81 protein-coding genes are annotated in these 108,336 nt (G+C 61.7%); 44 read left to right on the forward strand and 37 right to left on the reverse strand.

Features of this window, described 5'->3' with window-relative positions; genetic code table 11:
• Positions 1-32: 32 nt before the first annotated feature.
• The 6 genes from pepN to RGM2987_RS19770 are packed head-to-tail and all read right to left on the reverse strand — an operon-like array spanning position 33 to position 6,567.
• A complete protein-coding gene (gene pepN, locus RGM2987_RS19745) occupies positions 33-2,690 on the reverse strand; it encodes an aminopeptidase N (RefSeq protein WP_245144489.1) in 2,658 nt (885 codons plus the stop codon).
• 13 nt (positions 2,691-2,703) lie between these two features.
• Positions 2,704-3,534: a DUF2797 domain-containing protein gene (locus RGM2987_RS19750; protein ID WP_245144491.1), complete on the reverse strand. Its 831-nt coding sequence runs from the start codon at positions 3,532-3,534 to the stop codon at positions 2,704-2,706.
• Positions 3,531-3,791 (reverse strand): DUF1315 family protein, encoded by a 261-nt coding sequence (locus tag RGM2987_RS19755; RefSeq protein WP_245144494.1) that lies wholly within the window; start codon positions 3,789-3,791, stop codon positions 3,531-3,533. Before RGM2987_RS19755 ends, RGM2987_RS19750 begins: the two co-directional genes overlap by 4 nt.
• Before the next feature lie 45 nt (positions 3,792-3,836).
• Positions 3,837-4,709, reverse strand: a complete 873-nt coding sequence (locus RGM2987_RS19760) for a rhomboid family intramembrane serine protease (protein WP_245144496.1) — start codon at positions 4,707-4,709, stop codon at positions 3,837-3,839.
• On the reverse strand, positions 4,706-5,680 hold the full coding sequence (locus tag RGM2987_RS19765) for a metallophosphoesterase (protein WP_245144583.1): 975 nt from the start codon (positions 5,678-5,680) through the stop codon (positions 4,706-4,708). Before RGM2987_RS19765 ends, RGM2987_RS19760 begins: the two co-directional genes overlap by 4 nt.
• Complete coding sequence (locus RGM2987_RS19770) at positions 5,677-6,567, reverse strand: NAD(+) kinase (protein ID WP_245144498.1); 891 nt, start codon at positions 6,565-6,567, stop codon at positions 5,677-5,679. The genes RGM2987_RS19765 and RGM2987_RS19770 overlap by 4 nt, the downstream gene beginning before the upstream one ends.
• Positions 6,568-6,672: 105 nt before the next feature.
• Between RGM2987_RS19770 and RGM2987_RS19775 the strand changes: the two genes are divergently transcribed.
• Positions 6,673-7,638, forward strand: coding sequence for a DUF1853 family protein (locus RGM2987_RS19775; RefSeq protein ID WP_245144500.1), 966 nt, complete (start codon positions 6,673-6,675; stop codon positions 7,636-7,638).
• A 104-nt stretch (positions 7,639-7,742) separates the two neighbouring features.
• On the opposite strand, the gene RGM2987_RS19780 is transcribed toward RGM2987_RS19775, so the two are convergent.
• The 3 genes from RGM2987_RS19780 to RGM2987_RS19790 all read right to left on the reverse strand — a co-directional run bounded on the left by RGM2987_RS19780 (position 7,743) and on the right by RGM2987_RS19790 (position 10,192).
• Entirely contained in the window at positions 7,743-9,026 is a 1,284-nt protein-coding gene (locus RGM2987_RS19780) for an arsenic transporter (RefSeq protein WP_245144502.1), read from the reverse strand.
• Between the two features lie 37 nt (positions 9,027-9,063).
• Complete coding sequence (locus tag RGM2987_RS19785) at positions 9,064-9,414, reverse strand: metalloregulator ArsR/SmtB family transcription factor (protein ID WP_245144503.1); 351 nt, start codon at positions 9,412-9,414, stop codon at positions 9,064-9,066.
• Between the two features lie 220 nt (positions 9,415-9,634).
• Positions 9,635-10,192 carry an NAD(P)H-dependent oxidoreductase gene (locus RGM2987_RS19790; protein WP_245144504.1) on the reverse strand — a complete coding sequence of 186 codons (558 nt, stop codon included), beginning with the start codon at positions 10,190-10,192 and terminating at the stop codon, positions 9,635-9,637.
• A 185-nt stretch (positions 10,193-10,377) separates the two neighbouring features.
• On the opposite strand from RGM2987_RS19790, the gene RGM2987_RS19795 reads away from it, so the two are divergent.
• Positions 10,378-10,611, forward strand: a complete 234-nt coding sequence (locus RGM2987_RS19795; protein ID WP_245144505.1) for a hypothetical protein — start codon at positions 10,378-10,380, stop codon at positions 10,609-10,611.
• 85 nt (positions 10,612-10,696) lie between these two features.
• A complete protein-coding gene (locus tag RGM2987_RS19800) occupies positions 10,697-11,590 on the forward strand; it encodes a LysR family transcriptional regulator (protein WP_245144506.1) in 894 nt (297 codons plus the stop codon).
• On the opposite strand, the gene RGM2987_RS19805 is transcribed toward RGM2987_RS19800, so the two are convergent.
• From RGM2987_RS19805 to RGM2987_RS19820, 4 genes are all read right to left on the reverse strand, one after another.
• Complete coding sequence (locus RGM2987_RS19805; RefSeq protein ID WP_245144507.1) at positions 11,556-12,170, reverse strand: GNAT family N-acetyltransferase; 615 nt, start codon at positions 12,168-12,170, stop codon at positions 11,556-11,558. The two genes, RGM2987_RS19800 and RGM2987_RS19805, sit on opposite strands and share 35 nt — an antisense overlap.
• A gap of 300 nt (positions 12,171-12,470) precedes the next feature.
• Entirely contained in the window at positions 12,471-13,226 is a 756-nt protein-coding gene (gene dnaQ / locus RGM2987_RS19810; protein WP_245144510.1) for a DNA polymerase III subunit epsilon, read from the reverse strand.
• A 235-nt stretch (positions 13,227-13,461) separates the two neighbouring features.
• Positions 13,462-13,914, reverse strand: coding sequence for a ribonuclease HI (gene rnhA, locus RGM2987_RS19815; protein WP_122565618.1), 453 nt, complete (start codon positions 13,912-13,914; stop codon positions 13,462-13,464).
• A 90-nt stretch (positions 13,915-14,004) separates the two neighbouring features.
• Positions 14,005-14,763, reverse strand: coding sequence for a methyltransferase domain-containing protein (locus RGM2987_RS19820; RefSeq protein WP_041024177.1), 759 nt, complete (start codon positions 14,761-14,763; stop codon positions 14,005-14,007).
• 65 nt (positions 14,764-14,828) lie between these two features.
• Here RGM2987_RS19820 and gloB point away from each other — a divergent pair, with 65 nt between their 5' ends.
• The 8 genes from gloB to fabI all read left to right on the forward strand — a co-directional run bounded on the left by gloB (position 14,829) and on the right by fabI (position 25,511).
• Complete coding sequence (gloB, locus tag RGM2987_RS19825; RefSeq protein WP_245144513.1) at positions 14,829-15,596, forward strand: hydroxyacylglutathione hydrolase; 768 nt, start codon at positions 14,829-14,831, stop codon at positions 15,594-15,596.
• Positions 15,597-15,695: 99 nt separating this feature from the next.
• Entirely contained in the window at positions 15,696-17,159 is a 1,464-nt protein-coding gene (locus RGM2987_RS19830; RefSeq protein ID WP_245144515.1) for a transglycosylase SLT domain-containing protein, read from the forward strand.
• A gap of 145 nt (positions 17,160-17,304) precedes the next feature.
• The gene (locus tag RGM2987_RS19835; protein WP_245144518.1) at positions 17,305-19,137 is read left to right on the forward strand and encodes an extracellular solute-binding protein; all 1,833 of its coding nucleotides are present in this window, start codon (positions 17,305-17,307) and stop codon (positions 19,135-19,137) included.
• Positions 19,134-20,987, forward strand: a complete 1,854-nt coding sequence (locus RGM2987_RS19840; protein ID WP_245144519.1) for an extracellular solute-binding protein — start codon at positions 19,134-19,136, stop codon at positions 20,985-20,987. Before RGM2987_RS19835 ends, RGM2987_RS19840 begins: the two co-directional genes overlap by 4 nt.
• Before the next feature lie 3 nt (positions 20,988-20,990).
• A complete protein-coding gene (locus tag RGM2987_RS19845; RefSeq protein ID WP_245144521.1) occupies positions 20,991-22,064 on the forward strand; it encodes a microcin C ABC transporter permease YejB in 1,074 nt (357 codons plus the stop codon).
• A 1-nt stretch (position 22,065) separates the two neighbouring features.
• Entirely contained in the window at positions 22,066-23,085 is a 1,020-nt protein-coding gene (locus RGM2987_RS19850) for an ABC transporter permease (RefSeq protein WP_245144523.1), read from the forward strand.
• Between the two features lies 1 nt (position 23,086).
• Positions 23,087-24,697 carry an ABC transporter ATP-binding protein gene (locus tag RGM2987_RS19855; protein ID WP_245144524.1) on the forward strand — a complete coding sequence of 537 codons (1,611 nt, stop codon included), beginning with the start codon at positions 23,087-23,089 and terminating at the stop codon, positions 24,695-24,697.
• Between the two features lie 19 nt (positions 24,698-24,716).
• Positions 24,717-25,511: an enoyl-ACP reductase FabI gene (gene fabI, locus RGM2987_RS19860; protein WP_245144525.1), complete on the forward strand. Its 795-nt coding sequence runs from the start codon at positions 24,717-24,719 to the stop codon at positions 25,509-25,511.
• Between the two features lie 443 nt (positions 25,512-25,954).
• On the opposite strand, the gene RGM2987_RS19865 is transcribed toward fabI, so the two are convergent.
• Positions 25,955-26,917, reverse strand: a complete 963-nt coding sequence (locus RGM2987_RS19865) for a sensor domain-containing diguanylate cyclase (protein WP_245144526.1) — start codon at positions 26,915-26,917, stop codon at positions 25,955-25,957.
• Positions 26,918-27,055: 138 nt separating this feature from the next.
• On the opposite strand from RGM2987_RS19865, the gene RGM2987_RS19870 reads away from it, so the two are divergent.
• A complete protein-coding gene (locus RGM2987_RS19870; RefSeq protein ID WP_245144527.1) occupies positions 27,056-27,880 on the forward strand; it encodes an AraC family transcriptional regulator in 825 nt (274 codons plus the stop codon).
• Positions 27,881-28,035: 155 nt separating this feature from the next.
• Here the strand turns inward: RGM2987_RS19870 and RGM2987_RS19875 are convergent, their stop codons facing one another.
• Both RGM2987_RS19875 and RGM2987_RS19880 read right to left on the reverse strand, forming a co-directional pair.
• Positions 28,036-28,623, reverse strand: a complete 588-nt coding sequence (locus RGM2987_RS19875; protein WP_245144529.1) for a LysE family translocator — start codon at positions 28,621-28,623, stop codon at positions 28,036-28,038.
• A 148-nt stretch (positions 28,624-28,771) separates the two neighbouring features.
• Positions 28,772-29,287: a hypothetical protein gene (locus RGM2987_RS19880; protein WP_245144585.1), complete on the reverse strand. Its 516-nt coding sequence runs from the start codon at positions 29,285-29,287 to the stop codon at positions 28,772-28,774.
• A gap of 145 nt (positions 29,288-29,432) precedes the next feature.
• Here RGM2987_RS19880 and RGM2987_RS19885 point away from each other — a divergent pair, with 145 nt between their 5' ends.
• From RGM2987_RS19885 to RGM2987_RS19895, 3 genes are all read left to right on the forward strand, one after another.
• Positions 29,433-30,515 carry a trifunctional transcriptional activator/DNA repair protein Ada/methylated-DNA--[protein]-cysteine S-methyltransferase gene (locus tag RGM2987_RS19885; RefSeq protein WP_245144533.1) on the forward strand — a complete coding sequence of 361 codons (1,083 nt, stop codon included), beginning with the start codon at positions 29,433-29,435 and terminating at the stop codon, positions 30,513-30,515.
• A gap of 23 nt (positions 30,516-30,538) precedes the next feature.
• Positions 30,539-31,165, forward strand: coding sequence for a DNA-3-methyladenine glycosylase (locus tag RGM2987_RS19890; protein WP_245144535.1), 627 nt, complete (start codon positions 30,539-30,541; stop codon positions 31,163-31,165).
• 221 nt (positions 31,166-31,386) lie between these two features.
• Positions 31,387-31,875: a GFA family protein gene (locus RGM2987_RS19895; protein ID WP_245144537.1), complete on the forward strand. Its 489-nt coding sequence runs from the start codon at positions 31,387-31,389 to the stop codon at positions 31,873-31,875.
• Between the two features lie 136 nt (positions 31,876-32,011).
• Here RGM2987_RS19895 and miaE read toward each other — a convergent pair whose 3' ends face one another.
• Complete coding sequence (miaE, locus tag RGM2987_RS19900) at positions 32,012-32,617, reverse strand: tRNA isopentenyl-2-thiomethyl-A-37 hydroxylase MiaE (protein ID WP_245144538.1); 606 nt, start codon at positions 32,615-32,617, stop codon at positions 32,012-32,014.
• 176 nt (positions 32,618-32,793) lie between these two features.
• On the opposite strand from miaE, the gene RGM2987_RS19905 reads away from it, so the two are divergent.
• The gene (locus tag RGM2987_RS19905; RefSeq protein ID WP_245144539.1) at positions 32,794-33,657 is read left to right on the forward strand and encodes a universal stress protein; all 864 of its coding nucleotides are present in this window, start codon (positions 32,794-32,796) and stop codon (positions 33,655-33,657) included.
• A 168-nt stretch (positions 33,658-33,825) separates the two neighbouring features.
• Here RGM2987_RS19905 and RGM2987_RS19910 read toward each other — a convergent pair whose 3' ends face one another.
• Positions 33,826-34,296, reverse strand: coding sequence for a DUF1289 domain-containing protein (locus tag RGM2987_RS19910; protein WP_245144540.1), 471 nt, complete (start codon positions 34,294-34,296; stop codon positions 33,826-33,828).
• 407 nt (positions 34,297-34,703) lie between these two features.
• Between RGM2987_RS19910 and acnB the strand changes: the two genes are divergently transcribed.
• Positions 34,704-37,304 (forward strand): bifunctional aconitate hydratase 2/2-methylisocitrate dehydratase, encoded by a 2,601-nt coding sequence (gene acnB / locus RGM2987_RS19915; RefSeq protein ID WP_245144584.1) that lies wholly within the window; start codon positions 34,704-34,706, stop codon positions 37,302-37,304.
• 293 nt (positions 37,305-37,597) lie between these two features.
• Here the strand turns inward: acnB and RGM2987_RS19920 are convergent, their stop codons facing one another.
• On the reverse strand, positions 37,598-38,878 hold the full coding sequence (locus RGM2987_RS19920) for a serine/threonine transporter (protein ID WP_245144541.1): 1,281 nt from the start codon (positions 38,876-38,878) through the stop codon (positions 37,598-37,600).
• Between the two features lie 395 nt (positions 38,879-39,273).
• Between RGM2987_RS19920 and RGM2987_RS19925 the strand changes: the two genes are divergently transcribed.
• The gene (locus tag RGM2987_RS19925) at positions 39,274-40,227 is read left to right on the forward strand and encodes a 2-hydroxyacid dehydrogenase (RefSeq protein WP_245144542.1); all 954 of its coding nucleotides are present in this window, start codon (positions 39,274-39,276) and stop codon (positions 40,225-40,227) included.
• A 140-nt stretch (positions 40,228-40,367) separates the two neighbouring features.
• Here the strand turns inward: RGM2987_RS19925 and tssA are convergent, their stop codons facing one another.
• Genes tssA through RGM2987_RS19950 form a run of 5 tightly spaced genes read right to left on the reverse strand, consistent with a single transcriptional unit; the run spans position 40,368 to position 47,907 of the window.
• The gene (gene tssA, locus RGM2987_RS19930; protein WP_245144543.1) at positions 40,368-41,450 is read right to left on the reverse strand and encodes a type VI secretion system protein TssA; all 1,083 of its coding nucleotides are present in this window, start codon (positions 41,448-41,450) and stop codon (positions 40,368-40,370) included.
• The gene (locus RGM2987_RS19935; protein ID WP_245144544.1) at positions 41,447-45,286 is read right to left on the reverse strand and encodes a type VI secretion protein IcmF/TssM N-terminal domain-containing protein; all 3,840 of its coding nucleotides are present in this window, start codon (positions 45,284-45,286) and stop codon (positions 41,447-41,449) included. The genes tssA and RGM2987_RS19935 overlap by 4 nt, the downstream gene beginning before the upstream one ends.
• Positions 45,283-46,044, reverse strand: a complete 762-nt coding sequence (locus tag RGM2987_RS19940) for a DotU/TssL family secretion system protein (RefSeq protein ID WP_245144545.1) — start codon at positions 46,042-46,044, stop codon at positions 45,283-45,285. The genes RGM2987_RS19935 and RGM2987_RS19940 overlap by 4 nt, the downstream gene beginning before the upstream one ends.
• 18 nt (positions 46,045-46,062) lie before the next feature.
• A complete protein-coding gene (gene tssK, locus RGM2987_RS19945; RefSeq protein WP_245144546.1) occupies positions 46,063-47,394 on the reverse strand; it encodes a type VI secretion system baseplate subunit TssK in 1,332 nt (443 codons plus the stop codon).
• Between the two features lie 48 nt (positions 47,395-47,442).
• The gene (locus tag RGM2987_RS19950) at positions 47,443-47,907 is read right to left on the reverse strand and encodes a type VI secretion protein (protein WP_245144547.1); all 465 of its coding nucleotides are present in this window, start codon (positions 47,905-47,907) and stop codon (positions 47,443-47,445) included.
• 223 nt (positions 47,908-48,130) lie between these two features.
• Here RGM2987_RS19950 and tssB point away from each other — a divergent pair, with 223 nt between their 5' ends.
• The 10 genes from tssB to RGM2987_RS20000 all read left to right on the forward strand — a co-directional run bounded on the left by tssB (position 48,131) and on the right by RGM2987_RS20000 (position 59,814).
• On the forward strand, positions 48,131-48,691 hold the full coding sequence (tssB, locus tag RGM2987_RS19955; protein ID WP_245144548.1) for a type VI secretion system contractile sheath small subunit: 561 nt from the start codon (positions 48,131-48,133) through the stop codon (positions 48,689-48,691).
• Positions 48,692-48,721: 30 nt separating this feature from the next.
• Entirely contained in the window at positions 48,722-50,203 is a 1,482-nt protein-coding gene (gene tssC / locus RGM2987_RS19960) for a type VI secretion system contractile sheath large subunit (RefSeq protein ID WP_245144549.1), read from the forward strand.
• 96 nt (positions 50,204-50,299) lie between these two features.
• A complete protein-coding gene (locus RGM2987_RS19965; protein ID WP_186704839.1) occupies positions 50,300-50,797 on the forward strand; it encodes an Hcp family type VI secretion system effector in 498 nt (165 codons plus the stop codon).
• Positions 50,798-50,809: 12 nt separating this feature from the next.
• Positions 50,810-51,253: a type VI secretion system baseplate subunit TssE gene (gene tssE / locus RGM2987_RS19970; protein ID WP_245144550.1), complete on the forward strand. Its 444-nt coding sequence runs from the start codon at positions 50,810-50,812 to the stop codon at positions 51,251-51,253.
• A complete protein-coding gene (gene tssF, locus RGM2987_RS19975; protein ID WP_245144551.1) occupies positions 51,237-53,027 on the forward strand; it encodes a type VI secretion system baseplate subunit TssF in 1,791 nt (596 codons plus the stop codon). The genes tssE and tssF overlap by 17 nt, the downstream gene beginning before the upstream one ends.
• Positions 52,991-54,016, forward strand: coding sequence for a type VI secretion system baseplate subunit TssG (tssG, locus tag RGM2987_RS19980; protein ID WP_245144552.1), 1,026 nt, complete (start codon positions 52,991-52,993; stop codon positions 54,014-54,016). Before tssF ends, tssG begins: the two co-directional genes overlap by 37 nt.
• A gap of 1 nt (position 54,017) precedes the next feature.
• Positions 54,018-56,561 (forward strand): type VI secretion system ATPase TssH, encoded by a 2,544-nt coding sequence (gene tssH / locus RGM2987_RS19985; RefSeq protein ID WP_245144553.1) that lies wholly within the window; start codon positions 54,018-54,020, stop codon positions 56,559-56,561.
• Positions 56,562-56,576: 15 nt separating this feature from the next.
• Complete coding sequence (locus RGM2987_RS19990; protein WP_245144554.1) at positions 56,577-57,245, forward strand: hypothetical protein; 669 nt, start codon at positions 56,577-56,579, stop codon at positions 57,243-57,245.
• 4 nt (positions 57,246-57,249) lie between these two features.
• Positions 57,250-59,259, forward strand: a complete 2,010-nt coding sequence (tssI, locus tag RGM2987_RS19995) for a type VI secretion system tip protein TssI/VgrG (protein WP_245144555.1) — start codon at positions 57,250-57,252, stop codon at positions 59,257-59,259.
• A gap of 12 nt (positions 59,260-59,271) precedes the next feature.
• Positions 59,272-59,814, forward strand: a complete 543-nt coding sequence (locus RGM2987_RS20000; protein ID WP_245144556.1) for a toxin-antitoxin system YwqK family antitoxin — start codon at positions 59,272-59,274, stop codon at positions 59,812-59,814.
• 105 nt (positions 59,815-59,919) lie between these two features.
• Here the strand turns inward: RGM2987_RS20000 and RGM2987_RS20005 are convergent, their stop codons facing one another.
• Positions 59,920-60,315: a DUF4280 domain-containing protein gene (locus RGM2987_RS20005; RefSeq protein ID WP_245144557.1), complete on the reverse strand. Its 396-nt coding sequence runs from the start codon at positions 60,313-60,315 to the stop codon at positions 59,920-59,922.
• 197 nt (positions 60,316-60,512) lie between these two features.
• On the opposite strand from RGM2987_RS20005, the gene RGM2987_RS20010 reads away from it, so the two are divergent.
• The 5 genes from RGM2987_RS20010 to RGM2987_RS20030 all read left to right on the forward strand — a co-directional run bounded on the left by RGM2987_RS20010 (position 60,513) and on the right by RGM2987_RS20030 (position 70,962).
• Positions 60,513-61,580 carry a phosphotransferase family protein gene (locus RGM2987_RS20010; RefSeq protein WP_245144558.1) on the forward strand — a complete coding sequence of 356 codons (1,068 nt, stop codon included), beginning with the start codon at positions 60,513-60,515 and terminating at the stop codon, positions 61,578-61,580.
• Between the two features lie 24 nt (positions 61,581-61,604).
• On the forward strand, positions 61,605-62,372 hold the full coding sequence (locus tag RGM2987_RS20015) for an SDR family oxidoreductase (protein ID WP_245144559.1): 768 nt from the start codon (positions 61,605-61,607) through the stop codon (positions 62,370-62,372).
• A 213-nt stretch (positions 62,373-62,585) separates the two neighbouring features.
• On the forward strand, positions 62,586-63,701 hold the full coding sequence (locus tag RGM2987_RS20020; RefSeq protein WP_245144560.1) for a Gfo/Idh/MocA family oxidoreductase: 1,116 nt from the start codon (positions 62,586-62,588) through the stop codon (positions 63,699-63,701).
• Positions 63,702-63,863: 162 nt separating this feature from the next.
• The gene (locus tag RGM2987_RS20025) at positions 63,864-68,183 is read left to right on the forward strand and encodes a SpvB/TcaC N-terminal domain-containing protein (RefSeq protein ID WP_245144561.1); all 4,320 of its coding nucleotides are present in this window, start codon (positions 63,864-63,866) and stop codon (positions 68,181-68,183) included.
• Positions 68,176-70,962 (forward strand): RHS repeat-associated core domain-containing protein, encoded by a 2,787-nt coding sequence (locus RGM2987_RS20030; protein WP_245144562.1) that lies wholly within the window; start codon positions 68,176-68,178, stop codon positions 70,960-70,962. The genes RGM2987_RS20025 and RGM2987_RS20030 overlap by 8 nt, the downstream gene beginning before the upstream one ends.
• Positions 70,963-71,316: 354 nt before the next feature.
• On the opposite strand, the gene RGM2987_RS20035 is transcribed toward RGM2987_RS20030, so the two are convergent.
• A complete protein-coding gene (locus RGM2987_RS20035) occupies positions 71,317-75,738 on the reverse strand; it encodes a hypothetical protein (RefSeq protein ID WP_245144563.1) in 4,422 nt (1,473 codons plus the stop codon).
• A gap of 395 nt (positions 75,739-76,133) precedes the next feature.
• Here RGM2987_RS20035 and RGM2987_RS20040 point away from each other — a divergent pair, with 395 nt between their 5' ends.
• From RGM2987_RS20040 to RGM2987_RS20050, 3 genes are all read left to right on the forward strand, one after another.
• On the forward strand, positions 76,134-79,739 hold the full coding sequence (locus tag RGM2987_RS20040) for a Tc toxin subunit A (RefSeq protein WP_245144564.1): 3,606 nt from the start codon (positions 76,134-76,136) through the stop codon (positions 79,737-79,739).
• Positions 79,740-79,748: 9 nt separating this feature from the next.
• Positions 79,749-84,602, forward strand: a complete 4,854-nt coding sequence (locus RGM2987_RS20045) for a neuraminidase-like domain-containing protein (RefSeq protein WP_245144565.1) — start codon at positions 79,749-79,751, stop codon at positions 84,600-84,602.
• Between the two features lie 132 nt (positions 84,603-84,734).
• A complete protein-coding gene (locus tag RGM2987_RS20050) occupies positions 84,735-87,584 on the forward strand; it encodes an RHS repeat-associated core domain-containing protein (protein WP_245144566.1) in 2,850 nt (949 codons plus the stop codon).
• Between the two features lie 35 nt (positions 87,585-87,619).
• On the opposite strand, the gene RGM2987_RS20055 is transcribed toward RGM2987_RS20050, so the two are convergent.
• Together RGM2987_RS20055 and RGM2987_RS20060 are read right to left on the reverse strand one after the other, a co-directional pair.
• Positions 87,620-89,029, reverse strand: coding sequence for an FAD/NAD(P)-binding protein (locus tag RGM2987_RS20055; protein WP_245144567.1), 1,410 nt, complete (start codon positions 89,027-89,029; stop codon positions 87,620-87,622).
• A gap of 16 nt (positions 89,030-89,045) precedes the next feature.
• Complete coding sequence (locus tag RGM2987_RS20060; protein WP_245144568.1) at positions 89,046-89,609, reverse strand: XRE family transcriptional regulator; 564 nt, start codon at positions 89,607-89,609, stop codon at positions 89,046-89,048.
• Between RGM2987_RS20060 and RGM2987_RS20065 the strand changes: the two genes are divergently transcribed.
• The 7 genes from RGM2987_RS20065 to RGM2987_RS20095 all read left to right on the forward strand — a co-directional run bounded on the left by RGM2987_RS20065 (position 89,604) and on the right by RGM2987_RS20095 (position 96,804).
• Entirely contained in the window at positions 89,604-90,626 is a 1,023-nt protein-coding gene (locus tag RGM2987_RS20065; RefSeq protein WP_245144569.1) for a DMT family transporter, read from the forward strand. The genes RGM2987_RS20060 and RGM2987_RS20065 overlap by 6 nt on opposite strands.
• A gap of 117 nt (positions 90,627-90,743) precedes the next feature.
• Complete coding sequence (locus RGM2987_RS20070; RefSeq protein WP_245144570.1) at positions 90,744-93,668, forward strand: monovalent cation/H+ antiporter subunit A; 2,925 nt, start codon at positions 90,744-90,746, stop codon at positions 93,666-93,668.
• A complete protein-coding gene (locus tag RGM2987_RS20075) occupies positions 93,668-94,012 on the forward strand; it encodes a Na+/H+ antiporter subunit C (RefSeq protein WP_038579788.1) in 345 nt (114 codons plus the stop codon). The genes RGM2987_RS20070 and RGM2987_RS20075 overlap by 1 nt, the downstream gene beginning before the upstream one ends.
• The gene (locus RGM2987_RS20080) at positions 94,009-95,694 is read left to right on the forward strand and encodes a monovalent cation/H+ antiporter subunit D (protein ID WP_245144571.1); all 1,686 of its coding nucleotides are present in this window, start codon (positions 94,009-94,011) and stop codon (positions 95,692-95,694) included. The genes RGM2987_RS20075 and RGM2987_RS20080 overlap by 4 nt, the downstream gene beginning before the upstream one ends.
• Positions 95,691-96,179 carry a Na+/H+ antiporter subunit E gene (locus tag RGM2987_RS20085; protein WP_245144572.1) on the forward strand — a complete coding sequence of 163 codons (489 nt, stop codon included), beginning with the start codon at positions 95,691-95,693 and terminating at the stop codon, positions 96,177-96,179. Before RGM2987_RS20080 ends, RGM2987_RS20085 begins: the two co-directional genes overlap by 4 nt.
• On the forward strand, positions 96,176-96,454 hold the full coding sequence (locus tag RGM2987_RS20090) for a K+/H+ antiporter subunit F (protein WP_003202841.1): 279 nt from the start codon (positions 96,176-96,178) through the stop codon (positions 96,452-96,454). The genes RGM2987_RS20085 and RGM2987_RS20090 overlap by 4 nt, the downstream gene beginning before the upstream one ends.
• Positions 96,451-96,804, forward strand: coding sequence for a Na+/H+ antiporter subunit G (locus tag RGM2987_RS20095; RefSeq protein WP_245144573.1), 354 nt, complete (start codon positions 96,451-96,453; stop codon positions 96,802-96,804). Before RGM2987_RS20090 ends, RGM2987_RS20095 begins: the two co-directional genes overlap by 4 nt.
• A gap of 185 nt (positions 96,805-96,989) precedes the next feature.
• Here RGM2987_RS20095 and RGM2987_RS20100 read toward each other — a convergent pair whose 3' ends face one another.
• From RGM2987_RS20100 to RGM2987_RS20110, 3 genes are all read right to left on the reverse strand, one after another.
• The gene (locus tag RGM2987_RS20100) at positions 96,990-97,427 is read right to left on the reverse strand and encodes a DUF3995 domain-containing protein (protein WP_245144574.1); all 438 of its coding nucleotides are present in this window, start codon (positions 97,425-97,427) and stop codon (positions 96,990-96,992) included.
• 138 nt (positions 97,428-97,565) lie between these two features.
• Positions 97,566-98,576, reverse strand: coding sequence for an ABC transporter substrate-binding protein (locus RGM2987_RS20105; protein WP_245144575.1), 1,011 nt, complete (start codon positions 98,574-98,576; stop codon positions 97,566-97,568).
• 186 nt (positions 98,577-98,762) lie between these two features.
• Positions 98,763-99,212 carry a hypothetical protein gene (locus RGM2987_RS20110; RefSeq protein WP_245144576.1) on the reverse strand — a complete coding sequence of 150 codons (450 nt, stop codon included), beginning with the start codon at positions 99,210-99,212 and terminating at the stop codon, positions 98,763-98,765.
• 771 nt (positions 99,213-99,983) lie between these two features.
• Between RGM2987_RS20110 and RGM2987_RS20115 the strand changes: the two genes are divergently transcribed.
• A complete protein-coding gene (locus tag RGM2987_RS20115) occupies positions 99,984-100,220 on the forward strand; it encodes a DUF2789 family protein (RefSeq protein WP_245144577.1) in 237 nt (78 codons plus the stop codon).
• Between the two features lie 375 nt (positions 100,221-100,595).
• Here RGM2987_RS20115 and RGM2987_RS20120 read toward each other — a convergent pair whose 3' ends face one another.
• From RGM2987_RS20120 to RGM2987_RS20145, 6 genes are all read right to left on the reverse strand, one after another.
• A complete protein-coding gene (locus RGM2987_RS20120) occupies positions 100,596-102,200 on the reverse strand; it encodes a methyl-accepting chemotaxis protein (protein ID WP_245144578.1) in 1,605 nt (534 codons plus the stop codon).
• A 180-nt stretch (positions 102,201-102,380) separates the two neighbouring features.
• Positions 102,381-102,785, reverse strand: a complete 405-nt coding sequence (locus RGM2987_RS20125; RefSeq protein WP_024780047.1) for a TraR/DksA family transcriptional regulator — start codon at positions 102,783-102,785, stop codon at positions 102,381-102,383.
• A gap of 327 nt (positions 102,786-103,112) precedes the next feature.
• Positions 103,113-104,135, reverse strand: coding sequence for an ABC transporter permease (locus tag RGM2987_RS20130; RefSeq protein ID WP_245144579.1), 1,023 nt, complete (start codon positions 104,133-104,135; stop codon positions 103,113-103,115).
• 145 nt (positions 104,136-104,280) lie between these two features.
• Positions 104,281-105,834: a sugar ABC transporter ATP-binding protein gene (locus RGM2987_RS20135; protein WP_245144580.1), complete on the reverse strand. Its 1,554-nt coding sequence runs from the start codon at positions 105,832-105,834 to the stop codon at positions 104,281-104,283.
• A gap of 64 nt (positions 105,835-105,898) precedes the next feature.
• The gene (locus RGM2987_RS20140; protein ID WP_245144581.1) at positions 105,899-106,825 is read right to left on the reverse strand and encodes a sugar ABC transporter substrate-binding protein; all 927 of its coding nucleotides are present in this window, start codon (positions 106,823-106,825) and stop codon (positions 105,899-105,901) included.
• A 314-nt stretch (positions 106,826-107,139) separates the two neighbouring features.
• Positions 107,140-108,210, reverse strand: a complete 1,071-nt coding sequence (locus RGM2987_RS20145) for a Gfo/Idh/MocA family oxidoreductase (protein WP_245144582.1) — start codon at positions 108,208-108,210, stop codon at positions 107,140-107,142.
• Between the last annotated feature and the right edge of the window lie 126 nt (positions 108,211-108,336).

The following is a 108,336-nucleotide window of genomic DNA, read 5'->3' on the forward strand; positions in this document are numbered from 1 at the left end:
CTCCCTCGCCATAAGGGTACGACGCTGCCTACTTATGCCAGGCTCTTGCTCACCACCTCAAACACATCACTGGACAACCCACCCGACGCGAGGATGCGTTCCAGCTCGCCCTTCATCAGCGCCTGGCGGGCGCTGTCGTACTTGCGCCAGCGGGTCAGCGGGGCGAGTTGCCGCGAGGCGATCTGCGGATTGAAGCCGTTGAGCTGGATGACCAAATCGGCCAGGAAGCGATAACCCGAACCGTCGGCGGCGTGGAAGTTGATCAGGTTCTGTCCGGCAAACGCACCGATCAGCGCCCGCACCTTGTTCGGGTTCTTGATGTTGAACGCCGGGTGTTCCATCAACGCCTTGACCCGCGCCAGCCCGCCCGGCAGCGGGCTGCCGGCCTGGACGCTGAACCATTGGTCCATGACCAGCGGGTTGCCCTTGAAGTTTTCCGCGAACACTTCCAGGGCGTGGGCCTTCTCGGTTTCGAACGGCGAATTGACCAGTACCGCCAGCGCGGTCAGGCGTTCGGTCATGTTGTCGGCGGTGTCGAACTGCTCCAGGGTCGCACTCAGTACTTCCGGCTTGTCGGTGAGCATCAGGTACGACAGCGCGATGTTCTGCAAGGCGCGCCGGGCAAAATGCTCGGCCTCGGCCACATACGGCGTGCGCTTCGACAGGTCGCGGTTGGCCTCATAGCGCAGCCACAAGGCTTCGAACAGGCTCTCGGCCAGTTGCTGGCGGGCGAACTCGCGAGCGGCATGGATCGCCTCGACGTCGGCCACTTCGCTGATTTCCGTCAGATAGGCTTCGCTTGGCAGCGAGAGCATTTCCGCGACCATGGCCTGGTCCAGGGATTCGTCCGACAGCACCGTGCGCAATGCACTGACCAGACGCGGATCCAGCGACAGGCTGGCGCCCTTCTGGTGCTGGGCAATCAACTCCTGCAACACCTGCACCGACAACTGCTGGCCGGCATCCCAGCGGTTGAAGCCATCGCTGTCGTGCTGCATCAGGAACATCAACTGGTCGCGGTTGTACGGGAAGCTCAGTTTGACCGGCGCCGAGAAGCCGCGCAGCAGCGATGGCAAGGGTTTCTCTGCGACATCGACGAAGGTGAAGGTCTGCTCGGCTTCGGTCACCGAAATCACCCGGGAGGTGCCACTGGCCGCCGCTTCGCCGCTCAGGCGCAGGGGAATTTCCGCGCCGTTGCTGTCCAGCAAGCCCAGCTCCACGGGAATCACGAACGGCAGTTTTTCCGCCTTGTCCGGGGTCGGTGGGCAGCTCTGGCTGAAGGTCAGGCTATAAGTCCTGGCTGCGGCGTCGTAGGACTCGCTGACCGCCAACCGTGGCGTGCCGGCCTGGCTGTACCAGCGCTTGAACTGACTCAGGTCGACGCCGTTGGCGTCCTCCATGGCCTTGATGAAATCGTCGCAGGTCACGGCCTGGCCGTCGTGGCGCTGGAAGTACAGGTCGCTGCCCTTGCGGAAGCCTTCGGCCCCCAGCAGGGTATGGATCATGCCGACCACTTCCGAGCCCTTTTCATACACGGTCAGGGTGTAGAAGTTGGAGATCTCGATGAAACTGTCCGGGCGCACCGGGTGGGCCATGGGACCGGCGTCCTCGGCAAACTGATGGGTGCGCAGGTAGGCCACGTCCTGGATGCGCTTGACGGTGGCGGAGTTCATGTCAGCCGAGAAGCCAGCGTCACGGAACACTGTGAAACCTTCCTTGAGCGACAGCTGGAACCAGTCGCGGCAGGTCACGCGGTTGCCCGACCAGTTGTGGAAGTATTCGTGGGCGACGATTGCCTCGACTCGCTGGTGTGCGGCGTCGGTGGCGGTTTCGGCGCGGGCCAGCACGGCACTGGAGTTGAAGATGTTGAGGCCCTTGTTCTCCATCGCGCCCATGTTGAAGTCGTTGACCGCGACGATCATGAAGATGTCCAGGTCGTACTCTCGGCCATACACCTCTTCGTCCCAGCGCATCGACTTCTTCAGGCTGGTCATGGCGTGCTGGCACTTGTCGATGTTTTCCGGCTCGACATAGATGCGCAGCGCCACCGTGCGCTCGCTCATGGTGGTGAAGGTGTCCTCGACGCACCAGAGGTCGCCGGCCACTAGGGCAAACAGGTAAGCGGGCTTCTTGAAGGGGTCTTCCCAGGTCGCCCAGTGCCGGCCATCTTCGCCGGGGCCACTGGCAATCGGATTGCCGTTGGACAGCAGCACCGGATAGCTGTGCTGCTCGGCTACCACGGTGGTGGTGAACTTGCTCATCACGTCCGGACGGTCGAGGTAATAGGTGATCTTGCGGAAACCTTCGGCCTCGCACTGGGTGCAGAACATGCCGCCGGATTTGTACAGGCCTTCCAGGGCGGTATTGGTTTCCGGGTGGATCCTGACGCTGGTGTCGACGGTAAAGGCCTGGGCCTTGGGGTGCACGGTCAGGTGGCTGTCATCCAGTTGATAGTCGCCGGCACCGAGATCGGCGTCATCGAGCTTGATCGAGATCAGCTCCAGGTGCTGGCCGTCGAGCACCAGCGGCGGCAGCCCGGCGCCGCGCTCGGGGTTACGGCGCATCACCAGTTGCGCATGGACCAGGCTGTGGTCCTCGAACAACTCGAAGGTCAGGTGCGTCTCGTCGATCAGGTACTCGGGCGCCTGATAGTCCTTCAGGTAAATCATCTTCGGTTGTTCGGTGCGCATGGGTCGAATCCTTCTACTGATGCACGGCGAGCTGGTAGGCCGTGTATTTACGAATATTGATCACGCCGGTGTCGAAAATCAGGTATTGGCCCTTGATCCCCAGCAGCGTGCCTTCGGCAATCGGGTTCTTGTCCAGGTTGAAGCTGACGATCTTGGCCGGGTACTGCTGCACCGGATAACGGATCTCGATCGGTTCGACGTCCGCTATGGTCTGGATCGCCTGTAGGCCGAATCGTTCCTGCAAGCCCTGCAATCCCTGGGCGCAGCTTTCAAACAGCGAATCGCGGATCTGCGGCAGGTCCACGGCGGCGGCATCGCCCTTGAGCAAGGCGCGCCAGTTGGTCTTGTCCGCCACCTGGCTGCGAAACAGGTCCTCGACGAAACCCGATTGCTGACGAGTGGCGACCCGCAGGATCGGCAGCGCCTGGCTGGCGCCCTGGTCCAGCCAGCGAGTCGGCAGTTGCGTGGCGCGGGTGATGCCGACCTTCACGCCGGAGGAATTGGCCAGGTAGACCACGTGATCGGTCATGCAGAACTGCTCGCCCCAGGCCGGATCACGGCAAGTACCGGCCTCGAAATGGCAACGCTCGGGGCTCATGATGCACAGGTCGCATTGGGCCAGCTTGGTCATGCACGGGTAGCAGTAACCCTGGCTGAAACTGGTCTTGGTCCGACGGCCGCAATGGCTGCAATGGATTGCGCCGAGGAACTCCAGGCGCAGCGTGCTGCCAATCAACGGGTTGACCGGCACCTCGACATCCCCCAGGCGAAAGGCGTATTGAACAGTCGGCCCGTCAAGGCGCGCCGACATCTTGCTGATTGCACCGCGGCCAATCTCGATCAATGGATGGCGTCCGACTTGAACAGGATATTCGGCACTTCGGTCGATTTCGACTGGCACTCCTGCGGGCCCATATAGCCGGTGCGCTCTTCTTCGGGCAGGTTCTGGACTTCCCAGGCGATCATCGCCTGCAACGACAACTCGCGCTGCTCGGCGGTGAGTTTGTTGCCATCGGCCCATTTACCGATTTCCACCGCCAGCTTCAGGCTGCGATAGATGTCGGGGGTGATGTTCTGGATCATTTCGTTGAACGAGGACATGGGTTCTCCGCGCAATTGCGCATTTTCAAAAAATACAGGTGCCAGTCATCGGGCCATTTTACGGCGAGCGAACAGCCCACCCAACAACCCCGTGAAGCAGCCGACGAGCAGCCCGCCAACATGGGCACCGTTGGCGATTTCACCGAAACCGATCAGCGAGACCAGCCCGGACAGGCACAACAGCAGCCAGACCAGCATCATCACCAGTACCCCACGGGGCAGGTGATAGGCCGGGTTCGGCGCCAGCAGTTGATAGATCCAGCAATGCCCCAGCAGGCCATACAGCACACCGGACAAGCCGCCGAACAGGGTGGCCCCGCTGACAAAATACTGGACAAAATTGGACACGAGACTGAACAACAGCGTCAGCCCCAACAGGTTGATGCCGCCCTGGCGCGCCTCGATCCGCCGGCCCAGCTCCCAGTACCACATGCCGTTCATCGCAATGTGCAGGAAGCCGAAGTGCACCAGCATCGGCGTCACCAGGCGCCACCACTGCCCCGCCGCCAGGCTGTCGGCCAGGGGCGTGAACTGGATGTACTCGCCGACCACGCGAAACTCCAGGAACGTCAGCCAGCGCAGGGTTTCAAGATTTTCACCCAGCAGCGTGACCGCACTCACGATCAGGCTCAGCAGCAACACCAGTGCGGTGACCGGGCTGCGAGTCAGCTGCTCGACGAAACCCGGGCGCCGCGAGGTGCTGCCAATAGGCGGCAGCTCCAGTTGCTGGTCGGGGTCGCCTGCCGGGAAGCGCGCATAGAGGGCGCGTACATCTTCACCGACTTCATCCGGGACCCAGAGCACCTGTTCGCCGGCCTCTTCGCTGACGCGGTGCGGCACCTGCATGCGCTGCAGCAACTTGACGAAGCCACTCAGATCCTCCGCCAGGGGTAAACGCAAGGCCGCGACGACGCTCATTGCATCACCTCCGGCCGCTCGACATCGACCCAGACGAATTTATGCGGGTCCAGACGGGTTTCCTGATCCAGTCGGTAGGCGGCCAACTTGCCGTAGAGCACCGCGCTGTAATCCAGGCAGGCCAGGTTCGGACGGATCGGCGCCGGTTTGCCGCTGCGCCAGTAATGGCCGACGAACAGCATCGGCTCATCGACGCCGTAGCGCAGCAGGTTGTTCTTTTCTTCCGGGGTCAGTGGCGTGCGGGCCACCGGTTCAGGCAAGGCGTCAGGCTGGAACACGATGTCGCCATAGGTCTGTGGGTTGTCTTCCCAGAACTTGGTGCGGAAAAACGCCCGGGTGAGGCCGTCGCCACCGGTCAGGGTCATCCCGTGGGGCAGGCGCATATCGGTACCGCGCAGCAGGCGGTCGAACACCGTGCAGGCAAAGCTGCCCGATTGCGCCGAGGCCTGGAGGAAATGCTCGTCGACGCAACCATTCGGGAACAGCCCGCGCAACGGCTCGATCAGGCCCGCGTCCCAACAGGCATGCACCACCCGGAAACGGTCGGCGTCGACGAACAGCGGCAGTTCATAGAACCACTTGAGGAAGTCCTGCCAGTCGCCGGGATGCTGCTCGAACTGGGTCAGGGTCTCGTTGAGCAACCGGGCGTGGCGCGGCGTGTGCTCACGCACGTAGCGCTGACCGCTGCCGGGCAGCGCCGGGGTGCTCCAGCCCAGGGCATTGAATTCGTGGTTGCCCATGATGCACAGCGCCTGGCCGGCCACGACCATGTCATGGACGATGTGCAGCGCCTCGCGGATCCGCGGGCCACGGTCGATGATGTCCCCCAGGAACACGGCCATGCGCGACGGATGGCGCCAGACCCCGCCTTGCTTGTGGTAACCGAGTCGGTCCAACAGGCGTTCCAGGGTCAGGGCGCATCCGTGCACATCGCCGATCAGATCGTAACTGCGCGCAGGATCGAGCATCAGTCGCCCCTGCCTCCCAGCCGGCTGCCCCAACCGAGCTTGGTTCGGCAGACTTCGTAGTAGTTGTGATCCAGTGGATGGATCAGGCGCAGTTTCTGCGCCTTCTTGCTGACGGTGATGGTGTCACCCGGCGCGCAGGTGAAATGGTTCTGACCGTCACAGGACACTTGCGGGTAGATCTGCATATCCTTGGACACGACGATTTTCAGCTCGCTGTTGCCATCGACCACGATGGGTCGCCCAGACAAGGTATGGGGGTACATGGGCACAATCACAATAGCGTCGAGCTTGGGATGCATGATCGGCCCGCCGGCGGACAGCGCGTAGGCCGTGGAGCCGGTGGGCGTGGCGACGATCAGGCCGTCGGCCTTCTGGCTACAGACGAACTGGCCGTCGATGTACAGCTCGAACTCGATCATGCGCGTGGACTTGCCGGGGTGCAGCACTACGTCGTTGAGGGCATCGCCCTGGCCGATGGCCTCGGCGTGACGGCGCACCTCGGCTTGCAGCAGGAAACGGTTCTCGACCAGGTAGTGGCCGTCGAGCACCTCGGCGACCTTGACTTCCAGTTCGTCGGGACGGATGTCGGTCAGGAAACCCAGGCTGCCCCGGTTGATCCCCAGCACCGGAATGTTGTGCCGCGCCAGCGCCCGGGCGGCGCCCAGCAGGCTGCCGTCGCCGCCGACCACGATCACCATGTCGCAGACTTCGCCGAGCATCTTGCGCGACGAAGTCTGCAGGCCGTGGCCCGGCAGGACTTCGGCGATGGTGTCTTCGAGGATCACGTGCAGGTGCCGTTCCAGCAGGAACCGCTTGAGGCGGCGAACGGTGTCCAGCACCTGCGAACTGCCCAGGCGACCGATGATGCCGATATTGCGAAATTGCTCCATGGGGCTCCTGCGAGGGTCTGCGACGGGCGAAAAACCCGATTATGGGCGAAAGCGCTCCGTAGACAAAATTCTTTAAGCCTTCAACGTAGCGGCTATGCTCGCAACATGATCCTGTTCCCCGATTTACTCGACCTGCCCCGCCGCCTGCGCCATCCCGAAGTGCGCGACCTGGCGTGGGCGCTGCTGGCCCCGCCGATGCTCATCGACACGCCGTGGCCGCAACGCCATCCGCTGACCGGCAGCGACTGGGTGCGCGAGCCGGATCGGCTGGAGCATTGGCTGCGGCAACTGGACCGCGACAGCTACCCACTGCTGCATTGCCTTTCCCAGGGGCGGACGCGGCGCCTGGGTCTGTACTACGAGCGGCTGTGGCAGTTTGCTGTGCAACAGGCCCCGGGCATCGAGCTGATTGCCGCGAACCTGCCGATCCGCCACCAGGGCCACACCCTCGGGGAGCTGGACTTGCTGCTGCGCGACGGTGACGGCGTCCACCACCTGGAACTGGCGATCAAGTTGTACCTGGGCCCTCAGGACGGTAACGGCCAGGACGCCGCGCAATGGCTCGGCCCGGGTTGCCATGACCGCCTGGACCGTAAACTGGCGCACCTGCGCGAGCACCAGCTGCCGATCTCGGCCCGCCCGGAAAGCCGCGAGGCGCTGGCGGCATTGGGCATCGAGTGCACCGGCAGCGAATTGTTTCGTTCCGAGCTTTGGCTGGGTGGGTACCTGCTCTACCCCTGGCCCGGTAACGCCGAGCCACCGGCGGGCGCCCACCCCAGGCATTTGCGCGGGAGCTGGTTGCATCAGCGAGATTGGCCGGCGTTCGTCAGCCAGCGCCCGCCGGGCCGCTGGCAACCCCTGCCCCGCGCCGCCTGGCTGGCCCCGGCCCATTACCCGGCCGACCAGACCTGGAGCGTTGCGCAACTGAAGGCCTGGCTAGGCGAGTTGGACCCCATGGCGCCAGCGCAGTTGATGGTGCGTTTGACGGAACACAGCGTGGGTGAGTGGGAGGAAGCCGAGCGGGTGTTCCTGGTGGCGGATCTGTGGCCGGATGTGCCGGGCAATAGCTGAATGTTGCTGTGTCTGGACGGCCGCATTCGCGAGCAAGCCCGCTCCCACATTTGGAACGCATTCCCCTGTGGGAGCGGGCTTGCTCGCGAAGAGGCCGCCGCGATCTAGAAAGACAACCGCAACGCCAACGCCGCCAACGTCACCAGCAACACCGGCACCGTCAACACAACCCCGACCTTGAAGTAATAACCCCAGCCAATCCGGATATCCTTGCGCGCCAGCACATGCAGCCAGAGCAAGGTCGCCAGGCTGCCGATCGGCGTGATCTTCGGCCCCAGGTCGCTGCCGATGACGTTGGCATAGATCATCGCTTCCTTCACCGCCCCGGTGGCCTGGCTGGCGTCGATGGACAAGGCGCCGACCAGCACCGTCGGCAGGTTGTTCATCACCGACGAGAGCAAGGCCGTCAACAGCCCGGTGCCCATGGCCGCGCCCCACACGCCGTATCCGGCAAAACCGTCGAGCCAGTGGGCGAGGTATCCGGTCAGCCCGGCGTTGCGCAGACCGTAGACCACCAGGTACATGCCCAGGGAGAAAATCACGATCTGCCACGGCGCTTCTTTCATCGCCTTGCGGGTGGAGATTTTATGCCCACGAGCCGCGACGCCCAGCAGCAACGCGGCACACACCGCCGAAATCGCGCTGATAGGAATCCCCAGCGGCTCCAGGGCAAAGCAGCCCAGTAACAGAATCACCAGCACTGCCCAGCCGGCCATGAAGGTGGCCTTGTCGTGGATCGCACTCGCCGGCTCTTCCAGTTGCCGGGGGTCGTAGTCACGGGGGATGTCCCGGTGAAAGAACCACAACAGGATCGCCAGGCTGGCCGCCACGCTGATCAGGTTCACCGGCACCATGACCGCCGCGTAGCGGCTGAAGCCGATGCCGAAGAAGTCCGCCGAGACAATGTTCACCAGGTTCGACACCACCAGCGGCAGGCTCGCCGTGTCGGCGATGAAACCGGCGCCCATGACGAACGCCAGGGTCGCCGCCGGGGAAAAACGCAGCGCCAGCAGCATCGAAATCACAATGGGCGTCAGGATCAACGCCGCGCCGTCATTGGCAAACAATGCCGACACCAACGCCCCCAGCAACACCATGAACCCGAACAGCTTGCGCCCGCTGCCTCGCCCCCAGCGGGCCACATGCAGGGCGGCCCAGGCGAAGAACCCCGCCTCGTCCAGCAACAGGCTGATGATGATCAGCGCGACAAAAGTGCCGGTGGCGTTCCAGATGATCTGCCACACCAACGGGATGTCCGAGAGGTGCACCACCCCGCTCAACAGGGCCAGCAGCGCGCCAAACGTCGCACTCCAGCCAACACCGAGCCCCTTGGGCTGCCAGATCACCAGGGTAATGGTCAGCAGGAAAATCAACGACGCGATGAGCATGCGTAACAGCCTTGAAAGAGCAGTGGGTAGGAGGAAATCAGCAGCAACGGGCCACCGGACGATCAGTCATCGCGCCCAGGCGCTGCACATCCGCTGCCATCCAGGCCGTGTTGGCCGCCAGCGCCTGTTCCAGCAAAGCGCTGACCCAGGAGGGCAATTGCGGATGCAGACGGTAATAAACCCATTGCCCCTGGCGTCGATCGCTAAGCAGACCGGCGTTGCGCAACTGGGCCAGGTGCCGGGAGATCTTCGGCTGGCTCAATTCCAGCGCGGCGGTGAGTTCGCAGACGCACAATTCACCTTCACGCACCACCAGCAGGGCAATACGCGTACGCGTGTCGTCGGCCAGCGCCTTGAAGACTTCGACGGGATTGTGGGTGTTGGGCATGGCAATGAAGAGTCTGGGTGAACGAAGGGTGAATATATGGAAATTCGAATATTCAGTAAAGCAGGGATTGGCAGCGATAGGTGAACCCGTGGCGAGGGAGCTTGCTCCCGCTCGGTCGGTCCGACGCCTCGGGCGCAGCGACCGCCAAAGGGGCCCGCTGCGCAGGCCAGCGGGAGCAAGCTCCCTCGCCACGGATGTCCATCATGAGTTGGCGGACGGATCAAGCCTTTTTGTGCTGCTCCACCCATTTGCCATAAGCATCAATGAATTTCTGCAAGAACGGCTTCAACGACTCAGACAGGTTGCCTGCCTCGTCAAACGCCGTTCCGGCGCCGCTCAGGTAACCTTCAGGCTGCTGCATGCAAGGCACATCGAGGAACACCAGGGACTGACGCAAGTGATGGTTGGCGCCGAAACCACCAATGGCTCCCGGCGAAGCGCTGATCACCGCGCCCGGCTTGCCGCTCAGGCAGCTCTGGCCATACGGGCGCGAGCCAACGTCGATGGCGTTTTTCAACGGTGCCGGCACCGAACGGTTGTACTCAGGCGTGACGAACAGCAACGCATCCGCCGCGCCGACTTGCTGGCGGAACGTGGTGTAGGCAGCCGGCGGCGTCACATCGATGTCCTCGTTATAGAGTGGCAACTCGCCGATCTCGACAATGCTCAGTTGCAGGTTGGCGGGCGCCAGGTCGGCCAGGGCCAGGGCGATCTTGCGGTTGATCGATGCCTTGCGCAGGCTGCCCACCAGAACGGCCACTTTATAAACATCACTCATGAGAGGCTTCTCGACTGTCGGTTCAAAGGAGCCTGTAGTTATAGATGATCGGCGTGACAATTGGACCAGTGGAGCGACGAAAACCGGCCACCTCGACTATTTTTTTCTTGTAGGAAAACTTCCCGCGCTTGACCAAGGTCTACAGAACCGCAAATCGAGTGATCTATTTCCAGAGGTTCTAAGCAATGGCAGCAGTACTTGTCGGACAATTTCATGCACGGGACGCCGAAGGCCGCGTCTACTCGGTGCATGAATTCCAGGAATCGACCCCGTCGCCCGACGGTAACGGCAAGGAGCCTGTCACCACGTATAAGCTGGCCATCGGAGATCGGGTCAACAAACTCGACGAAGACCGATTCCTGCTGGTGCAGTCAGGCATTGAGCTGACTCGCGAACCTGAAACGCAAATCGCCTTATAAGCTGCGTTATGAGCAGAAGTCATGCCCGGACTTGGGTTAGGATTCGGCCATTCAATGGCACACCCGCCGAACATGGACTTCTTGCATGCGTTTACGCCACATCGAAGTGATCCAGGCGCTGCTGCAAACCGGCCACCTCGGTACTGCAGCGGAGTGGCTGCAATTGCCGACGGCGGAAGTCGAGGCGATCCTGCGCGACGCCGAGGCGCAACTGGGCTTCATGCTGTTTGCCAGTGTCCGTGGGCGCTTGCAGGCAACCCGGGAAACCCTTGAATTGCGCGACGGCATCACGCGGCTGTACGACACCCTGGAACCGGTGCAGCGTTTGGCCAGCAGCCTGAAACATTACCAGGCCCCGCCCCTGCGCATCATCTGCACCCCGCCGCTGGCCCAGCAATTGTTGCCCCAGAGCATCGCCGCCCTGCGCCGCCGCTACCCGGATGCGCCTTGCACCCTGCTCAGCCAGCCGACCCGCGAGATCATCCAGAGCCTGTTGTTGCGAGCCAGCGACCTGGGCCTGAGCCTGCATGACCCCGAACACCCCGACATCCAGTGCCGGATGATTGCCCAGGGCAAACTGCAATTGCTCGCGCCCCATGGCTGGCTGCAACCGCGACAAAAATACGTTTCGCTTCAGGATCTGGCGGGCCAGCCGCTGGTGGGTCTCGACGGGCATGATCCGCTGAGCCCGGCGTTCGAGCACAAACTGGGGGCGCTGCGCCCGGCGCCGGCGATCCAGATTCGCGTGCAGACCCATCAGATGATGCGCGCCATGGTCGAGGCCGGCGAAGGCCTGGCCATCGTCGACCCGTTCACTGCCTCCGGCGCCAAGGGCGGCGGCCTGGACGTTTGCCCGGTGTCGCCTGCCGTTCCGATTGGTCTTTATGCCTTGACCCTGAACGGCACGACGCCCTCTCCCGCCCTGCAAGCATTGCTCGAACGGGTTACGGAACAAGCCGAGGCGCTGCTGGGCCACTGATCGACATGCCCAGCGGATCGTCGAACAACCGGTACCAGAACAGCGCCACCTCGGCGGTATGCCGGTCGATGCCGCGATAGCGCAGGTGATCGATGCCGCCCAGTACATACCCGCAGCGCTCGTAGAGCCGACAGGCGCCCAGGTTATTGTTCTGGGTCTCGAGCATGACGCCCGGCAGTTTTTTCTTGCGGCTCCAGAAATGCGCGACATCAAGCAGTGCCTTGGCTACCCCATGGCGACGGGCCGGGGCGTGCACCGCCAGTTCGTCGATGTGGGCAAAGCCGTTCCAATTGGTGCTGACCACCAGGTGTCCGACAGGCTGGTCGTCGAGATAGGCCATGAAGATTTCGCTGTCCGGTGCATCGCGGAAGCTACTGAATTCCTCCGGGTCGATGCCGTAGCACTTGCTATACGGAACGATGGGCGTCACTGGCCATTGGCTCACGGGCCGGCCGATCTGCGCCGTACCGTACTCGCTGACCTCGAAGCTGAAATCACTGCCCCAGATGTAGGCCGCGAAGCCATCATCGACGACACGCACCGACAACCCGGGGTGCTTGGGATTCATGAACGGTTGCATACTGGGGAAGGTCCTCATTCCTTGAGCCAACCAACGGCGCGTAGCCATCCATTGCCCTTGCTTTGCAAATCTTCAGACATCAAATGGGATCCAATAGCCTGCGTTTTACCTCAGGTTAGAAGGTTGTGGCGATTGTGGCGAGAAATGAACGATAGGTGCGCTGCTCACTTAAGGCTTTACTCAATCATGTGGCGAGGGAGCTTGCTCCCGCTGGCTGCGCAGCAGCCCCATTTTATGAGCGCTTCGCACTCAAGCGGGAGCAAGCTCCCTCGCCACAGGTTCGCCACTTCCCTGGATGAATCAGCTCGCCGCCGTTTGATTCTCGACCAACTGCGTCCACAATGCCGGAGCCCCCGCCGACTTGGCGATGGCCTCCAGACGCGCGGCATGTTCGGCCAGGTCGCTTTCACTGGCACGGATGATCCGGGACGGTTGGCGGTCCGCCGGCAAACGACGGATTTGCGTGACCTGGCTGCCCGAGCCCTCACCAGCACCGTCCGAGGCGTTACCGGCCAGGGACAGGCTGGTCTGGCCACCGGTCATCGCCAGGTAGACGTCAGCCAGGATCTCGGAGTCGAGCAAGGCGCCGTGCAGTTCCCGGCCAGAGTTGTCGACACCGTAGCGCTTGCACAACGCATCGAGGCTGTTGCGCTGCCCGGGATGCCGCTCCCGGGCCATCATCAAGGTGTCGAGGATAGTGCAGTGCCGGGTGATATCGGCCCGGTCGTGCTGCCCCATCAAGGCAAATTCGTTGTTGATGAACCCCACGTCGAACGCAGCGTTGTGGATGATCAACTGCGCGCCCTGGATGAATTCGAAGAACTCATCGGCCACTTCCGCGAAGCGCGGCTTGCCCACCAGGAACTCGTTGGTAATCCCGTGGACGCCAATGGCGCCCTCGTCGCTTTCGCGATCCGGTTGCAGGTACACATGGAAATGGCGACCGGTCAGGCGCCGGCCGATCAGCTCGACACAACCGATTTCGATAATCCGGTGACCATCGGTCACCGGCATGCCGGTGGTTTCGGTATCCAGTACAACAGATCTGTTGGCCATCAGTGTTCAGCTCTCAACGGGGCATGCTTGCAAAAGGGCGGATGTTAACACGCTGGAGAGAGTGCATCCGCACTGTCCTGTCAGCCAGGCTTTGCGGCGAACTGCTTTTGTGGCGAGGGAGCTTGCTCCCGCTTGAGTGCGCAGCGCTCACAAAGATGGGCCTGCTTCGCAGTCCAGCGGGAGCAAGCTCCCTCGCCACAGGCAAGCTGCCTCGCCACAGGTTTACTTCAACGGTTCAAGCCTGCTTATAGCCCCGCACCTCATCCACCCCACGATTGGCCAACTGGTCGGCCCGTTCGTTGCCGTGGTGACCGATGTGGCCGCGCACCCATTTCCAGGTGACGTTGTGGCGGTTGACCTGTTCGTCCAGCAGCATCCACAGGTCGGCGTTCTTGACGGGCTCCTTCGCAGCGGTTTTCCAGCCACGTTTCTTCCAGTTCGCCATCCACTCGTTGATCCCCTTCATCACGTATTGCGAGTCGGTGACCAGCAGTACGTCGCAGGACCGCTTGAGCTCTTCAAGGCCGCGGATGGCGCCCATCAGTTCCATGCGGTTGTTGGTGGTGTTGGCTTCGCCGCCCCAGAGTTCTTTCTCCACGCCCTTGCATACCAGCAACGCACCCCAGCCGCCCGGACCGGGGTTGCCCTTGCAGGCGCCGTCAGTGAAGAGTTCTACGCTATCGCTCATGCCAATCTATCCAGGAAAAATGCAAAGGCCTGCCGGCCAGGCCGAAAAACGCCTGTAACCGAAATACCGGCCAGACCAGCAGAAAAAGGGTTATGGCTCGATGTGGCGCCGATTGACCTTGGCCATCGGCAAGGGGATCAACTTGCCCATCGGCTCGCGTCGGACCTGGCGCACCGGACGCAGCCCGACCGCGATCTTGCGCGCCACCAGCAGGTAGAAGCCGCCGCCGGACAGTTGCCAGTCACCGGCCTTGCGCTCCCAGCCGGCCAGGCGGGCTTGCCACTTGGGCGACGCAAGCGGCGGACGATAGCACCCGAAGCGGCGTTTCTCCAGCGCGAAGCCCAGCAGGTTGAGCCAGTCGCCCACCCTCGAGGCCGAGATGCAACGGGCCTGGCGCAAGGCATCGTGGGCAAACACATGCCGCAGCCCCCAACTGCTCCAGGGATTGAGGCCGATGATCAGCAGGTGCCCACCGGGGCGCACGCTGCTGGCGGCCTCACGCAGCAAGCCGTGGGGAGACAGGCAGAAATCCAGGCCATGCTGCATCACCACGACATCGGCGGCATGCTCGCTCAGTGGCCAGGCCTGTTCCTCGCAGACGATTTCCACGCCGGGCAACGGCGCCCCCAGCCGCACGTTGCGCTGGACTTGCGGTGCCGACGGCGGGGTCTGTGCCGAAGGCCCATAGTGCACAAGATAGCCGCCGAAGAACCGCCCCAGCTCGTCTTCGAGCATGCGTCGTTCTTCTTCCAGCAAAAACTGCCCGACCGGGCCGGACAGCCATTCACGGGCGGCGCTGATCAACGCCAGCCAGTCAGGATCAGCCTGAGCGAACGCTTCATCGGTCATTGCATTCTCCAACGCGCCAGGAAGTTCTAAGATGCGCCTTTGTTTTCTGCTTGGCGAATTCCGCGATGATACAGATCAGTGCCCTGCCCGCGTTCACCGATAACTACATCTGGTTGTTACAGGATCACTCCACCCAGCGCTGCGCCGTGGTCGACCCGGGTGACGCCGCGCCGGTGCAGGCCTGGCTCGACGCCCATCCAGGCTGGGTCCTGAGCGATATCCTGATCACCCACCATCACCATGACCATGTCGGAGGCGTCCAGGCGCTGAAGGACGCCACCCACGCCACGGTTCATGGCCCGGCCAGCGAGAATATACCGGCACGGGACAAAGCCCTGCGCGACAACGACAAGGTCAGCGTGCTCGGCTGGGACTTCGATGTCTACGCCGTGCCCGGCCACACGCTCGGGCATATCGCCTACTACCATCATGGCCTGCTGTTCTGTGGCGATACGCTGTTCGCCGCCGGTTGCGGCCGGCTGTTCGAGGGCACGCCCGAACAGATGCATCACTCCCTCAGCCGTCTCGCCGCCTTGCCCGAGGATACGCTGGTCTACTGCACCCACGAATACACCCTCAGCAACTTGAAATTCGCCACGGCGGTGGAGCCGGACAACCAGGACATCGCCGCCCGTCTGGAAAAAGTCAGCCGCCAGCGCGAGGAAGGCGTTATCACCCTGCCCTCGACCCTGGCCCTGGAAAAACTCACCAATCCGTTCCTACGGGTTGCTGAAACATCTGTTAAACAAAAAGCAGACGAACGGAACGGCCAGCGTAACCAGACGCCGAGTGAGGTTTTTGCGGCCTTGAGGGCTTGGAAAGATAAGTTCTAAGGGACCTATCGATTGATACAAAAATTCTGAATGGTTGACCTGTTGGGGTGCGCTTTCTAGAATCGGCCGACATTTTTGCCCGGAACTTACTTCCAGCCAATGTCGTCATCTATACGCAGGTCCGCCCAGTCCGACACTTTGACCCGCCTGGCTCAAGCCATCGCGGTGGCTGTGTCCGCCACACTGGCGGGCTGCCAGAGCAGCGGCCAACTGCCCCAGACCGATACGGCGCAAGTGCCGAAGAACATGGCCGCTCGCGCCAAGCAGAAGCCTGTCTGGCTCAGCGAAAAGCCCAGCCCCCAAGTGCCCCAGGATATCTGGGAGCGCATGCGCCAGGGCTTCCAGTTGCAAGAAACCGCCGGGGTCAACCCACGTATCGAGCAGCAACGCCTGTGGTTCGCCAGTAACCCGTCCTTTCTGGAAGGCGCCGGTGAACGCGGCAGCCTGTACATGCATTACATCGTCGAACGCCTGGAAGAGCGCAACATGCCGCTGGAGCTGGCGCTGTTGCCAGTGATCGAAAGCGCCTACAACCCGATGGCCTATTCCCGGGCCAATGCCGTGGGGTTGTGGCAATTCATCCCGTCCACCGGGCGCTACTTCAACCTGCGCCAGACCCGTTTCTATGACGGGCGTCGCGACATCACCGCCTCCACCACGGCCGCCATGGATTATCTGACGCGCCTGCACGACATGTTCAACGGTGACTGGCTGCTGGCGCTGGCCGCCTACAATGCCGGCGAAGGCACGGTCAGCCGGGCGATCGAACGCAACGAGAAGCTCGGCCTGCCCACCGACTACTGGAACCTGCCGCTGCCGGCCGAAACCCAGGCCTACGTGCCCAAGCTGCTGGCGCTGTCCCAGGTCGTGCTGTCCCCCGACGCCTACGGTGTGAACCTCAACCCGATTGCCAACGAGCCGTACTTCCAGGTCGTCGAGATCAACCAGCGCATGGACCTGTCCAAGGTCGCGGCGGTGGCGAATATCGACGAGGATGAGCTGTTCCAGCTCAATCCGGCCTTCAAGCAGCGCACCACCATCGACGGCCCCCAGCATTTGCTGGTGCCCACCTCCAAGGCGCAACTGCTGACCGCCAGCCTGTCGACCATGCGCCCGGAAGAACTGATCAGCCAGCGCTCGCTCAAACCGGTCTTCGAAACCGTCGACGACAGCGAAGTGGAAGGCGCCCGCCGCACCTACCGGGTCAAGCGCGGCGAGAACCTGGCCCAGATCGCCAAGGCCAACAATGTCCAGACCAAGGACCTGCAACGCTGGAACAAACTCAGCGGCAACAAGCTCAAGGTCGGCCAGACCCTGGTGATGCAGGACGTCAAGGCCACCAAGGCGGCCAAGAGCACTGGCAAGCGCATCAACACGGTGGTCGCGGCTAACAGCAAGAGCGAGAAATCCAAGCAAACCCAATACAAAGTCCAGCAAGGCGACTCGCTGTACGTGGTGGCCAAGCGCTTCAACGTCGAGATGCAACACCTCAAGCGCTGGAATCCCCGGATGGGCAAGGCCCTCAAGCCTGGGCAGATGCTGACGGTCTACTCCCCGCACTAAGCCCTGACAGCCTCCCTCGCCACAGGTTCAGTGCCCGGCGGTGCCGTTCAACTGACGCCCCTCCACCCCCCGCCTTTTTCCTGCCGATACAAGCTGTTACTGTACGGGCCATAAAAGCCCAAGCCGCCTGGATCGGATCTCAGACTTGATACGTCCCCTCCTCCTGTTCCTGATCAGCCTGGCCTTGAGCTACCCCGCCAGCGCAACCATCAGCGAAAGCCATGGCTACGCGCAGTTCGGTACGCTCAAGTACCCGGCCAGATTTACCCATTTCGACTGGGTCAATCCGCAAGCGCCCAAGGGCGGTACCTTGCGGGTCATGGCATTTGGCACCTTCGATACGCTCAATCCGTATACCTTCAAGGGCAGCAGCCCGGTATCCACGCCGAATTTCCTGCAATACGGCATCAACGAGCTGAACGAGCCGCTGATGGTCGGCACCGGCCAGTACGCGCCGTCCGGCGACGAGCCGACGTCGAGCTACGGCTTGATCGCCCGGTCGGTGGAATACAGCGAAGATCGCAGCTGGGTAGTGTTCAACCTGCGGCCCGAGGCGCGGTTTCATGATGGGGTGCCGATTACCGCCTACGACGTGGCCTTCTCCTACCGGACGCTGCTCAAGGAAGGTCATCCGCAATATCGCACCAACCTGCAGGAAGTGCTGCGGGTCGACATTCTCAATCCGCTGAAAATCCGCTTTGTCTTCAAGCGCGCCGGCAACCCACTGCTGATCCTGCGCCTGGGTGAGTTGCCTGTGTTGCCCCAGCACTACTGGAAAGACCGCGACTTCAAGGCCACGACCTTCGAGCCGCCCCTGGGCAGTGGGCCTTACCGTATAACCAAGGTGCAACCCGGTCGCCAACTGGTGTTCGAACGGGTCAAGGACTATTGGGGCAAGGACCTGGCGGTCAATCGTGGCAAATACAACTTCGACCGCATGGAGGTGGAATTCTACCGCGACAGCGACGTCGCCTTCGAAGCCTTCAAGGCTGGTGAATTCGACATCTACATCGAGCACCAGGCCAAGAACTGGGCCAACGGCTATGACTTCCCGGCGGTCCAGCGCGGCGATGTGATCAAGGCACAGATTGCCCATCAGATCCCGACCCAGACCCAGGGCCTGTTCATGAACACCCGGCGCAGCACCTTTGCCGAGGTGAAAGTGCGTGAAGCGCTGGGGCTGATGTTCGATTTCGAGTGGACCAACCGCACGCTGTTCAGCAGAGCCTACAAACGCACCCTCAGCTACTACCCCAACAGTGAGTTCTCTGCCACCGGCCTTCCGGTGGGCCACGAATGGCTGCTGCTCAAGCCGTATCGCGACCAGTTGCCGCCGCGCCTGCTCACCGAACCCTTCAGCCTGCCCCGCACCGAAGGACGCGGCATTCCCCGGGAAACCTTGCGCAAGGCACTGGGGTTGTTGAAGGAAGCCGGCTGGACCCTCAACGGCCAACGCTTGCTGAACGCCAATAGCCAGCCCCTGAGTTTCGAAATCCTGCTGGTGAACCCGAACCTTGAGCGGATCCTACAGCCTTACGTCGAGAACCTCGCCAGTATCGGCATCCAGGCCCGGCTGCGCACGGTGGACCGGGCCCAGTACAAACAGCGCCTGGACCAGTTCGACTTCGACATGATCCTGCTAACGCTGAACCAGACCCTCAGCCCGGGCCTTGAACAGTGGCAGTACTTTCATTCCAGCCAGGTCGGGGTCAAGGGCAGCAAAAACTACGCCGGGATCGCCAACCCGGTGGTCGATCACTTGCTGGAAAAACTCCTGGCCGCTCAGACCCGCGACGAACAGGTCGCCGCCGGCAAAGCTCTCGACCGGGTGCTGCTGTGGCAGCACTACTGCATTCCCAACTGGTATCTCAACTATCATCGCCTGGCGTACCGCAACCGGTTCGCCTTCGTCACCACGCCGCCCTATACCCTGGGCCTGAGCGCATGGTGGCTGAAATCTTCGGAGAAAGATCAATGAAGCCTTTTCGCGCCCTGCTCCTGCAGGCCAGTGGCCTGCTGTTCGCCGGGCTGGCCTGTGCCGCGCCGCAGCACGCCGTGACGCTGTACAACGAACCACCGAAGTACCCGGCCGACTTCAAGCACTTCGACTACGTGAACCCCCATGCACCCAAGGGCGGGATCTTCCGCCAGGGCGGCTTTGGCGGCTTCGACAGTCTCAACCCGTTCATCAGCAAAGGCGTACCGGCCGATGACATCGGCCTGATCTACGACACCCTGGCCAAGCAAGGCCTGGACGAACCCTTCACCGAGTACGGCCTGGTCGCCGAGAAAATCGAAAAGGCCCCGGACAATGCCTGGGTGCGCTTTTACCTGCGTCCCGAAGCCCGCTTCAACGACGGCCACCCGGTGCGCGCCGAAGACGTGGTGTTCAGCTTCCAGACGCTGACCAAGGACGGCGCACCGATGTTTCGCGGCTATTACAACGACGTCGCCGAAGTCATCGCCGAAGACCCGCTCAAAGTGCTGTTCAAGTTCAAGCACACCAATAACCGCGAACTGCCGCTGATCCTCGGCCAACTGCCGGTATTGCCCAAGCATTGGTGGGCCGACCGGGACTTCAACAAGGGCAACCTGGAAATCCCCCTCGGCAGTGGCCCGTACCGGGTGGCCGAAGTGAAGGCCGGGCGCTCGGTCCGCTATGAGCGCGTCAAGGACTACTGGGGCAAGGACCTGCCGGTCAACCGCGGCTTCTACAACTTCGACGTGCTGACCACCGATTATTACCGCGACAACACCGTCGCGGTCGAGGCGCTGAAAGCCGGGCAGTTCGACTTCTGGCTGGAGATGACGGCCAAGAACTGGGCCAATGCCTACAACATCCCCGCCGTCACCGAAGGCCGGCTGATCAAGGAGCAGATTCCCAACGGCAACCCCACCGGCATGCAGGGCTTTGTCTTCAACCTGCGCCGTCCGGTGTTCCAGGACGTGCGGGTGCGCAAGGCCCTGAGCCTGCTGCTGGACTTCGAGTGGACCAACAAGCAACTGTTCAACAGCGCCTACGCCCGCACCCGCAGTTACTTTGAAAACTCGGAAATGGCCGCCACCGGCCTGCCCGGCGAAGACGAGCTGAAAATTCTCGAACCGCTGCGCGGCAAGATTCCCGAGCAGGTCTTCACCGAGGCGTTCCAACCCTCGATGTGCGATGGCAGCGGGATGATTCGCGACCAGCAGCGCAAGGCTTACCAACTGCTGCAAGAGGCCGGCTGGCGCATCGTCGACGACAAGATGGTCGACGCCCAGGGCAAGCCGGTGGTGCTGGAATTCCTGCTGGCCCAGACCGAATTCGAACGGGTGCTGCTGCCATTCAAGCGCAACCTGAGCGACCTGGGCATCGATCTGGTGATCCGCCGGGTGGACGTGTCCCAATACATCAACCGCGTGCGCTCGCGGGATTTCGACCTGGTGGTGGGCAGCTTCCCGCAGTCCAGTTCGCCGGGCAACGAGCAACGTGAATTCTGGATGTCGGCCGCCGCCGACAAGCCCGGCAGCCGCAACACCATGGGCCTGAAGGATCCGGCGGTCGACCAGTTGGTGGAGCAACTGATCAACGCCGATTCGCGCAAGAGCCTGGTGGCCCATGCCCGAGCGCTGGACCGAGTGCTGCAATGGGGCTATTACGTGATCCCCAACTGGCACATCAAGACCTGGCGCGTGGCCTACTGGAACCATATCGGTCATCCGACAGTCACGCCAACCTATGACATCGGCACCACCACATGGTGGGTCAAGCCGGACACCAAGCCTGCCGAAGAAGTGAAACAAGTGATCGAAAAACAGAACAACGCTGCTCCGTCGAGCGTGGAGTAACCGATGCTGGCTTATATTTTCCGGCGGCTGCTGCTGATCATTCCGACCCTGTTCGGCATCCTGTTGATCAACTTCCTGATCATCCAGGCCGCGCCCGGCGGGCCGGTCGAGCAGATGATCGCCAAGCTCGAGGGGTTTGAAGGCGCCACCAGCCGTATCGCCGGCGGCGGCGCGGAAGTCTCGGTGGCCGGTTCCTCCTACCGTGGCGCCCAGGGCCTGGACCCGGCGCTGGTCAAGGAAATCGAGCGGATGTACGGCTTCGACAAGTCGGCGCCTGAACGCCTGTGGATCATGATCAAGAACTACGCCCACCTGGATTTTGGCGACAGCTTCTTCCGCGACGCCAAGGTCATCGACCTGATCAAGGAAAAGATGCCGGTGTCCATTTCCCTCGGGCTGTGGAGCACGCTGATCATGTACCTGGTGTCGATCCCACTGGGGATCGCCAAGGCCACGCGCCATGGTAGCCATTTCGACGTGTGGACCAGTTCGGCGATCATCGTCGGCTATGCAATTCCTTCATTCCTGTTCGCTATCCTGCTGATCGTGGTGTTCGCCGGTGGCAGCTATTTCGACTGGTTCCCGTTGCGCGGGCTGACCTCGAACAATTTCGACCAGCTGACCCTCGGCGGCAAGATCCTCGACTACTTCTGGCACCTGGCCCTGCCGGTGACCGCGCTGGTGATCGGCAACTTCGCGACCATGACCCTGTTGACCAAAAACAGCTTCCTCGACGAAATCAACAAGCAGTACGTGGTCACCGCCAAGGCCAAGGGCCTGACCCGCAACCGGGTGCTCTACGGTCATGTGTTCCGCAACGCCATGCTGCTGGTGATCGCCGGTTTCCCTTCGGCGTTCATCGGCATTTTCTTCACCGGATCCTTGCTGGTGGAAGTGATCTTCTCCCTCGACGGCCTGGGCCTGATGAGTTTCGAAGCGGCGATCAACCGCGATTACCCGGTGGTGTTCGGCACGCTGTTCATCTTCACCCTGCTGGGGCTGGTGGTGAAACTGATCGGCGACCTGACCTACACCTTCGTCGATCCGCGCATCGACTTCGAAAGCCGGGAGCATTGAGATGAACCTGTCCCCGCTCAATCGCCGGCGCTTCGAACTGTTCAAGGCCAACAAGCGTGGCTGGTGGTCGCTGTGGTTGTTCCTGATCCTGTTCGGGCTGAGCCTGGGCGCCGAACTGATCGCCAACGACAAGCCGCTGGTGGTGCACTACGACGATGGCTGGTACTTCCCGGCCCTCAAGCGCTATCCGGAAACCACCTTCGGCGGCGAATTTCCGCTGGAAGCCAACTACAAGAGTCCGTACATCCGTGAGCTGCTGGCCGCCAAGGACGCCTGGGTGCTGTGGGCGCCGATCCCGTTCAGCTACCAGAGCATCAACTATGACCTGAAGGTCCCGGCCCCGGCACCACCTTCGGCGATGAACTGGCTGGGCACCGATGACCAGGGCCGCGACGTACTGGCCCGGGTGATCTACGGCTTCCGTATTTCGGTGCTGTTCGCCCTGACCCTGACGGTGCTCAGCTCGATCATCGGGGTGATCGCCGGCGCCCTGCAGGGCTTCTACGGCGGCTGGGTCGACCTGGCCGGCCAGCGCTTCCTGGAGATCTGGTCGGGGCTGCCGGTGCTCTACCTGTTGATCATCCTGGCCAGTTTCGTGCAGCCCAACTTCTGGTGGCTGCTGGGCATCATGCTGCTGTTTTCCTGGATGAGCCTGGTGGACGTGGTCCGCGCCGAGTTCCTGCGCGGGCGCAACCTGGAGTACGTGCGCGCCGCACGGGCGCTGGGCATGCAGAACGGCGCGATCATGTTCCGCCACATCCTGCCCAATGCCATGGTCTCGACCATGACCTTCATGCCATTCATTCTCACCGGCGCCATCGGCACCCTCACCGCCCTGGACTTCCTCGGCTTCGGCCTGCCGCCAGGCGCGCCGTCCCTGGGCGAACTGGTGGCCCAGGGCAAATCCAATCTCCAGGCGCCGTGGCTGGGCATCAGCGCGTTCGCCGTGCTGGCGCTGATGTTGAGCCTGTTGGTGTTCATTGGCGAGTCCGCTCGCGATGCCTTCGATCCGAGGAAGTGAAATGAACCAGGATAATCTGATCGAAGTCCGCGACCTGGCGGTGGAATTCATCGTCGGCGAACGGCGCCAACGGGTGGTCGAAGGCGTCAGTTTCGACATCAAGCGCGGCGAAACCCTGGCCCTGGTTGGGGAAAGCGGCTCCGGCAAGTCGGTCACCGCCCACTCGATCCTGCGCTTGCTGCCCTACCCGCTGGCCCATCATCCCAGCGGCAGCATTCAGTACGCCGGCCAGGATCTGCTGGGCCTGAAGGAAAAAACCATCCGCCACATCCGCGGCAACCGGATCGCGATGATTTTCCAGGAGCCGATGACCTCGCTCAATCCACTGCACTGCATTGAAAAACAGATCAATGAAGTGCTTGGCATCCACAAGGGCCTGACCGGCAAGGTCGCGACCCGCCGCACCCTCGAACTGCTGGAACTGGTGGGCATCCCAGAACCGCACAAGCGCCTCAAGGCCCTGCCCCATGAACTGTCCGGCGGCCAGCGCCAACGGGTGATGATCGCCATGGCCCTGGCCAACGAGCCGGAACTGCTGATCGCCGACGAACCGACCACGGCCCTGGACGTCACCGTCCAGCTGAAAATCCTCGAATTGCTCAAGCAATTGCAGGCACGATTGGGCATGTCGCTGCTGCTGATCAGCCACGATTTGAACCTGGTGCGAAGAATTGCGCATCGCGTATGTGTCATGCAGCGCGGTTGCATCGTCGAACAGGCATCGTGCGAAGACTTGTTCCGCGCACCGCAGCATCCGTACACTCGGGAACTGCTGGGCGCCGAGCCCAGCGGCACCCCGGCAAGTAACGTGGTCGGGCCGCCATTGCTGGAGGTCGAGGACCTGAAAGTCTGGTTCCCGGTCAAGAAAGGCCTGTTCAAACGCACGGTAGACTACATCAAGGCCGTGGACGGTATCCGCTTCAGCCTGCCCCAGGGCCAGACCCTGGGCATCGTCGGCGAAAGTGGTTCGGGCAAGTCCACCCTGGGGCTGGCGATCTTGCGGTTGATCGGCAGCCAGGGCGGGATCCGCTTCGAAGGCCAGGCGCTGGACGGCCTGACGCAGCAACAGGTGCGACCGCTGCGCCGGGAGATGCAAGTGGTCTTTCAGGACCCGTTCGGCAGCCTGAGCCCACGGATGTGCGTGAGCCAGATTGTCGGCGAAGGCCTGCGGATCCATGGGATCGGCACCGAAGCCGAGCGGGAACAAGCGATAATCGCGGCATTGAAGGAGGTAGGCCTGGATCCGGACACCCGGAACCGCTACCCCCATGAATTTTCCGGAGGGCAACGGCAGCGTATCGCCATTGCCCGGGCCCTGGTGCTCAAGCCGGCGTTGATCCTGCTGGATGAACCCACGTCGGCCCTGGACCGTACCGTGCAACGCCAGGTGGTGGAGCTGTTACGGTCGCTGCAAACCAAGTACAACCTGACGTATCTGTTTATCAGCCATGACCTGGCTGTCGTCAAAGCGCTGAGCCACCAGCTGATGGTGGTCAAGCATGGCCAAGTGGTCGAACAAGGTGATGCCCGCAGCATATTCGCCGCGCCGCAGCACCCCTATACACAGCAGTTGCTGGAGGCCGCCTTCCTGGCCCCAACAACTGCCGAATAACCTGAAAGAGGAGCAACACATGGGTTTTCTCGCCGGTAAGCGCGTACTGATCGTCGGTGTCGCCAGCAAGCTGTCCATCGCATCCGGCATCGCTGCCGCCATGCATCGCGAGGGCGCTGAACTTGCCTTCACTTATCAGAACGACAAACTCAAGGGTCGTGTCGAAGAGTTCGCGCAAGGCTGGGGTTCGAGCCCGGAGCTGTGCTTCCCGTGCGATGTGGCCAGCGACGAAGAAATCGCCAAGGTCTTCGAGCAACTGAGCAAGAAGTGGGATGGCCTGGACTGTATCGTGCACTCCGTGGGCTTCGCCCCGGGCGACCAACTGGACGGCGACTTCACCGAAGCCACCACCCGTGAAGGTTTCCGCATCGCCCACGACATCAGCGCCTACAGCTTCGTGGCCCTGGCCAAGGCCGGTCGCGAAATGATGAAAGGCCGCAACGGCAGCCTGCTGACCCTGTCGTACCTGGGCGCCGAGCGCACCATGCCGAACTACAACGTGATGGGCATGGCCAAGGCTTCCCTGGAAGCCGGCGTACGCTACCTGGCCGGCTCCCTGGGCCCGGACGGCACCCGCGTCAACGCAGTCTCGGCCGGCCCGATCCGCACCCTCGCCGCCTCCGGCATCAAGAACTTCCGCAAGATGCTGGCCGCCAACGAAGCGCAAACCCCGCTGCGTCGCAACGTCACCATCGAAGAAGTCGGCAACGCCGGCGCCTTCCTGTGCTCCGACCTGGCCTCGGGCATCAGCGGTGAAATCATGTACGTGGACGGCGGCTTCAACACCACCGCCATGGGCAACATCGAAGAGTAATCTTCAGCGCACCGCTGCGTAGAAACGCCGCTTGACCTGGACAGGGCAAGCGGCGTTTTTTATTGCCAACTGTTCCGTTACCGCCCCCCTGTGGGAGCGAGCTTGCTCGCGATGGCGGTGTCTCAGCCAGCACAAATGTTGAATCTGCCCTAGTCTTCGCGGGCAAGCCCGCTCCCACATGGGTTCTCGGGTGTCTGTGGGCTCGGCGGTCAACACAGCTCCTTTGTGGGAGCGGGCTTGCTCGCGATAGCGGCGTGTCAACCAGCACAAATGTTGAATGTGCCTGAGCCTTCGCGGGCAAGCCCGCTCCCACAGGGGGATTTTGTTTGGCTGAAGATTGTGCGCATGCCTCAGATCCTGTGGGAGCGAGCCTGCTCGCGATAGCGATGGATCAGCGTGCGTCGATTTTGAATGTACCGCCGTCGCGGGCAAGCCTCGCTTTGTTACCCGCGTACCGCCTGCTTCTGGGCGTACATCGCCGCATCGGCGTCGGCCATGAGGCTGTCGATGGACTCATGGCGCGATGGGTCGTATTCGATCTGGCCCACGCTGAAGCGGATGTCGTAGCCGCGCTGCAAGGTCGCGTTGCGCTCGTCGAGGATTTCCCGCAGGCGGGCCATGATCGCAGTGGTTTCCAAGTGGGACGAGCCAGTGAGCAGCGCCACGAATTCATCACCACCCAAGCGCCCGATCACGTCGCTTTCGCGAAAGGCGATGCGCAGCACGTCGGCGAAAGTCTTCAGCGCCGCGTCGCCCTCGGCGTGGCCGAAGCGGTCGTTGATGGGTTTGAAATCATTGAGATCGAAGAACAGCAGCGTCGCCGGACGGGACAGGCGTGCGCATACGTCCAGCGCATGTTGGGCCAACGTCCTGAAGCCGCGCCGATTGGACAGCAGCGTCAATTCGTCCATGCTCGCCATCTGCACGGCGATCATTTCCTCCTCGGCCATGCGCGCCAAGTCGCGCAGCAATTCGCGCTCCTCGTCGTTGAGCTTGCGCGGCCGGGTGTCGAGCAGGCACAACGTACCGAGCTTACTGCCGTCAGCGAGCCCCAACGGCTGCCCGGCATAAAAGCGGATACCGGGGTGGTCCGTGACAAACGGGTTGTCGTGAAACCGCTCGTCCTGATGTGTGTCGCACACCTCCATGATTTGGTCCTGCAGAATGGCGTGCCCACAGAATGAAACATCGCGCCCGCACTCGCGGCTGTCCAGGCCGGCGCTGGACTTGAACCACAGGCGGTTGGTGTCCACCAGGGTCACCAATGCAATCGGCACATCGAACAGACGCCGGGCAAGCCGCGTCAGACGGTCGAACCGTTCTTCGGGCGCGGTATCGAGCAGCTTGAGCGAGTGCAGGCTGTTGAGCCGAGTGGCGTCATTTTCAGGCTTACCAGGCGCGGGCATCGACAATTCCTGTGGGGGCAGACTGCTGAAGTCTAGTCCAGGCCTATCGCACTTCAAACGGCAAATCCAACGGGCATTTGCCGGCGAGGGCTAATACACTGAAGCACGATGCATGATGCACGACGAGGACCTTGACCGATGAAGCATGCCCCCCATGACGCTGCCCCACGTTTCTGGCGCGACGCGGCCCTGCCCTTCATCGAGGCCCGGGCGATCGCCGATGGGCGCAAGGTCTGCTATGGACGCCACTCCCATGATCACTTCTCCATCGGCGCGATCACCGCCGGGCGCAGCACTTATGTCCACGAGCGATCGCACTTCCAGGTCGAGGCCGGCACCGTGGTGCTGATGAACCCCGGCGATGTCCACGCCTGCAACCCGATCGACGATCAACCCTGGTCGTACGTGATGCTGTACGTTGATACCCAGTGGCTGCGCGACTTGCAACGCCGTATCGGCTTCGACGAAACCCTGGACTTCCAGGCCTTTGCCACGACCCACAGCCGCGACGCAGAATTGTTTGGCACCTTGCAAGGGCTGTACGGACAACTGGTGGACGAACAACTCGACCCGCGCCACAAACAGGCCGCCGTCGAGGCGTTTTTCAGCGACCTGCAACAGCGACTCAACCCCGCCGGACGTCCGGACCGCGGCAGCCATCCTGGACTGATGCGGGCCGCGCAGTTCATCCATGACCATTGCTGCGAAGCCTTGAAACTCGAAGACATCTGCGCCGCCGCGCAACTGTCACCGTCGTACCTGAGCCGAGCCTTCAAGCGCCATTACGGCATGACGCCCCACGCCTTCCTGGTCAACCGCCGGATCCAGTTCGCCCGCCGCCAACTGCGCGAAGGCAAGCTGATCGCCGATGTGGCGCTGGACAGTGGGTTTGCCGACCAGGCGCATTTCCAACGGGCGTTCAAGCAGCATCTGGCGGCGACGCCTGGGCAATATCGCGGCTGATGCAGCGATTTCTGGTCTAAACAGATACCCGTGGCGAGGGAGCTTGCTCCCGCTCGACTGCGCAGCAGGCGCGTTGGTTGTGCAGGGATTAAAAAAGCGGGGGTTGCTTCGCAACCCAGCGGGAGCAAGCTCCCTCGCCACAGAAGCGGATTTATTCAAGGCAACACTAAATAAACCGCGCTCACCACCAACAATGCCGCCATCACCCGGTTGAACAGGCGCATGGTCGACGGATTGCCCAGCCAACTGCGCAAAAAACTTCCGGCATAGGCCCAGCAACCCACCGAGACGTAGCAGATCACCAGATAAATCGCCGCGAACTGCCAGACCAGCCGCGCCTCACCATCGGCGACGAAGGCGCCCATCCCCGCGACGCAGGCCAGCCAGGCCTTGGGGTTGAGCCATTGCATCAGCGCGCCGTAGAACATCGAGGGCGCCCGCCCCTCGTCGGCGCCGCCCAGATGGCCGTTATCCATCGCCAGTTTCCAGGCCATAAACAGCAGAAAGCCGACGCCCCCCAGTTGCACCACACGCGTGAGGCTTGGCCAGCGTTGCAGCACTTCATGCAACCCCAGGCCCATCAGCACCAACAGCAGGACAAACCCCAGCGTCGCGCCACCCACATGGCGCAACGTCGCGCGAAACCCGTAGCGAGCCCCGGAACTCAGAGCCACGATGTTGACCGGCCCCGGTGTGATCGAGGCGACCAGGGCAAATGCCGCCATGGAAAAAATCAGACTCATTGCATACCTTCCTAAATCACCAGAAAACAGGTGATCAGGGTAATTTTTCACCCAGGCAAGGTATTGAATAAAACTGCCCGTTTCGCAGCAAGGCGCGCATAAAAAAGCCGCGACGCCCATGTTGGGTGTCGCGGCTTTTCTTGCTGGATCAATGGTCGTTCTTTAGATCGTTCTTGATCGAAGCGTCCGTCGCGTTGGTCAGCCCCTTGGTGTTGTGGGTGCCTGGCGTCGCAGCGGAAATCGCCGATGCCTTGGTCAGACCACGAGTATCACGATCCTTGGCGATGGCCGAGGTGAGCGAAGCCTTGCTGGTTCGGTCGGTGCGAGTAGTACCGGTGTGCTTGCCACTCAAGCCATGATCGCGAGTACGGGTGCCGGCATGGTCGCTGGCCAGCCCCTTGCCGATGCCGCTGGAATCGCCGGACTTGCCGTGGTCCTGGCCTCCACCGAGGCCGCCTCCGATGCCTCCACCGTGACCGCCGCCATTGCCGCCACCGTTTCCACCACCATTTCCGCCGCCACCGCCATTGCCGCCCCCACCGCCATTGCCACCGGCGGCGTAGCTCGCCCCAATGGGCGATAAGTCAGCAGGCAACAAAGGGCTGGCGCCTAGCGCCAGGGCACATAGGGCAACCGCAATAAGGGATTTCTTTTGTTTTGACATGAAGCCTCCGGAACTGCGAATCAACGGGTGTAGCCTTAAGACTTGAAGGTTCAATTTTTGTTCGCCAACACCCGACCAACGCGCAAAAAATTATCTGTCGATTTTCCGGTGGAGCCCCGCCCGGAGTCGGCTTTATGCTTCCCCCATGAACCTACAAGACTCGCTGCTCCCGCCCCACGCCGAGATGGTCCGCGCCATGCTCGAACGAGACACCGCCTACGAGGGGGTGTTCTTCACTGCGGTCAAGACCACCGGTATTTTCTGTCGCCCCAGTTGCACGGCGCGCAAGCCGAAACAGCAGAACGTCGAATTCTTCGCCCATGCCGATGAAGCCCTGTCGGCCGGCTACCGCGCTTGCCTGCGCTGCAAACCGCTGGATGCCGCCGCCATCGCCCCGGACTGGGTCCAGGCGCTGCTCAAGGCCGTGGACGCCGAGCCCGAGCAACGCTGGACCGACGCCCTGTTGCTGGAGCAAGGCATCGAACCGCTGAAATTGCGGCGCTGGTTCAAGCAGCATTTCGGCATGACTTTCCACGCGTACCTGCGCACCCGCCGCCTGGGTATCGCCCTGGGCGGCATCAAGCAAGGCAGCTCCATCGACCACGCGGCATTCGACTCCGGCTACGAGTCGCTGAGCGGCTTTCGGGACGCCTTCGTAAAATCCTTCCACATCACCCCAGGCCGGGCCGCCCTCAGCGAACCGTTGTTGTTCACTCGCTTGACCACGCCCCTGGGGCCGATGCTGGCGATGGCCGAGCAACGCGGGCTGGTACTGCTGGAATTCCTCGACCGCCCGGCCCTGACCCGGGAGATCGAAGAGTTGCAGCAGCGCTATGGCTACACCGTCGCCCCGGGGCATAACGCGCATTTGCAGCAGATCGAAACCGAGCTGGCCGATTACTTCGCCGGCAAGCTCACCGCATTCAGCGTCCCGCTGCACATGCCCGGCAGCGCCTTCGCCGTGCGGGTCTGGGCGCAGCTGCAAGCAATTCCCTATGGCGAAACCCGCAGCTACGGCGCCATCGCCAGTGCCCTGGGCAGCCCCGGCGCCAGTCGTGCCGTCGGGCTGGCCAACGGGCAAAATCGCCTGGCGATTGTCATTCCCTGCCATCGGGTGATCGGTGCCGATGGGTCGCTGACCGGTTATGGTGGCGGGCAACCGCGCAAAGCGTTTTTGTTGCGACTGGAAAAAGCCGCGGTGCAGGTAACGCTGCCCCTGGCATTTTGATCGACCCGCAGAGCGAAAAACCGATGCCCGTGCCGTACCACGATGCCAGTGTCTTCCTGGCAAGCCTCGACGAAGACTGGCGGCGCCACGTCGAAACGGTCGGCCCCTGCCTGCTACAGCCCAAGCCGGCCCGTGACCCCTATGAGGTGCTGGTGCGCTCCATCGCCTATCAGCAATTGCACGCCAAGGCCGGCGATGCGATTTTCGGCAGGCTGTTGGCACTGTTTCCCGAGCAGGACTTTCCCAGCCCCGAACAGATCCTGGCGACGGATTTCGAGCGGATGCGCGGCTGCGGATTCTCCGCCAGCAAGATCGCAACCATCCAGGGCATCGCCCAGGCGGCGCTGGACGGGGTGATACCGGACTACGCCAGCGCGCTGGCCATGGAAGATGAGCAATTGATCGAGCGCTTGGTCACCTTGCGCGGGGTCGGCCGCTGGACGGTGGAGATGCTGTTGATCTACAGCCTGGAACGACCGGACATCCTGCCGGTCGATGATTTTGGCGTACGTGAAGGTTATCGCCGGCTAAAGGGACTGGAACAGCAACCCAGCCGCCGGCAGATGATCGACATCGGCCTGGCCTGGAGTCCGCATCGGACGGTGGCGGCGTGGTATTTGTGGCGGGTGCCTGGCCGCGGTACCGCGTGATCGTTCATTGTGCCCTCTTGCAGGGGTGGCTGTGCCGGCCTCTTCGCGGGCAAGCTCGCTCCCACTGGGTTTTGCGTCAGGCAGAATTCTGTGCCAGTCAGTGGACAGTGTGGGAGCGGGCTTGCTCGCGAAGGGGCCGGTGCTGTCCCAGGTGATTTCACTGACTGCAAACTGGGCGTCCAGGCTCTCCCGAGCCCAACCCTTTCCAACCGGAGGTCCCCATGCACCTCGAAGGATCCTGCCACTGCGGCGCGGTGTCGTTCAGCCTCACCAGTGCCCATCCCTACCCTTACCAGCGCTGCTACTGCTCGATCTGTCGCAAGACCCAGGGCGGCGGCGGTTTTGCGATCAACCTGGGGGGCGATGCCAAAAGCCTGAAAGTGCGCGGCCGCAAGCACATCTCGATCTATCACGCGCGGCTCAAGGCAGAAGGTGAAAAGCGCGCCCACCGCAGCAGCGCCGAACGGCATTTCTGTTCCCTGTGTGGCTCGGGTTTATGGCTGTTCAGCCCACAATGGCCGGAACTGATCCACCCTTTTGCCTCAGCCATCGACACGCCGTTGCCCGTGCCGCCGGAACACACTCACCTGATGCTCGGCTCCAAGGCGCCGTGGGTCGAGGTCGAGGCGCATCCGGGTGACCAACAGTTCGAGGGTTATCCGGAGGAATCCATTGCCCAGTGGCATGAGCGCTTGGGTTTAACAGCTTAGAGATGCAGCGCGACATAGGGCCCCATCGCGAGCAAGCTCGCTCCCACAGGGGATTGGTGGTGAACACAGAATCTATGAACTACCCAGAACCCATGTGGGAGCGAGCCTGCTCGCGATAGCGCCAATACAGGCACCTCTATACCGCAGGCACCCCACTGTGAAACCGAAACTCCACATCCACCGACTCGATCAACTCACGCTCGGCCTCGCGGACCTTGTCGATCACCTGGGCGATGTCCTTGGCATCGCCGTACTGGTAGGCCAGTTTCAGGTAACCCTGGAAATGCCGGGCCTCGCTTTTCAGCAGGCCAAAATAGAATTTTCCCAGTTCTTCGTCCAGATGCGGCACCAGCGCTTCGAAACGCTCGCAACTGCGGGCTTCGATAAAGGCGCCGACCACCAGGGTGTCCACCAGCTTGACCGGTTCGTGGCTGCGCACCACTTTGCGCAGTCCTGAGGCATAACGCCCGGCGGAAAGCTGGCGCAAGCCGACCTTGCGCTTTTTCATCAGGCGCATGACCTGCTCGTGATGCACCAGTTCTTCCCGGGCCAGGCGCGACATCATGTTGATCAGGTCGACATGGGAATGGTACTTGGCGATCAGGCTCAGGGCGGTGCTGGCGGCCTTGAACTCGCAGTTCTTGTGGTCGATCAGCAGCGTTTCCTGGTCGGCCAGCGCGGCCTGGACCCAGGCATCCGGGGTGCGGCAGCCAAGGAACTCATGGATTTCGGGAAGGATCATCGGGCTCACGGTAAAAGGTAATCGAGCGAAGGGCGCCGATTATACCGGCCTACCCCGAGACCACCAGCCACCGCTGTTGATATGCATCAAGTCGACGACTCCTGCACAACAACTAGACTGCCCATAGCAACTATAGTTGAGCAACGCCATGCCTCTTATTGATGGAGACGCCGATCATGCAAGCCATTCGCAGCATTCTGGTGGTCATCGAGCCCGAACATTCGGAAAGTCTGGCGCTCAAGCGCGCCAAGCTGATCGCCGGGGTGACCCAGGCCCACCTGCACCTGCTGGTGTGCGACAAGCGGCATGACCATGCCAGCCTGCTCAGCGTGCTCAAAGGCGCGCTGCAAGCCGATGGCTACAGCGTGACCACCGAGCAGGCCTGGAACGAAAGCCTGTACGAAACCATCATCGACGTGCAGCAGGCCGAAGGCTGTGGCCTGGTGATCAAGCAGCACTTCCCCGACAGCCCGTTGAAAAAAGCCCTGCTGACGCCGAGCGACTGGAAACTGTTGCGCCATTGCCCGACCCCGGTGCTGCTGGTAAAGACCGCCGGTTCGTGGAGAGACCGGGTGATCCTGGCAGCGGTCGATGTCGGCAACGCCGACGGCGAGCACCGCCACTTGCACAACACCATCATCGACCACGGCTACGACATCGCCAGCCTGGCAAAAGCCCATCTTCACGTGATCAGCGCCCATCCCTCGCCGATGCTGTCGGCGGCCGACCCGACGTTCCAGCTCAAGGAAACCATCGAGGCCCGCTACCGCGAACAGTGCCGGGCGTTCCAGGCCGAATTCGACATCGATGACCAGCACCTGCACATCGAAGAGGGCCCGGCGGACGTGCTGATTCCGTTCATGGCCAACAAGCTGCACGCGGCAGTGACGGTGATCGGCACGGTGGCGCGCTCGGGGTTGTCAGGGGTCTTGATCGGCAATACCGCCGAAGCGGTGCTCGATACGTTGGAAAGCGACGTGCTGGTGCTCAAGCCCCAGGAGGTCGAGGATCATCTGGTGGAGCTGGCGGTGAAGGAATAAAGCGAATTCGCTTTTGTGGCGAGGAAGCTTGCTCCCGCTGGGTTGCGAAGCGACCCTCGCTCTTGATCTTAAGAAATATCTGGTCCTGAAAAATCCAGGCGACTGCTGCGCAGCCGAGCGGGAGCAAGCTCCCTCGCCACAAAAGCTCCTTGGCACAAATGGCCGGGGTCAGCCGCCGATCGCATCCTTCAGGAACCCCGGTGCGATGTAGCGCTGGTAATGCGCTTCAGACAGGAGGAAAAATTCCCGATCAATGGCATCGCGCAGGTCCGGCAGTTCCCAGTCGCGAAATTCCGGCAGCAGCACCATGCCGTAGGCTTCCAGGTTGTTGATCACCCGCGCGCCCCGGGCAATCAGCTGATAGGCCCAGCAATATTCCGATTGATGCGGCACGAAGCGAATCTTGCGTGTTTCCAGTTGCTGGCGCAGCAGGCCAGGGTCGAAAACCTCGAGCTTGGCCTCCATCACCTGCACCAACAGCTGCTCCAGCCGCATCCATACCGCCCGCTTCTCCTCCTCGTTGTAGCCGTTCCAGTGAATCACTTCATGGTGGAACCGCTTGCAGCCACGGCACACCAGGTCACCGTAGACAGTGGAGCACAGGCCGACGCAGGGGGTCTTGATAAGCTGGTTGGGCATGAGAAAAAACGCACACAAAAGCGAGACAGGCCAGCATGTTAGCCCTTTGTCTAAGATTGATCACCCCTCAAACTGGAGAGCCCAACTTACCTTTAATTTTTTTTTCCCGTAGAATCAGCCAGCCTTTTAAGGCGCCAATGTCCGTTAGAAGCTGTTTTCAAAGCGTCACGAGCACAGTCGTTCCTTCAGAGCGGTGTTGGCGAAGGGTCTTTCCAGCGGGGAAAGCCTGACGCCAACCCTCATCAGCTCCCCGTTCTGCAGGCGTAAAACTTTGAAAGCAGCTTCTGTGAGGAACTCCGGGAACCCTGGCCTGGTGGCTCAAAAAGCCTCCGAAGCGCATGGGTACCGTGAGTTTCTGGATGAGCGTCCCGGACACCCATTTGGGACCACTGATGAGGGTAATAACTGTGCTTGAAGCCTACCGCAAACATATCGAAGAGCGCGCAGCACTGGGTATCGTTCCCCAGCCGCTCAACGCCGAACAAACCGCAGGCCTGGTCGAGCTGCTGAAAAATCCTCCGGCTGGCGAAGAAGCTTTCCTCGTTGACCTGATCACCAATCGCGTCCCGCCTGGAGTCGACGAAGCCGCCTACGTCAAGGCCGGTTTCCTGTCCGCCCTGGCCAAGGGCCAGGCCCAATCCCCTCTGCTGGACAAGAAGCGCGCCGTCGAACTGCTCGGCACCATGCAGGGCGGCTACAACATCGTGACCCTGGTGGAACTGCTGGACGACGCCGAGCTGGCGCCAGTGGCCGCACAGGAACTCAAGCACACCCTGCTGATGTTCGACGCCTTCCACGACGTGGCTGAAAAAGCCAAGAACGGCAACACCCACGCCCAGGCCGTGCTGCAATCCTGGGCCGATGGCGAGTGGTTCAAGAAGCGCCCGGTGCTGGCCGACAAGATCAGCCTGCGCGTGTTCAAGGTCACCGGCGAAACCAACACCGACGACCTGTCCCCGGCGCCAGACGCCTGGTCGCGTCCTGATATCCCGCTGCACGCCCTGGCCATGCTGAAAATGGCCCGTGACGGCATCGTTCCGGACGAGCAAGGCAAGACCGGCCCGATGAAACAGATCGAAGAAATGCGCGGCCAGGGCTTCCCGATCGCCTACGTCGGTGACGTGGTCGGTACCGGTTCCTCGCGTAAATCGGCGACCAACTCGGTCCTGTGGTTCTTCGGCGACGACATCCCGTACGTACCGAACAAGCGTGCCGGCGGTTTCTGCTTCGGCAGCAAGATCGCGCCGATCTTCTACAACACCATGGAAGACGCCGGCGCCCTGCCGATCGAATTCGATGTGTCGAACATGAACATGGGCGACGTGATCGACCTGTACCCGCATGCAGGCAAGGTCTGCAAGCACGGTACCGACGAAGTCATCACCACCTTCGAAATGAAGACCCCGGTGCTGCTGGACGAAGTCCGTGCCGGCGGTCGTATCCCGCTGATCATCGGCCGTGGCCTGACCGAGAAGGCCCGTGCCGAACTCGGCCTGCCACCGTTCGACCTGTTCAAGAAGCCTGAAGCACCGGCTGAAAGCACCAAGGGCTACACCCTGGCGCAGAAAATGGTCGGCAAGGCTTGCGGCGTGAAGGGCGTACGCCCAGGCACCTACTGCGAACCGAAGATGACCACCGTCGGCTCCCAGGACACCACTGGCCCGATGACTCGCGATGAACTCAAGGACCTGGCGTGCCTGGGCTTCTCCGCTGATCTGGTGATGCAGTCCTTCTGCCACACCGCGGCGTATCCAAAGCCAATCGACGTGACCACCCACCACACCCTGCCCGACTTCATCATGACCCGCGGCGGCGTGTCCCTGCGTCCGGGCGACGGCATCATCCACAGCTGGCTGAACCGCATGCTGCTGCCGGACACCGTGGGCACCGGTGGTGACTCGCACACCCGCTTCCCGATGGGCATCTCGTTCCCGGCCGGTTCCGGCCTGGTGGCCTTCGCCGCCGCCACCGGTGTCATGCCGCTGGACATGCCGGAATCGATCCTGGTGCGCTTCAAAGGCAAGATGAAACCTGGTATCACCCTGCGTGACCTGGTGCATGCCATTCCTTACTTCGCCATCCAGAAGGGCTTGCTGACTGTCGAGAAGAAGGGCAAGAAAAACGCCTTCTCCGGCCGCATCCTGGAAATCGAAGGCCTGGAAGGCCTGACGCTGGAACAGGCTTTCGAGCTGTCCGACGCGTCGGCCGAACGTTCGGCTGCCGGTTGCACCATCAAGCTGTCGAAAGAGTCGATCACCGAGTACCTGCAGTCCAACATCACCCTGTTGCGCTGGATGATCGGCGAAGGCTACGGCGATGCCCGTACCCTGGAGCGTCGTGCCCAAGCGATGGAAGCCTGGATCGCCAACCCTGAGCTGATGGAAGCCGATGCCGACGCCGAATACGCAGAAGTCATCGAAATCGATCTGGCCGACATCAGCGAGCCGGTGCTCTGCGCGCCGAACGACCCGGACGACGCTCGCCTGCTCTCCAGCGTGGCTGGCGAGAAGATCGACGAAGTGTTCATCGGTTCGTGCATGACCAACATCGGTCACTTCCGCGCCGCCGGCAAGCTGCTGGATCAGGTCAAGGGCCAGCTGCCAACCCGCCTGTGGCTGTCGCCGCCGACCAAGATGGACGCCCACCAGTTGACCGAAGAAGGCTACTACGGCATCTACGGCAAGGCCGGTGCACGGATGGAAATGCCAGGCTGCTCGCTGTGCATGGGTAACCAGGCACGCGTCGAGCCGAACTCCACCGTGGTGTCGACTTCGACCCGTAACTTCCCGAACCGTCTGGGTGACGGCGCGAACGTCTACCTGGCCTCGGCCGAGCTGGCGTCCGTCGCGTCCATCCTGGGTCGCCTGCCGACCGTCGAGGAGTACATGGAATACGCCGGCAAGATCGACAGCATGGCAGCGGACGTCTACCGCTACCTGAGCTTCGACCAGATCGCCGAGTTCCGTGAAGCGGCTGCAAACGCCAACATCCCGGTCGTCCAAGCCTAAGGTTTCGACGCCCGACTAAAAACGCCGCCCTTCTTGCGAGGGACGGCGTTTTTTTGTGCCTGCCGTTTAGCTGGCAGCCGAAGCATCGCTTTCGCGAGCAAGCCCGCTCCCACAGAGGGGATTTGTGGCGAACACCAAACCCGGTACACCCGAGAACCCATGTGGGAGCGGGCTTGCTCGCGAAGACGGCTGCACATCCAAAATCGATGCAAACTGATCCACCGCTTTCGCGAGCAAGCCCGCTCCCACAGGGGATTTGTGGCGAGCAGCAGGCCGGGTACACCCAGACTCGGTCAGGCCGCGAGGGAATAGACCAACGCCGTGATCGCCACCAGCCCCACCAGCACCACGAACACATTCGACGCCTGGCCGCGATAGCGGGCCATGGCCGGGACTTTGCGGATGGCGTACATCGGCATCAGGAACAGGATGGCCGCGATGACCGGGCCGCCAAGGGTTTCGATCATGCCCAGGATGCTCGGGTTGAGCGTGGCGACGATCCAGCACACCACCAGCATGAACGCTGCGGTGAGGCGATCCAGGGTCTTGGGCGCCGGACGGCGACCGCTCTTGACGATCAGCCCCTTGAGGCCTTCGCTGGCGCCGATGTAGTGGCCGAGGAAGGACTTGGCAATCGCCACGAACGCAATCAACGGCGCGGCAAAGGCGATGGTCGGGTTGCTGAAGTGGTTAGCCAGGTACGACAGGATCGACAGATTCTGGGCCTTGGCCTCGATCAATTGCGCCGGGGACAAGGTCAGCACGCAGCTGAACACGAAGAACAGCACCATCACCACCATCAGCACATGGGCGCGAGACAGGATCTGCGAGCTGCGCTCCTCGGCGTTGGCGCCATAACGACGCTTCTGGTCCACCGCGAAGGCCGAGATGATCGGCGAGTGGTTGAACGAGAACACCATCACCGGGATCGCCAGCCACAAAGTATGCAGCAGCGCCGAAGGCTCAGGCGCAGTGGTCGCCGTGGTCAGGATGCCGCCGTTCCAGTGCGGAATCAGGAACACCGCGAGGAACAGCAGCGCAACGATAAACGGATAGACCATCAGGCTCATGGCCTTGACGATCGCCTGCTCGCCGCACCGCACCACCGCCAGCAGGCCGAGGATCAGCACCAGCGACAACACCGCCCGTGGCGGCGGCTGGATATGCAGTTGATGCTCGAGGAAGCTGCCCACGGTGTTGGTCAGCGCGACACTGTAGATCAGCAGGATCGGAAAAATCGCGAAGAAGTACAGCAAGGTGATCAGCGCACCGGCCTTCAGCCCGAAATGCTCTTCCACCACCTCGGTGATGTCCGCGCCGTCGCGACCGGACAACACAAACCGCGTCAGGCCCCGGTGTGCATAAAACGTCATGGGGAACGCCAGCAACGCCAGGACCAGCAACGGCCAGAAGCCGCCCAGGCCCGCATTGATCGGTAAAAACAGCGTACCGGCACCAATGGCGGTGCCGAACAGACCCAGCATCCAGGTGGTGTCGTGGCGACTCCACTGGCTGAGGGTGGCTGGGACTGTCGTTTCAAAGCGCTCTTCGACGCTGTTGGCCTGATCATTCATCCGGTCGGATCTCCGCTTTCCGGTCACGTGCACCCGGCCAGGACGAGTCGGAAAATCCCGACAGGCAGCGCCCTGGCCGAAACAGGGGCGCGATTGTCCGGGATTAGCGAGCAGAAGCAAAGACTTAGCTGAGGAGTGGTTATGCGGATCAGACCCTTGCAAGACATATCGCAACCGCGATTCCTGTGGGAGCGGGCTTGCTCCGGGCGGCGATCCGACGAAGGCGGTGGATCAGTATCACATGAGCTGAATGACCCACCGCCTTCGCGAGCAAGCCCGCTCCCACATAGACGGAGTCGACCTGAAAATGAATTAAAAAGCCGGCCCCCCTGCCCTCGGCTCCTACAATCAGGTTCAATACATGAAAATTGCCCAAGCGCCCACAGGAGCCCAGCATGACCGCAACCGTCCTGGTACTGGTTGAAACCGTCAACGAATACCTGCCCATCCTTGAGCAGCAGGGCTATTTTCTGGAGTTGGCGCCGACACCAGCCGAACGCAAGGCGGCGATCTTCGAGCATGGGGAACGCTTCAGCGCGGTGCTGACCCGTGGCCCCCTGGGGCTGACGGCCGAGGAAATCGCCGCCCTGCCCAACCTGCGGATCATCTGCGTGATCGGCGCCGGTTACGAGCAGGTGGACCTGCAAGCCGCTCGCCAGCGCGGCATCGTGGTGACCAACGGGGCCGGGGTCAATGCCTCTTCGGTGGCCGACCATGCCATGGCCTTGCTGCTGGCGTTGGTCCGGGATATTCCCCGGGCCGATGCGAGCGTGCGTCGGGGCGAGTGGGCGAAGGTCATGCGCCCATCCCTGGCTGGCAAGCGACTCGGCGTGCTGGGCCTGGGAGCGGTGGGGATGGCGATTGCCAAGCGCGCCGCCCTCGGTTTCGACATGAGCGTCAGCTACCATAATCGGCGGATGCGCCACGACGTGCCCTACACCTTCTGTGCCACCCCCACGGAACTGGCACGGGCTTCGGACTTTCTGATCGTCGCCGCGCCCGGCGGCCTGGACACCCGGCAACTGATCAACAAACAGGCGCTCGACGCCCTGGGACCCAACGGGTTCCTGGTGAACATTGCCCGAGCCAGCGTGGTCGCCACCGCCGAGCTGATCAATGCCCTGGAGCATCGACGCATCGCCGGCGCCGCGCTGGACGTCTTCGATGATGAACCGCACGTGCCGGATGCCCTGAAAAAACTGCCGAACGTGATCCTGACTCCCCACGTCGCCGGCCTGTCGCCGGAAGCGACCCAAGGCACGGTGGAACTGGTGGGCCAGAACCTGAACGCGTTTTTCGCCGGCAAGCCGGTGTTGACGCCGGTGCCGATTCCCGACGCACCGTATTAGGGTTTGTACGAAAAGTCGCCGAGCGGCAATCAGGCAAGGCGAAAACAGGCGAGGAAGCGGAGTTTACTGGTTGTAAATGAGCATTCCGAGCCTGTTTTCAACGCAGCATGATTGTCGCGCAGGCACTTTTCGCACAAAGCCTAAAGCACTCCCAGCAAGGTCCACAACCGCCGGGATTCAGCGTCGGCACTGATCAGCTCACCCAGCAGCTCGCTCAACGGTTTGTTGCCCCACTCCACGCCGCGTCGGATCAGGTACGGCACCGGGCTATGGGGTTCGGTGCGCGCCAGGTAACCGGCGATGACCAACAGTTGTCGATAGGCTTCCTCGCGACTGGCCGGCTCCTGGAAAACCTGGGCGGGTGCGGCCTGGGGCGCAGCAGTCGGCGTCGTGACCGCAGGTGAAGCCTGCACCGGCGCGACAGTGGGTTGTTGTGGGTGCATCGCGATGAACTCCTCGACCAGCGCCAGCAGGGCCTGCATCACATCCTGCAGGGATTTGTAGCTCGGGGCCGCGTTGCCCAGATACTCGTCGCTCCAGGCTTCGAGCCGCTGCAAGTGTTGCAGGCTCAACATCAGGCTGCCCTGGCGATGCAACCAGAACGACAACGGTGTGGCACGAATCAGTTCAGCGACTTTCTTCTGGTCGGTACGCGCCGCCTCCGCCGAAGCCTTGGCGTTCTTGCTGTCATTGACCAGCACCTGCTGACGTTGCAGACGTTGCCAGTCGTCCAGGCAAAAACCGGCGAAAGCCTGCTCGCGGCCATCGAACAGCGGCACCCGCGTCAACAGCACCTCACTGTAGCGCCGGGCCAGCCACTCCAGCGGAATCACCCGCCACGACTGGTCGCCCTCCTCGGCCTGGGGATGCAACTGCTCGGGATAACGCTCACACAGGCCGGTCACCAGCGCCAGGCTTCCCGGCAGGCCTTCCAACCCCGCCAGGTGCAACCAGGCCTCCCCCAGCCAGGCGCTGATCATCAGGTCTTTGCTGCGTTCGAGCAGCAAGGTGGTCGCGAGGCGTTCCAGCTCCGGCCACTGGGCGCGCTTGATCGACGATTGCCACACACCCGTGGGCAGGCTGGTGTCGTCCTCGCGGCGCAACTCGCGCAACTGGTCGTATTCGGTCTCGTAGCGCAGGTCCTGGCCGCAGGGCGATTCGGCACCCAGCGGTTCGAGCAACTGCGTGACCAACTCGGGCAACGGTGATATCGGCAGGCTCACGGGCCCTCCTCACGGGTGGCGATGGCGGGACTCGATGGGGTCGCCATGAATGGTGAACGCGGCGCACGGGTCGGCAACGGCGGGATCGACAAGGGCAGCTTCGACCCCTGGCTCATCAACGACAGGCGCACGAACATCAAGGTTTGCTCGGCCGTCCGGGCCTGGGTCTGGGCCGTCACCGGCAACTGCAAGGCCAGAGGGAAGTCGGTGTAGTCAACGTTCGGCTGACGCTGGGCCGAAACCAACGAGCGCATCAGCCGCAGCAGCGACCACGGCCCCTGGTATTCCCAACCGGCTTCCAGGTCGCGCACCACCAGATCCGGTTGCAACGGATCGTTGGCCGGGCGCTGGTAACCGTTGCGGGCCCAGCGCAAGGTCAGGCGCACCGGTTGCCCAACCATCCAACGCAGGTTCGGTTGTTCGGCACCGGGGTAGTTGATCTGCTGGTTGCCGGCGTTCAAGCCCCAGGCAATCACTTGGTCGGCGCCGCGCTCCTCGTCGCGGTCGGTGCGCCAGCGCACGTCCATTTCCACCCCGAGAATGCCGCTCTTGTCGCGCACGAACAACGGCCCGAGCCAGGTTCCGGCCTGTTTCAAACGATTGAGAAAATCTTCCGCCGCCAGCCGCTCCGGCGTCTGGCTCAGCGTCAACCCGGCCTGGGCCAGGGGCAGTCGGGTGTCGATCAGCTCCAGCAGGTGCTGGACGCGCGCCGGATCGGCATCGCTGGCCCGCACGTCAGAAGAAAACGGAAAACGCCCCGCCAGGTATTGATTGAAATAGTTCGCCAGGTCGTTCCAGGCGGTCGCGGCCTGGTTCTGTTGCAGGTACAGGCAGCGTTGCAGGGCACTTTGTTGCAGCGCCACGGTACGTTGGGCCAGGTCACCGCGACCGGCGGACAGACTGGCCGTTTTCAGGATCTGCGCGCAGGAGCTGGTGTCCATCTCGATGAAGTCCCGGCTCACCAATTGTTCCAACTGCGCCGCCGAACTGGCCGGGTTCTGGTTCTTGTACTTGAGCAATTCATCGTTGAGGGCCATGAAGCGCGCCACCTGGTCGTGCTCGCTGGCCGACAGGTTGTCCTGCTGGACGATCAGCCATTCCAGCGCTGGCATCCGCTGCTCGGCGATCTGCACCATGGCGCCGAATTGCTGGTTCAGGTTCAACTTCAGTTCCTGGGGATCGCTGGCGCCGTAGAGCTGCAAGCCGAAGTTCTTCGCGCCGTTCCAACGCTGTAAATCAGCGCGCTGGCTGAACAGCGGCTGGGCGTCGATTTCATCCAGGCCGCGCCTGATCTGCGCCAGGGCCCGGCGATTGAGCAGACGCTGGAAACGTATCGCCAGGTCATTGCGGTGCACGTCCATGAAGGCCTTTTGCAGCGCCACGGCCTGGGTCGTCTGCACGTTGAAGCCCATGCCGGGCAACTGTTCGTCGCTCTCGTTCAGGCTCAACCACATGGCCCGCGCCGCCGCGCCTTCAGCCGCTTGCATCAGCGCGTCGCGATAATCCGGCGGGATCCGCGGCAGCTCTTCATTGGCGTAGCTTTTGAAACTGGCAAAGTAATTCAGGGCGACGCTGAAATCATCGCTGCCGTCGCCCTGGCCCATCGAATCGGCGCTGCTGTCCGAAGGATCTTTCTGCAAGGCCAACGCCACGAAGTCGCGCTTGAACAATGCCTGGACCGCGCCGTCCAGCGCCGTGACATGCTCCTGCAACACCAGCAGGCCGCTGCCCTGCTGCACCAGCAGATTGTCCCGCGAGCCGGTCTGGACGATCCACTGGTCGCGAAAGCTCTGTTGCAGCTTCGCCGCCTGGCTCTCCAGGTCCTGCTCGATGTCAGGCCCAAGCAAACTGCTATGGCTGACCTTGTCCATCAATTGCGTGTAGCCGGGCACCAGGTCCTGGCCTTTGCCGCGGCCCCAGGCGGAATTGGTCAGACTGACCAGGGTCTGCAAATCGTCGATCAGCGCCATCAGGTCTTCGAGTTCGCTCAAGGAATTGCCGCTGCCGGCCTCCAGCCGTTGCAGGTGCAGTTTGAGATAGCCGGCCTGGCGCACGAAGTTGTCGGCCAGGAAATAATGATCGAGCCAGCGCTGCATCAGGCCGGTGAAGTTATCCGAGATCACCGGGCGCGCGGCCTCCAGGTCCAGGCCCTTGAGGTCGCTGCTCTTGAGATCAGTGCTTTGCGAATCGAACAACACCCGGTTATAGAACCGGGCCCGGCTCAAGGTGCCGGTGTTGAGGTTCAGCGACAAGGCGCTGTTGCTCAGTTGCACCAGTTCATCCAGCGGCGCCTTGGGGTTGTTCACCGCTTGGGTGAACATCTGGTTGTACTGCTCGAGCCGGACCGCCAGTTCTACCAACTGCCGGGCTTTCACGTAACTCTGCCATTGCGCCGGGTCTTCGCTTTGCGAGTTTCCACGGCGCTCGGTGTTGCGGATGGCCTTGAGCTGTTCCAGATCCGATGCCAGCAGGTCACGCAACGGCAGGACCCAATGGTGCCGGGCGGTGAGGCGCAGGCCGGCCTGCAACTGGTCGTCCACGTCGGAGAACCACGAGGTCGGGAAGACCACCGAGACGAAGCGCCAGCGTGGGGCTTTTTCCAGCACATTCCAGTAGTTCTGCACGTTGTGCCGGGTCGGCTCCAACTGCGGCTCGTCAGGTTCGAGCGCGAGGTGATTCTTGTGGGCGCTGAGGATCAGATGCGACAGCTCCTCGGCCTGTTCCACCGAATCCTGCCAGACCCAGATCATGCCTCCCAGCCAGAGCAGGCCCACCACCAACGCCACCCCGCCGGCCAACCGATGCCAGCGCTGGCGCAAGCGCAGCAAGCGCGGCACCGACTGAGCCAGGCCCCGCTCGGCCACCAGCCTGCGGGCCCACAAATGCCGGGCGAACACGGTTTGCCGCAGGGCGCTGTCATTGGCCGTGAGCCCATCGCCGCTGACCGCCGGCGCCTGGCTGGCGGTGAAATACACCCCGCGAAAACGCGGCGCCTCGCCCTGGGCGTTGCCCTGGAACACCGGCTCCAGCAGGATCTGCAAGGCTCGCCGCAGGCCTTCGAAGCGCTCCGGCAAACCATCAAGATCGGTGCTCAACTGCCCCGACAGCGCGCCGATCTCGATGATCGATTGCGCCAGTGCGGCGTTGACCTGATCCAGCGCCTGATCACTCCAGTTTGATTGCCACGCCGCGTCGGGTGAATAAGGCGATGACCAGCCCAGCATCGATTCCCGGGCCTCGGCAGGCAAGGCGCTGACCAGTTCCTGGAAGCCGGGCAGTTCCTCCATTCCGGTGATCACCACATACACCGGCAGGCTGAGACCGAAACGCTGCAAGAGATCGATGAAGCAGCGCCGGACCTTGAGGCTCAAGTCAGCCGTGTGTTCGCTGTCGTCGAGGCGGGCGAACGGCACGGTCCAGACCACCGCGTCCAGTGGCCGCCTGCTGCGCAACCGCAGGATCAGCCCCAACAGCCGCCACCAGTTGCCCCGCTGCCGGTTCATGCCTTCTTCGGGCAGGAACAACGCCTGGGGCACCACCAGCACCGCCCCTTCGGCATCCGACCACCAACGACCGAACCACGCTGCCTTGTCTGTCGGTTGCAGACGCCATTGGGCGCACAACCGGGCACCGTCGGTTTCATTGCCGAGCATCAACAGCCAGGGCATCTGGTAACGGTCCCGGGTGCCCTGCTCCTGCTCCATGTGGCGCACCGCGCCGTAGAAACTGCGGATGGCCGCGCCGCCCTGGGTGCGCAACCACCAGACCAGGGTGGCAAGGAGCAGCACCAGGACGAGGGCGAGCAACACCAGGGCGACGATACTCAGGGTGCTCATGAGTCCTGCTCCGGGACCACCGACTCGTTCAGTTGCAGCACCGGTTCCAGCTGCGCGCGGATGTCACGCCAGAACACCTGTCCCAACCCGGTCAGCAACAGCACCATCGCCAGAATCGCCACCCCCAGGCGAAAGCCGTCGGGCAGCGATGTCTGCGCCGGCATGCGCACCGGCGGTGCCGCCGCCGACAACGCCAGGCGCTGGCTGACGTCGACATAATCGGGGTCGTGTTGCCAGGCGAAGGTGAACAGCGCCAGGCGCCATTTTTCGTGCTGGACCTGGCCGGGCTCACCGCGCAGTCGTCCCTGGAAGCCGAGGATCAGGCATTGCAGGTAGACATTTGCCAGGTCCCGGGTGCCGGGCATCTGTTCATCCAGCAGTTTCTTGATGGCGGCGGGCACCCGCTCGCCGGCCTGGCGACTGGCGTACATGCGCGATTCGAGGGGGTGTTGCTGCCAGGCCAGTTGCCCGGGCCATGGGCTGAACAGCAAGGTTTCGTCCACCAGCGCGACGAAGGCGTAGACCAGCGACTTGACCTGCTCGGTGGCGGCATCGCCAACGGTGGCGAACGCCACCCGCCACAGCCGCTGGGCGCTGCGTCCGGAAAACTCCACCACGCGGTTGACCAGCGCGGCCGGATCGCTGTCCTTGGGCAGGTCCTGCCAATCCTGGGACCACTTCAGCCAGGCCTGACGAAAAGCGCTGCTCAGCGGCGCCTCATGCAGACTCCGAACCGCCCCGCCACTTCCGTCAGGCATACGACTCCCCTTTTGCGATCAGGCACTCTCACCGGCTTGCGCAACGAATAACACCACCTGCCACGGGCTGCTGGCCTGGGCCGACGCCGGCGCGACGATGTGCAGCGGCAGCTGGCCGTCGAACCATTGCCCGCTGGCGGCCACCACGAACAAACGGGTGTCGTCACCGACGCTGTAGGCCACCTGCTCGTTGCGACTCATGGCCTGATGAGGCAGGCCGCTCATGCGTTGCCGGCTCAGCAGCGGGACGTGCGGCGCGGAGGCGATGATTGCCCCCCGCAACCACTCGGCGGCGGCCTGCTCGCTGGCGCCGTTGGGCATGCGCAGGCCGATCACCAGGCGCTGGCTCGGTTGATCGTCGGGCAATTGGATCGAGAACACCGGGTCATTGCGCTCGAAGGCCAGGCTACGGTAACCGGCGCGAACCCGCTCCAGGGTGGTTTCCAGCCAGTCGAGCAGCGGCTCGTAACCGCGTTGCAATTCGAGGAAATCCAGCGGGGCGAAGGCCGGGACGCCCGCCAGCAGATCGAGTGCCGACCAACTGCCGGCCAGCCCCAGCAGCAGGCCGTACAGCGATTGAGGAGTCGCCACCCGAGTGTTCAACGCACCTTCGACTTCCGGCAAACGCGCCCACAGCGCGGTCAGTTGCCGGCGGACCTCCATCGCGTCGTCCTGGTTACCGGCCGCCTGGGCCTGGCGCAACCGACCGGCGAGGAACAGGCACTTTTCCCGGGCCCGGGCACACAGCCCGGCGACTCGGCGCCCGAGCAACGACTCGGGCAACAGGACCGGCGTCGGTGGCGTGTAGGGCACCCGCAGAAAGCCGCCGCCCTCCTTGCGGATGCGCAACAGCGGCAGGCAGATCGAATCGGCCTTGCTCAGTTGTGTGCACAGCCGTGGGTTGGGTCGCCAGACGGTAATCGACTCGGGAAATTCGCCGCTGGTGAGGTCCGGCAGCGCCTCGCCGACCACCGATTGCAAGCGGCCCTTGAGCGGCAGCAGTTGCCCGGCGCGCCACAGCGGGCTGACGGCCAGGTACACGGTTACGGTGGCGTCGTCGGTCTTGTCCACCGCCTCGCTGATGTCCAGTTCCAACATCGGCCCGACCCCGGCCTGCAAATTGACCGCCAGGCCATCGGGCAAGGTGCCCTGCAATTGCAACAGCCGCACCTGCCCGGCACTCAGCGCCGAAGGGTCGACTTCCAGTTGGCTGACACCCCAGAACCACGGGTTGCAGGCCGTAGCAAAATGCGCCGCCAAGGCCTCGGCACGCAGCCCTTGCAATTGAAAATGCTGGGGCAGCAATTGCATGCCCTCATGCCAGCACACCGCGTCAGGTAACAGACTCATACGACTCCCTTCGACGTTCCAATGTCGCCGCGCCAGGGCGGCCCGCGGTCATTCAAGGCTGGCATTGCCCTGGTCATCGTTGACCAGAGTCATTTCACGACTGTCGAACTTCAGCCAGACCTCGCGCTGATCGTCCAGCCGAAGCCGGTGGGCTCCGGGAGTGTTATAGCTGGCGAAGACCAAAAGTCCAGCGGCGCGCCGGCCCTCCAACGGGAAGGGTTGGCGGTCGATGAACTGCCCCGGGACCAGCTCCAGGCCCCATACCGACATGAGCTGACGATAGTCGCGCTGGTACTGTTCGCGCCCGGCGAACCACTGGCTGGCGGTGATGCCCGACAGTTGCTTGAGCAGGTCGGGGTCGTTCACCGCGATGAAATCCACCGCGATCGGCGTGTCGTCATTGGCGCGAGGCGCCACATCCAGCGTCAGGCTGTCGAGGTCGACGCTGGGGGCAAAGAGCGAGCAACCGCTGAGCGCCAGGCTGAAAAAAAATCCACAAAAAAAGACACGCAAAATGAATCTTCCTTTTCTCAGCGGTCAAAAATTGTTTTCGCTTGCATTTTTATAGACCTGTTCTAGCGTCTTGGGTAGTTCGATCAGCACGGTCGAATGGACCAGGTTCGTCAAGGGAATGACAGGTTTTCTGCCCTCCGTTTGCAACCTGCGGATCAGCAAGGGAATGCGATGAGCGGGCCTCCCGATGCATTGCTTCCTATACGCATCGGAGTCGGCCACCATGGCAGAAAGTACCCAGCACAAGCTCGACAGAATCCGCCCTCCCCGCGTCCAGATCACCTATGACGTGGAAATCGGCAACGCCATCGAGAAAAAAGAACTGCCACTGGTGGTCGGCATCCTGGCCGACCTTTCGGGCAAGCCACTGGAGCCGCTGCCCAAGCTCAACGAGCGACGCTTCACGGAAATCGACCGGGACAATTTCAACGAGGTGCTCACCTCCATCTCCCCCCGCGCCACCCTCCAGGTGAACAACACCCTGAGCGGCGACGACAGCAAGCTCAACATCGAACTCAAGTTCCGTCACATCGATGACTTCGACCCGGTCAAGGTCGTGGAGCAAGTCACGCCGCTGCGTCGGCTGTTCGAAGCACGCCAGCGCCTGCGCGACCTGTTGACCAAGCTCGATGGCAACGACGACCTGGACAAGCTGTTGCGCGACGTGATCGCCAACACCGAAGGCTTGCAAGAGATCAAGTCGGCCCGGCCCCAGGACGCACCGCAAGAACTGCCGACCGTGGCCGCCAACGATGACCCGGCCCCGACCGAACCACAGGCCTGATCGTGCTCATCATTCAAGGGAGATAAAGCCATGCCTGCTTCATCCAGCGCTCAAACCAGCGAGAGCACGACCCAGACCCTGTCCCTGCTGGACAAGATCATCGCCGAAGGCCGCATGGCCCACGACGACAGCCAGCAGGACTACGCCCGCGACATGTTGGCCGAATTCGCCACCCAGGTCCTCGACGAAGGCATGGCCATCGACAAGGACACCGTGGCGATGATCAACGACCGCATCAGCCAGATCGACCAGCTGATCAGCGCCCAGCTCAACGAAGTGCTGCACCACCCCGACCTGCAAAAGCTCGAAGCCTCGTGGCGCGGCCTGCACCTGCTGGTGCAGAACACCGAGACCAGCACCCGGCTCAAGTTGCGCCTGCTCAACGTCACCCAGAAAGAGCTGCAGAACGACCTGGAAAAAGCCGTCGAGTTCGACCAGAGCGCGCTGTTCAAGAAAATCTACGAAGAGGAATACGGCACCTTCGGCGGGCACCCGTTCAGCCTGCTGGTGGGGGATTACACCTTCGGCCGGCACCCGCAGGACATCGGCCTGCTGGAAAAACTCTCCAACGTTGCGGCGGCGGCCCACGCGCCGTTCATTGCCGCCGCCAGCCCTCGCCTGTTCGACATGACCAGCTTCACCGAACTGGCGGTGCCGAGGGATCTGTCGAAGATTTTCGAGAGCCAGGAACTGATCAAATGGCGCTCGTTCCGTGAAAGCGAGGACTCGCGCTACGTGTCCCTGGTGTTGCCGCACTTCCTGCTGCGCCTGCCCTACGGTCCGGACACCTTGCCGGTGGAAGGCATCAACTACGTCGAGGACGTCAACGGCACCGACCACAGCAAATACCTGTGGGGCAACGCCGCCTGGGCGCTGTCGCAACGCATCACCGAGGCCTTCGCCAAATACGGCTGGTGCGCGGCGATTCGCGGCGCCGAGGGTGGTGGCGCGGTCGAAGGGCTGCCGGCCCATACCTTCCGCACCAGCTCCGGAGACCTGTCGCTCAAATGCCCGACCGAGGTGGCGATCACCGACCGGCGCGAGAAAGAGCTCAACGACCTGGGGTTCATTTCCCTGTGCCACAAGAAGAACAGCGACGTGGCGGTGTTCTTCGGCGGCCAGACCACTAACAAGGCCAGGGTCTACAACACCAACGAGGCCAACGCCAACGCGCGGATCTCGGCGATGTTGCCCTATGTGCTCGCGGCCTCGCGCTTCGCCCATTACCTGAAGGTGATCATGCGCGACAAGGTCGGCAGCTTCATGACCCGTGACAACGTCCAGACCTACCTCAACAACTGGATCGCCGACTACGTGCTGATCAACGACAACGCGCCCCAGGAGATCAAGGCGCAGTACCCGTTGCGCGAGGCGCGGGTAGACGTGACCGAAGTCGCTGGCAAGCCGGGGGCGTACAGGGCCACGGTGTTCCTGCGGCCGCACTTCCAGCTCGAGGAACTGACCGCATCGATCCGCCTGGTGGCGACATTGCCGCCACCGGTTGCTGCCTGACGGACTCGTCCAGAGCCCTCGCCACAATAAGCTCGCTCGCCAGGTTCCGTGCTTGTCCTTTACCAATCGGTATCTCTTCTTCAGGAGTTCCACACAATGGATGCGATCATTCTCGACCTCGGCGGCGACATCAAGGGCGACAGCCTGCTGGAGGGCTTCACGGACAAGATCGAGGTCATGTCCTACAGCCACAACGTGGCGATGCAAGTCACCAACGACGTCAGCAACTCGGAGCGCACCTCCGGCCGGCCGCACATCGGTGAATTCACCCTGACCAAATTCATCGACAGCTCCACCCCCTCGCTCAACGAGTATTGCTGCGCCGGCAAGCCGATCCCCCAAGCCGTCGTCACCATCGGCCGCAACGCCGCCGAAGGCAGCGGCCAGATCATGCCGTTCATCGTCTACACCCTCACCAACGTGGTGCTGTCCAACGTCAGCGTCAGTGGCGGCACGGGTGGCAAACCGGTGGAAACCCTTTCGCTGAACTTCACCAAGATCAAATGGGAGCTCACCGCACAGAAAGACGACGGCACCAAGGAAGGCACCGCGGGCACGACCTGGGACCTGGCGGCCAACAAGATGACCAAGTGACGGAGCGCGCCCATGGCAGGCTTCGGCCTTCGTCCGCCGCTGTTCGAACGGCTGGCCGACACGGCGGACGATGCCGGCCGGGTGTTCGACCGGCAGGCGTTGCAGGACTCGGTTCACGCCGAACTGCTGCGCCTGTTCAATACCCGGCGCGGCCCAAAAGCGCTCACCGAACCGCCGAGCATTCTGGACTATGGCATTGCCGATTGGACCGCCCTGCAACAGCAACGCAGCGATGATCGGCGCCAGCTGACCCGGGAAATCCGCCAGGCCGTCAGCCACTTCGAACCACGCCTGCGCCTGGGCGAGGTCGAGGTCTGTCCGGTACCGGGCCATCCGCAGCAACTGTGCATACGACTGTCGGGCGAGCTGCGCGGCGACTCGCATCCATGGCCCGTAGCCTTTGTCATCGAGCACGCCGGCGACGGCGTCGAGGTACGCCATGAGCGACTCGATTGACCCGCAACTGCTGGACTACTACCAGCGTGAATTGACCTGGCTACGACACGCCGGGAGCCTGTTCGCCGAACGCTACCCCAAGGTCGCCCGGCGCCTGGAACTGTCGCCCGGCGAATGCCCCGACCCGCACGTCGAGCGCCTGCTCGAAGGCTTCGCCCTGCTGGCTGCCCGCTTGCAACGCCGGCTCGATGACGATTACGCCGAATTCAGCGATGCCCTGCTCGAACAACTGTACCCGCTGGCCATGCGTCCTTTGCCGTCGTGCGCCATCGTCCAGTTCGAACCCGACCCCAGCAAAGGCAACCTCGACCAGGGTTACCCACTGCCTCGGGACACGCCATTGTTCGTCACCACCGACAAGGGCCAGAGCATTCACTTTCGCACCACCGCCGCCGTGCACCTGTGGCCGCTGCAGGTTTGCGAAGCACTGCTGCTGGGCAGCGACGAAGCCCAGGCGCTGACCGGGGTGGTCCAGGCGCGGTCGGCCCTGCGCCTGCACCTGCGCTGCCTGGGGGACAGCCAGTGGTCGACACTGGGGATCGAGCAGTTGCGGGTGCACCTGGCCGCTTCGCCGATGATCAACGCCTGGCTCTACGACCTGCTCGGCGCACATGCGGTCAAAGTCCTCGCCGGCCCGCCGGGCAGTGTGCCGGAGCCGCTGGCGAGCTTGCCGGGCATCGTCGGCTTCGCCAGCGACCAGGCCTTGTTGCCGGATGAAGACGGCGTGCATCCGGGCATGCGGCTGCTGGCCGAGTACTTTGCCTTCCCTGACAAGTTCGGCTTCTTCGACCTACCGCTGGCCGGGGCGGTCAGCGACGACCCGTCGTTGTATCTGTACGTCGTCTTCGACCGGGCGCCTGCCAGCCGTTTGCCATTGCAGGCCAGTGACATCGCCCTCGGTTGCGCGCCGGTGATCAACCTGTTTCCCCGGACCTCCGAGCCGCTGCGACCGGACGGCACCCGCAGCGAGTATCGCCTGGTGGCCGACAGTCACCGGGAAAACAGCGTCGAGATCCACAGCATCCGTGGCATGCGCGCCACCTCCAGCCAGGGCGTGCGCAGCGTGCCGGCCTACTACGGCAGCCAGCACGGCAGTGACCAACCCTGCTACTGGCATGCACGGCGGGTCAGCGGCATGAGTCCGAACCGACTGGGCACCGACCTGATGGTCAGCCTGGTGGACACCCGGTTCGACCCGCTGGCCGAGACCCGCGACTACAGCCTCACCGCCGAACTGCTGTGCACCAACCGCCACCTGGCCCAGAGCCTGCCAGCGGGCACGCCGTTGGGCTTCGAGCGTCCGGGGCCGGTGGCCTGGGCGCGCCTGCGCAACCCGCCCAGCCCCCAGAGTCTGCCACGGCTGGACGGTGAGTCGCGCTGGCGACTGGTGTCGCAATTGACCCTCAACCATCTGTCGCTGGTCGAAGGACCTCAGGCACTCGACGCACTGCGCGAAATCCTCGAACTGCACAACCTGCGCGACGAGGCCAGCGCAAGGCGGCAGATTGAAGGGGTATGGGGGCTGGGCTGCGATCGGGTCATCGGCCACGTCGGCGAAGACGCCTGGCGTGGCTGGCGCAACGGCCTGGAAGTGCGCCTGCAACTGGACCCACAGCATTTCGTCGGCAGCAGCGCCGTGCTGTTCTCCGGCGTGCTGGCGCAGTTCTTTTCCCTCTATGCCACCGCCAATCGCTTCGTCCGCACCGTGCTGGTCCAGTCCGACAGGGAGGTGAAGACATGGCAACCCCAAGCCGGCAAACCCCTGACACTCTGAACCTGAGCCAGCGCCTGCGCCGCGATCCGCAACGCTTCGAATGGCTGCAGGCCTTGTTGTTGCTCGAACGCGAGCAGCCCCAGGCCGAGCCGCTGGGCAGCGGCACCGCGCCCCACGCCGAGGCCTTGCGCCTGCGCGGGCCGTTGACACCGCTGTTCGCCGCCAGCGAAGTCGAGAGCCTGAGCCAGGAAGCCGACGCACCGCCGGTTCTGACCACACCGATCTTCGGCCTCGGCGGTCCCGACGGTCCGTTGCCCTACGCCTATCAGGAATGGCTGCAACAACGGGCGCGGGCCCGTGATCATGCCCCGGCGGAATTTCTCGACCTGTTCCAGCATCGCCTGCTGAGCCTGCTCTACAAGGTGATGCGCAAGCATCGCATCGCCCTCGGTTTCACTACCCCCGGCGCCTCCGCCGTACAAGCGCAACTGCGCGCCTTGACCGGCCTGCTGCCCAAGGCCTTGCAGGAGCGCCAGGCCGCGCCCGACGCCGCCGCGCTGGCATGCACCGCGCTGTACGCCGATGGGCGACGGTCCCTGGCCGGGTTCGCGGCGATTGTCCGCGAGCAGTTCGGGCTGCCCGTGGAACTGACCGCCTACGAAGGCGGCTGGCGCCAAATACCACCGGCCAGCCGCAGCCGCTTGCAAGCGGGCGGCCGCAACCTGTGCCTGGGCCGCAGCGCGGTGGCCGGCACCCGGGTCTGGGATGAACATGCCGGCGTACGCTTGACCCTCGGCCCGCTGAGCGCCACCCAGGCCAATGGACTGCTGCCCAACGGCGAAACCCACCCACTGCTCGCCAGCCTGTATGCGTTGTATTTCGGCCCGGACCTGGATTGCACCCTGGTGCTGTTGATCCGTGGTGCCGGCCCATTGCAACTGGGCCACCAGACGCCGCCGCGCTTGAACTGGAACGGCGGCCTGCAACGCCAATCGACCCTGGCCGTGCAACGGATCGAAACCCGCCTTCGTCAGCCGGAGATCGCTTGAAATGGAACTGGCCAGCCTGATCGGACGCCTCAACCCGGACAACCGCCGGGCCCTGGAACGGGCCGCGCAACGCTGCATGCAACGCAGCCATCATTACGTGGAAATCGAACACCTGCTGCTGGAACTGCTGGACATCGAGGGCGGCGATTTCGCCTGCCTGCTGCCGCGCTTCGGGCTGGAGCGCGACGCGGTGGCAGCGGAGACCAACAAGGCCCTGGACCTGTTCAAATCCGGCAGCACCCGCACCCCCGCGCTGTCGGCGCAAACCATTGGCCTACTGGAAGACGCCGTGGTCCAGGCCAGCGTGCTGGGCCTGGACAGCATCCGCTCGGGACTCTTGCTGCTGGCGCTGCTGGACCGCGATGAGCGGCGCAGCCTGTTGCTCAACAGCGCTTCGTCGCTGCTGCGTATCCCGCGCGATGCGCTGCGTACGCATCTGTTGGAATGGACCGAAAGCTCCCGCGAGCATGTCGCTGGCGTGCGGCCGGCCAAAACAATTGAAGCCGCGCAGCCACAGGACCCGGTCCTCGACCAGTACACCCAGGACCTGACCGCCGATGCCCGGAACGGGCGCATCGACCCGATCGTCGGGCGCGACGGGGAGATTCGCCAGTGCATCGATATCCTGCTCAGGCGCCGACAGAACAACCCGATCCTGGTGGGCGCCCCAGGCGTCGGCAAGACCGCCGTGGTGGAAGGCCTGGCCCTGCGCATCGCCGCCGGGGATGTGCCGCCGTCGTTGCAGGAGGTCACGCTGCGAGTGCTCGACCTTGGCTTGTTGCAGGCTGGGGCTGGGGTCAAAGGTGAATTCGAACAACGGCTCAAGGGCGTGATCGACGCAGTACGTAGCGCCGAAAAACCGATCATCCTGTTCATCGACGAAGCCCACACGCTGATCGGCGCTGGCGGCGCAGAGGGCGGCAGCGACGCCGCCAACCTGCTCAAGCCGGCCCTGGCCCGGGGCGAGCTGCGGACCCTGGCCGCTACCACCTGGCTGGAGTACAAGAAATACTTCGAGAAAGACCCGGCCCTGGCCCGGCGTTTCCAACTGGTGCAGGTCGAAGAACCGGACGAACTCACCGCCGTGGAAATGCTCCGTGGCGTGGCCACCAAACTGGAGCAACACCACGGCGTGCAGGTGCTGGACGTGGCGATCCACGAAGCGGTAAAGCTGTCCCACCGCTACATTTCCGGGCGTCAGCTACCGGATAAAGCCATCAGCGTGCTCGACACCGCCTGCGCCCGGGTCGCCCTCGGCCAGCACGACGTGCCGCCGCCCCTGGAGAGCCTGCGCCACCGCCAGAACAGCCTCAAGGATGAAGTCGAACGGCTGCGCCGGGAACAGGCCACAGGGCTCGATCATCGCGAGCGCATCACCCTGCTGGAAACCGAGTCGGGCAGCAACGTACAGGCCATCCGCGAATTGGAAACCCGTTGGGGCGAAGAGCGTGAAGCGGTGCGCGAACTGCTCGATACCCGCCGTGAATTGCTGGCCTTGAGCGAACGCGCCGACGGCGAAAAAGCCGACACCGAAATCGATAACCGCATCGATCACCTCGCCGCTGAACTGCTGCGCCTGGAAGCCGGCCTCGACGCGATTCGCCAGGACGATCCACTGGTGCCCGAGCAAGTCGACAGCAAGACCGTCGCCGCCGTGATCGCTGGCTGGACTGGCATCCCCGTCGGCAAGATGCTCGCCGATGAAGCCCACGCCGTGCGCACCCTCGGCCAGCGCATGGGCCAGCGGGTGATGGGCCAGGGCAGCGCGCTGAACACCATCGCCCAACGCCTGCAAGCCTACCGCGCCGGCCTGACCGATCCGCAGAAACCGGTCGGGGTGTTCCTGCTGGTCGGCCCCACCGGCGTGGGCAAGACCGAAACCGCCTATGCCCTGGCCGATACCTTGTACGGCGGCGAGCGCAACCTGATCAGCATCAACCTTTCGGAATATCAGGAAGCCCACACCGTCAGCCAACTCAAGGGCGCCCCGCCCGGCTACGTCGGCTACGGCAGCGGCGGCGTGCTCACCGAAGCGGTGCGGCGCAAACCCTATTCGGTGGTGCTGTTGGATGAAATCGAAAAGGCCCACCCGGATGTGCTCGAGGCGTTCTACAACGTCTTCGACAAAGGCCTGATGGAAGACGGCACCGGGCTGGTGGTGGATTTCAAGAACACCGTGATGCTCGCCACCAGCAACGTCGGCGCCGAGTTGCTGCTCGACACCCCCGCCGCGCAACTGGGCACCGATGCCTTCAACGAGGCGCTGCATAAAGTCCTGTTGCAAGCCTTTCGCCCGGCGTTCCTGGCGCGCATGACGGTGGTGGCGTACCGGCCGCTGGATGAGGCGACGCTGGAGGGGATCGTGCTGGCGAAACTGGAAAAACTGCGCGGGCGCTACAAGGCTGCGACCGGTAAGCCATTCGAGTTCGATGCGGGGATCGTCAAGGCGGTGTTGGCCAAGTGCAGCGCGGCGGGAGCGCGGGATATCGAGAATGTGCTGATGACGCAGGTGACGGGAAAGTTGGCACAGTGGGTCCTGGAATAAACGGAAGAACGTCCTATGAGAATTGGCAGTTTCAACGTCGAAAAAAACGGCAAGTCCTCCACGCTGGAAAAACAGACGCAGGTGGATGTCTTTCTCTACAACTGTTGCTCCAGTAATTACTGGGACGCCGACATCGTTTTCCTGTGTGAAATACATTCGGCGCAAATCGATAACTACCGTTCGAACCTGGCGGCCATCTACAAAAACTACAGTGTCTATTCGTTCACCGGCGGCCACTCCAATGCCTACATCGTCCTGGTCAAGAGCTTCGAGAGATTGCAGGTGGTCAGCCAGGGCAGCCTCTTCACCCTGAACAGGGATCTGATTGCCGTCGAAGCCCACGGCGTGAAGGGCTACACCGGCTATGTGTTCCTCGCCCATTTCAAGTCAGGACAGAACGGTGTGACCAAAAGCCAGCTCAAATCATGCACGGCCCTGGGCGGTAAGTGGGTCGCGACCGGCGATCTGAACCTGGATTACCAAAAGGTGGGAGAACTCGATACCGCCGGGCTGGCTTATGAGTGCTGGGGCGGCCAGCAAACCCAAAGCAAGGGCGGCATCCTCGACTGGGTGCTGGCGTCAGCGGATGTAGCAGTCACGCCGGTCGACATCACCGGGCTTGCCCATATATTCGATATGTCCGGCCCCGATCACCGCCCGATCCTGTTCGACGTCAAAGGCTGACCGCATGCCCCGCTCCACCGACAGCAACACCACCCTGTCCCTCACCGCCGCCACATTGGCGGCGCTGTACCCTGATTCACTGTCCGGCGAAGAGCGCCTCAACGCCTTGGGCTCGCACATCCTCAACGGCATCAATGACGGTGCTTCGCTAACCCTTACCACCGCCGTCGCCAGCCATGTCACCACCACCCTGCACAAGGACGCGCTGTTGCGCCCGATGGATTGGCTGGTCGCCGAGATCCGCCAGCTTCCCGCCGACGCCACCGCCGAGCGCTATCAACTGCTGCTCAGGCCCTGGCTCTGGTGGCTGAGCCTGGCCAGCAGCAACCGCGTGTTCCAGAACCTCGCGACGTCGGACATCGTCACCACGATCTTCAAGGCCCACGGTTTTACCGACTTCCAGCTCAAGCTCAGCGGCAGCTACACGCCACGGGAGTATTGCGTGCAGTACGCTGAAACCGACCTGGCCTTCGTTTCACGGTTGATGGAAGAAGACGGGATCTTCTGGTTTTTCAGCCACGAAGCCGGCAAGCACACCCTGGTCCTGGCCGACAGCAACGACGCCTTCGCGCCCATCCCCAACGGCCCGACGGTGAACTACCTCGGGCAGAAACTGGGCGAACGGGAACTGCACGGCATCCGCTCGGGGCAGGTATGCCTGCAAGCGGTGGCCGGGGTTTACCAGGCGACGGACTACGAATTCACCACGCCGACCACCTCGCTGTTCAGCCAGGCCGAGGCTGTGGCCGGGCCCGCCTCGATGTACGAGCATCCCGGCGGTTATACCGCCAAGGCCCAGGGTGATTCGTTGACCAAGCAACGGGTCGACGGCCTGCGCAGCCAGGAAAAGCGCTTTGTCGGAGAAAGCGATTGCCGCTGGTTGGTGCCTGGCTACTGGTTCACCCTCGCCGGCCATGAAGACACCACGCTGAATATCGACTGGGTGGTGATTTCGGTCAGCCACGAGGCCAGTCACGACAGCTATCGCAACCGCTTCGAAGCGATCCCCAAGGCCACGACCTACAGGCCGGCCCGGGTCACGTCGAAACCGCGCATGCACACCCAGACGGCATTGGTGGTGGGCAAGGCCGGCGAGGAAATCTGGACCGATGAATACGGGCGGATCAAGTTGCAGTTCCCCTGGGACCGCACCGGCAAGAACGACGAAACCTCGTCCTGCTGGGTGCGGGTGGTGTTGCCCTGGAGCGGCAAGGGCTTTGGCATGCAATTCGTACCGCGGATCGGCCAGGAGGTTATCGTCACCTTCATCGATGGCGACCCGGACCGCCCACTGGTGACCGGCTGCGTCTACAACGGCGACAACGCCCTGCCCTACGCGCTGCCGGCGAACCAGACCCAGTCCGGGATCAAGACCAACTCGTCCAAGGGCGGCGGCGGTTTCAACGAGTTGCGTTTCGAGGACAAGAAAGATGCCGAGGAGGTGTTCCTTCAGGCCCAGAAAGATTTCAACATCAACGTACTCAACGACACTACCGCCATCGTTGGCCATGACGAAACCCTCACGGTGCAGAACGCCCGCACGCGCACGGTCAAGGACGGCGACGAAACCGTCACCCTGGAGAAAGGCAAGCGCAGCGTGACGATCCAGACCGGCAGCGACAGCCTCGATGTGAAAGACACCCGCACCGTCACCGTGGGTTCGGACCAGAATCACAGCACCGGGGGCAACTACACCAGCAAGGTCAGCGGCAACTATGAACTGACGGTGGACGGCAACCTGACGATCAAGGTCAGCGGCACCCTGACCCTGCAAAGCGGCGGCAGCTTCGCGATCAAGAGCGGCGCAGACCTGGCAGCCCAGGCCAGCACCTCCATCAGCCAGAAGGCCGGCACAGCCTTGAGCAACCAGGCCGGTACTTCACTGGAAAACAAGGCCGGCACCACCCTGACCAACGACGCCGGCATCAGCCTGGTGAACAAGGCGGCCGCCGAGCAGACCGTGGACGGCGGCGGCATGCTGACGATCAAGGGCGGCCTGGTGAAGGTCAACTGACGGGAGCGCACGATGGCTTCGAAAAAACTCGAGGTGGAACGGAACGACAGCCAGCTCGACGGACAGTTGGTGGACGGTCGCCTCGACGGCCCGCTGCAGATAGCGGAAGCCGGGCGCACGCAAGCGAAACTCAACTATCAACACGGCGAGCTGCACGGCAGCAGCAGCCTGTATCACCCGAACGGTAAGGTCTCCGCGGTCTTGCCATTCGTGAACGGCAAGCTGCACGGTATGGCGAGTTTTTATGCCGCCGAAGGCGGGTTGCAGCGCCAGGCCAGCTACCGCGCCGGATTGCTGCACGGTGAGGCAAACAATTACTTTCCCGATGGGCAACTGGCCGAAGCCGAGTTCTATCGCGACGGCGTGCGCGATGGCCGCTATCGCCGCCTGCACCCCAACGGCAAGCCCGCCGTCGAGGCCCGCTACCTCAACGGCCAACTGCTGGAACCGGCCCACGCCTACGCCGAAGACGGCCGGCCACTGGACGCCGAGGGCAAGCCAATCTCCCGACTGCGCTGGTGGTTCCGGCGCTGGAACGACCCGGCGCAGGCTTGAACACACCGGGGACCTGCCCAGCATAGATTTCCGCCCACCTGAGATCCCACAGGGGGATGTGGACCCACACAGTTCTGCGCGCAAATCCATGGGGCTGGTGGTTAGTCAGGGAATCAACATCTGCACCTGCCCCGGCACCACAATCTTGATCACCCCGGCCCACGTGCACATCAAGGTGCTATTGGCGTCGATGGCCGGCATGTTGCCCAGCAGCAAGGTGGGGGCGCCGCCCGGTATCCAGGGTGCGGCGGTGGCGGGAATGCACGGCATGGGGGTCAGCACGCCCAGTGCCGCCGCGGTTGCAGCCGCTACGGTGGGATTGGCCAGGCTCATGCACATGCCAAACGTGGTGATGTTCACCAACGGGATGTGATCCATGATGTTCGCTGCCGGCATTCCACCGGTCAGCATTCGATTGACCGGCAATACATTGAGCACCGCCGGGGCCGCGCCGAAGCTGCATTGCAAGGTGGCGGTGCTGCAGACCTGTGGGGATCCCATCGGGATGACTCTCCTTGAAAGCGACACCCCTGAACCTTAGCTGGTCCAGGCCCGCCCCGCCCGCCACGATGCATCAGGCCCGATGATTATCCTGCAACACGCTAACCTATAAGACCCCGGCGTGCTTGTGACGCCTCCCACGCGCCATTAGATTAGCCAATGATTGATGGCCTCCAGAATAAGCAGAAGGGATAAGCATGGCGTTTACTGATCAGTCCACCCGCGTGCGCGACGGTGAAGAACTCGATGCCAACCTGATCGACCCGTACCTCAAGGCCCATATTCCAGGCCTGACCGGCCTGCCACGGATCAGCCAGTTTCCCGGTGGCGCTTCGAACCTGACCTACCTGCTGGAATACCCCGAGCAGGAATTCGTCCTGCGCCGTCCACCATTCGGCCATAAGGCCAAGTCCGCCCACGACATGGGCCGTGAATTCCGCATCCTCAATCAATTGCGCGACGGCTTCCCGTACTGCCCGAAAGCCTATGTGCATTGCACCGACGAGTCGGTGATCGGCGCCGAGTTCTATGTCATGGAACGGGTCAAGGGCATCATCCTGCGCTCCGACCTGCCGCCGGAACTGGGCTTCGACCCCGCCCGCACCGAAGCGCTGTGCAAGAGCTTCATCGACCGGCTCGTCGAGTTGCACCGGGTCGACTACAACGCCTGCGGCCTGGCCGACCTGGGCAAGCCCGAAGGCTACGTGGCGCGGCAGATCCGCGGCTGGAGCGAGCGCTACGAAAAAGCCCTGACCCCCGACGCGCCGAAATGGGAGGCGGTCAAGGCCTGGCTCAACGACAAGATGCCGGCCGACCACCCGACCTCGAGCATCGTCCACAACGACTATCGCTTCGACAACGTGATCCTCGACCCGCAAAACCCGATGCAGATCATCGGCGTACTGGACTGGGAGCTGACCACCCTCGGCGATCCATTGATGGACCTGGGCAACAGCCTCGCCTACTGGATCGAGGCCGACGACCCGGCACCGGTGCAATTGATGCGCCGCCAGCCCAGCCACGCACCGGGCATGCTGACCCGCCGCGAATTCGTCGACTACTACGCCGAGCGCGCCGGAATCCGCATCGACAATTTCGATTTCTACTACACCTACGGTCTGTTCCGCCTGGCCGGCATCGTCCAGCAGATCTACTACCGCTTCTTCCACGGCCAGACCCAGGACAAACGCTTCGCGCAGTTCGTTCAGATGAACAAACTGCTGGAGCAGATGAGCCTGCAGGTCATCGGCAAATCCACGCTTTGAGCGCACTCAGAATAAGGAAACAGCATGTCCAAGACTCAGTTGTTCGACCTCGACGGTAAGATCGCTTTCGTGTCCGGCGCCAGCCGTGGCATCGGTGAGGCCATTGCCAAGTTGCTGGCCCAGCAAGGCGCCCATGTGATCGTTTCCAGCCGCAAGCTCGACGGTTGCCAACATGTGGCCGACGCCATCATCGCCGCTGGCGGCAAGGCCACGGCCATCGCCTGCCACATCGGGGAAATGGAGCAGATCAGCCAGGTATTCGCCGGCATCCGCGAGCAGTTCGGGCGCCTGGACATCCTGGTGAACAACGCGGCCACCAACCCGCAATTCTGCAACGTGCTGGACACCGACCTGAGCGCTTTCCAGAAAACCGTCGATGTGAACATTCGCGGCTATTTCTTCATGTCGGTGGAAGCCGGTAAGCTGATGCGCGAGAACGGCGGCGGCAGCATCATCAACGTCGCATCGATCAACGGCATCTCCCCGGGGATTTTCCAGGGCATCTACTCGGTGACCAAGGCGGCGGTGATCAACATGACCAAGGTCTTCGCCAAGGAGTGCGCGCAGTTCGGCATCCGCTGCAACGCCTTGCTGCCAGGCCTGACCGACACCAAGTTCGCCTCGGCGCTGGTCAAGAACGACGCCATCCTGAAAACCGCCCTGGCGCAAATCCCGCTCAAGCGCGTGGCCGACCCGAGCGAAATGGCCGGCGCGGTGCTGTACCTGGCCAGCGATGCGTCGAGCTATACCACCGGCGTGGCGCTGAATGTGGATGGTGGGTTTCTTTCCTGACCCCACATTTTCCCTGTGGGAGCGGGCTTGCTCGCGAAAGCGGTATCAGACGACTGAGAGGGTGACTGACTCACCGCATTCGCGAGCAAGCCCGCTCCCACAAGGTTTCGCCTCAACTACACAAATGAATATTTATTCCAATATTTGCAATTGGCGAATATTTATTCCATAAAGAGCCCTCCTGAACATAACAATTCAAAAGGGCTCTTTCTCATGCGCGAACTCGGCATCGGTCTGATTGGCACCGGCTTCATGGGCCGTGCCCATGCCTTGGCATTCAACAATGCCAAAGCGGTGTTCGACCTCCCCCTGAACCTGACACTGGCGGCACTGGCCGACGCCGATCCGCAGCGTGCCCGGCAATGTGCCCGGAGCTGGGGCTTCGAGACGGCTCACAGCGACTGGCAACAACTGATCGACGACCCAAAGGTCAATCTGATCGCCATTACCACGCCCAACCACCTGCATTTCCCGATGGCCATGGCGGCGTTGGCGGCGGGCAAGCCGGTCTATTGCGAAAAGCCCCTGGCGGTCTCCCTCGAACAGGCCGACCAGATGCGCCAGGCGGCTAAGGCGGCTGGCGTGGTCACGCGGGTCGGCTACAACTACCAGCACAACCCGATCATCCAACTGGCGCGGGAGATGATCCAGCGCGGAGACCTGGGACAGATCATCAGTTTCCAAGGCGAGTTCAGCGAAGACTTCATGGCCGATCCAACCTCGCCGTGGTCATGGCGTTGCGAGGCGGCCCATGCCGGTGGCGCGTTGGCCGACCTGGGCAGCCATTTATTGGCGATGGCCCGTCATCTCTTGGGCGACGTCGAGGCAGTGGCCGCCGATAGCCAGACCGTGCACACCCAGCGCCCCGCCAGCGCCGGAAGTCTCGAACAACGCACCATCGCGGTGGACGACCAGGTCCACGCCCTGCTGCGTTTCGCCAATGGCGCCCGTGGCACAGTGAGCAGCAGTTGGCTCAAGCATGGCTACAAGAACCACCTGGCGTTCGAGATCAGCGGCACCCTCGGCACACTCTCGTTCGATCAGGAGCGGCTCAATGAACTGCGCCTGTGTCGCGCCGGCCAGGCTGGTTTCCAGCGCCTGCTGGCCGGCCCGGACCTACCGGGTTATGCCGCCTTCAGCCCGGCCGCCGGGCACCAGTTGGGCTACAACGAGTTGAAGACTCTGGAGGTTCAGGAGTTGCTCATGGCCCTGGGCGGCGAAGGTGGCGGCGGGACGGATTTCGAAGAGGCCTGGGCAGTGGAACGGCTCGCGGCGGCGATTCGCCTGGCGGCGCGGGAGCAACGTTGGGTGAGGGTTAGCCAATTGTGACCCTCCACTGATTCAGGCTGTGGACACTGTCATGGTGGGAGAAATAGGCCCTGCGCCGTTTTCTTATTCCATTATCGGCTAGAGAACTGTCAACTCTGACAGTGGTTGAAGCGCCTGATCGGCGCGAAATTAGCGCTCTGCACACTTGCACAGAGCCTGGCAATGGATCAACCGGAACGCTTGAGCATCACCCCGCCTTCGTTGCCAAAGGGCGGCGGTGCCATCCAGAGCATCGGCAAAGGCTGGGGCGAAGTGGGCTCCACCGGCAAGGCCTCCTTCGACCTGCCGCTGCCGATCTCTCCAGGACGCGGTTTCGCCCCTGCCTTGCAGCTCGGCTACGGCAGCAGCGTTGGCAACAGCCTGTTCGGGATTGGCTGGCTGCTGTCGCTGGGCTGCGTGGCACGGCGGACAAGCAAGGGGGTACCGGCCTACACCGACGACGATGTCATATTGGGCCCGGACGGCATGGTCTGGATGCCGGAGCGCGACGCTGACGCACAGATCATTCGCCGGCCTGTCGAAACCTATCAAGGTCTGGACCTGGGTACGGTCTATCAGGTAGCGCGCTATTTTCCACGCATCGAGGGAGCCTTCGAACGTATCGAACACTGGCGTTCAGCGGATGACTACCCGGGGTTCTGGTTGATTCACGGGGCCGACGGCAGCCTGCATTTGTACGGCTTCAACGCTTCGTCACGCAGCACCGACCTCGAAGACGCCCGGCGTGTCGGCGAGTGGCTACTGGAAGAAAGCCTCAACGCCCATGGCGAACATATCCTCTATGAATACGCGGGCGAAGACCATGCCGGCATGCCCGCCGATACGCCCCGCGACTTTCGCGCCCAGTGTTACCTGAGCCGAGTGCGCTATGGCAATGCCGAGGCCAACGCGCACCTTTATCACTGGGCGCCAAACGAACTTGAGCAAGCCCGGTGGCACTTCGATCTGATCTTCGATTACGGCGAACGCGACACCGACCTGACGGACATTCCTGCGTACGAGCCGACGGGTGAGTGGCCGGTGCGCAGCGATCCTTTCGCCACCTACGGCTATGGCTTCCTGTTGGGCAACCTGCGTCTGTGCCGGCAAGTGCTGATGTTCCACCAGTTCGCCGAACTGGGTAGCGCCCCCCTGCTGGTACAACGGCTGCTGTTTGAGTACCACACCACGGACCTGGGCTACAGCCTGTTGTCCGCCGCGCACCAGCAAGGCTATGACGAACGGGGGCGAATCGAGTCGCGCCCACCGGTGGCGTTCAGCTATTCGGCGTTTGCGACTGAAGACACTGAGTATCGGCAATTCGAAGCCATGCCCGGCCTCAACGACGGCCAGCAATACCAACTGGTCGACCTGTATGGCGAAGGCATGCCCGGTGTGCTTTATCGCAGTGACAAGGCTTGGTATTACCGCGAGCCGCTGCGCACGCAGGCGGCACGAACACCCGATGAAGTGAGCTACGACGCCTGGAAACGCCTGGATGCCATTCCGGTGATGGACAGCCGTAAACCGGTGCGCCAGTCGTTGATGGACCTCACCGGCGATGGCCGGCTGGACTGGGTCATGGCGCAACCCGGCGTGAGCGGCTTTTTCACCCTCAACCCGGATCGCCACTGGTCGAAGTTCGTCACCTTTGGCGCCTTTCCCGTGGAGTTCTTCCACCCGCAAAGCCAACTGGCCGATCTGATGGGCGGCGGTCTATCCGACCTGGCCTTGATCGGCCCACGCAGCGTGCGCTTGTATGCCAACTGTCGGGATGAAGGCTTTGCGCCGGGCAAGGATGTCACGCACTTCGTCGAAACAGCGCCCGACGATCGTCTACCCCTATTGAGCCAGGCGCAGACTGAATTGGTGGCGTTCAGTGATGTGCTGGGCACGGGTCAGCAGCATCTGGTGCGCATTCGCCACAACGAAATCGTCTGCTGGCCCAACCGCGGTCACGGTCGCTTCGACCCGGGCTTTCGCCTGGGAACCTTGAATTATGCCTACGAAGCGTTTGACGCCTCGCGGGTGTTGCTCGCCGATCTTGACGGCTCCGGTGCGACTGACCTGATCTACCTCACCAGTGAGCACGCCGAGATCTTCATGAACCGCACCGGCATGGGATTTGAGACCGCCCCGCGGATCCTGCCCTGGCCATCGGGCGTGCGTTATGACCGACTGTGCCAGGTCAGCGCCGCCGATCTGCAAGGCCTCGGCTGCTCCAGCCTGGTGCTGACCATACCGCACATGAAGCCCCGACACTGGCGCTGCGATTTTGTCCAGGCCAAGCCTTATCTGCTGCACCGCACGAACAACAATATGGGCGCCGCGGGCGAAGTGATCTACCGCAGCTCGGCCCAGGAATGGCTCGATGAAAAACAGGCGTTGCTGGCGGCGAACCTGGAAGTCGCCAGCTATGTGCCGTTTCCGATGCCAGTGGCCACGCTGCAAACGCAATTGGATGAAATCACCGGCAATCGGCTGACCCAGCGCTTTGTGTACCGCCAGGGCTTCTACGATGGACAGGAACGCGAGTTCCGTGGCTTTGGCCTGGTGTTGCAAACCGACCGCGAAGTCACGGGCGACGCACGGCGGCAGGCCGGCTTTAGCGCGCCGGTGCTGCGCAAAAGCTGGTTCCATACGGGGCGCGCGCCCGACCTGCCGGGGCTCGATTATGACCATTCGGACAACGCGGCAGTGCCTCTGGGCAGTGCTCTGCTGCTGGCACCCAAGGTTGACGCAACGGACGAAATCATCAGCGATGCCAATGACGAGACCTGGCACGACATGGCCTATGCCCTGGCAGGCAGGCCGCTACGCGTGGAAGTATTCGGTCCCGAAGATGACCCGTTGCACGCCAGACCCTATTCGGTACAGCAATCTCGATATGCCGCGCGCCTGTTGCAACTGCGCGACGGACACCAGCCGTATTGCAGGATGCAGCCGCTGGAACTGGAATCGATCATTTACACCTACGAGCGTCAACCTGACGATCCGCTGTGCCAGCACCACATCAACCTGGCCTGGGATCCCTATGGCGGGTTGATCCATGACGTGACGGTCTACTATGCCCGGCGCAAGGGTATCAATGACGAGCCGCCGTTCAGCGAAGCCCATGAACAAACCTGGTGGCGTGCCGCCCACGATGACGCGCAGCGCTTTTACTACCTGGATGAACACCGAGCGCAGTTCATTCACCTGGATGATCCACAAGCCGTTCGCCGGGGCCTGCCCTACCTGTCCCGTGGCAACGTTCTGGTTTTGCCAAAGGCAGCGTTGCGGCCGGAGGATATTACCTTTGAGGGCCTGCTCGACCGCCTCAATGCACCGCCCGCCGACGACTGGCAGCGTGTACTGAGCAAACTCTCCGAACAGCGATATCAGCAGGCCGGCCAAACCCTGCCGGCGGGCCAGGCCAGCTTCGAGGCACTGGTCGACTACCTTGAATCCGCCGAACTGGATGAGACGGCGCTCCAGGCGTATGCGTCAGTGCTCAGCCCCGAGGAGCTGGCGGACAAACTCCCCACACTCGGTTACCGCGCCATGGTCGCCGCGCTGCCGGCAGAACCGGACCGGGTTTTGTGGTCGACGCGCAAGGGCTTCATGACCTACGCCGCACTGGAGGGGTTTTACCAACTGACCCGCGCCCGGCCCACAGAAAGCCAGGGACCGACGGACATTGTTTTCGATCCCTATTATTGCCTGCCACTCAGCGTCACCACGGCTGACGGATGCAGCACCCACGTAACCGAAGCCGACTACCGGTTCCTACTGCCCCGGCGCATCGTCGATCCGAACCGGAACATCCAGGAGGCTTGCTTTGACGGCTTTGGTGAACTGTTGGCCAGCAGCTTCCATGGTACTGAGCGCGGCGTCGAGGTCGGGTTCGACCCGATAGACGAGTACCAGCCGGTTGTCCGCTTGCCCGCCGAAGCCATTGCCGACCCCGACGCCGCCCTGCAAGGCGCAGCCAGCGCCTGCTTTCGCGATGCCTTCAGTTGGATGCAGCGCCGTGAGCCGGTCCACGCCGCCGTCTTGCAAGCCGACCGCTATCCACAACCGCCGGACAACCCCGGACGCAAGATCCGTATCGCCGTGCAGTGCTGGGATGGCTTTGGCCGCAGCCTGCAGAGCAAACAAAAGGTCGAGCCGGGCATGGCCTATCAGATCGCGGAGGACGGTAGCCTGGTGCTTGACGACGACCAACCGGTGAGCGCACCGGCCACCGAGCGTTGGCGGGTCAGTGAACGGGTCGAATACAACAACAAAGGGCTGGCGGTGCGGGTCTACCGGCCGTACTTCGCCGACGGCCATCGCTACATCAACGACGAATCGTTTCGCCGCTTCGGCCATTGCGACCAGCAGTTCTACGACCCACTCGGGCGCCCGACGCTGACGGTTACGGCGATGGGTTATTGGCGGCGTCAGCGGTATTTGGGGTGGTATGGCATTGCCGAGGATGAGAACGATACGTTGTTTGACAGAGGACTGGGCGATGAGTGAGGGTATTCATACCCACACACCGACACTGGCGGTCGTTGACCCCCGTGGGCTGGCAGTTCGGGCGGTTGCTTATTGTCGTTCCGTCGAGACGGCACGGCCCGAAGAACGGGTCAACCGCAGTGCCTATGACGCAATGGGGCGCCTGATCGAGCAGTGGGATCCCAGGCTGTGGGCACTCCGAGCAGAAGATGCCGCCACACCGGCTAACCTGATCAATCGCTATTCACTGTCCGGGAAAGTGTTGGGTTCGATCAGTGTCGATGCGGGTGAGCGAATCAGTTTGTTCGGTGATGGGGATCAACTCATTCAAACGTGGGACAGTCGCGGTAGTGAGCGGCGGGTCGAATACGACGCTCTGTTGCGGCCGGTGGCGATCTTCGAGCAGGCTGAGAGCGAAGTCGCCCGCTGCACCGAACGGTATGAATACGCGGATGCCAGTGCCGATTTCGCCACCCACAATCAATGCGGGCAAGTGATCCGACACGATGATCCTGCGGGCACCCAGACGTTGGACGAGTATGCGCTGAGCGGGGGCGTGCTCAAGCAGACCCGGCGCTTTTTGCGCTCGCTGGAAATGCCGGATTGGCCGCATGGGTTGCCGGAGCGCGATGTACTGCTGGAACCTTCGGAGCAGGCGGCGACCAGCACAACCCGCTTCAACCCGCTGGGCGATGTGCTGGAACAGGTGGATGCCAAGGGCAATCGGCAACTGTTCGATTACACCGTTGATGGCCTGTTGCTCGCGAGCCATCTGCAACTGAGCGGTCAGGCCGCGTCCCAGACACTGGTCAGTGATATCGCCTACAACGCCTACAGTCAGGTCGAACAGGAAACGGCCGGTAACGGCGTTGTCAGCACCCTCACCTACCGGGCCGAGGACGGACGTCTCCTGCGGCTGTATGCCGAGCGCGACGCCGATACCCCTCTGCAGGATCTTCGCTATGCCTACGACCCGGTGGGCAATATGCTGAGTATCGAAGATGCAGCCCTGCCCATTCGCTACTTCGCCAACCAGCGGGTGGAACCGATCAACCGTTATGACCATGACACCCTCTATCAGTTGATCAAGGCGACCGGCTGGGAAACCGGGAGCGTCAGCCGAGGGCCGCAATTCGACCGCTTCCCAGATCCGGGCGCAGTTGCCAACTATCAGCAAACTTACCATTACGACGCAGGTGGCAACCTGCTGGAACTGGTCCACATCGGCCCGCAAAGCCATAGCCGCAAACTGACGGCCGCCCGCTACAGCAACCGTTGCCTGCCTGACCTGGATGACCGGCCACCGACCGAAGAGGAAATTGCCACCGCGTTCGATGGCAACGGCAACCTGCTGGAACTGCAACCGGGGCAAGTCATGAGTTGGGACCTGCGCAATCAGTTGCGCGAGGTGCGCCCGGTCGAACGTGAAAGCGGTGACGATGATCGCGAACTGTATTTCTACGGCGGCGATGGAATGCGGCGACGCAAAGTCCGCTGCAGCCAAACCAATGCCCGTACGCTGATCACGGAGGTCCGCTATTTGCCAGGCCTGGAAATCCGCACCCGTGAAGGTACGGGCGAAGTGTTGCAGGTGATCTGCGTGCAGGCCGGACGCAGTGTCATGCAGGTGCTGCACTGGGAAACCGCTCCACCCTTCGGCATGAGCAACGATCAGTATCGCTACAACCTGACCGACCATCTGGGCTCCAGCAGCCTGGAGTTGGACAGCGATGCCGACGTGATCAGCAGGGAAATCTATCATCCCTATGGCGGTACGGCCTGGTTTGCCGGGCGAAGTGAGATAGAGGCCAGTTACAAGACGGTGCGTTATTCAGGGAAAGAGCGGGATGCGACGGGGCTTTATTATTATGGGTTCAGGTATTACGCGAGTTGGTTGCAACGGTGGATAAACCCAGATCCGCTGGGGAGTGTGGACGGTTTGAATTTATTTTGTTTTGTCTCGAATTCACCCGTGAGCTTTATTGATCAGCAAGGGGGCGTGAAATTTCCAGCAGCGTTGATATCTTCGGATTCAATTCGAGATCTTGTTAATGAAGGCCGGTATCCCGAGGCTCTGTCCAGAGCTCGCGCTGAATCTGTCCCTGATGCTGCGGTTGTCAATGCGTGGGTTCATTCTCTTATCCCCGTGGTTGATATGACGTCTATGACCGTGTTCCAGTCCAGGGGCAATAATACAATTTATCAGGCTGACTCAGACGTGGAAGGGGTGCGGTTTTTCATCAAGAAAATGCAATCGCCAAAAGAATCCCAAAGTGAGGCGTTTGCTTATGAGGTGAGCGAGAGGCTTGGCTTTCATTTTGTACCACCCACCCAGTCCAAAGCGAAGTCTATGATTCAACAGAGAGTCATGAATATCAAAACAAATACTCAAGAACGGAAGATGCTGCCTGAGGCGGCTAAGCTTTTCTATTTCCTGATCAATGAATTTGATGATAATTCGGGAAACCAACTATGGGACGCTCATGAAAATGTTTATTTGATTGATCATGAGGCCGCATTTTCTGAGCAAAAAAACGCGGCATTCAACCTACGGACCATCAATCTGGCAAACATTTTCGATGCGGAGCGCTGGGAGAAATTTAATAGCGTCAGCGTTAAGGAGTGGAAAAGCTTGATTGCTGAGAAATACTCAACCTTGTCAAAGGGTGAGGCTAACGCTTTTCTGCGAAGGATTGCAGACACGCAAGCGGCGGTACAGCGAAAAATTGACCGTGGTGAGTTGAGTTTTGGAATAAAACGCAATTTTCTACAGCGAACGTTTGGAAGCAAAGCCGCATAGTGCGCGAGATAAGTTATACCGAACGGTCTATAGCCTTTGCGAGCGATGAACCCACCGCGCCGCCAGCGCCTTGGCCTGACTCGCCACATCCCCCGCAGCGGCGGGCCCACGGCGAAAAGGCGTTCGGCGGGCTCGCCTCGGGGCGATTGGACTGGTCTCTGGCATTACCCAGGATAATTTGCAAACCGGGGGTCAATTTTGATGTCTACGTGGGCAAGGACGCTTTCTAATGGCCCGCCGCAATCTATCTGATTCCGTCGATGTCGCCTGGCTCTACTCCGATCCCCAGTCAGCGCATGACCAAGCGTCTCACCGGCCAGCGCGAGATATCACGTCTTGTAAAAGATGTTCAGTCTACGCCATTAATGGCTCGTCAATCCGGCCCGGTAAATACCAGTCCGGCAATATCGAACAGGTCAATTTCAAGCCGAAATAACCGCTTTTGCCCAAGTCGCAAGTGATCGACCAATGTACGGACTGGCCTTCCACAAGCGGCTGTGGCGTTCCCAGCGGTGGAACAAACTTCAGGCCAAGCGCTTCGGCCTCCGACTGGTTTTCGAGCAAAACGCTGGTTCCCATCAACGGGCTGGCGCTTTTGACGTCAAGCGCCAGGGTGTAGGACGTACCGCCCAACAACGCGAGCTCACCCTTGGCCAGATCAACCTTTTCTCCTTCCAGATAAAGCTCGCACACCTGTGCCCAGGCATCGTCCTGCCATGCGGTTACCTCAAACGGCTGGGTTATTTCTATGCCCTGATTCTCGCTGGTCAAATCGGCCAGGACGGTATGTTCTCCCGCAGTGCCTGGCGTGTAGAGATAGTGGGCCCAGCCATCCGGGCCGGTAATGCTCATCGCCAGAATGGCCTGCTCACCCATAACGCGCCACTCCACCTCTACCCCATCGACCGCCTCCCCGGTAACACCGGACACGGCCTGAACCCGCAACAGCACGCTCTCGTGGTTGCTCAGCACCGGCTGAGCGAGCACCGGGCCGGCGTCGCCGATGCCGTATCGGGCATCGACCACTTCAAATGTGCGCGGCTCGCTCCAGGAGGAACTGTCGCCGTCGTCGGTCTGCTGCACCTGAATGGTGTATTGGCCCACGTCCCATGGCTCCTGGGCGGCCCAGCGCCAGGACGTGACACCATTGAGGGTGTCAATCAGGTTCTCGGGGTCATCCTCATGGCGCAGCAGTATCTGCCCCCGGGTTTCACCCTGGCCTCTGATCGTGGGTTTGCGCGGGTTGAAACTGCCCGGCGTGGGTGCATCAATCTGCGGTGTTTGCGGCGGTTCTTTTACCGTGAAGCGATGAGGCTCACTCCAGTCCGACTCGGGGCCATGTTCCTTCTGTTTGACCTCAAGGGCATTCGCTCCAGGCACCAAGGGCGTCGTGACCACGAACTCGAACACGCCCTCAGCGCTCGCCGTGTCCGAATGTAATGTCTGCCCACCCTCATGCCGCACTGTCATCAGCGCCAAGGACCGACCGGTAACCCTGATAAGCGGGCGCGTTGAGGTTTTGGCCCCTGGTTGCGGCAGTTCGAAGTGGGGCGCTTCAGGCTGATCCCCCACTTCTACGTCGAAGAGGCATTCGTCGCTGGGATCGGACGCCACATCGTTCACGGTCTGTACGGCCTTGACCCGGTGGGGCCCTGGTGTCCAGTCAGGCGTCGGCGTGAAGAGACTGGTATGGCCGGTGGTGGCGAAGGTGCCGGCTATTTCGGCGCCTGCCTCAGTGAGCATCTGCAGAGTGACGGTGCCGGAATAGACGCCGGTGATGGTCAGCACCTGGGTGGCTGGGGTCGGGTTGGGTGGCGCGGTGATCGCAGGCTTCGGTGGTTTGACCGTAAAGGTTTTATTATCTGACCAGTCTGAACCCTGCCCGGTGACCGGCCCAGTCTGTTTTGCCGTGATGGTGTAAGTGTCGGGTACCCACGGTGCGTCGGCGGGAGCCGACCAGGTGCCGTCTGGTTGCACGGTCGCGGTCAACTTATTACCACCGGCTCCTCCAGGAAACCGGATTTCAACGGTGGCGCCCTCAAGCCCGCCTGTTCCACTGGCGGTGGGTCTGCCGTCGGGAGAGACGGTTACGTCAGAGATGACCGGCTTGAACAGCACCGCAAAGTTGATAACGTCTGCCCAGTCGGATGTCATACCGTTCAGGGTCTGCGACGCTGCCATGGTGAAGGGGTCGGCCATTGGCAAGGGTTGTGTCAGCGTGGCCGTCCACGTGCTATCGGTCTTAACGGTATCGGTCCCGATGATCACACCACCGACACCGTGCTCATAGAGTTTGACCGTGGCGCCGGTGACACCTGTTCCGCTTATTGTTGGTTTATCTGTCCTCACAACCATAGGATTGGTCATCGCCGGCTTTGGCGGCTTCACTGCCAGGGTAGCCAGATCGCTGGGATCGGACTCCACACCGTTTACGGTCTGCACGACCTTGACCTTTTGGGTGCCCACTGCCCAATTTGTCGTCGGCGTGAAGGTGCGGCTGGTCCCGCTGGTGCTGAAGGTGCCGGGTATCTCGGCGCCTGCCTCGGTGAGCATCTGCAGGGTGACGGTGCCGGAATAAATGTTGGTGATGGTCAGCACCTGATTGGTTGGAACCGGGGTGGGCAGAGCGGTGATCGCCGGCTTCGGTGGTTTGACCGTAAAGGTTTTGTTATCTGACCAGTCTGAACTCTGCTGGGTGACCCGCCCAATCTGTTTGGCCGTGATGGTGTGGGTATTGGGGGGCCAGGGATCGTCGGCAAGAACCGACCAACTGCCGTTTGGTTGAACGGTCGCCGTTAACTGAGTACCGTCGGCTCCTCCTTGAAACCGGATGTCAATGGTGGCGCCCTCAAGCCCACCTGTTCCGCTGACGGTGGGTCTGCCGTCAGGAGAAATGGATACGTCAGAGATGACCGGCTTGAACAGGACCGCGAAGGGTGTGGGGGCCGTCCATTCGGATTTCATACCGTTCAAGGTCTGCGCAGCGGTCATTGTAAAGGGATCGGCCATCCGCAGCGGCTGTGTCAGCGTGACTGCCCACGTGTTATCGGTCTTCACGGTGTCGGTCCCGAGAATCACAGCAGGGACATTGTGCTCATAGAGTTGGACCGTGGCGCCGGCGACACCTGTTCCGCTTATTGTTGGTTTATCTGTCTTTACAACCAGAGGATTGGTTATCACCGGCTTCGGCGGCCTCACCGCCAGGGTAACCAGATCGCTGGGATCGGACTCCACACCGTTTACGGTCTGGACGACCTTGACCTTTTGGGTGCCCACTGCCCAGTTTGTCGTCGGCGTGAAGGTGCGGCTAGTCCCGCTGGCGCTGAAGGTGCCGGGGATCTCTGCGCCTGCTTCGGTGAGCATCTTCAGGGTGACGGTGCCGGAGAGGACGCCGGTGATGGTCAGCACCTGGTTGGCTGCGGCCGGGTTGGGTGGCGCGGTGATTGCCGGCTTCGATGGTTTCACCGCCAGGGTAGTCAGATTGCTGGGATCGGACGACACACCGTTCACGGTCTGGACGACCTTGACCTTTTGAGTGCCCACTGCCCAGTTTGTCGTCGGCGTGAAGGTGCGGCTAGTCCCGCTGGCGCTGAAGGTGCCGGGGATCTCTGCGCCTGCTTCGGTGAGCATCTTCAGGGTGACGGTGCCGGAGAGGACGCCGGTGATGGTCAGCACCTGGTTGGCTGCGGCCGGGTTGGGTGGCGCGGTGATCGCAGGCTTTGGAGGCTTGATCGTAAAGGTTTTGCCATCTGCCCAGTCTGAACTCTGTTGTGTGACCTTCCCAATCTGTCTAGCCGTAATGCTGTATGTGCCCGGGGGCCACGCTGCGTTGGCAGCAACCGACCAGTTGCCAAGCGAATTAACGGTAGTCCTCAACTGAGCACCGCCTCCTCCTCCTTGATGCCAGATTTCAAGTGTGGCGTCTTTAAGCCCCCCTGTTCCCCTGACGGTGGGTTTGCCGTCGGAGGAAACGGTTACGGCAGAAATGACCGGCTTGAACAGCACCGCGAAGGGGGTGGGGACCGCCCAGTTGGATGTCACACCGTTCACAGTCTGCGAAGCGGTCATTGTGAAGGGGTCGGCCATCCACAACGGCTCTGTCAGCCGGGCCGCCCACTGATTGCCCAGAACGGCTCCTGTCCCGAAGAGTATGGTTCCGGCCCCGGCCTGATACAGTTTGACAGAGGCAAGGTTGGCACCTGTTCCGCGCAGTGTTGGTAGCGCTGTCCATATCACCCCTGGGTTGGTAATCGTAGGGGGAGCGAGGGAAAATTCCAATGTCCATATTACCGACGCCCAAGGATCAGGGAGGTTAGCTAGATCGAATATATATTCAAATATTATAATCGCTGTCCTGGAGTTGCTAAATACAGCTCCGCCTGCACTAATTGGATGCCACTTACCGTCTTGAATGGCATTGTCATTACTAATCTCTTCCCCTCCCCAAAAAGTACTCGAGGCAAACCCAAAGATAATGTTTCCGCTCGTTCTTCCAATGTTTTTGACTCTGTATTGTAATGTATTGCAATAAAATACGGTGCCGGGCCCGTTCCATGAGTACTCCACTTCAAGGTTTGCCCAGAGACCGAGAAGTCGGTGCTCTACGTCCATTACCACTTTTGTAAGTGGATATATACCTTCTTCTTCAGGATCGAAAATAATAGGAATATCTGTCGGTGCTTCAATAAATCCTTTTTTTTTGAAGACGTTGGGAGCCGGTGTGTCTTCCGGTACTTCGCCATATTCATATTTTTTAACGAAATCATCAGTGGCCATTACCGGCTCCTTAATTTTTTGTCGGGATAGCGGTAGTCGGCGGTCTCGCCAAAAGATCTGCCAGTTCGCTCCGCCTGTCATGTCGCTGATCATTCAGTACCGGACATGTTGCTCATGGCCTGCGAGGCCGTCCACTGTCAAAAATTACAGTTTTTTAGAGAGATTCCTAATACAGACGGGCACTTTAAGTTATAAGCGCTAAATGAGCGTGGAGGTCGGTGGTTATACCCTGAATAACGCTCCTCTATGCAGAATCCCTCTAAAGCACTGTCATTTTCTACAGTAGACGCCCCAGCAAGTCGCGAACACCATCCTCAACAACGAACGCTGCCATTCACTGGCTTGCCTGGATACTCCGTTACCCCCCGCCCCAATGAGGCAGGAGACGCGTCGATATGGAAAACAACTCGCTGATGAACGCGCTTGTCCAGGCCGACGACTCACCGAAAAAAAAACGCGTCGATTTCGCGACAGCCATGCAGAAAATGGGCTTCACCTCGGTCTTCGACATCGTTCGCCTGCCCAAACCGGCGTTCGCCAGGCAGCTTGCCAGGCACAGCGATGCCGACGCCGGGCTGGCGTACGACAATGCCATGGGATACGCGGCGCTGATTGCGCGCCTGTACCGTGAGTACAAGACCTCATCCGGTACTTTCCAGCCATTGGCCGAGCGTAGCGGTATTCGGGCTCTGGTTCCGCTGGGGCCCACTTATCCTAATTTGTTCGAGGAAAACTGGGACGAGTTCTGCGAGGTCGGGGCCATTGCCGCCATTGATTCGCCAGTGGCTTACCTGAGCGCGTTACGGGTATTTATCCAGCAACTGGAGGCTACCAGTCCGGCCTCCGAACGGATCCTGCTGGACAGGCGTCGCCCCGACCTGAAGGAACTTTTGATCACCCAGGAAAGCACCTTCACGCCTAGGCCGATGCTGGAAATCGTCAACGCTGTGCTGGGCAGTCACCTTCACTCATACCTGGACGGCCTACCGGCAGACAAAACCAAGCCCATTCAGCAGGTGCTGGCCGAACGCCGCTTTCCCTTCGAACTGCCCTACAATTTCTACCATCATCAATGCCAACTGGGTCTATCCGAAAACAAACCCAGGCTGGGGGAACTGAATTACCAGGCCAGTCTGTTGTTGCCCATCGGACAGAATGCCACCAACCCGTATGGCGAAGTGCAAACGCCGGTGCTGCAAGCGCAGCGGCTATTGTCAGGGCTGAGCCCACAGCAGCAGGCGCTATTGGTCGAGCCCTCGGTATTCAGCAACTTTTACCTGACGCGAGGTGATTTGACAGAGGGCTGGAAAAGCCCGGGCAGCACTTACCTCTGCCCCCACACGCCGTTGGGGACCTGCTTTCTACTACCGCTGGAGCAAGCGGATGTCGGCATTGTTGAGCCGGTGGCAAATATCCCCCAAGCAAGCACCAGTAGCGGGAAAAACCTTGCCCCTGTGACCTTTCGCAAGCCGGCGCAAACCCAAGTCGTGACGTTGGCGCTGAACTCCTCCGCGCCTGGCAGCGGCGGTAGGTGGTTTCTTAATTATGTCCACAACGCAGGAGCGGCAACCCACGTTTCATTCATCAAGTCCGATGCGCCGCTCGCGGAGCCAGTGGAGGGTGAGACGGGCTACACCGCCACATTCGATCTGATCACCGCCGCCGGTCCTGTTGCCGAACCCGTGAACCTGGCCAAGCAATCTTTCACCCTTACGTTGGACGAGCAGTACGCCCTGACCACAGTGGAGCAAGCCTTCTTCAAACAGTCCTATGGTTTCGCTGTATCAGAGGACTCGACCCTGTCGCACATGACTGATCTGAACGACTTCATGCAACGCACCGGCCTCAATGCCGAGCAGGTGGAAATGCTCCTTTGTCAGCGCAGGTATGCGGTGCGATTGTCACCGAACTGCCCGAGCAAAAACTTGCAAAACGCCGGTGTTGCGATCCCGGACATTACCGGCAAAGTTTCGCCGTTCCCCCATGCGTCCCAGTACGGCGCCTGCTACGTCAACGGCACTGGCGCCGCCAGGGAGTGGTATGCCGTCGACAACCCTCCCGAGCCTGAGTCGATCATCCGTGATCAGTTCGATAATTCCATGGGCCTGGAGCAAGAGACCTTGGGCGATACAAAATACTGGTGCCTGACCAAAACTTCGCTCAATCGCCTTGATCGCCTGCAACGGATGATCCGGCTGCAACGCTGGAGCGAGATTCCCTTCCCGAAACTGGACACCCTGATCCTCTGCGCGATCCGGGCCGAGGGCGACACCAACCTGGGGATGGAACTCAACGAAAACTCCCTGCGCGCCCTGGGGGTTTATCGCCACTTGAACCAGCATTACGGCATTGATCCCCGGGAGTTCGCCGCACTGATGCACGACCTCACGCCCTATGCCAGCGGCAAGGACGAGGTGCCGCTGTTCGACCAGGTGTTCAACCGGTTGCAGTTGTTCGACACGCCGCTGATCCTTGATCAAACATCTCTCGATTTGAGTAGCGCGACGCCTGCCACTCAGAAAACCCTGCTGCAACTGTGTGCCGGCCTGGGTGTACAGCCGACCGAGGACGGCTTGCTGTTGATCGCCGGGCAGACCCAGCGATACCTGGGGGGGCTCAAGCGTGACTTGCCCACCGTCTCGTCACTCTATCGCCAGGCCCGGATCGCCCGGTTGTTCGGTTATTCGGTGGCCGATCTGCTGACGTTGACAGGACTGCTCGGCGGTCAACGCTACAAAACGGCACTGGCCAGCGGTCGCCTGAGCCCACGAACAGCCGCTGGCGTACCCGATGTCCTCGATGTACTGATGCAACTGGACTGGGCCGTCCGTTGGCTCAAGGACAGTCAACAGACGGTGGCGCAATTGCAGCAGCGATTGGGGCCAAACGTGCCCCTTGCGGTTGGCGGCGACCCCGAGGCTGATCAGCGAGTAAGGGCGTTTGAGTTCGCGCCGCTGTCCGATGACCTGCTCCAGCGTCTGCTGAAATTGCACGAAGATGCCGAGCTGAGTGTGGTGACCCAGGAGCAGGTCTCCGCGCTGGGCCTGCCCACCCATGATGAGCAGCCCACACCGATTGAACTCGACTGGTTTGAGTTATTGGTCAACGCCTCGCTGCTGGATGAGAACGGCTTGCTGCCTGGGCTCGATCGTCCGTTGAGCCTGGTCGATGACCCGGTCACCTGGCTCACGACCGACGTCGACGACTTGCTCGCAGCTTTGACCCTGAGCGCGGCGGTTAAACAAACCTGCGCGCAGAAGCTCGTGGAATTATTGCTGGGGGCCTGCAACCGGCAAATCCAGTTGCTCGAAGGACTTTTCCAGGAAACGGCGAAGCTGCCTCCGGATCGTTGCGTCGCGGTTATTCACTGGGCCCATTCCTCGGTCTACAGCCTGCTCGTCGCGGCACTCGAAAATGGCACGAGCCCTGAAATGGTCGGGCATTTCCAGCGCCTGTTGCAGCATGCCGAGATCGTCGTGCAACTACGGTTGAGTAACAGCGCCTTGCGCGTGTTTCTGGTCAATCCGGCCTGGTTGGTTGGCGATCAATACCCAGTGAGCAACAGTGAGCCCTCGCTCGCCGAGCTCTATCTGTTTGAACGCTTCAGCCATTGGTTCCAGGCCCAGAGCCAATCGGAAGACAGCCTGCTGAGCTACTTCAGCCTCGCCAACCCGGCCCCGCCCAAACTGAAAAACAAGGCACTGCGCCAGAGGGTCAGCGAGACGGCCAACAGCGCCTTGGCCCGGCTGCTGGAGTGGCCGGAAGCAGAGATTACCGTCCTGACCGACCTCCTGACCGACAAACGTGCCCGGTCAATGGCGCAGGTGGACTGGGTGCGCCGTTGCCTGGTGAGCTGCCAGGCCAGCGGGCTATCGGCCAAAGCGCTGCTGCAAGCCACGGCGTTGAATGAACAAAGCAGCCTGGAGACGTGGAAAGCCGTCGGTGATGCGGTCATGGCTGCCAGCTCCGTCTCTGATTCATCAGGTGCCCGTGTTGTTTGAGGAACGATCATGACGACTGCCTTCGATGCTCCACTGAACGAGTCCTTTCGTGACGCGATGCTCGCGCTGTATTTGCATGAGGCGGTGCCCAACGATGAGTACCTGATCGAGCAGGGACTGGCCGACCGGATCAAGACCGCCGAGGACCTGTATGAGTTCTGGTTGCTGGATGTACTGGTCAGCCAGGATGTGCCGACCAGCCCGGTGGCCTGTGCCATTGCCAGCCTGCAGCAACTGGTCAACGGGATGATGCTGAACATGGAGCCCGGATACAGCGACGACAGCTTCACGGTCGGGCAGACCGAGGCCTGGCGCGCTGGTCTGAACCGCTACCCGATCTGGGCGGCTATCCAGCAGTTGCATCATTTCCCGGACATCTATCTGGACCCGACCCTGCGCCTGACCAAGACCGACAGTTTCGAGCAACTGGAAAACGACATCAACCAGGCGCAGATCCAACCCGACACGGTGCAATCGGCAGTGTTGGCCTACCTGGCACGTTTCGAGGAAATCGCTAATCTGAAGGTCTGCAATGGCTATATCGACGGCGAAGACTTTGCCAACAGCACTTATTATTTCATCGGTAAATCCCCCGCCGAAAACGTTTATTACTGGCGCTCGCTGGATATGTCCCAACGCCCGGTGAGGCAGCCAGGTGTTGTTCCTGAAAAATACGACAAGCCCCTGCCCAATGCCTGGACGGATTGGAAAAAAGCCAATGTACCAATTTCCGAAAAGGCCCTGGAACACACGATCCGGCCATGTTGGTTCAATAACCGCCTGTTTGTGAGCTGGGCCGAGGTGGAGTACCAGGATCCGGATGTGATTGCGCCTGAAGGGAAAGCCGATATGGCGGTCAAGATTCGGCCACGGTTCTGTTTGTACGTCAGCTATAAGAAATACGATGACAACTGGAGCGCGCCGCGGGTCTATATCGACAGTTATTGCCAAACGCCCGCTCTGATCGCCAGGACGCCGGAAGAAATCGAAAGCGAAACCCAGACCATCGCGGTGTATGACCACTCGACGTCACCTGAAAGCATGGTGCTTATGTTGTTTTCGAACTACCAACCCGATGACACGGATTCTACAGGCGACAAGGACACGTACGATTTTCTCAGAACCGTGCGAATCGACAAAAACTTCAATGTGACGCCGTTGTTCCCTTCATTCGGGGTTGTGCCTAACGTCAAACCGGGCTTGATGTCACTGGCGCAAGAAAGTGGGGACGATAGCAAAGCGCATGTGCTGTATATCGGACATCTCTTTGCCAATGCCAGCCCGAATGTGCGCCAATTTCAATATTGGCTTCCTTCCGGCACCCTTCAGTTCGGCGCGGTAACGCCTTATACCCCAGGAGAAGAAAAAGACACTTGGGATTTTGGTGGCTGGCAATCGAGGATCAAGGAAAGCCGGAAAGATATCGATGTCACCTACAATCGGAGCAGTTCCAATATAGAACTGACGGTCAGGCTGACGGAAAGTTTTAAGGGGGTCAATACGGTTGTCGTGTCCTTTCGCGAAAAGAAAGGAAGGGGCGAGCTTTTAAGACTTACGTTGGTGTATAGCGAGTCGGATCAGTCGCCACGTGGGACGCTTGCACTGCTTGACGGATCTACCCTGGAAGCCATCGGGACCGATTTCATGGCGGCGGTGCCGACCACTTATGAGTTTGACTTCAAGGACGGAAGGCACATCGGGTTCATTTGCGACACCGATCTAGATAATCACTTTACAGCCCCCTCCATACCACAGGGTGGTTCCGCTCCCCTGGCGGGGAAACGGCTATCCTGGCCATTCTTCAACAAGTCTATTCTTGGATTCAACCATTTCGATTTCTCAATGTTGCACACGGATTTCTATTTATGGAAAACGACCGGGGGCTCTGATGAGAGACTGAAACTTAACTACACATCCAGAGGGGCAGTCTGGCCATACGGCTTCCAACTGTTCATCGCACACCCGATCGACGTCCAGTCCGACGAACTACCTGAAACATTCGCAGGAATGCGCGCACTGTATAACACCGGCACCGTCTACAGCTTGCCCAAGGATTCCACACTCACCTACTCATTCTCGATCGACCAAACTACCCACCAACCTGATGGCTGGCCGGTGGATTGGCCTGCTGGCCCGGAAAATCTCGAGATTGCGCTCATTTACGGTGTGTTGGTCTTTGATGGGCGTTCCTCTCCTTGGACCCTCAAAGGCGGAGCGCTCAACGCCTTGACTATCGGTTGGGGAGAAGCGGTTGAAGCAGAGCCACAAGTTGCTCCGAGTATCAATAACCTGGATGACAGCCCTTCGCTGGGTAACGCGCAATTTATTGACTTCACGGGTTCAAGCATCGCCATGAGCGATGGGCTGGAATCACCGGCGGTAAGTCGGGCCCCTATTCGCATGAACACTGTCTTCGCCAGGGAGCTGATCCAACTCGCGGAGACAGGCATGGAGCCTCTACTGAGGTGGGAAACCCAGACGCACCGGATAGAGCCGCCGATTCCCAACGATCTTGGCAGCGAGCCGATGGACTTCGCGGGCGCGTACTACCTGTATTTCCTCGAACTGTTCCTTTACCTGCCATGGCTGGTAGCTCACCGCTTGAACGAAGAACAACAGTACGACGAGGCCAAACATTGGCTGTCTTATGTGTTTGACCCCATGCGCCAGAGTGTCGACCCGGGACATCCCGGCTATTGGCAGGCAGTGCCGTTGGAGACCCCCGTATGGCCCGCCCCGGCAGATCCCAGCCAGGCGATTCTTTACCCGGACGATCCACACCAGATTGCCCTGGGTTTCCCGGTGCACTTTCGCAAAGCCCTGTACGGACTTTACATCGATATCGAAGGTAACCAGGCCGACCAGGCTTATCGAGAGTTGACGCCGGACGGGCTGGCGGACGCCAAACTGCGTTATGTGCATATCCTGGATTTATTGGGTAAGCGGCCAGATATCCGGCAGGCGGACGATTGGCAACCGATCACGCTGGACACCTTGAGTGGCGCGACGAATGCGGCGTTGCGTGGGTTCGAACAACAATTGGTCGAGACCCGGCGTCGCCTCCGGGACGATCCACCCTTGCGCATTGGCAAGACCCCGGCCTGGGAGGTCGCCCCGCTGCTGTGCTTGCGGCCCTATGCCGAGGACTCGTCCTTGTCGAGTGCCGATAACCCTTACTTGCGCCGGCCCTTCAACCCCGAACTGATCCAGCGCTGGGAACGGGCCGAAAGCCGCCTGTACAACCTGCGGCATAACCTCGACATGGGCGGTAATGCCTTGAACCTGTCGTTGTTCGCCGCGCCACTGGACCCGCGCGCTTTGCTGACTGCCTGGGGCCAGGGGCTGTCCGGCGCGGCATTTGACCGTCTGCTGAGTCCGCAAATTCCCCATTACCGCTTTAATTTCATGTTCGTCCTTGCGCAGAATGCGGTGGAGAGCGTGATCCAGTTCGGCTCGACGTTGCTGTCGTTGATTGAGCGCAAGGAGCAGGCGCAATACCTGGAGTTGCAACAGCAACAGGCGTGGAATCTGGCAAAGGTGGCCTTGGACATACAAATCCAGGCCGGGAAGATCGATGAGGCGAACAAGAAGGCGTTGCTGGCCAGCCAGGCCGTTATCGCAGGGCGGGTCAGTTATTACGAAAAGTTGCTGAATGATGGCGTGAGCGGCAGGGAAATAGCCGCCGGAGCGGCTTTCTATCTGGGTGGATTGGCCCAGACCGGGGCCTCTATTGTCCAGATGACGGCAGAAAACCTGAAAGGGGCACCGAACATTGTCGGCTTGGCAGTCGGTGGCCAACGCCTCGAGGCTCCGGCTTATGCCGTCGTGGCCGGGCTTCAGGCAGCGTCGACAGCGCTCTATACCGATGGTCAGCTCATGGACCGTATCGAAAGCTACCGCCGCCGCGCTCAGGAATGGACCCAGGCCCGCGACCAGGCAAAGCTCGAAGCCGAGCAGATCAAGGCGCAACTGGCCATGTTTGACGCGCAACACACCGCGACCCAACTGCAACTGCGCCAGGCGCAAACCGCGTTGGACCAGGCCAAGGCCACCCATGACTTTCTGTTGAGCAGCAATCGCTTCAGCAAGTCCCAGACCTATGACTGGCTCAATAGCAAGTTCGCCAGTTTCTATTACAGCGCTTACAACACGGCACAGTCATTGTGTCAGGCGGCCGAATCCTGCTGGCAGTACGAAATGGGCGATTTCACTCGCAGCTATATCCGTCCCGGCGCGTGGAACTCTACTTACCGTGGCCTGGGTGCCGGGGAAGAGCTGAAAATGAGCCTGCTGCAGATGCACCGTGAGTACCTGCAAAACAATAAGCGGGAGCTGGAGATTCGAAAAACCGTGTCGCTGAAGGAGCTGAAGGCCAAGGACCCGAGTTCGACGATCAACAAGACCTGGGAGGAAATCAAAGACGCGCTGAAGGCCAATGGCACCTGTGATTTCGAACTGACGCAAAAGATGTTCGACGACGATTACGCGGGACAGAATCATTACCTGCGACGGATCAAGACCCTCAGCGTGTCCCTGCCTGTCACGGTGGGACCCTATACGGATATCTGCGCCATTATGAACCAGAGCTATAGCAAGGTTGAAATGGCGCCCTCCGTTGGCAACGCCAAGGAAAACCTGCGGGCTCATCAGCAAATCGCGCTTTCACATGGGGTTGATGACAACGGTCAGTTCCAGCTCAACTTTCAGGATGAACGCTACCTGCCGTTCGAGTACACCGGGGCCGTTTCCCGTTGGAGCCTGACCTTCCCCAACCCTGACGCCCAGGAGGCCATGCTTGAGTCCCTCACCGACATCATTATTCATCTCTCCTACACCGCCAGACGTAGCGAAGGCTCAGCGTGAACGAACCATTGAGAAGATCCGTGTCGTGAAAATAGGCATCAACCATTTATCGGCGCTGTCATTTCTGACAGTAGTCGTTAGCGTGAGTCAGGCAGTTACTGGATTGACGCCATTGTGCGACGAGCCTGCGCCATGCCGAGATTGACCGGCGATATTCATACTCACACACCGATACTGGCGGTCGTTGACCCCCGTGGGCTGGCGGTGCGGGCGGTTGCTTATTGCCGTTCCGTCGAAGAGGCGGAACCTGAAGAACGGATCAACCGCAGTGCCTATGACGCCATGGGGCGCCTGATCGAGCAGTGGGATCCCAGGCTGTGGGCACTCAGAGCAGAAGATGCCGCGACACCGGCTAACCTGATCAATCGCTATTCACTGTCCGGGAAGGTATTGGGTTCGATCAGTGTCGATGCAGGTGAGCGAATCAGCCTGTTCGGCGATGGCGATCAACCGGTCCAAACCTGGGACAGCCGAGAGACTGAGCGACGGGTCGAATACGACGATCTGCTGCGTCCACTGGCCGTTTACGAACAGGGCAAAGGCCAAGCCTCGCGTTGCACCGAACGGTATGAATACGCTGATGCCAGTGCCGATTTCGCCGCTCACAACCAATGCGGGCAAGTGATCCGACACGATGATCCTGCGGGCACCCAGAAGTTGGACGAGTATGCGCTGAGCGGGGGCGTGCTCAAGCAGACCCGGCGCTTTTTGCGCTCGCTGGAAATGCCGGATTGGCCGCATGGGTTGCCGGAGCGCGATGTACTGCTGGAACCTTCGGAGCAGGCGGCGACCAGCACAACCCGCTTCAATCCGCTGGGCGATGTGCTGGAACAGGTGGATGCCAAGGGCAATCGGCAACTGTTCGATTACACCGTTGATGGTCAATTATTGGCGAGCCATTTGCACCTGAGCGGTCAGGCCGCGCCTCAAACCCTGGTGAATGCCATTACCTACAGCGCCTACGGCCAAGTTGAACAGGAAACCGCCGGCAACGGTGTGGTCAGTACGCTGACCTATCGTCCTGAAGACGGTCGCCTGACCCGACTTCAGGCTCGACATGGAGCCGAGGCGGCGCTGCAAGACCTGCATTACAACTATGACCCGGTGGGCAATGTGCTGAGTATCGAAGATGCAGCCCTGCCCATTCGCTACTTCGCCAACCAGCGAGTGGAACCGATCAACCGTTATGACCATGACACCCTCTATCAGTTGATCAAGGCGACCGGCTGGGAAGCCGGGAGCGTCAGCCGAGGGCCGCAATTCTACCGCTTCGCAGATCCTCGCGCAGTCGCCAACTATCAGCAAACTTACCATTACGACGCGGGTGGCAACTTGCTGGAACTGGTCCATGTCGGCCCGCAAAGCCACAGCCGCAAGCTGACGGCTGCGCGCTACAGCAACCGTTGCCTGCCCGACCTGAGGGACCGGCCACCGACCGAAGAGGACATTGCCGCCGCTTTTGACGGCAACGGCAATCTGCTGGAACTGCAACCGGGACAAGCCATGAGTTGGGACCTGCGCAATCAATTGCGCGAGGTGCGCCCGGTCGAACGGGAAGGCGGTGACGATGATCGCGAACTGTACTTCTACGGCGGCGATGGAATGCGGCGACGCAAAGTCCGCTGCAGCCAGACCAACGCCCGCTCGTTGATCACAGAGGTTCGCTATTTGCCAGGTCTGGAAATCCGTACTCGCGAAGGTACGGGCGAAGTGTTGCAAGTGATCTGCGTGCAGGCCGGACGCAGCGCCATGCAGGTGTTGCACTGGGAAACCGCACCGCCCTCCGGCATGAGCAACGATCAGTATCGCTACAGCCTGACCGACCATCTGGGTTCCAGCAGCTTGGAGTTGGACAGCGATGCCGAGGTGATCAGCAGGGAAATCTATCATCCCTATGGCGGTACGGCCTGGTTTGCCGGGCGAAGTGAGGTGGAAGCCAGTTATAAGACCGTGCGTTATTCGGGGAAAGAGCGGGATGCGACGGGGCTTTATTATTATGGGTTCAGGTATTACGCGAGTTGGTTGCAGCGGTGGATTAATCCGGATCCGGCTGGACCAATAGAGGGATTGAATTTTTTTAAAATGCTTAAAAACTCCCCCATTAACCATATAGATATAGAGGGAGGAAATAGTTATGACGTTATGAACGAACAAGAAGCATTGAGTGAGATTAACCTTGGGGCGCGGATCTTATCCCGCGGACTTGGAAATTTTCCAACTCACATTCAAAAAAAGGTCCAAGGTGCTATGGAACTCGGCCACGCCTGGCTGGATGAAACAATTGCAGACTTGAACTCGCAAGAAACCACTCTTTTTACAACCAAGGTGATGAAGTATATTTTTGGCTCAGACTATTCACTACCAGAAAACGACCCAGCAGGTTTAAAGGACCAGTTACTGGAAACCATGAAAGAACTGAAAACCTATATGAATCGATTAAGCACTGATGAAAACTGGAGGTTGTCGCTGACTGAGGTTGCCAGCCAAAGCTTTTCGGGAGTTACCGTTGATACGGCGGTTCAAGGCAACTCGATTTGGCTGAGTCGGTCGTATATCGAAAACACCCACCCTGTTGGGTTAGCATCGACCATCTTACATGAAGCAACTCATTCTATGAGATCATTTAGTGACCGTGATTTCATCGATGACTTTTGGTATGTAGGCAAAGAAGCACCGAAGGCCAGCGCCACACCTGATGAGATCGATAGTTATATCTTTCAATCCTTGAACTCATCTTTCTATCGCGTACGCAATGGATCGACTAATATTGAGCCTCCTTCCGAACTTAGCATGGGAGCGAGAACACGAGAAAATTATATACGACTAATTAACTCCGCCTTGAACGAAGTCGGCGAAAGACCCACATCAACCAGCGGTGAAAGGGCAAATATTTACCGAGAGGAAACCGGATTGCGCCAGTCCATTATCTTGCGAAACGCTGACTCCTTGACAACGATATTAAAAGTTCGGCACCGAACATAGACGCAGTAATACGTAGCAGAGGCTGTGAGTGGGGCTTACAACCCAACCAACCGCCCCGCCAACGCCTTGGCCTGACTCGCCACATCAGTCACAGCGGTACTTTCCCACCACATCCCCCGCAGCGGCGGACCCATGGCGAACAGCCGCTCGGCGGGTTCGCCTCGGGCGTTGAGTACCGCGCCGTCGGGCCTTGCGGCGATGCCCAGGGCCAGCGGGCCGGGTTGGATCATACCGCGAGCCAGCAGCTGCTGCGGCAACGGTCGCGCCACACGCCGCCAGTCATATTCGATGCCACTGGAGTTGATCAACGCAGCGCCCTGCACCACCGTTGTTCCAGCTTCGCCGCGCCGGCGGATGCGAATCCCCACCGTTCCTTCGGAACACGCCACCAACCCTTTGAACGACGCTGCTTGAATCCGCAACCGCCCTTCCTGGTGCAAACGTGCAACCAGTTCGGCGCTCAACGGCGGCGAGCGATGGTGATGGCTCTCCCACCATGGGCGGATATGCCGCACGAACTGCCGGCGCTGCACATCGCTGGCCTGGCTCCACAAGCGCCCGATATGGGCACGTACCGTGTCCAGCGGAGCCTGCCAATCGATGCCTTGAGCCTGGGCCTGACGGCATTGCTGGCGCAACGCGCGCATCAGTTGGCGTGGCGAACGCAGGCTGTGATCTTCGGCGAGGAAATCCACCCATGTGGGCGGTTGGCGGCGCACATGCGGCAACAGCCCATGGCGGGAAAATATTTCGATGGGACCACGGTGCCCGGCCTGTTCCAGGGACACCACGGCATCGACCATGGTCAGCCCCGAGCCGATGATCAGCACCGTGGACTGCGGATCGAGCTGGCGCATCGCAGCCACATCCCACGGGTCGAGGGCGGCTGCGTTCAAGCCGCTGGACTCGGTTTGCGGCGTCCGCGCAGCCGGGAACATGCCCGTCGCCAACACGGCGAAATGCCCGCGCAAGGCCTGGCCGTCAGCCAGGGTCAGCAACACCGCGCCATCGGAGAGTTGCAGATCCACCACCTCCCCACGCACGTGCTCGGCCACGGAGCCGTGCTGTGCGCCGACCGCCCGGGCCTCGTCCAGGCGCTGCTGCGCATACAGCCCGAATATTCCCCGCGGCGGAAACAGCTCGCTGACCGGCACGTGCTGCTGGTCCGACTCGGGCCAGCCGCCGGCCTCGATGAAGGCGGTGAGCCATTGGGTCAGGTCATCGGCATTGTCCGGGTCGACGCTCATCCGCGCCGCGTTGCCGTTCAACGTGTGGCCCAGCTCCACGGCGCTGTAGGCCTCGCCTCGGCCCAGTTCGCTGCGTGGCTCTATGATCAGCACCTTGCGCCGCCCCGGAAGACGCAGCAATTGCGCCGCCATCAGCGCACCGCTCAGGCCGCCGCCGATAATCAGGATATCCGCGTGTTGCTCCGGTGCTGTGTGCATACCGCTCCCCAAGGAATCAAATCACCACGTTGCGTACGAATCTCGCCGCCACCGGGCCGTCATTACGATAGGCGTGGGGCTGGTTGCTGGCGAACATGAAGAATTCACCGGCGCTGATCCGCCGCTCTTCATTGCCCAACAGCAGCGTCAGGCAGCCCTCGAAGACATACAGCTGTTCGCTCCAGCCATCGGCGTCAGGCTCAGAAGGATAATGCTCTCCCGGCTCCAGGCGCCATTCCCAGAGCTCGACTTCACGGCTGGCGGTGGCTTTAGCCAGCAACACCGCTTTACTCCCTGGGATCGCACCGGCCCAGGCCAGCTCGTTGATGCGGCTCGGGTCGCGAGCGTCAGGGGCCTGGATCAGGTCGCTGAAAGCCACGTCCAAGGCTTCGGCGACCCGGTCGAGGGTGGTCAGGCTGACATTTTTTTCGCCGGCCTCGATCGCCACCAGCATCCGCCGACTGACCCCGGAGCGCTCCGCCAGCGCCGTCTGGCTGAGCTGCGCGGCGTGCCGCAAACGGCGGACATTCTGGCTGACGTGTTGCAGGACGGACGCCCGCTGGCCGATATCTTTGTGCACTATATTGCTCACGTGGTAGGGCTGCGCATTATACTGCCCAACTTCGGACGCATTGTGCGTCCGCCTCAAGTGGCGCGCAAGGTCATGGCAACAGTGAACTCCCCTCAGGCTTCTTCCCGTTTTGCAAAATTCAGCAAGGCTGAATGCGTGCTGGTGCTGATTACCATGATCTGGGGCGGGACCTTCCTGCTAGTGCAGCACGCCATGACGGTCAGCGGACCGATGTTTTTCGTTGGCCTGCGGTTCGCCGCCGCAGCGGGGTTCGTGGCGCTGTTCTCCTGGCGGCACCTGCGCAACCTGACCCTGTTCGAACTCAAGGCTGGCGCGTTCATTGGCGTGGCGATCATGCTCGGCTATGGCTTGCAGACCGTCGGCCTGCAAACCATCCCCAGCAGCCAGTCGGCGTTCATCACCGCGCTGTACGTGCCCTTCGTGCCCTTGTTGCAATGGCTGGTGCTGGGCCGCCGGCCGGGCTTGATGCCGAGCATCGGCATCATGCTGGCGTTCACCGGGTTGATGCTGGTCTCGGGGCCGGCAGGCGCTTCGCTGAATTTCAGCGCCGGTGAAATTGCCACGCTGATCAGCGCCATCGCAATTGCCGCCGAGATCATCCTGATCAGCGCCTATGCCGGCCAGGTCGATGTGCGCCGGGTCACCGTGGTGCAACTGGCAAGCACCGCCGTCCTGGCATTCCTGATGGTGGTGCCGACCCAGGAAACGATTCCCGGGTTTTCCTGGCTGCTGCTCGCCAGCGCCGTCGGCCTGGGCGCCGCCAGCGCGGCGATTCAAGTGGCAATGAACTGGGCGCAGAAAAGCGTCTCGCCCACCCGCGCCACGCTGATCTATGCCGGCGAGCCGGTGTGGGCCGGCATCGCCGGGCGCCTGGCGGGCGAACGCCTGCCGGCGATTGCCTTGTTCGGCGCAGTGTTGATCGTGGCGGCGGTGATTGTCAGTGAATTGAAGACCCGGAACAAAGTGGCAGTCGACGTGAACGAGGGGCTGGAGCGCGAGGGCTGAAAACCTGCGAAGTCAGAAAACTCCACCTATCTTGTAGGATTCTGCGACACCCTCGCGGTTGGTGATCCGGGTCAGGGCACGTATGATCCTTGAGAACCTACCGCCGAATAGAAGCCTATGTCACTGATAGTTCTATTGCTTTTACCCTTCATCGGCAGCTGTGTCGCGGCGCTGCTGCCGCATAACGCCCGTAACGCCGAATCGCTGCTGGCGGGCCTCGTTGCCCTGGTCGGCGCCGTTCAGGTGGCCTTGTGGTACCCGCAGATCGCCGACGGCGGTGTGATCCGCGAAGAATATTCCTGGCTGCCGAGCCTCGGCCTGAACTTCGTGTTGCGCCTGGACGGTTTCGCCTGGCTGTTTTCGTTGCTGGTGCTGGGCATCGGTACGCTGGTGTCGTTGTATGCGCGCTACTACATGTCGCCGGATGATCCGGTGCCGCGCTTCTTTGCGTTTTTCCTGGCGTTCATGGGCGCCATGCTCGGGCTGGTGATATCCGGCAACCTGATCCAGATGGTGTTTTTCTGGGAACTGACCAGCCTGTTCTCGTTTTTGCTGATCGGCTACTGGCACCACCGCGCCGACGCCCGACGTGGCGCGTACATGGCGCTGATGGTGACCGGGGCCGGCGGCCTTTGCCTGCTGGCGGGAGTCATGCTGCTCGGCCATGTGGTGGGCAGCTATGACCTGGACCAGGTCCTGGCCGCCGGCGAGCTGATCCGCGCCCATGCCCTCTACCCCATCCTGCTGGCGCTGATCCTGATCGGCGCCTTGAGCAAAAGCGCCCAGTTTCCGTTCCATTTCTGGCTGCCCCACGCCATGGCCGCGCCGACGCCGGTGTCGGCGTATCTGCACTCGGCGACCATGGTCAAGGCCGGGGTGTTCCTGCTGGCGCGGTTATGGCCGTCGCTGTCGGGCAGTGAACAATGGTTCTACATTGTCGGCGGTGCGGGGGCCTGTACGCTGATGCTCGGCGCCTACTGCGCAATGTTCCAGAACGACCTCAAGGGCCTGCTGGCCTACTCCACCATCAGCCACCTCGGCCTGATCACCCTGCTGCTGGGCCTCAACAGTCCGCTGGCGGCGGTGGCGGCGGTGTTTCATATCCTCAACCACGCCACCTTCAAGGCCTCGCTGTTCATGGCCGCCGGGATCATCGACCATGAAAGCGGCACCCGCGACATCCGCAAGCTCAGTGGCCTGGTGCGACTGATTCCGTTCACCGCGACCCTGGCCATGGTCGCCAGCGCGGCCATGGCCGGGGTGCCGCTGCTCAACGGCTTCTTGTCCAAGGAAATGTTCTTCGCCGAAACCGTGTTCATTTCCGCCACGGCCTGGGTCGAACTGGCGCTGCCGATCATCGCCACCATCGCCGGGACCTTCAGCGTCGCCTACTCCCTGCGCTTTACCGTGGACGTGTTCTTTGGCCCCACCGCCACCGACCTACCGTTGATACCCCACGAGCCACCGCGCTGGATGCGCGCGCCGGTGGAGCTGCTGGTGTTCACCTGTCTGCTGGTGGGGATTTTCCCGGCCCAGGTGGTCGGCTCGCTGTTGGCGGCGGCTGCATTGCCGGTGGTCGGCGGCGCGTTGCCCCAGTACAGCCTGGCGATCTGGCATGGCCTGAACGCGCCGATGATCATGAGCCTGGTGGCGATGTCCGGCGGCATCGTGCTGTACCTGCTGTTGCGTAAACAATTCAAGCAAGGGCACATCAAGCACCCGCCGTTCGTTGGCCGGTTCAGTGGCAAGCGCCTGTTCGAACGCTGCCTGGTGCTGATGATGCGCCAGAGCCGGCGCCTGGAGCGGCGGATCAGCACTCGGCGCTTGCAGGCCCAATTGTTCTGGCTGGTGCTGGCCGCGGTGCTCGCCGGCTTGATCCCGATGCTGCACAGCACGCTGGTGTGGGGCGAGCGGCCGAAGATTCCCGGATCCATCGTGTTCGTCACCCTGTGGTTGCTGGCGATCGTCTGCGCCCTGGGCGCGGCCTGGCAGGCCAAGTACCATCGGCTCGCGGCCCTGACCATGGTCAGCGTCTGCGGCCTGATGACCTGCGTGACCTTCGTCTGGTTCTCGGCCCCCGACCTGGCCCTGACCCAACTGGTGGTGGAAGTGGTCACTACCGTGCTGATCCTGCTGGGTCTGCGCTGGCTGCCACGGCGGATCGAGGACGCCTTGCCGCGCCCCAACAGCGAGCGGCGGGCGCGCGTGCGTCGCCTGCGGGACTTGCTGCTGTCCATCGCCGTGGGCGGCGGCATGGCGCTGTTGTCCTACGCGATGCTGACGCGCCAGACGCCTAACGATATCTCCTCGTTCTACCTCAGCCGAGCGCTGCCCGAGGGCGGGGGCAGCAACGTAGTGAACGTGATGCTGGTGGATTTCCGCGGATTCGACACCCTGGGGGAAATCACCGTGTTGGTGGCGGTGGCCCTGACGGTGTTCGCCCTGCTGCGACGTTTCCGCCCGCCGAAAGAGAGCATGCAGCTTCCGGCGCAACAACGCTTGCTGGCGCCGGATGTGGTCACCGACCTGGTCAACCCGCGTCACGCCAGCGACACCGCCCTGGGCTTCATGATGGTGCCCTCGGTGCTGGTGCGGCTGCTGCTGCCAATCGCCCTGGTGGTGTCGTTCTACCTGTTCATGCGCGGCCACAATCAACCGGGTGGCGGCTTCGTCGCCGGGCTGGTGATGTCGGTGGCGTTCATCCTCCAGTACATGGTGGCCGGCACCCAATGGGTCGAGGCGCAGATGAGCCTGCGGCCGCTGCGCTGGATGGGCACCGGGCTGTTGTTCGCCACGACGACGGGGCTGGGGGCGATGGCCGTGGGTTATCCATTCCTGACCACCCACACCTGGCACTTCAAGCTGCCGTTGCTGGGGGACATTCACCTGGCCAGTGCGCTGTTTTTCGACATCGGCGTGTATGCGGTGGTGGTCGGCTCGACCCTGCTGATCCTCACCGCCCTCGCCCACCAATCGGTGCGCGCACATAAACCGGGCCTGCAAGCCAGATCCGCCGCCCCCCTCAAAGGAGCCACGGCCTGATGGAAGAAGTCATCGCAATCGCAATCGGCGTCCTGGCCGCCTCCGGAGTCTGGCTGGTGTTGCGGCCACGGACCTTTCAGGTGGTGATGGGCCTGTGCTTGCTGTCCTACGGTGTGAACCTGTTCATCTTCAGCATGGGCAGCCTGTTCATCGGCAAGGAACCGATCATCAAGAACGGCGTACCCCAGGACCTGTTGCACTACACCGATCCGCTGCCTCAGGCCCTGGTGCTGACCGCCATCGTCATCAGCTTCGCCATGACCGCGCTGTTCCTGGTGGTGCTGCTGGCGTCACGGGGCTTGACTGGCACTGACCATGTGGACGGTCGGGAGCCCAAGGAATGATCTTGACGCCTCATCTGATCGCCGCGCCCATCCTGCTACCGCTGCTGACCGCCGCGTTGATGCTGATGCTGGGGGAGAAACACCGCCCGCTCAAGGCAAAGATCAACCTGTTCTCCACCCTTCTGGGCCTGGGCATTGCCGTGCTGTTGCTGGTCTGGACCCGGGACCAGGCCCTGCCGGCGTCCATCGGTGTGTACCTGCCCGGCAACTGGCAAGCGCCGTTTGGCATTGTATTGGTGGTGGATCGCCTGTCGGCGCTGATGCTGGTGCTGACCGGCATTATCGGCGTCAGCGCCCTGCTGTTCGCCACCGCCCGCTGGGACCGGGCCGGGGCGAGTTTCCATGCGCTGTTCCAGATCCAGTTGATGGGCCTCTACGGGGCGTTCCTGACGGGGGATCTGTTCAACCTGTTCGTGTTTTTCGAAGTGCTGCTGGCGGCGTCCTACGGCTTGATGCTGCATGGCTCGGGCCGGGCGCGGGTGTCGTCGGGGCTGCATTACATCTCCATCAACCTGCTGGCCTCCTCGCTGTTCCTGATTGGCGCGGCGCTGATCTATGGCGTCACCGGCACCTTGAACATGGCCGACCTGGCCTTGAAGGTGCCGCTGGTGCCGGAAGCCGACCGCGGCCTGTTGCACGCTGGCGCGGGTATCCTGGCGGTGGCGTTCCTGGCGAAAGCCGGCATGTGGCCGTTGAATTTCTGGCTGGCGCCGGCCTATAGCGCCGCCAGCGCGCCGGTGGCGGCGCTGTTTGCGATCATGACCAAGGTCGGCGTCTACACCCTACTGCGCCTGTGGACACTGCTGTTTTCCGGCCAGGCCGGTGCCTCAGCATATTTCGGCGCCGACTGGCTGGTCTACGGCGGCATGGCGACCATCGGCTGCGCGGCCATTGCGATCCTCGCCGCCCAGCGCCTGGAGCGCATGGCGAGCCTGAGCATCCTGGTCTCGGCCGGGATCCTGCTGTCGGCCATCGGCTTTGCCCAGCCTAACCTGGTGGGCGCGGCTTTGTTTTATCTGGTGAGTTCGACCCTGGCGCTCTGCGCGCTGTTCCTGCTGGCCGAGCTGATCGAACGCTCGCGCTCGGCCAACGAGCTGCCCCTGGACGACGACTTCGACACGCTGCCAAGGCCGCTGGAGTCCCTGCAACCGCCCAAAGGCACCAACCTCGATGACGAACAGAAAGCCGTGGTCGGCCAGGTGATCCCGTGGACCATGGCCTTCCTTGGCTTGAGTTTTATTTTCTGCGCGCTGCTGATCATCGGCATGCCGCCGCTCTCGGGGTTCATCGGCAAGCTGGGCCTGTTGAGCGCCCTGCTCAATCCCCACGGGCTCGGGGCGAGCGCCGGTGAGCCGGTGTCGTACCAGGCCTGGGGCCTGCTGGCGCTGTTGATCCTGTCGGGCCTGGCCTCGTTGATCGCCTTCTCCCGCCTGGGCGTCCAGCGGTTCTGGACGCCCCAGGAGCGCCCGTCGCCGTTGCTGCGACCGTTCGAGTGCCTGCCGATCATCGTGCTGCTGGGCCTGGGCATCGCCCTGACATTCAAGGCCGAGCCGCTGCTGCGCTACACCCAGTCCGCCGCCGATGCGCTGAATACCCCGGAACATTACGTGATGTCGGTGCTCGCCACCCGTGCAATTCCCAACCCCGAGGCCAGCGCCGCATTGCAGGAGCTGCAACCATGAAGCGCCTGTTTCCCGCACCCTGGCTGTCCCTGGCGCTCTGGCTGTTGTGGCTGGTGTTGAATGTGTCGCTGAGCCCGGGTCATCTGCTGCTCGGAGCCGCCCTGGGCTTCCTCGCGCCGCTGATGATGCGCCCGTTGCGCCCCCGGCCGATCCGAATCCGTCGACCCTGGGTGGTGCTGCGCTTGTTCCTGTTGGTGGGCCGCGATGTACTGGCCTCCAATCTGGCGGTGGCCTGGGGCGTACTGAACGCCGGTCGCCGCCCGCCGCGCCCGCAGTTCATCAAGGTGCCGCTGGATCTGCACGACGCTAATGGCCTGGCGGCCTTGTCGATGATCACCACGGTGGTTCCGGGAACGGTCTGGTCGGAGCTGGCCCTGGACCGCAGCGTCCTGTTGATGCACGTGTTCGACCTGGAGGACGAGGCGGCATTCATCGCGCACTTCAAGGCCACCTATGAGCGCCCGTTGATGGAGATTTTCCAATGAGCCCGTTGCTGTCCAACGCGATCCTATTGAGCCTGTTCCTGTTCTCCCTGGCGATGGTGCTGACGCTGTGGCGGCTGTTCAAGGGACCTTCGGCCCAGGACCGGGTATTGGCCCTTGACTACCTGTACATCGTGGCAATGCTGATGATGCTGGTGCTGGGCATCCGTTATGCCAGTGACACCTATTTCGAAGCGGCGCTGCTGATCGCCCTGTTCGGCTTTGTCGGCTCGTTCGCCCTGGCCAAATTCCTGTTGCGTGGCGAGGTGATCGAATGACCGACCAATTGTCGATGTGGGTGGAAATTCCGGTGGCGATCCTGCTGGTCTTCAGCAGCGTTTGCGCCTTGATCGGGGCGGTCGGACTGGTGCGCTTGAAGGACTATTTCCAACGCATGCACCCACCTGCCCTGGCATCCACGCTGGGCGCCTGGTGCGTGGCACTGGCCTCGATCATTTACTTTTCAGCCCTCAAGTCCGAACCAGTGCTGCACGCCTGGCTGATCCCGATCCTGCTGTCCATCACCGTACCGGTGACCACCCTGCTGCTGGCCCGGGCGGCGTTGTTTCGCAAGCGCATGGCGGGGGATGATGTGCCGGCGGAGGTGAGCAGTCGCCGGAGCGACTGACCGATCTCTCGGACCGAACACTGCCTGTGTGGCGAGGGAGCTTGCTCCCGCTGGAGGGCGCAGCCCTCCCCAAAAAAAGAACACAATTTGCCTGACACACCGAGGCGTCAGATTTTGGGGCTGCTGCGCAGCCCAGCGGGAGCAAGCTCCCTCGCCACAACAGCGTTCGACCGGGAGTTATCGATTCAAGCCCACGCCACCGTCAGCAACCCTGCCCCCAGCACGACGCACAACGGCGAATAGACCCAGGTATCCAGCCGGGCAAACGTCGATTCCTTGAACTCCTTGAAAAAGCCCACCAGGTTCGACTCGCCAATGGCCCGGGCAAACATCAGCAAGGCAATCGCGCTGATCAGCCATTGCAACGCCCGGTGGGTGACCGGCGGTGCCAACAGGCCGCCCCGCAGGCTCACCAGGACCGCAATCAACAGCAGTGCCAAGGCCACCAGCAGCGTCAACCAGCCCGATGGATCGAATGCCGGGCGTAGCGCCTGCCCTTGCTGCACCGGCACCTGCGGCACCACAGCCAGGGCCGCCCAGCGCCCGCCAAGGGCCCAATACAAATGAATCAAGCTGATGGCCGCAAATATTGCGACCAGCGACCGAGCCACTAAAAGCATCATTCGCCAGCCTCCTGAAAAAGGTTGAACAATCATCCTAGCTCGAATCTGGCATTTCGCCGGACGGGCGCAGAGTGCCCGTTTGCGCTGAAAGACTCATTGCTCAGGATCAAGTGTTCAACCCGCTGGCCCCCGATTGCGCTACAGGGCGGCGGAGACCTTGTCTGCCACCTCCTTGGGCAGCCAGGCTTGCCAGACTTGTGGATGAGCCTTGAGAAAGGCTTCGGCGGCCTCACGGGGCGGCGTGCGTTTCTCGCTCATGTCTGCCAGGGCCTTGTTCAACGGCTCGATGGGCAGGTCGACCTTGCCGAAGAACTCGGTAATGTCCGGGTGCTGCTTCTGGAACGGCGCGGATACGCCAATCGACAGTTTCGATGCCAGGGAACGGGTCGGCTTCGGGTTGGGGTTATCGGCGTCGGTCAGGGTCTTCCAGGCCTCGGCATCGAACGGTGGCTCCTGCAACTGCACCAGCTTGAACCGCCCCAGAAGCGGCGTGGGCGACCAGTAGTAGAACAGGATTGGCTTGCCGCGGCGGATCGATGAGTTGATTTCGGCATCGAGTGCCGCCCCCGAGCCGCTGCGGAAATTGACGAAACTGTCGTCCAGGCCATACGCCTTGAGCTTTTGCTTATTGACCACTTCGGAGGTCCAGCCAATCGGGCTGTTGAGGAAGCGGCCCTTGTCGGGGCTCTCCGGGTCCTTGAACACGTGCTTGTAGCGCGCCAGGTCCTGGACGCTGCGCAAATCCGGCGCCAGCGGCTTGATGCCTTTGGCCGGGTCGCCCTTGATCACATATTCAGGTACCCACCAGCCTTCGGTCGCGCCCTTGACCGTGTCGCCCAGGGCGATCACCTTGCCTTCGGCTTCAGCCTTGACCCACACTGGGCTGCGACCGGCCCACTCTTCGCCGATCACCTGGATATCGTTATTGGCCAGGGCGGTCTCCAGGGTGATGGTGGTGCCCGGCAGTGTGTCGGTCGGTAGCCCATAGCCCTTTTCGACGATGATCCGCAGGATATCGGTGATCAGGCTGCCGCTTTCCCAGTTCAGGTCGGCGAAGTGGATCGGGGCGGACGCCGCGGACGCCGGAAATGGCGAAACCAATACCGCGAGGGTGGCCCAGGCAGCCAACCACTGTCGAACTCGTTTCATGCGTTGCACCTCGTGCCAGTACAGCAATAGCTGAACGGTCCTGCGTCACCGGACGCAAGCCTCTGAATCATTCAGTCAATTGACTGTAGCCGAGGTTCCGGACAGTCCCCGGAAAACAGGGTTTCCAGTTGCGACACAGACGCTACGAGCCAGCCTCCCAGGATGTTCTTACGAACATTAAACGCATCACTCGCTGGCCTTGAAGGTTACCAACTCGCCCTTGCGCCACTTGGCCGCCTTGGCGGTCACGGCCTTCAGGGTCTTGGTCAGGCCTTCCTGCAGTTGTTCGTTGGCCGCGAACACCGTCAACACGCTGTGGCCTTCCTTGAACAGGATCGCATGACCGCCGGGCGTCTCGACAAACGCGTAGTCACCCAACCCATAGACGGTCATTTTGATTTCGCGAAAGCGGATTTCGAACTTGCCACCCTCGCGGCTTGGCAAAACGGAGGCGCGGAAATGATCGCCGACCTTGAGTTCGAGCCTGGGCTTGTCATCCACCACCAGTGCCGACTCCGTGTCGATTTCGGCGACATAAATACCTTCGGCGGTCTGCTCGGTGATGTAGACGAAACGTGACTGGAACTGCTTGACCAGTTTTGCCCGCAGGTCGCCGAGTACAAATAACGCATGCATGTCGAGATTACTTACTGCCAAGGAAACATCCCCATCTTTGAAAACGGCCCGCCCCCTGAAAAGGACGGGCCACGAGAACCCGTGCCGACTGTATTGTCGCAATGGACCTGTAACTGAAATTCGAAGTGAACGGCGTGCCCTGTCCCGGGCCGAGAGCAGACTAAAGGTTGTCACGCTCCCCGTCTTTCCCGTGGAGGCGTCAGAGGCTGAAGGAAAACGCCACTCTGAGCATCGGAAAAGGTGGGACTACTAACTTTAGGGAAATTTCTCACTTAAAAAAGCATTTTTCTGACATCGAGCCTAAAAAAAATTGCTTTAGATAGGCACAGCGCTCCCCACGATGCCGGCGATTCTAGAGCAGCCGGAGGCGCGGACACCACTCCAGATAGCCGGCAATTCGTCGGTAACCCATCGAAAAGGAATTCACATGGCCGCTTTCCCAACCCTGAACTCACCCATCACCCCTTGCTTCGCTGAACCACGCGGCACCTTCAACGGAGCCGATTGTCTGCCAATTTCACTGATTCAGCCGCGTTATCGGGTCGTGCTGGCCGGTAAGTGTTTTTTTCACATTGAGGAAACTTCGACTGGACGTGTAAGAGGATTCCGCACCGATCATAACGAAGCCTGCCACCTGGCCAGGCGCCTGGAACGCAGCGCTTGACCTCCTGCCCCTTTGCCTGAGTCAAATCGAACTCCTGGCGAGCGCCTGCCTCAGATAAAGGAACGCAACCGAAGCGCCATGACGGCGCACGCCAAAGGAGACTCCCAATGGAACAGCCTTCCCACGAACTCAAGACCCTGTTCGACCAACTCGGCCTGCCCTCGGATGGAAAAGCCATCGACGATTTCATCATGGCCCATCCCCTGGAACCGGAAATCAAGCTGGTGGAGGCCGACTTCTGGTCGGACCAGCAGAAGGACCTGCTGCGTGAATGGCTGCTGGCTGACGGGGAAGAAGCGGTGCTGGTGGACCAGTTGAACGTGCGGCTGCACGACGGTAAATAGCCTGGAAGGCCGGAAACTGCCCCCCTGTGGCGTCTGGCCCAGGGGCTGCTACGCAGCCCAACGGGGATAAATCCCCTCGCCACAGGGAGCTTGCTCCCGTTCGGCTGCGCAGCAGTCGCTTGAAAGAAGGCCCGCTGCGCGGTCCAGCGGGAGCTAGCTCCCTCGCCACGGGGTTTTGCGTTCCAACTTGTTCGCGGGCGGTGACCAATCCGTGGCGAGGGATTGCGCATCCTTGCGCGAATGTCTCGGCGTCGCCTTTGTGGCGAGGGAGCTTGCTCCCGCTCGGCTGCGCAGCAGTCGCTTGAAAGAAGGCCCGCTGCGCGGTCCAGCGGGAGCTAGCTCCCTCGCCACAGGTTTTGCGTTTAAGGGTGAGCGTTAACGCGGTTTCTCGGGTTTGTAGCCCAAGCGCAAGCCTCCCCAATGGCGCCCCTTGATCATGATTGGCACCGAAAGGTCGTGCATCAACTCGCCCGTATCGCGGGTATAGGTTTGCAGCAGCACCGGCTGCTGGTGGCTGCCACAGCGAATCCCGGTGCGGTCGGAGAATTTGCGCTTGGTGCGGTTGTTCAGCGTGTCCACTTGGGGATCGCCGGTCAGCGGTTGGCTGAATACGTTGTTGTGGGTCGGCACATAACCCTGCTGTGTGCAGGCAATCGCAAACACCAAGCCTTCGTGGCGGCTGAGCAACGGCTCCTGGATCGTCGGCAGTACCTGGTCGGTGTAGCGGTCGAAACGGGTCTGGTACTTGGCCGGCTGGGTATTGGGAATGGGTTGGTAGTTGCGGTCGAACAAGTCTTCGAGGCTGATCCGACCCTGGTCGATATCGGCCTCGAACTGCGCCGCGATCCGGCTCGCCCCTTCCCGGGCCAGGTCATAGACCCGCTGGTGATAATCGTCCAGGCCCACCTCAGCCAGACGCTCGCTGATGGTTTCGGCCTGGCCTTCCATCTGCACCGCCGCCTCGGCCAGGCGCTGGGTCTGCTGGTCGCTGACGGACAGGTCGCTGCGCATTTGCTCGATAGCATGAAACAGACTGTCCAGTTGTTCGCGATTGGTGTCGGTGCCTTGGGCGATGGCACTGACCTGGGTTTCGACCCCCGCCGCGAGCCGGGCGATGTTTTCCAGGTGCTGGCCGGTGTGCTCGACCTGCTGCACGCCGCTGTCCAGGTCGCCGGCCAATTGGCGGATCTGCTCCACCACCTGGGCGGTGCGCTGCTGGATATCCGCCACCATCACCCCGACCTCGCCGGTCGCCGCCGCCGTGCGTCCGGCCAGGCCGCGGACCTCGTCGGCCACCACCGCAAAGCCACGGCCATGCTCACCGGCCCGCGCCGCCTCGATGGCCGCGTTCAGCGCCAACAGGTTGGTCTGGCTGGCAATCGACTGGATCACCAGGCTGACCCGCTGGATTTCGTCGCTGCGCACGCTCAAGGCTTCGATCAACTCACGGCTGTCGTTGGCCCGCTGGCTGAGCTGGTGCATACGACTGATGGACTCCACCAGTTCGGTGCGCCCGGCCACGCTGCTGCGATGGGCCTCGCTGGCGGCACCCAGGGCCTGTTGGCTGAGTTGTGAGGTGGCCTGTTCAGTGGCGATCATCGATTCGGCGTTGCTGACGATCTGCGCCGCCGCATCGAGCTGCGACTGGACCTTGCCGGCCAATTGCTTGACCGAATAGGCGACACCGGCCGCCGACAAGGCGTTATGGCTGGTGGTGTAGGACAGATCGCGAGTCAGCTCGGCCAGGCTGTCGGTCGAAGGCATTGGTGCTACGGCGATGCGCGAGCGCAGGCGCGGCAGCCAGACGACCAACATGGCCAGCGGCAGGACCAGGTATAAAGACCAACCGCCCAGGGCCATGCCACACAGCAGCAAGGTCAGGGCGAGACTCTGCAAGGTCGGCGTGAGCCAGCGCGCCGTGTTTGTTGCCCCAGGCACCGAGGCCGGCACTGCACTCGCCAGAGATCCGTCTGTCGCCATGTTCGTCACCCACACTTCTCGTTGTTATGACCGCATTAAACGCCACTACCGAGCCATTATCCATGGTCCATTAGTCGTGTTCTTGCAGCAAATCAACGGTAGTAGAGAAACCGCCGGGAGACGAAAACAAAAGATCGCAGCCTTCGACGAAAAGGCTGCGATCCTGGGCTTGGAACGGAATCAGGCCTGACGCTGGTGCTTGTCGATCTGCTCGTGACGTTCCTGGGCTTCGATGCAGTACTTGGTGGTCGGGCTGATCAGCAGGCGCTTGAGGCCGATTGGCTCGCCGCTGTCGTCGCACCAGCCGAAGCTTTCGTCGTTGATGCGATCCAGGGCCTGCTCCAGTTGGGGCAGCATGCGCTGGTCGCGATCGATGGCGTTGACCAGCCAGGTGCGCTCTTCTTCTACGGAAGCAGCGTCGGCCGGGTCAGCCGGGGAATCCAGGCTCTCAATGGCGATTCGGTTCTGTTCGATGCGCTCGTGGGTTTCGACTTTCATGTTCTGCAACAGCTTGGTGAAGAAGGCCAGCTGCTCGGCATTCATGTAGTCATCCGCCGGCATGGCCAGCAACTTTTCCTTTGTCATTGATATCTCTATAAAAAACGTGCATTAAGGCGAATTATGGAGCGTCCCGCAGCGCAGCAGCCACGCTCATCGGGAAAGGCGCCGTCGATTCCAAGCGCCACCCGGCACTCAATTTACGAGGGGCGGCAGTCTAAGGCCGAGTCGAGGCGTCAGCAACTGAAAACGTAGGGAAAATGTCCGACAAGCCCTTCAAATGTTTTCTGACAAGCTCTTGGCGATCATCGGAGTGCGTTTATAACAAGAAATTCGTCGTAATGGCTGTATTAAGAAGACAAATGGCAACGCCACGCGGGTCAGGCGTGGCGCTTTGTCGCAGCGAACCGACGTTTAGCGTTTGAGTTTACGTTTGTTGCGGTACTGGTCGATGACCACGGCCACCACGATGATCAAGCCCTTGATGATGTCCTGGATGTAGGCATCGACGCCGACAAAGGTAAACCCGCTGGCCATCACCCCGAGGATCAGCGCGCCGATCACGGTCCCGGTGATGCGCCCCACCCCACCCGCCAGGCTGGTGCCGCCGATCACCGCGGCGGCAATCGCGTCCAGCTCGTAGGACATGCCCATGCCGGCCTGCCCGGTTGCCGCCCGCGCCGAGGCGACCACCCCGGCCAACCCCGCGAGCAGCCCGGCGATGCTGTACACGATCACCAGATGGCGCTTGACGTTGATGCCCGAGGTGCGTGCCGCCTGCATGTTGCCGCCAATGGCATAGGTGTATTTGCCGTACTTGGTGTAGCGCAAGGCGATGTGAAAAATCACCGCCACCACCAGGAAAATGATCACCGGCATCGCGCCATGGCCGATGGCGGTGTAGGAATCGGACAACATGCTCACCGGCTGGCCTTCGGTGTAATAGCGCGCCAGGCCACGGGCCGAGACCATCATGCCGAGGGTGGCAATAAACGGCGGGATGCCCGTGACCGCAATAATGCTGCCGTTGATCGCGCCCGCCAGCAGCCCCACGCCGAGCCCCGCCGCCACCGGTATCCACACCGGCAAGTCGGTCAGCGAGGGGAATACCGCCCGGGCAAAGTCCGAGGTCTGGGCCAGGCTGGCAGCGATCATGGCCGACAGCGCCAGTACCGAGCCGGATGACAGGTCGATGCCGGTGGTGATGATCACCTGGGTCACGCCGATGGCCAGCAGGCCGATGATCGACACTTGCAGGATCATCAGCACCAGGCGCTGGGAGTTCATCAGGAAACTCTGGTCGCGCATGATCCAGCCAAACAGTTCGAACACCAGGCCGATGCCGATCAGCACCAGGAAGATACTCAGTTCCGTCGGCAGGCGCCGACGCGTCCTGGCCGGGGCGGCCGCGGGTTTGTTTTCCAGTATCGCGTTCATAGCCATCCACCTTTTTTGTTCTTTGGCGAGGGAGGGTCCTTGCCGGGATGTGTAGCGGCCCATGGACCAGGGCCGCTTTGCGGCCCAGCGGGAGCAAGCTCCCTCGCCACAATTGTGCTCGACTTTATTTTTTGAACTGGCTGCGTCAGGCCAGGCCCGAAGCCAGTTGCATGACCCGCTCCTGGGTCGCCTCGCTGCGGTCGAGGGTGCCCATCAGGTCGCCTTCGTGCATCACCAGCACCCGGTCGCTCATGCCCAGCACCTCCGGCAGCTCCGAGGAAATCATGATGACTGCCATGCCTTCGCTGGCGAGGTAGGCAATCAGCCGGTAGATCTCGGCCTTGGCACCGACGTCGATGCCACGGGTCGGCTCGTCGAGGATCAGGATCCGCGGGTTGGTCATCAGCCAGCGGGCGAGCAAGGCCTTCTGTTGATTGCCGCCGGACAAGGTGTCGATGCATTGTTCCAGGGACGGGGTCTTGACCCGCAGCTTCTTGCACATTTCTTCGCACAAGGTGCGCAGGGCTTTCTGCTGGATGAAACCGTTGCCGACGTAATGCGGCAGCACGGCCATTTCCATGTTTTCCAGCACCGACAGGCACGGGAACAGGCCGCTGAGCTTGCGATCCTCGGTCAACAGGGCGAAGCCCTTCTCGATCGCCATGTGCGGGTCGCTGATGCGCACCGGTTGGCCGTCCAGGAGGACTTCACCGCCGGTCGCCGGGGTCACGCCGAAAATAGCCTCCGCCACGTTGGTCCGGCCCGAGCCCATCAACCCGGCGATGCCGAGGATTTCCCCGGCATGCAGGTCAAAAGACACGCCTTTGAACACGCCGTCCAGGCTCAAGTCGCGCACCGACAGCACCTGCTCGCCGATTGGCTTTTCCCGCTCCGGGAACAATTGGCTCAATTCACGCCCGACCATCATCGAGATCAGGCTGTCGCCGTCCATGCTGTCGGCCCGTTGCAGGCCGATGTAGGCGCCATCGCGAAACACCGCCACTTCGTCGGCGATGGCGAACACTTCGTTCATTTTATGGGTGATGTAGATGATGCCTTTGCCCTGGGCCTTGAGGTCGGCAATGATCGAAAACAGATGGGCCACTTCAGTTTCGGTGATCGCCGAAGTCGGCTCGTCCATGATCAGGATGTCGGAGTCGTAGGACACCGCCTTGGCAATCTCGACCATTTGCCGCTCGGCGATGCTCAGGTTGCCCACCTGCTCCTCGGGGTCGAGGTTGATTCGCAGGCGCTCCAACAACCGGGCGGTGCACCGATGCATCTCGCCATGGTCGATCATGTGCAGGCTGTTGAGTTGCTCGCGGCCGATCCAGATGTTCTCGGCGATGCTCATGTGCGGCATCAGGTTCAGTTCCTGGTGGATCATCGCAATGCCAGCCTGCAAGGCCGCCAGGGGCGTGTCGAAGGCCACCGGCTTGCCCCGCAGGCGCAGCTCACCGGCGTCCGGCTGGTAGATGCCGGCGATGATCTTCATCAGGGTCGATTTGCCTGCGCCGTTTTCCCCCATCAAGGCCAGCACGGAACCGGGGCGTACCCGCAGTTGAACATCGGACAGGGCCACCACACCGGGGAAGCCTTTGCTGACATTGACGACTTCCAGCAGGTACGGCTCGTCAGGTAGGGCGTGCGGCTGGGCAAACGTTGCCGGGGCGCTCGATGCTATCGCTGAAGCGAACATGATCAGGTACTCCCTCGGCAAGGTCGGCGTGGCGACCTTGCCTGCTTGTTATTGTGGTGAGGCCTTACTTGAATTGATCAACGTTTTCCGGGGTGATCAGGCGATACGGCACCCAGACGGCCTGCTCGACCGGCTGTTTCTTGACCATTTTCACCGCCGTATCGATCGAGCCATCGGCTTGGCCCTTGGCGTCCTGGAACACCGAGACGGTCATTTCGCCTTTCTTGATCGCATTCAAGCCGTCCGGCGTACCGTCGACCCCGGCGATCAACACGCTGCCCTTCTGGGTGCCCGCCTGCTTGAGGGCCATGGCCGCGCCAATCGCCATTTCATCGTTGTTGGCGACCACCGCCTGGAACTCGCGGCCCTGGGTCAGCCAGTCGTTGACCAGGGTCATGCCCTTGTCCCGCAACCAGGTGCCGGTCTGCTCCTGCTCGATCTTGATGCCGGGGTACTTGGCCAGCACTTCCTTGACGCCCTTGGTACGGTTGGTGGTGGAGTTGTTGGCGAGGTCACCCAGCAGGATCACGATGTCACCCTTGCCGCCCATTTTGTCGGCCAGGTATTGCATCTGCATGCGCCCGGCTTCCAGGTCATCGGAGGCGACCGTCACCACGCCTGCCGGCAGTTTCAGGTCATCAGGCCGGCGGTTGACGTAGACCAGTGGAATCCCCGCGGCCACGGCGGCTTTGGTGATACGCGCGGTGGCAGCGGTGTCGACGGGATTGACGATGATGGCGTCGACCTTCTGGCTGATGAAGCTTTCCACCTGGCTCAGTTGCTTGACCACATCGCTGCGGGCGTCCTCGAACTGCAAGGCGACCCCGTCCGGAAACGACTTGGCCTTCTTGTCCATGGATTCGCGCAGGTAGGTCAGCCAGGTGTCATCGAACTGGGACATGCTGACGCCGATCTTCAGGTCCGCCAGGGCAGCGCCGCTGGTGAGCATCAACGACAGGGCCAGCGAGGCGATACGGGTCTTGGTCTTCATGAACGGTCTTTCTCCACATTCTTGTTGGTTTTATGGATAAGGCGTGGCGGATCAGCAGCGGGGCAAGCGCACGATAGGCGCACCGGGCATGCAGCACACCACGGCGCCCTTGCGCTGGATGCACAGGGATTCGAACAGAGGAAGGATCGCAGACAGGCGGAGCAACTTGCATGCAGAACGGCTGAAGGTTTTCATCGACGGTACCTGCTGTGTTTCTTGTTTTTGTTTAATTCCTACCCATTGAGGCAAGCTTGCGTGGGCAGGAAAGGATGTCGGTAACCTGGAAACGACTTTATTGGAAAATATTTTCCACATCAACTCATTTTAGAATTTATTTCGTTTTTTATTCCATGGCCCACGGGCCCGGGTAAAACCACTACTTCACCCTGCTCGGCGCTTTGCCTAGCAGCGTCGAGAATGCGCGTATTCGCCAGGGCGTCCCGGGCTTCTACCGGCAAGGGACCGGCGCCTTGCAATGCCGTTTGCAGCTGTTGATAGAAGGTCATCCAGCAACCCCGTTGCGAGGCCACGCGCTCGCGCTCGGCGCCCTGTTCGAACCAGCCCCAGCGCCGGTGTTCTTCGGCACCCCAGCGTTCGCCTTCGGTCGCCGGGCTCAAGCCGGCCAGTGCCTGGGCCTCCTGGCCGTCCAGGCCTTCGACGGTATAGCAACCACCGGTGCCGCTGACGCGAAAGCGTGGACGCGGAGCGTTCTGCAAGCAGCGGCCGCTCAAATGGGAAACCACGCCACTGACGTGGGCCAGGGACAAGAAGAAACCGTTGTCAAACACTTGGCCTGGCTGACGATAATCGAGTTCGGCGTAGACCCGCGCCGCCGGCCCGAACAGTTGCAGCGCCTGGTCCACCAGATGGCTGCCGAGATCGCGCAGCAATCCGCCTCCGCTGGCCTTGCCAACCGATGACGGCGAGTAGCGCTCGATGCTCGATTCGAAACGCATGACCTGCCCCAGGGCGCCGGAGGCCAGGAGCTTGCGTAAGGTCAGGAAATCGGAATCCCAGCGACGGTTCTGGTAGACGCTCAATGGCACGTTGCGCTGTTCAGCAGCGTGCACCATCGCTTCGGCCTCTGCGGCGTCATGGGCGAAGGGTTTGTCGCTGACCACCGCCACGCCCGCCTCGATGACTTGCATCACCACCGCCGGGCGCGCGTCCAGCGGCGTCGACACCACCACCGCATCCACACCGGCGGCGAGCAGTTGTTCAACGCTGTCGAACGCCTGGACGTCCGGGTGATCGCCGGCCAGTTGCTGGCGCCGCTCGGCGGAGCGGGTCACCACACCGACGAACGTCGCCCCCGGCAGACTGCCGATCAGCGGCGCATGAAAAAACCGCCCACCCTTGCCGTAGCCGACCAGTCCGATTCGCATGCAAGCTCCTTATGATTCACTGAATGAACACACCCCCTGTGAGAGCAGGTCCACCTGGGGAAACCCAGTCCCCTGTGGGAGCGGGCTTGCTCGCGAAGGCGGTGGGTCAGTCGACATCAATATTGA

This window comes from Pseudomonas sp. RGM2987, assembly GCF_022952855.1.
GTDB lineage: Bacteria > Pseudomonadota > Gammaproteobacteria > Pseudomonadales > Pseudomonadaceae > Aquipseudomonas.

Excerpts from the sequence above, each read along its gene's own strand:
- RGM2987_RS19850 (WP_245144523.1), top strand. The coding sequence starts at position 22,066 with ATGAACCTGTCCCCGCTCAATCGCCGGCGCTTCGAACTGTTCAAGGCC.
- RGM2987_RS20045 (WP_245144565.1), top strand. The coding sequence starts at position 79,749 with ATGACGACTGCCTTCGATGCTCCACTGAACGAGTCCTTTCGTGACGCG.
- RGM2987_RS19965 (WP_186704839.1), top strand. The coding sequence starts at position 50,300 with ATGGATGCGATCATTCTCGACCTCGGCGGCGACATCAAGGGCGACAGC.
- RGM2987_RS19920 (WP_245144541.1), bottom strand. The coding sequence starts at position 38,878 with ATGAATGATCAGGCCAACAGCGTCGAAGAGCGCTTTGAAACGACAGTC.
- RGM2987_RS19925 (WP_245144542.1), top strand. The coding sequence starts at position 39,274 with ATGACCGCAACCGTCCTGGTACTGGTTGAAACCGTCAACGAATACCTG.
- fabI (WP_245144525.1), top strand. The coding sequence starts at position 24,717 with ATGGGTTTTCTCGCCGGTAAGCGCGTACTGATCGTCGGTGTCGCCAGC.
- miaE (WP_245144538.1), bottom strand. The coding sequence starts at position 32,617 with ATGATCCTTCCCGAAATCCATGAGTTCCTTGGCTGCCGCACCCCGGAT.
- RGM2987_RS19890 (WP_245144535.1), top strand. The coding sequence starts at position 30,539 with ATGCCCGTGCCGTACCACGATGCCAGTGTCTTCCTGGCAAGCCTCGAC.
- RGM2987_RS20140 (WP_245144581.1), bottom strand. The coding sequence starts at position 106,825 with ATGAAGACCAAGACCCGTATCGCCTCGCTGGCCCTGTCGTTGATGCTC.
- RGM2987_RS19795 (WP_245144505.1), top strand. The coding sequence starts at position 10,378 with ATGGCAGCAGTACTTGTCGGACAATTTCATGCACGGGACGCCGAAGGC.
- rnhA (WP_122565618.1), bottom strand. The coding sequence starts at position 13,914 with ATGAGCGATAGCGTAGAACTCTTCACTGACGGCGCCTGCAAGGGCAAC.
- RGM2987_RS20015 (WP_245144559.1), top strand. The coding sequence starts at position 61,605 with ATGTCCAAGACTCAGTTGTTCGACCTCGACGGTAAGATCGCTTTCGTG.
- tssG (WP_245144552.1), top strand. The coding sequence starts at position 52,991 with ATGGCAACCCCAAGCCGGCAAACCCCTGACACTCTGAACCTGAGCCAG.
- RGM2987_RS20100 (WP_245144574.1), bottom strand. The coding sequence starts at position 97,427 with ATGATGCTTTTAGTGGCTCGGTCGCTGGTCGCAATATTTGCGGCCATC.
- tssF (WP_245144551.1), top strand. The coding sequence starts at position 51,237 with ATGAGCGACTCGATTGACCCGCAACTGCTGGACTACTACCAGCGTGAA.
- tssE (WP_245144550.1), top strand. The coding sequence starts at position 50,810 with ATGGCAGGCTTCGGCCTTCGTCCGCCGCTGTTCGAACGGCTGGCCGAC.
- RGM2987_RS20095 (WP_245144573.1), top strand. The coding sequence starts at position 96,451 with ATGACCGACCAATTGTCGATGTGGGTGGAAATTCCGGTGGCGATCCTG.
- RGM2987_RS20085 (WP_245144572.1), top strand. The coding sequence starts at position 95,691 with ATGAAGCGCCTGTTTCCCGCACCCTGGCTGTCCCTGGCGCTCTGGCTG.
- RGM2987_RS19855 (WP_245144524.1), top strand. The coding sequence starts at position 23,087 with ATGAACCAGGATAATCTGATCGAAGTCCGCGACCTGGCGGTGGAATTC.
- RGM2987_RS19840 (WP_245144519.1), top strand. The coding sequence starts at position 19,134 with ATGAAGCCTTTTCGCGCCCTGCTCCTGCAGGCCAGTGGCCTGCTGTTC.
- tssC (WP_245144549.1), top strand. The coding sequence starts at position 48,722 with ATGCCTGCTTCATCCAGCGCTCAAACCAGCGAGAGCACGACCCAGACC.
- gloB (WP_245144513.1), top strand. The coding sequence starts at position 14,829 with ATGATACAGATCAGTGCCCTGCCCGCGTTCACCGATAACTACATCTGG.
- RGM2987_RS19940 (WP_245144545.1), bottom strand. The coding sequence starts at position 46,044 with ATGCCTGACGGAAGTGGCGGGGCGGTTCGGAGTCTGCATGAGGCGCCG.
- RGM2987_RS20125 (WP_024780047.1), bottom strand. The coding sequence starts at position 102,785 with ATGACAAAGGAAAAGTTGCTGGCCATGCCGGCGGATGACTACATGAAT.
- RGM2987_RS20090 (WP_003202841.1), top strand. The coding sequence starts at position 96,176 with ATGAGCCCGTTGCTGTCCAACGCGATCCTATTGAGCCTGTTCCTGTTC.
- tssI (WP_245144555.1), top strand. The coding sequence starts at position 57,250 with ATGCCCCGCTCCACCGACAGCAACACCACCCTGTCCCTCACCGCCGCC.
- RGM2987_RS19780 (WP_245144502.1), bottom strand. The coding sequence starts at position 9,026 with ATGCTCATCGCGTCGTTGATTTTCCTGCTGACCATTACCCTGGTGATC.
- tssH (WP_245144553.1), top strand. The coding sequence starts at position 54,018 with ATGGAACTGGCCAGCCTGATCGGACGCCTCAACCCGGACAACCGCCGG.
- RGM2987_RS20070 (WP_245144570.1), top strand. The coding sequence starts at position 90,744 with ATGTCACTGATAGTTCTATTGCTTTTACCCTTCATCGGCAGCTGTGTC.
- RGM2987_RS19895 (WP_245144537.1), top strand. The coding sequence starts at position 31,387 with ATGCACCTCGAAGGATCCTGCCACTGCGGCGCGGTGTCGTTCAGCCTC.
- RGM2987_RS20020 (WP_245144560.1), top strand. The coding sequence starts at position 62,586 with ATGCGCGAACTCGGCATCGGTCTGATTGGCACCGGCTTCATGGGCCGT.
- RGM2987_RS20115 (WP_245144577.1), top strand. The coding sequence starts at position 99,984 with ATGGAACAGCCTTCCCACGAACTCAAGACCCTGTTCGACCAACTCGGC.
- tssB (WP_245144548.1), top strand. The coding sequence starts at position 48,131 with ATGGCAGAAAGTACCCAGCACAAGCTCGACAGAATCCGCCCTCCCCGC.
- RGM2987_RS20030 (WP_245144562.1), top strand. The coding sequence starts at position 68,176 with ATGAGTGAGGGTATTCATACCCACACACCGACACTGGCGGTCGTTGAC.
- RGM2987_RS20145 (WP_245144582.1), bottom strand. The coding sequence starts at position 108,210 with ATGCGAATCGGACTGGTCGGCTACGGCAAGGGTGGGCGGTTTTTTCAT.
- tssK (WP_245144546.1), bottom strand. The coding sequence starts at position 47,394 with ATGAGTCTGTTACCTGACGCGGTGTGCTGGCATGAGGGCATGCAATTG.
- RGM2987_RS19800 (WP_245144506.1), top strand. The coding sequence starts at position 10,697 with ATGCGTTTACGCCACATCGAAGTGATCCAGGCGCTGCTGCAAACCGGC.
- RGM2987_RS19785 (WP_245144503.1), bottom strand. The coding sequence starts at position 9,414 with ATGCCCAACACCCACAATCCCGTCGAAGTCTTCAAGGCGCTGGCCGAC.
- RGM2987_RS19880 (WP_245144585.1), bottom strand. The coding sequence starts at position 29,287 with ATGTCAAAACAAAAGAAATCCCTTATTGCGGTTGCCCTATGTGCCCTG.
- RGM2987_RS19755 (WP_245144494.1), bottom strand. The coding sequence starts at position 3,791 with ATGTCCTCGTTCAACGAAATGATCCAGAACATCACCCCCGACATCTAT.
- RGM2987_RS19760 (WP_245144496.1), bottom strand. The coding sequence starts at position 4,709 with ATGAGCGTCGTCGCGGCCTTGCGTTTACCCCTGGCGGAGGATCTGAGT.
- RGM2987_RS20035 (WP_245144563.1), bottom strand. The coding sequence starts at position 75,738 with ATGGCCACTGATGATTTCGTTAAAAAATATGAATATGGCGAAGTACCG.
- RGM2987_RS19875 (WP_245144529.1), bottom strand. The coding sequence starts at position 28,623 with ATGAGTCTGATTTTTTCCATGGCGGCATTTGCCCTGGTCGCCTCGATC.
- RGM2987_RS20000 (WP_245144556.1), top strand. The coding sequence starts at position 59,272 with ATGGCTTCGAAAAAACTCGAGGTGGAACGGAACGACAGCCAGCTCGAC.
- RGM2987_RS19770 (WP_245144498.1), bottom strand. The coding sequence starts at position 6,567 with ATGGAGCAATTTCGCAATATCGGCATCATCGGTCGCCTGGGCAGTTCG.
- RGM2987_RS19935 (WP_245144544.1), bottom strand. The coding sequence starts at position 45,286 with ATGAGCACCCTGAGTATCGTCGCCCTGGTGTTGCTCGCCCTCGTCCTG.
- RGM2987_RS20040 (WP_245144564.1), top strand. The coding sequence starts at position 76,134 with ATGGAAAACAACTCGCTGATGAACGCGCTTGTCCAGGCCGACGACTCA.
- RGM2987_RS20005 (WP_245144557.1), bottom strand. The coding sequence starts at position 60,315 with ATGGGATCCCCACAGGTCTGCAGCACCGCCACCTTGCAATGCAGCTTC.
- RGM2987_RS20075 (WP_038579788.1), top strand. The coding sequence starts at position 93,668 with ATGGAAGAAGTCATCGCAATCGCAATCGGCGTCCTGGCCGCCTCCGGA.
- pepN (WP_245144489.1), bottom strand. The coding sequence starts at position 2,690 with ATGCGCACCGAACAACCGAAGATGATTTACCTGAAGGACTATCAGGCG.
- RGM2987_RS19790 (WP_245144504.1), bottom strand. The coding sequence starts at position 10,192 with ATGAGTGATGTTTATAAAGTGGCCGTTCTGGTGGGCAGCCTGCGCAAG.
- RGM2987_RS20010 (WP_245144558.1), top strand. The coding sequence starts at position 60,513 with ATGGCGTTTACTGATCAGTCCACCCGCGTGCGCGACGGTGAAGAACTC.
- dnaQ (WP_245144510.1), bottom strand. The coding sequence starts at position 13,226 with ATGGCCAACAGATCTGTTGTACTGGATACCGAAACCACCGGCATGCCG.
- RGM2987_RS20105 (WP_245144575.1), bottom strand. The coding sequence starts at position 98,576 with ATGAAACGAGTTCGACAGTGGTTGGCTGCCTGGGCCACCCTCGCGGTA.
- RGM2987_RS19870 (WP_245144527.1), top strand. The coding sequence starts at position 27,056 with ATGAAGCATGCCCCCCATGACGCTGCCCCACGTTTCTGGCGCGACGCG.
- RGM2987_RS19805 (WP_245144507.1), bottom strand. The coding sequence starts at position 12,170 with ATGCAACCGTTCATGAATCCCAAGCACCCCGGGTTGTCGGTGCGTGTC.
- RGM2987_RS19885 (WP_245144533.1), top strand. The coding sequence starts at position 29,433 with ATGAACCTACAAGACTCGCTGCTCCCGCCCCACGCCGAGATGGTCCGC.
- RGM2987_RS19865 (WP_245144526.1), bottom strand. The coding sequence starts at position 26,917 with ATGCCCGCGCCTGGTAAGCCTGAAAATGACGCCACTCGGCTCAACAGC.
- RGM2987_RS19910 (WP_245144540.1), bottom strand. The coding sequence starts at position 34,296 with ATGCCCAACCAGCTTATCAAGACCCCCTGCGTCGGCCTGTGCTCCACT.
- RGM2987_RS20025 (WP_245144561.1), top strand. The coding sequence starts at position 63,864 with ATGGATCAACCGGAACGCTTGAGCATCACCCCGCCTTCGTTGCCAAAG.
- RGM2987_RS20110 (WP_245144576.1), bottom strand. The coding sequence starts at position 99,212 with ATGCATGCGTTATTTGTACTCGGCGACCTGCGGGCAAAACTGGTCAAG.
- RGM2987_RS19820 (WP_041024177.1), bottom strand. The coding sequence starts at position 14,763 with ATGACCGATGAAGCGTTCGCTCAGGCTGATCCTGACTGGCTGGCGTTG.
- RGM2987_RS20120 (WP_245144578.1), bottom strand. The coding sequence starts at position 102,200 with ATGGCGACAGACGGATCTCTGGCGAGTGCAGTGCCGGCCTCGGTGCCT.
- RGM2987_RS19905 (WP_245144539.1), top strand. The coding sequence starts at position 32,794 with ATGCAAGCCATTCGCAGCATTCTGGTGGTCATCGAGCCCGAACATTCG.
- RGM2987_RS20050 (WP_245144566.1), top strand. The coding sequence starts at position 84,735 with ATGCCGAGATTGACCGGCGATATTCATACTCACACACCGATACTGGCG.
- RGM2987_RS19845 (WP_245144521.1), top strand. The coding sequence starts at position 20,991 with ATGCTGGCTTATATTTTCCGGCGGCTGCTGCTGATCATTCCGACCCTG.
- RGM2987_RS20080 (WP_245144571.1), top strand. The coding sequence starts at position 94,009 with ATGATCTTGACGCCTCATCTGATCGCCGCGCCCATCCTGCTACCGCTG.
- RGM2987_RS20055 (WP_245144567.1), bottom strand. The coding sequence starts at position 89,029 with ATGCACACAGCACCGGAGCAACACGCGGATATCCTGATTATCGGCGGC.
- RGM2987_RS19990 (WP_245144554.1), top strand. The coding sequence starts at position 56,577 with ATGAGAATTGGCAGTTTCAACGTCGAAAAAAACGGCAAGTCCTCCACG.
- RGM2987_RS19830 (WP_245144515.1), top strand. The coding sequence starts at position 15,696 with ATGTCGTCATCTATACGCAGGTCCGCCCAGTCCGACACTTTGACCCGC.
- RGM2987_RS20135 (WP_245144580.1), bottom strand. The coding sequence starts at position 105,834 with ATGTTCGCTTCAGCGATAGCATCGAGCGCCCCGGCAACGTTTGCCCAG.
- RGM2987_RS20130 (WP_245144579.1), bottom strand. The coding sequence starts at position 104,135 with ATGAACGCGATACTGGAAAACAAACCCGCGGCCGCCCCGGCCAGGACG.
- RGM2987_RS19775 (WP_245144500.1), top strand. The coding sequence starts at position 6,673 with ATGATCCTGTTCCCCGATTTACTCGACCTGCCCCGCCGCCTGCGCCAT.